At 47.8% G+C, this 115,343-nt stretch carries 116 protein-coding genes, 3 tRNA genes, 1 other RNA gene and 1 pseudogene (2 of these 121 running past the window's edge); 104 read left to right on the top strand and 17 right to left on the bottom strand.

Features of this window, described 5'->3' with window-relative positions:
- From WC734_01515 to uppS, 15 genes and pseudogenes are all read left to right on the top strand, one after another.
- A pseudogene (locus WC734_01515) lies at nucleotides 1-404 on the top strand (pesticidal protein Cry7Aa) (it extends 1 nt beyond the left edge of the window).
- The gene (locus tag WC734_01510) at nucleotides 378-1,091 is read left to right on the top strand and encodes a hypothetical protein (protein MFA6197818.1); all 714 of its coding nucleotides are present in this window, start codon (nucleotides 378-380) and stop codon (nucleotides 1,089-1,091) included. The pseudogene WC734_01515 and the gene WC734_01510 overlap by 27 nt, the downstream one beginning before the upstream one ends.
- A 167-nt stretch (nucleotides 1,092-1,258) precedes the next feature.
- A complete protein-coding gene (locus WC734_01505; GenBank protein MFA6197817.1) occupies nucleotides 1,259-3,382 on the top strand; it encodes a glycosyltransferase in 2,124 nt (707 codons plus the stop codon).
- Nucleotides 3,383-3,413: 31 nt separating this feature from the next.
- Nucleotides 3,414-4,073 carry an RdgB/HAM1 family non-canonical purine NTP pyrophosphatase gene (rdgB, locus tag WC734_01500; protein ID MFA6197816.1) on the top strand — a complete coding sequence of 220 codons (660 nt, stop codon included), beginning with the start codon at nucleotides 3,414-3,416 and terminating at the stop codon, nucleotides 4,071-4,073.
- A gap of 39 nt (nucleotides 4,074-4,112) precedes the next feature.
- Nucleotides 4,113-5,069 carry an ATP-binding cassette domain-containing protein gene (locus WC734_01495; protein ID MFA6197815.1) on the top strand — a complete coding sequence of 319 codons (957 nt, stop codon included), beginning with the start codon at nucleotides 4,113-4,115 and terminating at the stop codon, nucleotides 5,067-5,069.
- A complete protein-coding gene (locus WC734_01490; GenBank protein MFA6197814.1) occupies nucleotides 5,066-6,292 on the top strand; it encodes an ABC transporter permease in 1,227 nt (408 codons plus the stop codon). Before WC734_01495 ends, WC734_01490 begins: the two co-directional genes overlap by 4 nt.
- A gap of 82 nt (nucleotides 6,293-6,374) precedes the next feature.
- Nucleotides 6,375-6,605, top strand: coding sequence for a DUF1653 domain-containing protein (locus tag WC734_01485; GenBank protein ID MFA6197813.1), 231 nt, complete (start codon nucleotides 6,375-6,377; stop codon nucleotides 6,603-6,605).
- A 7-nt stretch (nucleotides 6,606-6,612) separates the two neighbouring features.
- Nucleotides 6,613-8,016 (top strand): L,D-transpeptidase family protein, encoded by a 1,404-nt coding sequence (locus WC734_01480; protein ID MFA6197812.1) that lies wholly within the window; start codon nucleotides 6,613-6,615, stop codon nucleotides 8,014-8,016.
- Nucleotides 8,017-8,261: 245 nt separating this feature from the next.
- Complete coding sequence (locus WC734_01475) at nucleotides 8,262-8,537, top strand: metal-sensing transcriptional repressor (protein MFA6197811.1); 276 nt, start codon at nucleotides 8,262-8,264, stop codon at nucleotides 8,535-8,537.
- 120 nt (nucleotides 8,538-8,657) lie between these two features.
- Nucleotides 8,658-10,055, top strand: coding sequence for a sulfite exporter TauE/SafE family protein (locus WC734_01470; GenBank protein ID MFA6197810.1), 1,398 nt, complete (start codon nucleotides 8,658-8,660; stop codon nucleotides 10,053-10,055).
- Between the two features lie 27 nt (nucleotides 10,056-10,082).
- Nucleotides 10,083-12,332 (top strand): heavy metal translocating P-type ATPase, encoded by a 2,250-nt coding sequence (locus tag WC734_01465; protein ID MFA6197809.1) that lies wholly within the window; start codon nucleotides 10,083-10,085, stop codon nucleotides 12,330-12,332.
- Between the two features lie 818 nt (nucleotides 12,333-13,150).
- Nucleotides 13,151-13,990, top strand: a complete 840-nt coding sequence (locus tag WC734_01460; protein ID MFA6197808.1) for a thermonuclease family protein — start codon at nucleotides 13,151-13,153, stop codon at nucleotides 13,988-13,990.
- A 64-nt stretch (nucleotides 13,991-14,054) separates the two neighbouring features.
- Nucleotides 14,055-14,894, top strand: coding sequence for a hypothetical protein (locus tag WC734_01455; protein MFA6197807.1), 840 nt, complete (start codon nucleotides 14,055-14,057; stop codon nucleotides 14,892-14,894).
- Nucleotides 14,891-15,979 (top strand): polyprenyl synthetase family protein, encoded by a 1,089-nt coding sequence (locus tag WC734_01450; protein MFA6197806.1) that lies wholly within the window; start codon nucleotides 14,891-14,893, stop codon nucleotides 15,977-15,979. The genes WC734_01455 and WC734_01450 overlap by 4 nt, the downstream gene beginning before the upstream one ends.
- A 51-nt stretch (nucleotides 15,980-16,030) precedes the next feature.
- Entirely contained in the window at nucleotides 16,031-16,732 is a 702-nt protein-coding gene (gene uppS, locus WC734_01445; protein MFA6197805.1) for a polyprenyl diphosphate synthase, read from the top strand.
- Between the two features lie 171 nt (nucleotides 16,733-16,903).
- On the opposite strand, the gene WC734_01440 is transcribed toward uppS, so the two are convergent.
- Complete coding sequence (locus WC734_01440) at nucleotides 16,904-17,470, bottom strand: hypothetical protein (GenBank protein MFA6197804.1); 567 nt, start codon at nucleotides 17,468-17,470, stop codon at nucleotides 16,904-16,906.
- A gap of 264 nt (nucleotides 17,471-17,734) precedes the next feature.
- Here WC734_01440 and WC734_01435 point away from each other — a divergent pair, with 264 nt between their 5' ends.
- The 6 genes from WC734_01435 (at nucleotide 17,735) to mutM (ending at nucleotide 22,461) form a co-directional block, all read left to right on the top strand.
- The gene (locus WC734_01435) at nucleotides 17,735-18,211 is read left to right on the top strand and encodes a hypothetical protein (protein ID MFA6197803.1); all 477 of its coding nucleotides are present in this window, start codon (nucleotides 17,735-17,737) and stop codon (nucleotides 18,209-18,211) included.
- A gap of 118 nt (nucleotides 18,212-18,329) precedes the next feature.
- On the top strand, nucleotides 18,330-19,607 hold the full coding sequence (locus WC734_01430) for a replication-associated recombination protein A (protein ID MFA6197802.1): 1,278 nt from the start codon (nucleotides 18,330-18,332) through the stop codon (nucleotides 19,605-19,607).
- Nucleotides 19,608-19,809: 202 nt separating this feature from the next.
- Nucleotides 19,810-20,607: a hypothetical protein gene (locus WC734_01425; protein MFA6197801.1), complete on the top strand. Its 798-nt coding sequence runs from the start codon at nucleotides 19,810-19,812 to the stop codon at nucleotides 20,605-20,607.
- Between the two features lie 82 nt (nucleotides 20,608-20,689).
- Nucleotides 20,690-21,019: a hypothetical protein gene (locus tag WC734_01420; GenBank protein ID MFA6197800.1), complete on the top strand. Its 330-nt coding sequence runs from the start codon at nucleotides 20,690-20,692 to the stop codon at nucleotides 21,017-21,019.
- Between the two features lie 158 nt (nucleotides 21,020-21,177).
- Nucleotides 21,178-21,525 carry a HEAT repeat domain-containing protein gene (locus WC734_01415; GenBank protein MFA6197799.1) on the top strand — a complete coding sequence of 116 codons (348 nt, stop codon included), beginning with the start codon at nucleotides 21,178-21,180 and terminating at the stop codon, nucleotides 21,523-21,525.
- Between the two features lie 63 nt (nucleotides 21,526-21,588).
- Nucleotides 21,589-22,461 carry a bifunctional DNA-formamidopyrimidine glycosylase/DNA-(apurinic or apyrimidinic site) lyase gene (gene mutM, locus WC734_01410; protein ID MFA6197798.1) on the top strand — a complete coding sequence of 291 codons (873 nt, stop codon included), beginning with the start codon at nucleotides 21,589-21,591 and terminating at the stop codon, nucleotides 22,459-22,461.
- A gap of 131 nt (nucleotides 22,462-22,592) precedes the next feature.
- Here the strand turns inward: mutM and WC734_01405 are convergent, their stop codons facing one another.
- On the bottom strand, nucleotides 22,593-23,027 hold the full coding sequence (locus WC734_01405) for a divergent PAP2 family protein (GenBank protein MFA6197797.1): 435 nt from the start codon (nucleotides 23,025-23,027) through the stop codon (nucleotides 22,593-22,595).
- Nucleotides 23,028-23,047: 20 nt separating this feature from the next.
- Here WC734_01405 and uppP point away from each other — a divergent pair, with 20 nt between their 5' ends.
- Nucleotides 23,048-23,896, top strand: a complete 849-nt coding sequence (uppP, locus tag WC734_01400; GenBank protein ID MFA6197796.1) for an undecaprenyl-diphosphatase UppP — start codon at nucleotides 23,048-23,050, stop codon at nucleotides 23,894-23,896.
- Here uppP and WC734_01395 read toward each other — a convergent pair.
- Nucleotides 23,861-24,658 (bottom strand): CAP domain-containing protein, encoded by a 798-nt coding sequence (locus WC734_01395; protein MFA6197795.1) that lies wholly within the window; start codon nucleotides 24,656-24,658, stop codon nucleotides 23,861-23,863. The genes uppP and WC734_01395 overlap by 36 nt on opposite strands.
- A gap of 135 nt (nucleotides 24,659-24,793) precedes the next feature.
- On the opposite strand from WC734_01395, the gene WC734_01390 reads away from it, so the two are divergent.
- The 6 genes from WC734_01390 (at nucleotide 24,794) to WC734_01365 (ending at nucleotide 29,335) form a co-directional block, all read left to right on the top strand.
- On the top strand, nucleotides 24,794-25,870 hold the full coding sequence (locus WC734_01390) for a sugar phosphate nucleotidyltransferase (protein MFA6197794.1): 1,077 nt from the start codon (nucleotides 24,794-24,796) through the stop codon (nucleotides 25,868-25,870).
- Entirely contained in the window at nucleotides 25,870-26,928 is a 1,059-nt protein-coding gene (gene mltG, locus WC734_01385; GenBank protein ID MFA6197793.1) for an endolytic transglycosylase MltG, read from the top strand. Before WC734_01390 ends, mltG begins: the two co-directional genes overlap by 1 nt.
- Complete coding sequence (gene pyrH / locus WC734_01380) at nucleotides 26,928-27,611, top strand: UMP kinase (GenBank protein MFA6197792.1); 684 nt, start codon at nucleotides 26,928-26,930, stop codon at nucleotides 27,609-27,611. Before mltG ends, pyrH begins: the two co-directional genes overlap by 1 nt.
- A gap of 271 nt (nucleotides 27,612-27,882) precedes the next feature.
- Nucleotides 27,883-28,410, top strand: coding sequence for a 50S ribosomal protein L10 (gene rplJ / locus WC734_01375; GenBank protein MFA6197791.1), 528 nt, complete (start codon nucleotides 27,883-27,885; stop codon nucleotides 28,408-28,410).
- 26 nt (nucleotides 28,411-28,436) lie between these two features.
- The gene (rplL, locus tag WC734_01370; GenBank protein ID MFA6197790.1) at nucleotides 28,437-28,847 is read left to right on the top strand and encodes a 50S ribosomal protein L7/L12; all 411 of its coding nucleotides are present in this window, start codon (nucleotides 28,437-28,439) and stop codon (nucleotides 28,845-28,847) included.
- A gap of 104 nt (nucleotides 28,848-28,951) precedes the next feature.
- On the top strand, nucleotides 28,952-29,335 hold the full coding sequence (locus WC734_01365) for a hypothetical protein (GenBank protein ID MFA6197789.1): 384 nt from the start codon (nucleotides 28,952-28,954) through the stop codon (nucleotides 29,333-29,335).
- A 198-nt stretch (nucleotides 29,336-29,533) separates the two neighbouring features.
- Here the strand turns inward: WC734_01365 and WC734_01360 are convergent, their stop codons facing one another.
- Nucleotides 29,534-29,875, bottom strand: a complete 342-nt coding sequence (locus tag WC734_01360) for a hypothetical protein (protein ID MFA6197788.1) — start codon at nucleotides 29,873-29,875, stop codon at nucleotides 29,534-29,536.
- A gap of 12 nt (nucleotides 29,876-29,887) precedes the next feature.
- A complete protein-coding gene (locus WC734_01355; protein ID MFA6197787.1) occupies nucleotides 29,888-32,179 on the bottom strand; it encodes a hypothetical protein in 2,292 nt (763 codons plus the stop codon).
- A gap of 146 nt (nucleotides 32,180-32,325) precedes the next feature.
- On the opposite strand from WC734_01355, the gene WC734_01350 reads away from it, so the two are divergent.
- The 17 genes from WC734_01350 to WC734_01270 all read left to right on the top strand — a co-directional run bounded on the left by WC734_01350 (nucleotide 32,326) and on the right by WC734_01270 (nucleotide 49,156).
- Nucleotides 32,326-32,973, top strand: coding sequence for a hypothetical protein (locus WC734_01350; GenBank protein ID MFA6197786.1), 648 nt, complete (start codon nucleotides 32,326-32,328; stop codon nucleotides 32,971-32,973).
- Between the two features lie 13 nt (nucleotides 32,974-32,986).
- The gene (locus tag WC734_01345) at nucleotides 32,987-33,406 is read left to right on the top strand and encodes a hypothetical protein (GenBank protein MFA6197785.1); all 420 of its coding nucleotides are present in this window, start codon (nucleotides 32,987-32,989) and stop codon (nucleotides 33,404-33,406) included.
- A 69-nt stretch (nucleotides 33,407-33,475) separates the two neighbouring features.
- On the top strand, nucleotides 33,476-33,790 hold the full coding sequence (gene raiA / locus WC734_01340; protein MFA6197784.1) for a ribosome-associated translation inhibitor RaiA: 315 nt from the start codon (nucleotides 33,476-33,478) through the stop codon (nucleotides 33,788-33,790).
- A gap of 104 nt (nucleotides 33,791-33,894) precedes the next feature.
- Entirely contained in the window at nucleotides 33,895-34,506 is a 612-nt protein-coding gene (locus WC734_01335) for a hypothetical protein (protein MFA6197783.1), read from the top strand.
- A 605-nt stretch (nucleotides 34,507-35,111) separates the two neighbouring features.
- The gene (locus WC734_01330) at nucleotides 35,112-35,513 is read left to right on the top strand and encodes a DUF1893 domain-containing protein (protein MFA6197782.1); all 402 of its coding nucleotides are present in this window, start codon (nucleotides 35,112-35,114) and stop codon (nucleotides 35,511-35,513) included.
- 7 nt (nucleotides 35,514-35,520) lie between these two features.
- Entirely contained in the window at nucleotides 35,521-38,286 is a 2,766-nt protein-coding gene (gene secA, locus WC734_01325; GenBank protein ID MFA6197781.1) for a preprotein translocase subunit SecA, read from the top strand.
- Nucleotides 38,287-38,375: 89 nt separating this feature from the next.
- Nucleotides 38,376-38,897 carry an NUDIX hydrolase gene (locus WC734_01320; protein ID MFA6197780.1) on the top strand — a complete coding sequence of 174 codons (522 nt, stop codon included), beginning with the start codon at nucleotides 38,376-38,378 and terminating at the stop codon, nucleotides 38,895-38,897.
- A 65-nt stretch (nucleotides 38,898-38,962) separates the two neighbouring features.
- Nucleotides 38,963-39,385, top strand: coding sequence for a VOC family protein (locus tag WC734_01315; protein MFA6197779.1), 423 nt, complete (start codon nucleotides 38,963-38,965; stop codon nucleotides 39,383-39,385).
- 11 nt (nucleotides 39,386-39,396) lie between these two features.
- Nucleotides 39,397-40,131 (top strand): M15 family metallopeptidase, encoded by a 735-nt coding sequence (locus WC734_01310; GenBank protein ID MFA6197778.1) that lies wholly within the window; start codon nucleotides 39,397-39,399, stop codon nucleotides 40,129-40,131.
- A 107-nt stretch (nucleotides 40,132-40,238) separates the two neighbouring features.
- Entirely contained in the window at nucleotides 40,239-40,655 is a 417-nt protein-coding gene (locus WC734_01305; protein MFA6197777.1) for an NUDIX hydrolase, read from the top strand.
- Between the two features lie 201 nt (nucleotides 40,656-40,856).
- Nucleotides 40,857-41,588 carry a hypothetical protein gene (locus tag WC734_01300; protein ID MFA6197776.1) on the top strand — a complete coding sequence of 244 codons (732 nt, stop codon included), beginning with the start codon at nucleotides 40,857-40,859 and terminating at the stop codon, nucleotides 41,586-41,588.
- A 443-nt stretch (nucleotides 41,589-42,031) separates the two neighbouring features.
- On the top strand, nucleotides 42,032-42,526 hold the full coding sequence (locus tag WC734_01295; GenBank protein MFA6197775.1) for a hypothetical protein: 495 nt from the start codon (nucleotides 42,032-42,034) through the stop codon (nucleotides 42,524-42,526).
- A 676-nt stretch (nucleotides 42,527-43,202) separates the two neighbouring features.
- Complete coding sequence (gene murJ, locus WC734_01290; protein MFA6197774.1) at nucleotides 43,203-44,807, top strand: murein biosynthesis integral membrane protein MurJ; 1,605 nt, start codon at nucleotides 43,203-43,205, stop codon at nucleotides 44,805-44,807.
- Nucleotides 44,804-46,606 (top strand): translation elongation factor 4, encoded by a 1,803-nt coding sequence (lepA, locus tag WC734_01285; protein MFA6197773.1) that lies wholly within the window; start codon nucleotides 44,804-44,806, stop codon nucleotides 46,604-46,606. Before murJ ends, lepA begins: the two co-directional genes overlap by 4 nt.
- Nucleotides 46,607-46,729: 123 nt before the next feature.
- Entirely contained in the window at nucleotides 46,730-47,350 is a 621-nt protein-coding gene (locus tag WC734_01280; protein MFA6197772.1) for a PH domain-containing protein, read from the top strand.
- A 48-nt stretch (nucleotides 47,351-47,398) separates the two neighbouring features.
- Entirely contained in the window at nucleotides 47,399-47,812 is a 414-nt protein-coding gene (locus tag WC734_01275) for a septum formation initiator family protein (protein ID MFA6197771.1), read from the top strand.
- A 108-nt stretch (nucleotides 47,813-47,920) separates the two neighbouring features.
- A complete protein-coding gene (locus WC734_01270) occupies nucleotides 47,921-49,156 on the top strand; it encodes a peptidylprolyl isomerase (GenBank protein ID MFA6197770.1) in 1,236 nt (411 codons plus the stop codon).
- A 165-nt stretch (nucleotides 49,157-49,321) separates the two neighbouring features.
- On the opposite strand, the gene WC734_01265 is transcribed toward WC734_01270, so the two are convergent.
- Nucleotides 49,322-49,397 (bottom strand) — tRNA-Thr (locus tag WC734_01265).
- A 267-nt stretch (nucleotides 49,398-49,664) separates the two neighbouring features.
- Between WC734_01265 and WC734_01260 the strand changes: the two genes are divergently transcribed.
- On the top strand, nucleotides 49,665-50,447 hold the full coding sequence (locus tag WC734_01260; GenBank protein MFA6197769.1) for an alpha/beta fold hydrolase: 783 nt from the start codon (nucleotides 49,665-49,667) through the stop codon (nucleotides 50,445-50,447).
- A 149-nt stretch (nucleotides 50,448-50,596) separates the two neighbouring features.
- Here WC734_01260 and WC734_01255 read toward each other — a convergent pair.
- Nucleotides 50,597-50,667 (bottom strand) — tRNA-Gly (locus WC734_01255).
- Nucleotides 50,668-50,756: 89 nt separating this feature from the next.
- On the opposite strand from WC734_01255, the gene WC734_01250 reads away from it, so the two are divergent.
- The 5 genes from WC734_01250 to WC734_01230 all read left to right on the top strand — a co-directional run bounded on the left by WC734_01250 (nucleotide 50,757) and on the right by WC734_01230 (nucleotide 54,753).
- On the top strand, nucleotides 50,757-51,941 hold the full coding sequence (locus WC734_01250) for a septal ring lytic transglycosylase RlpA family protein (GenBank protein MFA6197768.1): 1,185 nt from the start codon (nucleotides 50,757-50,759) through the stop codon (nucleotides 51,939-51,941).
- Between the two features lie 8 nt (nucleotides 51,942-51,949).
- Nucleotides 51,950-52,630 carry a cell division ATP-binding protein FtsE gene (gene ftsE / locus WC734_01245; GenBank protein MFA6197767.1) on the top strand — a complete coding sequence of 227 codons (681 nt, stop codon included), beginning with the start codon at nucleotides 51,950-51,952 and terminating at the stop codon, nucleotides 52,628-52,630.
- Nucleotides 52,631-52,636: 6 nt separating this feature from the next.
- Nucleotides 52,637-53,548 (top strand): permease-like cell division protein FtsX, encoded by a 912-nt coding sequence (locus WC734_01240; GenBank protein ID MFA6197766.1) that lies wholly within the window; start codon nucleotides 52,637-52,639, stop codon nucleotides 53,546-53,548.
- A 367-nt stretch (nucleotides 53,549-53,915) separates the two neighbouring features.
- Nucleotides 53,916-53,986, top strand: a tRNA-Gln gene (locus WC734_01235).
- Nucleotides 53,987-54,144: 158 nt separating this feature from the next.
- A complete protein-coding gene (locus WC734_01230; protein MFA6197765.1) occupies nucleotides 54,145-54,753 on the top strand; it encodes a Gmad2 immunoglobulin-like domain-containing protein in 609 nt (202 codons plus the stop codon).
- Nucleotides 54,754-55,009: 256 nt separating this feature from the next.
- Here WC734_01230 and WC734_01225 read toward each other — a convergent pair whose 3' ends face one another.
- Nucleotides 55,010-55,474 (bottom strand): vitamin K epoxide reductase family protein, encoded by a 465-nt coding sequence (locus WC734_01225; GenBank protein MFA6197764.1) that lies wholly within the window; start codon nucleotides 55,472-55,474, stop codon nucleotides 55,010-55,012.
- Nucleotides 55,475-55,530: 56 nt separating this feature from the next.
- Here WC734_01225 and WC734_01220 point away from each other — a divergent pair, with 56 nt between their 5' ends.
- From WC734_01220 to WC734_01210, 3 genes are all read left to right on the top strand, one after another.
- Nucleotides 55,531-56,088 carry a hypothetical protein gene (locus WC734_01220; GenBank protein MFA6197763.1) on the top strand — a complete coding sequence of 186 codons (558 nt, stop codon included), beginning with the start codon at nucleotides 55,531-55,533 and terminating at the stop codon, nucleotides 56,086-56,088.
- A gap of 85 nt (nucleotides 56,089-56,173) precedes the next feature.
- Nucleotides 56,174-56,620, top strand: coding sequence for a hypothetical protein (locus tag WC734_01215; GenBank protein MFA6197762.1), 447 nt, complete (start codon nucleotides 56,174-56,176; stop codon nucleotides 56,618-56,620).
- Nucleotides 56,621-56,700: 80 nt separating this feature from the next.
- Nucleotides 56,701-57,162: a hypothetical protein gene (locus WC734_01210; GenBank protein ID MFA6197761.1), complete on the top strand. Its 462-nt coding sequence runs from the start codon at nucleotides 56,701-56,703 to the stop codon at nucleotides 57,160-57,162.
- 50 nt (nucleotides 57,163-57,212) lie between these two features.
- Here the strand turns inward: WC734_01210 and rplT are convergent, their stop codons facing one another.
- The 5 genes from rplT to smpB all read right to left on the bottom strand — a co-directional run bounded on the left by rplT (nucleotide 57,213) and on the right by smpB (nucleotide 59,500).
- A complete protein-coding gene (gene rplT / locus WC734_01205) occupies nucleotides 57,213-57,554 on the bottom strand; it encodes a 50S ribosomal protein L20 (protein MFA6197760.1) in 342 nt (113 codons plus the stop codon).
- A 12-nt stretch (nucleotides 57,555-57,566) separates the two neighbouring features.
- Nucleotides 57,567-57,764 (bottom strand): 50S ribosomal protein L35, encoded by a 198-nt coding sequence (gene rpmI, locus WC734_01200; protein ID MFA6197759.1) that lies wholly within the window; start codon nucleotides 57,762-57,764, stop codon nucleotides 57,567-57,569.
- The gene (infC, locus tag WC734_01195) at nucleotides 57,742-58,269 is read right to left on the bottom strand and encodes a translation initiation factor IF-3 (protein MFA6197758.1); all 528 of its coding nucleotides are present in this window, start codon (nucleotides 58,267-58,269) and stop codon (nucleotides 57,742-57,744) included. The genes rpmI and infC overlap by 23 nt, the downstream gene beginning before the upstream one ends.
- A 208-nt stretch (nucleotides 58,270-58,477) precedes the next feature.
- Nucleotides 58,478-58,864, bottom strand: a transfer-messenger RNA (tmRNA) gene (gene ssrA / locus WC734_01190).
- Between the two features lie 189 nt (nucleotides 58,865-59,053).
- On the bottom strand, nucleotides 59,054-59,500 hold the full coding sequence (smpB, locus tag WC734_01185) for an SsrA-binding protein SmpB (GenBank protein MFA6197757.1): 447 nt from the start codon (nucleotides 59,498-59,500) through the stop codon (nucleotides 59,054-59,056).
- A 106-nt stretch (nucleotides 59,501-59,606) separates the two neighbouring features.
- Between smpB and argS the strand changes: the two genes are divergently transcribed.
- Genes argS through WC734_01160 form a run of 5 tightly spaced genes read left to right on the top strand, consistent with a single transcriptional unit; the run spans nucleotide 59,607 to nucleotide 65,393 of the window.
- Nucleotides 59,607-61,265, top strand: a complete 1,659-nt coding sequence (argS, locus tag WC734_01180) for an arginine--tRNA ligase (protein MFA6197756.1) — start codon at nucleotides 59,607-59,609, stop codon at nucleotides 61,263-61,265.
- 31 nt (nucleotides 61,266-61,296) lie between these two features.
- Entirely contained in the window at nucleotides 61,297-62,436 is a 1,140-nt protein-coding gene (locus WC734_01175; GenBank protein MFA6197755.1) for a glycosyltransferase family 1 protein, read from the top strand.
- 23 nt (nucleotides 62,437-62,459) lie between these two features.
- Nucleotides 62,460-63,191: a ZIP family metal transporter gene (locus WC734_01170; protein ID MFA6197754.1), complete on the top strand. Its 732-nt coding sequence runs from the start codon at nucleotides 62,460-62,462 to the stop codon at nucleotides 63,189-63,191.
- Nucleotides 63,192-63,215: 24 nt separating this feature from the next.
- The gene (locus WC734_01165) at nucleotides 63,216-63,887 is read left to right on the top strand and encodes an ABC transporter ATP-binding protein (GenBank protein ID MFA6197753.1); all 672 of its coding nucleotides are present in this window, start codon (nucleotides 63,216-63,218) and stop codon (nucleotides 63,885-63,887) included.
- 9 nt (nucleotides 63,888-63,896) lie between these two features.
- The gene (locus tag WC734_01160) at nucleotides 63,897-65,393 is read left to right on the top strand and encodes an FtsX-like permease family protein (protein ID MFA6197752.1); all 1,497 of its coding nucleotides are present in this window, start codon (nucleotides 63,897-63,899) and stop codon (nucleotides 65,391-65,393) included.
- Nucleotides 65,394-65,541: 148 nt separating this feature from the next.
- On the opposite strand, the gene WC734_01155 is transcribed toward WC734_01160, so the two are convergent.
- Entirely contained in the window at nucleotides 65,542-66,111 is a 570-nt protein-coding gene (locus WC734_01155) for a hypothetical protein (protein ID MFA6197751.1), read from the bottom strand.
- Nucleotides 66,112-66,261: 150 nt separating this feature from the next.
- Here WC734_01155 and WC734_01150 point away from each other — a divergent pair, with 150 nt between their 5' ends.
- From WC734_01150 to amrB, 17 genes are all read left to right on the top strand, one after another.
- Nucleotides 66,262-66,627, top strand: a complete 366-nt coding sequence (locus WC734_01150) for a response regulator (GenBank protein MFA6197750.1) — start codon at nucleotides 66,262-66,264, stop codon at nucleotides 66,625-66,627.
- A 15-nt stretch (nucleotides 66,628-66,642) separates the two neighbouring features.
- The gene (locus tag WC734_01145) at nucleotides 66,643-67,026 is read left to right on the top strand and encodes a response regulator (protein ID MFA6197749.1); all 384 of its coding nucleotides are present in this window, start codon (nucleotides 66,643-66,645) and stop codon (nucleotides 67,024-67,026) included.
- Between the two features lie 88 nt (nucleotides 67,027-67,114).
- On the top strand, nucleotides 67,115-70,090 hold the full coding sequence (gene ileS / locus WC734_01140; GenBank protein MFA6197748.1) for an isoleucine--tRNA ligase: 2,976 nt from the start codon (nucleotides 67,115-67,117) through the stop codon (nucleotides 70,088-70,090).
- Between the two features lie 21 nt (nucleotides 70,091-70,111).
- Nucleotides 70,112-70,900, top strand: coding sequence for a DNA repair protein RecO (gene recO / locus WC734_01135; GenBank protein ID MFA6197747.1), 789 nt, complete (start codon nucleotides 70,112-70,114; stop codon nucleotides 70,898-70,900).
- A gap of 14 nt (nucleotides 70,901-70,914) precedes the next feature.
- Nucleotides 70,915-72,843, top strand: coding sequence for a hypothetical protein (locus tag WC734_01130; protein MFA6197746.1), 1,929 nt, complete (start codon nucleotides 70,915-70,917; stop codon nucleotides 72,841-72,843).
- Nucleotides 72,836-73,942, top strand: a complete 1,107-nt coding sequence (gene tgt / locus WC734_01125; GenBank protein ID MFA6197745.1) for a tRNA guanosine(34) transglycosylase Tgt — start codon at nucleotides 72,836-72,838, stop codon at nucleotides 73,940-73,942. Before WC734_01130 ends, tgt begins: the two co-directional genes overlap by 8 nt.
- Nucleotides 73,943-74,044: 102 nt before the next feature.
- Complete coding sequence (locus WC734_01120) at nucleotides 74,045-74,404, top strand: hypothetical protein (GenBank protein MFA6197744.1); 360 nt, start codon at nucleotides 74,045-74,047, stop codon at nucleotides 74,402-74,404.
- Nucleotides 74,350-77,184 (top strand): ATP-dependent Clp protease ATP-binding subunit, encoded by a 2,835-nt coding sequence (locus WC734_01115; GenBank protein MFA6197743.1) that lies wholly within the window; start codon nucleotides 74,350-74,352, stop codon nucleotides 77,182-77,184. The genes WC734_01120 and WC734_01115 overlap by 55 nt, the downstream gene beginning before the upstream one ends.
- A 71-nt stretch (nucleotides 77,185-77,255) precedes the next feature.
- Nucleotides 77,256-77,822 (top strand): transposase, encoded by a 567-nt coding sequence (locus tag WC734_01110; protein MFA6197742.1) that lies wholly within the window; start codon nucleotides 77,256-77,258, stop codon nucleotides 77,820-77,822.
- A gap of 90 nt (nucleotides 77,823-77,912) precedes the next feature.
- Nucleotides 77,913-79,235: a glycine--tRNA ligase gene (locus WC734_01105; GenBank protein MFA6197741.1), complete on the top strand. Its 1,323-nt coding sequence runs from the start codon at nucleotides 77,913-77,915 to the stop codon at nucleotides 79,233-79,235.
- Nucleotides 79,225-80,502 carry a pitrilysin family protein gene (locus WC734_01100; GenBank protein MFA6197740.1) on the top strand — a complete coding sequence of 426 codons (1,278 nt, stop codon included), beginning with the start codon at nucleotides 79,225-79,227 and terminating at the stop codon, nucleotides 80,500-80,502. The genes WC734_01105 and WC734_01100 overlap by 11 nt, the downstream gene beginning before the upstream one ends.
- Before the next feature lie 50 nt (nucleotides 80,503-80,552).
- A complete protein-coding gene (locus tag WC734_01095) occupies nucleotides 80,553-81,614 on the top strand; it encodes an AI-2E family transporter (protein ID MFA6197739.1) in 1,062 nt (353 codons plus the stop codon).
- Nucleotides 81,614-82,300, top strand: coding sequence for a 16S rRNA (cytidine(1402)-2'-O)-methyltransferase (rsmI, locus tag WC734_01090; protein ID MFA6197738.1), 687 nt, complete (start codon nucleotides 81,614-81,616; stop codon nucleotides 82,298-82,300). The genes WC734_01095 and rsmI overlap by 1 nt, the downstream gene beginning before the upstream one ends.
- A gap of 79 nt (nucleotides 82,301-82,379) precedes the next feature.
- Nucleotides 82,380-82,943 carry an HD domain-containing protein gene (locus WC734_01085; protein MFA6197737.1) on the top strand — a complete coding sequence of 188 codons (564 nt, stop codon included), beginning with the start codon at nucleotides 82,380-82,382 and terminating at the stop codon, nucleotides 82,941-82,943.
- A gap of 11 nt (nucleotides 82,944-82,954) precedes the next feature.
- A complete protein-coding gene (gene metG / locus WC734_01080) occupies nucleotides 82,955-84,382 on the top strand; it encodes a methionine--tRNA ligase (GenBank protein MFA6197736.1) in 1,428 nt (475 codons plus the stop codon).
- Nucleotides 84,383-84,401: 19 nt separating this feature from the next.
- Entirely contained in the window at nucleotides 84,402-86,672 is a 2,271-nt protein-coding gene (locus WC734_01075; protein ID MFA6197735.1) for a hypothetical protein, read from the top strand.
- 2 nt (nucleotides 86,673-86,674) lie between these two features.
- The gene (gene amrB / locus WC734_01070; GenBank protein MFA6197734.1) at nucleotides 86,675-87,547 is read left to right on the top strand and encodes an AmmeMemoRadiSam system protein B; all 873 of its coding nucleotides are present in this window, start codon (nucleotides 86,675-86,677) and stop codon (nucleotides 87,545-87,547) included.
- Between the two features lie 67 nt (nucleotides 87,548-87,614).
- Here amrB and WC734_01065 read toward each other — a convergent pair whose 3' ends face one another.
- Complete coding sequence (locus tag WC734_01065; GenBank protein MFA6197733.1) at nucleotides 87,615-88,115, bottom strand: hypothetical protein; 501 nt, start codon at nucleotides 88,113-88,115, stop codon at nucleotides 87,615-87,617.
- 287 nt (nucleotides 88,116-88,402) lie between these two features.
- Between WC734_01065 and WC734_01060 the strand changes: the two genes are divergently transcribed.
- The 13 genes from WC734_01060 (at nucleotide 88,403) to arsM (ending at nucleotide 99,865) form a co-directional block, all read left to right on the top strand.
- A complete protein-coding gene (locus tag WC734_01060) occupies nucleotides 88,403-88,909 on the top strand; it encodes a CvpA family protein (protein ID MFA6197732.1) in 507 nt (168 codons plus the stop codon).
- Between the two features lie 2 nt (nucleotides 88,910-88,911).
- The gene (locus WC734_01055) at nucleotides 88,912-89,697 is read left to right on the top strand and encodes a TatD family hydrolase (GenBank protein ID MFA6197731.1); all 786 of its coding nucleotides are present in this window, start codon (nucleotides 88,912-88,914) and stop codon (nucleotides 89,695-89,697) included.
- 555 nt (nucleotides 89,698-90,252) lie between these two features.
- On the top strand, nucleotides 90,253-91,332 hold the full coding sequence (locus WC734_01050; GenBank protein ID MFA6197730.1) for a DNA recombination protein RmuC: 1,080 nt from the start codon (nucleotides 90,253-90,255) through the stop codon (nucleotides 91,330-91,332).
- A 665-nt stretch (nucleotides 91,333-91,997) separates the two neighbouring features.
- A complete protein-coding gene (locus WC734_01045) occupies nucleotides 91,998-92,288 on the top strand; it encodes an AtpZ/AtpI family protein (GenBank protein MFA6197729.1) in 291 nt (96 codons plus the stop codon).
- 2 nt (nucleotides 92,289-92,290) lie between these two features.
- Entirely contained in the window at nucleotides 92,291-93,022 is a 732-nt protein-coding gene (atpB, locus tag WC734_01040) for a F0F1 ATP synthase subunit A (protein MFA6197728.1), read from the top strand.
- 90 nt (nucleotides 93,023-93,112) lie between these two features.
- Entirely contained in the window at nucleotides 93,113-93,340 is a 228-nt protein-coding gene (atpE, locus tag WC734_01035; GenBank protein MFA6197727.1) for an ATP synthase F0 subunit C, read from the top strand.
- Nucleotides 93,341-93,417: 77 nt separating this feature from the next.
- Nucleotides 93,418-93,921: a F0F1 ATP synthase subunit B gene (atpF, locus tag WC734_01030; GenBank protein MFA6197726.1), complete on the top strand. Its 504-nt coding sequence runs from the start codon at nucleotides 93,418-93,420 to the stop codon at nucleotides 93,919-93,921.
- Nucleotides 93,921-94,325 carry an ATP synthase F1 subunit delta gene (gene atpH / locus WC734_01025; GenBank protein ID MFA6197725.1) on the top strand — a complete coding sequence of 135 codons (405 nt, stop codon included), beginning with the start codon at nucleotides 93,921-93,923 and terminating at the stop codon, nucleotides 94,323-94,325. The genes atpF and atpH overlap by 1 nt, the downstream gene beginning before the upstream one ends.
- Nucleotides 94,326-94,358: 33 nt before the next feature.
- Complete coding sequence (atpA, locus tag WC734_01020) at nucleotides 94,359-95,879, top strand: F0F1 ATP synthase subunit alpha (protein ID MFA6197724.1); 1,521 nt, start codon at nucleotides 94,359-94,361, stop codon at nucleotides 95,877-95,879.
- Nucleotides 95,880-95,885: 6 nt separating this feature from the next.
- Entirely contained in the window at nucleotides 95,886-96,791 is a 906-nt protein-coding gene (gene atpG / locus WC734_01015; protein MFA6197723.1) for an ATP synthase F1 subunit gamma, read from the top strand.
- A gap of 50 nt (nucleotides 96,792-96,841) precedes the next feature.
- Nucleotides 96,842-98,215, top strand: a complete 1,374-nt coding sequence (gene atpD, locus WC734_01010) for a F0F1 ATP synthase subunit beta (GenBank protein ID MFA6197722.1) — start codon at nucleotides 96,842-96,844, stop codon at nucleotides 98,213-98,215.
- 21 nt (nucleotides 98,216-98,236) lie between these two features.
- Nucleotides 98,237-98,710, top strand: coding sequence for a F0F1 ATP synthase subunit epsilon (locus WC734_01005; GenBank protein ID MFA6197721.1), 474 nt, complete (start codon nucleotides 98,237-98,239; stop codon nucleotides 98,708-98,710).
- Nucleotides 98,711-99,100: 390 nt separating this feature from the next.
- Nucleotides 99,101-99,865, top strand: a complete 765-nt coding sequence (gene arsM, locus WC734_01000) for an arsenite methyltransferase (GenBank protein ID MFA6197720.1) — start codon at nucleotides 99,101-99,103, stop codon at nucleotides 99,863-99,865.
- A 515-nt stretch (nucleotides 99,866-100,380) separates the two neighbouring features.
- On the opposite strand, the gene WC734_00995 is transcribed toward arsM, so the two are convergent.
- Together WC734_00995 and WC734_00990 are read right to left on the bottom strand one after the other, a co-directional pair.
- Nucleotides 100,381-100,749 carry a hypothetical protein gene (locus tag WC734_00995; GenBank protein ID MFA6197719.1) on the bottom strand — a complete coding sequence of 123 codons (369 nt, stop codon included), beginning with the start codon at nucleotides 100,747-100,749 and terminating at the stop codon, nucleotides 100,381-100,383.
- A 25-nt stretch (nucleotides 100,750-100,774) separates the two neighbouring features.
- Complete coding sequence (locus WC734_00990; protein MFA6197718.1) at nucleotides 100,775-101,401, bottom strand: hypothetical protein; 627 nt, start codon at nucleotides 101,399-101,401, stop codon at nucleotides 100,775-100,777.
- A gap of 215 nt (nucleotides 101,402-101,616) precedes the next feature.
- On the opposite strand from WC734_00990, the gene WC734_00985 reads away from it, so the two are divergent.
- From WC734_00985 to rplA, 15 genes are all read left to right on the top strand, one after another.
- Entirely contained in the window at nucleotides 101,617-102,225 is a 609-nt protein-coding gene (locus WC734_00985) for a GDSL-type esterase/lipase family protein (GenBank protein MFA6197717.1), read from the top strand.
- Nucleotides 102,226-102,281: 56 nt separating this feature from the next.
- Complete coding sequence (locus WC734_00980; protein ID MFA6197716.1) at nucleotides 102,282-102,743, top strand: hypothetical protein; 462 nt, start codon at nucleotides 102,282-102,284, stop codon at nucleotides 102,741-102,743.
- 1 nt (nucleotide 102,744) lies between these two features.
- Nucleotides 102,745-103,176: an NUDIX domain-containing protein gene (locus tag WC734_00975; GenBank protein MFA6197715.1), complete on the top strand. Its 432-nt coding sequence runs from the start codon at nucleotides 102,745-102,747 to the stop codon at nucleotides 103,174-103,176.
- On the top strand, nucleotides 103,142-103,369 hold the full coding sequence (locus tag WC734_00970; GenBank protein ID MFA6197714.1) for a DUF167 domain-containing protein: 228 nt from the start codon (nucleotides 103,142-103,144) through the stop codon (nucleotides 103,367-103,369). Before WC734_00975 ends, WC734_00970 begins: the two co-directional genes overlap by 35 nt.
- A gap of 93 nt (nucleotides 103,370-103,462) precedes the next feature.
- Nucleotides 103,463-103,783, top strand: coding sequence for a hypothetical protein (locus WC734_00965; GenBank protein ID MFA6197713.1), 321 nt, complete (start codon nucleotides 103,463-103,465; stop codon nucleotides 103,781-103,783).
- Nucleotides 103,784-104,136: 353 nt separating this feature from the next.
- Entirely contained in the window at nucleotides 104,137-107,034 is a 2,898-nt protein-coding gene (locus tag WC734_00960; protein MFA6197712.1) for an ATP-dependent DNA helicase, read from the top strand.
- Between the two features lie 127 nt (nucleotides 107,035-107,161).
- The gene (locus tag WC734_00955; protein MFA6197711.1) at nucleotides 107,162-107,542 is read left to right on the top strand and encodes a hypothetical protein; all 381 of its coding nucleotides are present in this window, start codon (nucleotides 107,162-107,164) and stop codon (nucleotides 107,540-107,542) included.
- Between the two features lie 7 nt (nucleotides 107,543-107,549).
- Complete coding sequence (gene pheS / locus WC734_00950) at nucleotides 107,550-108,581, top strand: phenylalanine--tRNA ligase subunit alpha (protein ID MFA6197710.1); 1,032 nt, start codon at nucleotides 107,550-107,552, stop codon at nucleotides 108,579-108,581.
- Between the two features lie 10 nt (nucleotides 108,582-108,591).
- Nucleotides 108,592-108,897, top strand: a complete 306-nt coding sequence (locus tag WC734_00945) for a hypothetical protein (GenBank protein ID MFA6197709.1) — start codon at nucleotides 108,592-108,594, stop codon at nucleotides 108,895-108,897.
- Between the two features lie 7 nt (nucleotides 108,898-108,904).
- Entirely contained in the window at nucleotides 108,905-111,280 is a 2,376-nt protein-coding gene (gene pheT / locus WC734_00940) for a phenylalanine--tRNA ligase subunit beta (protein MFA6197708.1), read from the top strand.
- Between the two features lie 42 nt (nucleotides 111,281-111,322).
- The gene (gyrB, locus tag WC734_00935; GenBank protein MFA6197707.1) at nucleotides 111,323-113,317 is read left to right on the top strand and encodes a DNA topoisomerase (ATP-hydrolyzing) subunit B; all 1,995 of its coding nucleotides are present in this window, start codon (nucleotides 111,323-111,325) and stop codon (nucleotides 113,315-113,317) included.
- A 121-nt stretch (nucleotides 113,318-113,438) separates the two neighbouring features.
- Nucleotides 113,439-113,636: a preprotein translocase subunit SecE gene (gene secE, locus WC734_00930; GenBank protein MFA6197706.1), complete on the top strand. Its 198-nt coding sequence runs from the start codon at nucleotides 113,439-113,441 to the stop codon at nucleotides 113,634-113,636.
- Nucleotides 113,637-113,654: 18 nt separating this feature from the next.
- Nucleotides 113,655-114,200 (top strand): transcription termination/antitermination protein NusG, encoded by a 546-nt coding sequence (nusG, locus tag WC734_00925; protein MFA6197705.1) that lies wholly within the window; start codon nucleotides 113,655-113,657, stop codon nucleotides 114,198-114,200.
- Nucleotides 114,201-114,214: 14 nt separating this feature from the next.
- Nucleotides 114,215-114,637 carry a 50S ribosomal protein L11 gene (gene rplK, locus WC734_00920; GenBank protein MFA6197704.1) on the top strand — a complete coding sequence of 141 codons (423 nt, stop codon included), beginning with the start codon at nucleotides 114,215-114,217 and terminating at the stop codon, nucleotides 114,635-114,637.
- Nucleotides 114,638-114,691: 54 nt separating this feature from the next.
- Nucleotides 114,692-115,343, top strand: partial view of a 50S ribosomal protein L1 gene (rplA, locus tag WC734_00915; GenBank protein MFA6197703.1) — the 5' portion only. The gene runs 29 nt beyond the window's last position; 652 of the gene's 681 nt are visible here — the first part of the coding sequence; its start codon is at nucleotides 114,692-114,694; its stop codon lies off the right edge, out of view.

Genomic DNA, 115,343 nt, shown 5'->3' with positions numbered 1-115,343 from the left:
ATTTTCCGAATATAATGGAAATACGTAACGCCGGTATCATCCTTGAGCGAACCAAGCATGAGTTCGAGAGTCAGGCGGTGTTGAACCCGGCATGCATCGAAGTTGATGGCGTGACGCATATGTACTACCGGGCGGTTAAGCCGGGTAATTATTCGTCAATTGGATACTGCCGTCTTAAAGCCGGACGGGTAATCGAGCGCTGGGACCACCCAATTTTAGCACCGGAGTATGACTATGAACGACATGGAATAGAGGACCCCCGGATTGTAAAAATCGATAATATCTATTATTTGACCTATACGGTCTTCGATGGGTTAAACGCACAGTTCGCGTATGCTACCAGCCCCGATCTAATACATTTCGAAAAGCACGGTATTATATCGCCAAACATTACGTACGATGAAGCGATTAGTACTTTTCTGAAACTGGGTTTTAAAGAAGAGTATCTTTTTGGACGTTTATTTGTAAATCCGGGAGCTCGCAGGCCGCTACTATTATGGGGGAAAGACGCCGTATTATTTCCGGAAAAAATGAACGGTAAATTTGCCCTGCTATATCGGATTTATCCCGATATTCAGTTGGCGTATTTTGATAGCTTCGACCAATTAAAAGAATCATACTGGCGTGAGCAGATCAGTTTTTTAAACAAACATGTGGTACTTGAGCCAGTAAATTGGTTTGAAAATATGTATATTGGTGCCGGCTGTCCACCAATACGAACTGAGGTTGGTTGGCTGCTAATATATCATGGCGTAGAGCGATCGGGTAAGGGGTTCGTTTATCGGGCTGCCGCAGCATTGCTGGACATCAACCAGCCCACCAAAGTGATCGGCCGACTGAACGAACCGTTATTCGAACCGACTGAACCATGGGAAATAAATGGTGATGTAAATAATGTTGTTTTTCCTACGGGAGCAATAGTGCGAGGTGACCGCGTAACGGTGTATTATGGTGCCGCCGACCGTTTAATCGCAGCCAAGACGATTAATTATAAAATGTTACTAAGTATACTAATAAATTCCCAGGCCCCGCATAATGATAAACCTATCGAGTCGAACAAAGTTTTATTGAAAACTAGCCCGCATCCGTAAAAATATATCATCGTTATCGCAATATCACACATATGCCAAACGGCCAGCATAAATATAAGACGTACAATTCGCGGCATACAGTAACGGAATCGTGGATTGTATACGTGTCAACATACCCACCACATAATTGTGGCATTGCTACTTTTACTTCGGATGTAATCGCTGCCATGGATGAATTGTTGTCGCCTTCGGTGAAATCAAAAGTAGTCGCAGTCAATCCCAGCGCAGTTACGCATTTTCGTTATCAGAATATTGTGATTGGTGAAATTAGACGTGATTTTGTTAAAGATTATCAGGCAGCTGCTGAAAAATTGAATAAAGATCCACGTGTTAAACTGGTCAGCGTACAACATGAGTTTGGAATATACGGGGGTGAGTGGGGAGAGCAAATACTGGAACTGGTACGGCATGTCAAGAAACCGGTCGTGATAACATTTCATTCGGTGCTTCCCAAACCGATATTAAAAGTAAGGCGCATAGTAAGGATTTTAGGACAGGAATGTGATAGCATTATTGTTATGACACACAGGGCCAAACAGATATTGACCGAAACATACCGGATAGCGCCTGAACGAATTGCAGTGATTCCACACGGTGTCCACCCTCAGCCTTATCGCACATGCGAAAAGGTGAAAACTGAACTAGGTTTACGAAACAAGACGGTATTGCTGACGTTTGGATTATTGAGTGAAAACAAGGGCTTAGAATATGTCATTAGAGCCCTGCCCCAGGTGATCCGGCGGTACCCGAATGTCCGCTACCTTATAGTTGGTGCAACTCATCCTGCCGTATTGAAGAGGGAAGGTGAACGATACCGCAACGCTCTGGTTCGATTGGTGTATAAATTAAATCTGACGCACCATGTAAAGTTTTATAACACATTTTTTAGCCGTCCGGAGTTGTTAAAGTTCATCGAAGCATGTGACATCTATGTATCCACGTCGTTGGATCCGGATCAGGCTGTTTCGGGCACTCTGAGTTATGCTCTTGGTATGGGTCGGCCGATTGTGACAACACCATTTTCTCAAGCCAGAGAAATTGTCAGCCAGCAACTTGGGATGTTGGTTGAATTTCGTCAGCCAAGGAGTTATGCCCAGGCAATTATATCTCTAATTGGTGATAAAATACGGCGCGACGATATGAGTAGAATGGCCTACTTTCGTACGCGCAGCATGATATTTCCTAATGTTGCTGTTTCGCTTTCGCGTTTATTCGCACGATTTATTCCGAATATATTAGATGAATTTAAACATGTCCCGCCGATTCGGTTATCGCATTTTCATCGGCTGACCGACCGTATTGGGATGTTTCAATTCGCAAAAATGTCAGAACCAGATCCCGAATTTGGCTATACGCTTGACGATAACGCGCGAGCATTGCTGGCTGTGGCGCGGTATTATGAACAGAATAACCGTCCTTCAAGTCAGAAGTTACTGAAGACATACTTATCATTTGTGAAAAGAATGGCTCGACCGGACGGAAATTTCATCAATTATATCAAGACTGATCTACAGCCAGATCAGCAGAGGAATACCACAGAAAGCATGCAAGATGCCAACGCTCGAGCATGTTATGCGCTGTCATATGTAGCGTCATCCAAGGCCCTATCAGCAAGTATTCGTCAGTCAGCTAAACGGATGCTCGGCCCCAATCTGAAGCGTGACCCAAAGTTTACATATTTGCGATCAATGGCTTTCTATATTATCGGTCTGGCCTGGTTGATAAGAAGTAATGGTGCTAAGCAATTACGGACAAGATTAGACGAGTACGGTCAACAGCTTTTGCGTAGGTACCGGCATGAGCGCCGCCCAGACTGGGATTGGTTTGAGGGGAAGTTGACATATTCAAACGCGATTCTACCGGAAGCGCTGCTTTGGTGTTACCGAGTAACCAATGATAAAAAATATTTAACGACTGGCTTACGCACGTTAAAATTTCTAATTAGCAAAACGTTTCGTGAAAACATGTATCTATCAATCGGTCAGAGTGGCTGGCATAGGCGCGGTGGCCGCAGGCATTATTTTGATCAGCAACCCGAAGATGTATCAGCGATGGTACAAGTTTTGCGATTGGCCTATGATATTACCGGCGAGGATCGATACCGGCGACTAATGTTTACCGCGTTTTATTGGTTTTTGGGAGACAATCTGCTGGGCCAAGTGGTGTACGATCGCACCACTGGCGGAAGCTATGATGGAGTCGGTCAGAAAAGTGTTAATTTAAATCAAGGCGCCGAATCGACCGTCTCATATTTACTGGCTAGGTTAGCTCTGGCCAACGGTCATCGGTAGCGTCTTTATCAGCCAATTATTGATAAAATATATGAAAATTATTATCGCCACCCGCAATGAGGGCAAGATGGTGGAGGTAAAACAAATATTATCTGATCTGCCGGTAAAATTAGTGGCCTTAAAAGACATTGACATAAAAATAGATATAAACGAAGATGGGCAGACCATTGAGGAAAATGCGTTGACCAAAGCTCGGCAAGTGTGCGATGCCACGAACGAATGGGTTATCTCTGAAGATTCGGGTTTATATATCCAATCACTCGATGGACAGCCAGGCGTTCTGACGGCACGTTGGGCGGGTGATGGCGCAAATGAGGAACAGATAATTGAACATGCCATAAAACAAACACGGGCGCTTAATCAAGACAGGCGTCAGGCTTATTTTGAAAGCGCTGTGGCGCTGATTTCGCCGGACGGGCAGGAATGGGTTTTTACTGGTCGCACCGAAGGATGCTTGACTCATACGGCACGAGGTCAGGCTGGTGTGGGCATGCCATATGATTGTTTGTTTATTCCCGATGGTCAAAATCAGACCTTTGCTGAAATGGATGTGTCATTGCGCAATAGTCTTGAACACCGCACCCAAGCTCTGGCAAAGTTAAAGCGTTTCATTATCCAAGCCGAGCTTATTGAGGCCACTTTGGAGCCAACAGAGATCCAGGTTATACACGGCCAGCAACAGGCTATTTAGTAATATGAAACGACTGCTTATTGGCAGACGGCAGATACCATGGACACGCTACTATTAGTCAAGCACCTAACAAAAAAGTTCCACGATTTCACCGCCGTTGAAGATGTTAATTTTGAAGCGCGCGGTGGCGAGATTTTTGGTTTGCTGGGTCCCAACGGAGCGGGCAAGACAACCACGCTTCGTACCATTGCCACCGCTTTGCAACCAACCAGCGGCACCGCAATTGTGGCGGGTTATGACATTAATGAACAGCCGGAAGAGGTAAAGAAACATATTGGTGTTCTAACGACTGACATCGGCGTTTATGATCGATTGTCGGGCCGGGAAAATTTGAGCTATTTTGGTGAACTGTATGGGATGTCGGCAGTTGATATACAAAGACGGATTAAAGAGCTTTCTGATCTGTTGGAAATGAATGATTTTATTGAGCGACGAGCCGGAAAGTATTCCACTGGCATGAAACAAAAACTGGCCATTGCCCGGGCGGTTATCCACAATCCAGATATTCTGATATTTGACGAGCCGACCTCCGGGCTTGATGTGCTGGCGTCGCAGACAGTGCTTAATTTTATGAAACGCTCCAAAGACCAGGGTAAATGCGTCATTTTGTCCACCCACCAGATGATTGACGCTGAACGGCTGTGTGATCGCGTAGCCATTATCCATCAGGGTCGAATGATCGCCGATGATACTGTATCCAACATAGAAAATATTACGCGAACCGAGAATCTTGAGGATGCATTCCTCAAATTGATTAAGGACGTGCCTGCTGAAAAAACATCTGCACCAATAACCAATAATAATTCGTTGAAGTCGCGTTTAATGCTAACGCCAAAGTGGATTTGGTCAGCGGCAATAATTGCGTTAGCTGGAGCACATCTGTTTTTCCAAATTTTGCCGCAACTTGAAACACAGAGAAGCTTCGGGTATCTATTTATTGTTGTGGCGGTATTCATATTGATGTTTAATAAATACTATGTAAGGAGGCGCCGGTGAAAGAAATATTAGCCATCTGGAAAAAAGAGCTGCGTGATAATATCCGCGATCGTCGGACGCTGCTATCATCGATCGTTATGCCGATGTTGCTAATGCCGTTGATAATCATAGGCATGGGTAAGTTGGTGCAGTATCAAGTCAAGCAAGCTAACGAACAGCCGGTAAAAATCGGTATTGTAAACGAGTCAGCCGCGCCAGATTTTGTTAATCAATTGAAAGCTATCAATAAAACCGATGTGATATCATTAAATAGCGATCCGAGTCTGGCCGCTAAAGAACGCCAGGTAGACCTGGCGGTGGCGCTACCCACCACGATGAATGGCGCGTTGGATCAATTACAACCAGTGGTAATAGAAACGTATCAAAACTCGCTCAACTCCAAATCTTCCACCGCCTTCGCGCGTGTGAATGCGGTCGCTACCTTGTACAATCAAAGTTTGTTACACGCCCGACTGGCACAAAACGGCATAAATGCCAATATTCAAAACGGCATTCAACTGAAACTGAACGAATCGGCCACGCCGCAAGAGCTGGGTGGATTCGGATTAGGTTTTCTCTTGCCGCTGTTCATAGTCATGTGGTCAGTAATCGGCGGTCAGTATATGGCGGTGGATGTGTCGGCGGGGGAGAAGGAGCGCAAAACGTTGGAAGCACTGATACTCACGCCAGTGCGGCGAATGAATGTCGTTTTTGGCAAGTTTTTCGCGGTCGCCACGGCAGCGTTAATGTCAGTAATTATCGCCCTGACCAGCCTTTATCTGGTATTTGTGTTTGGCGGCGCCGATTTGTTTACGGGTGTTAGTACCACCTCGGCCGCACCCGGATCGGCAGCCAGCAGTTTTAACTTCAACTTACAGCCCCAAGCCATATTATTGATGTTAGGCGTGAGCGTACTATTGGTGCTGTTATTCTCCGCAATGAATTTATCGGTTGCCATATTCGCCAAAAGCTACAAGGAGGCTCAAAGTTACATCGGCCCCTCATATTTGGTAGTCATCCTGCCGGTCGTATTAGTCAATACACTGCCTGGGTTTATCCCAACGGCTGGTTTTTTCGCCATCCCAGTGGTTAATGCCGTGCTGCTGTTCAAAGAGGTGCTGATTGGACAATTCGTATTATCACACATACTGTTGACACTGGCCTCACTGATAATTGTGGCGCTGGCTGCCGTATATATTTCCAGCCGGATCTATCGGAAAGAGTCGGTGCTATTTCGGGACTAAGGAAGAAGTAATATATAAGGAAGAAGGAATGATGCTCCCTTCGAGAGCGATTTATATAGCCTCATATAAAAGACCATAATCCATGGAGACACAGATATCCGGCCGTTATCGACATTACAAGGGCCACGAGTGCGAGGTAATCGGTATCGCGCACCATAGCGAAACTTTGGAGGAGCTAGTTGTTTACCGCGATCTTCGTGATTCAGAAGAATTCGGACCGAACGCCCTCTGGGTGCGACCCAAAAAGATGTTTTTCGAGAACGTAGTAATTAATGGTAAAGAAGTGTCACGGTTTAAAAAATTACCTAAGTGAAAACTATATGAAAAAGTATTTCTGGTTGGTGGCATTGCTACTCCTGCTGCCTGTAACAGCCAAGGCTGCCAGTGACCGCGTTACCGAGGTGCGAGTGTTTGATGCCGCGAAGCTGACACCCAAACAATCCTGGATCGCATTTCATCCCGATTATAAAGGTGGTGCTTCAGTGGCGGTGGGAGACGTCAACGGTGATGGCGTACAAGAAATAATTGTTGGTGTGGGCATCGAAGCCGAGCCGTCCGTTAGGATTTATAACGGCCAAGGAAAGTTGTTGACTCAATTCTCGGCCTACCCCAAGAGCCTCAAGAGCGGTGTAAAAGTCGCTAGCTGCGATTTTGACAAAGATGGGAAGGCTGAAATAGTCACCGGCACCGGCGTGGGCGCGGCACCCCAGGTGCGCGTATTTAATGCTGATGGCACCGTGAAATACACGCCCGGATTTTTCGCTTACGACAAGACTGGCCGTGGCGGCGTTAACATTTCCTGCGGCGATGTTAATGGCGACAGTTGGCCGGAGATTGTTACCGGTTCCGGCCAGGGATTGTCTCCGGTGGTGAAAGTTTTTGACCGCGGTGGAAAATCATTGAACCTGGATATTGTACCATTTGCCGATCGTGATCGGGGTGGTGTTGACGTAGCGGTGGGCAACATTGATGGCGGAGTCGAGTCGGAAATCGTCACATCAATATATCGTTTCGGACGGTCATTGGTAAAAACTTACAAGGCCGATACTAAAAGGACGATCATCGGATCATTCGAGGGATGGCCGGAAACCGTTCAGAGCGGCTATCAGGTGACTACGGGTGATATGGACAGTGATGGCAAAGATGAGATCTTGGTGGCTGTGGCGGCCGGTTCGGCGCCGCACGTGCGCACTTTCGAAGTCAACGGTTGGACGCTGCCCCAGAACTTCTTTCCGTTTGAAAAAGATTTTCGAGGTGGTGTTTATTTGGCGGTAGGGGATGTGGATGGAGATCAGCGCATGGAAATCGTGGCCACATCTGGAGCTAATACTACGTTAGGACGCAAGTATTATCAAAAATATATTGAAGTAAGCTTGTCCGAGCAGCGTCTTTACGCATACGAAAGCGGTGCCGTAAAAAAAACCTTTCTGGTATCAACCGGTATTAAGAAGTATCCGACACCGACAGGCACTTTCGCCGTTCGATCAAAAATACCCAACAAAGACTATGAATGGTCATATGGCCCAAACCATCCCGACAACTATGACCTGAAAGACGTGAAGAACAACCTAAATTTTACTGGAAACTACTTTTTGCACGAGGCCTACTGGCATAAGAATTTTGGTCATGTGATGAGCCATGGTTGCGTCAACATTAACCGGGCTAACTCTAAATGGCTTTATGACTGGGCTGAAGTGGGTACGCCAGTGATTGTGAAGCAATAGGGACACTATTTAAACAATATAGTTATTGGTCAATGTAAAATACAAAGGTGCTGACATCGTCAACACTTTTTGATTTATGCGTTTTGTGATATGCTTGTTGTAACCCATACCTGGGGTGGGGGTGGGGATAAGTTCAGAACAATTGAGAATTTAGAAGTTAGAATGATGGATGTCCCGATACGGGACTTCAACAAATCTAAATTAATTCTACACTCTCAATTCTAAATTCTTAATTGGCCTCGTCTATGACTCCAGAACACAAGAAAAAAGCCCTATTGAACTTCAAAAAAACCCAAAGCTTACTGGGTAAGATTATTGAAATGCTGGAAAGCGGTGAGTATTGCGTCAATGTAATGCAGCAGAATTTAGCCGCCATCGGATTGCTGAAGTCAGCCCATCAAACATTAATGGCTGGGCATCTTAATTCCTGTTTTAAATCCGCTGTTTGCTCAAATAACAGTAAAAAACAACAGGCAATGATTGATGAGATATTAACTGTGACCAATTTATTAAACAAATAATATTAGTTACAAGTTACAAATGACAAGTTACAAAAACGAAGAAGGATAGAATATCTTGAATCATCATTTTATAATTCTACATTCTAAATTCTTAATTCTAAATTTCATCATATGGCTAGTATGAAACGATATCGGGTCAAGGGAATGCATTGTAATTCGTGTGAGATCCTGATAGAACGAAAAATAATCAAGTTCAAAGGTGTTAAAGACGTAAACGCCTACACCGACAAAGGAGTGGTCGAAATAGAATACGACCAGCAGTGCCCTAACTTAGCCACTCTAAATGAAGCCGTTAAAGAACACGGCTACTCGATCAGCGAAATTAATGGCGACACTCGTCAAATTGATGACGAAAGTGTTGCCAAACTAAGTCCGATAAAGGTCGGCTTGATTTCGTTACTGGTTATTATTGGTTTTGTATTACTTTATCGATCCGGTATCAGTTCGGTCTTGACGGTCAATTCCGCGACGGCACTGCCGGCTTTCTTTGTTTTCGGACTATTGGCGGGCTTATCCAGCTGTGCGGCCTTGGTGGGTGGGATCGTATTGTCAATGTCAAAACAATGGATAGAATTATATGGCGCCAACGCGACCACACAACAAAAACTTCAACCCCATTGGATGTTTAATGCTGGTCGGATTGTTTCGTATGCGGTGCTGGGCGGATTACTGGGTTTAATCGGTAGTGCGTTGAAGCCTTCGGTTGGCTTGACAACTCTACTAACCATCATTGTGGCCTTCTTTATGATCGCGCTGGCATTACAGATGTTGGGGGTGCGATCGTTTCAAAAATTTCAAATTAAATTACCGAAGTTTATTACGCGGCGGATTGCCGATGAAACTAGATTTCAAGGCAAGCACATGCCATTTATCATGGGAGCCTTAACCTTCTTTTTGCCGTGCGGTTTTACGGTTACGGCACAGAGCTTGGCGTTATTGTCAGGCAGTCCGTGGCGTGGCGGGTTGATCATGTTATTTTTTGTGCTTGGTACTCTGCCGGTGCTCATGGGGATAGGATTTTCCAGCGTCAAGTTAACTCGCTATCGCAGTAGTTCCGGCTTGTTTCTACGAGTAGCGGGTGTTATCGTATTATTTTTTGCACTATTTAATATTAATTCACAGTTCAATCTGTTGGGTTGGCCCACATTGGGTGATCTGATACCGAACCAAACCACTGCCAGCAGTGCCGGATCCGAAACGGTAACGGATAATTCAGATCTGCCCCCGATCGTGAACGGTAAGCAAGTCGTTAAAATGAATGCCAGTGCTTATGGTTATAAGCCAAACAATCTTAAGATTCGAGCCGGCATACCGGTGCGCTGGGAAATTACCGATACGGGCACCAATGGGTGCGCTGGCGCCATAATCGCGCGTAGTTTTTTCTCAGATGTCATTCAGCTAACACCCGGAACCACAACCACCAAGGAATTTACCCCAACCAAAGCCGGCACGTATAAATTTAGCTGTACGATGGGCATGTATACGGGCGTCTTCGAGGTAGTTGATGCGGCCACCTAGATTACGATCAATTAATATCACGCACCGATGGAAAAAGTCATACTCCAAATTAAAGGCATGCACTGTGCTTCCTGCGCGGCTAATATTGAGCACGCCCTGAAAGATATGCCGGGTGTAAAATCTGTGAATGTAAATTATGCTAACGAAAAGGCATATATCGAACACGATCCGAAAATGGCACCCATTCACGCATTGCATCAGGCGATTAAATCCGCCGGATATGACATAGTTGAAACTGGACCAATGGCAGGCATGGAACATGCAGATGATGAACACGCGTCGCACGCCAAGATTCAACCGGATGAAAAAAATACCATGAGGCGCCGATTTTGGCTGGTCTTAATATTTGGATTGCCGGTGGTTTATTTGGCTATGTCGGAAATGATTGGCATCGAAAACCCAGCTGTGATTGTGAAGTATATGTTATTGATTCAGTTGCTTTGCGCGACAGTGGTGATTGGGGTGTCTATATTCCTGTGGCGTTCGGGTGCGCGCAGTCTCTGGCGCCGCCGGCCAAATATGGACTCATTGATTTTTATCGGAACTGCCACGGCATATTTTTACAGTCTGATTGTTACGATTCAGGCTTGGTTACGCGGAAGTCTGGAAACGGGCATGGTTTACTATGAGAGTGCCGTATTTATATTGATATTTATTATGTTGGGTAAATATTTGGAAGCGATTACCAAGGGCCGTACCAGCCAGGCCATGCGCCAATTGATTAGTCTGCAAGCTACCGAGGCCACGCTGGTGCGCGATGGGTCCGAATATCGGGTGCCAGTCGCAAAATTAACGGTCGGTGACACAATCAGAGTCAAACCGGGTGAAAAAATCCCGGTTGACGGTAAAATTGAGACGGGCTACTCCGGTGTTGATGAGCAGGCGATTACGGGGGAAAGCTTACCGGTTGAAAAACGAGAAGGCGATAGCGTGATCGGAGGAACCATGAATGGCACTGGTTCATTTACATATCGGGCGACCAAGGTAGGCGAGGGAACGATGTTGGCTCAGATAATCAAAATTGTTGAACAGGCCATGGGTTCGAAGGCACCGATTCAGCGTTTAGCCGATACGGCGGCTTACTATTTCGTACCTGCAGTGATACTTATCGCTTTAGTAACGCTAGTCGTTTGGTTGCTGGCTGGTAACGATTTTACAATGGCCTTAACCGCTTTTGTTTCGGTGTTAATAATTGCTTGTCCGTGCGCTCTGGGGTTAGCAACACCCACTGCGATAATGGTCGGTACGGGTTTAGCCGCTAAGCGGGGAATACTGATAAAGAATGGCCAAGCGCTGGAACAGGCCGGCCGAGTGACCACGGTTGTGTTTGATAAAACCGGCACATTAACCAAGGGTCGCCCCGAGTTAATAAACATTACTTCGCTTGATTCAAATCTTGATGAGATGAAATTATTACAGCTGGCGGCATCAGTTGAGCAGCACTCGGAACACCCGCTGGCAGCAGCAGTGCTAAGTAGGGCGACAAAAGATAAATTGATACTGGCACTGGCGACAGAATTCAATTCCATACCGGGGAAGGGGATTATGGCGATGGTCGACGGCCATCGGATGATTATTGGCACCAGATTGATGATGGAAGATCAGCAGATTGCATTCGCGGAGTCGGCTCTTTCAATGGCGGCCAAATGGGAGACGATGGGCCAGACAGTTATGTTTGTCGGAATCAATGGACAGATGGCTGGGATAATTAGTTTAGCCGACACAGTCAAAGATGAAGCCAGCGAAGCGATTCGTCAGCTTAAAGACCAGGGTAAAAAAACCATAATGATTACAGGTGACAATGAACGGGTGGGTCAAGCCATTGCGCAGCAGCTGGGTATTGACCAAGTTGTAGCCCAAGTATTGCCTCATGAAAAATCACAACGCGTAAAAGAAATGCAGGATAGCGGCGAGATTGTCGCCATGGTGGGTGATGGGATAAATGATGCGCCAGCGTTAGTGCAGGCTAATCTGGGCATTGTCATGCGATCCGGTACCGACATTGCCATGGAAACCGGAGACATAATTCTGATGCATAATGATACGCGCGACGTTATCGCAGCGATGGAGCTTAGCCGATTTACCGTTAGCAAGATAAAGCAGAATTTATTCTGGGCGTTTATATACAATATAATCGGTATACCAATTGCGGCTGGAGTGTTATACGGTTTGACGGGGTGGTTGCTGAGCCCGGCAATCGCCGCCGCCGCCATGGCGGGTTCGTCCGTTAGTGTGGTTACCAACTCACTATTGATGAAGCGCACCTCATTACGGTAATAGATTAACTATCACTCTATCATCTCGCAATTATTCTAATATTAGCACTAATCACTATATTTCATTGTAATACCTGACGCATGTGCTACAATGTTTGCAACCAAGGAATTGACTAGGCAGATAGGGATTTAGGTACGAAGTAAAAAAAGAGACAGACAAAAATCGCTCTGTCAAAATACCCTCTTAATATCGTGTGCCACTGTCGGTGAGCACCGTTTTTCATAGAACACTGTTCGAGCCGTTGAAGGGAGGTGAGTGAATTTGTTGCCAGAAGAGTCTGATCTTGGTATTGCCTTGGCGGCAGTGTACCGGCTATTGCGCCTCAAGCTCACGGTTGAAAAGTACGAAAAGCCACGGCGCACGACATGTCTTGGGTGCGGACGCCCGATTTTGCCAGATCAGAAAACCGTCGTGGTCTATTCCGGCCTTGATTGGTATGGGCGCTTCTGTCGAGCGGCATGTTGTCAGAGTCGTTTTATCCGATTCATCCGAGAGCTCGAGTTAACGACTGTGTTTATGGCTAAACCGACACGATCGATCGCAGAGGAGGGGGTTGTTACATCTGTATTGCCAGAACAATCCGTCATGTTCAGGGATTGACTAGGATGAAAGGCGGATCGCATCATGACTTGGCTGGCTGCAGCGGGTACACGGATCAGTGTGTACTCTTATGTCCGACGCCTATTGGGTCGGACTTTTATTTTCTGAATAGGCTTCACAGATATAAGCATCACCTGTAAAATATAATTATTGAACACGCGACATCCGGTTTACTATTTGCGTTTGAAGATTATCTGTTATGCATATTATCCAGCAAAATGAAAATAAAACGACGGTTTAGAATTTGTAAGGACCACAAATCGCAACCGGACAATTGGCCGGTAGTATTAATCGGCTTGATTATGGCCAGTTTAGCCATATACGGAGTTTTAACGGGCAGGTATGTGAATAATGAATCGGTGGTCGAAAGTGTGGTCGTACCAAATGCGCTACCCGAGATAAGTCAGCCCGAGGATGGATATACTACATATCAAGTGGCTCGTGTAATCGATGGTGACACAATCGAATTAACCAGCGGGGAAACGGTTCGATATATTGGCATGGACACTCCCGAACTCGCCAGCGGAAACCAACCGGACGATTGTTACGCTCGAGAAGCCACGCAGGCCAATAGCCAGCTGGTGCTGGGGCAAGCGGTGACTCTTAGCCGAGATGAGCGCGATGTGGATAGATTCGGCCGATGGTTGCGATATGTCTATGTTGATGATGTCTTGATCAATCGCGAGCTGGTGGTAAGTGGGTACGCACGAGCTTTTGCCGTGCCGCCAGATACTCGATATCAAGATGTGTTTGATGAAGCCGAACTTCAAGCCAAAGCGCGTCAGGTTGGGCTATGGTCAGCCTGCAACAAATCAACATTACAAAATTGGAATACCAACTCTACCACCAATCAGGCTGAATCAAACGAAGCATTGTCTTTATTGCGCCGGAGTAACGGCCAGGAATGTATCTGCGAGGAGAATCTGTTGGACTGCCACGACTTGTCTGGCCAGGCTGAAGCTCAACAGCTTTATGACTGTTGTTGGCGAGTCACCGGTCGGGATATCTACGCGTTGGATGGTAATGGCAATAGCCAAGCGTGTGAAAACATACCTTGATATATTAGAATTGTCGAATCTTAAGGGATGACGTATAGTATAAGTAGCCAATTACCCCAAGACTATGAATATCAAAAAAGCCACCGGAGAATATCAGCCATTCGAGCAAGCCAAGTTGCGTGAATCACTTATGCGCACGGGTACGCCGGATCAATTTGCCAAAGACGTCATCAAGCAAGCCGAAAAGCAGGAGAAAAGCCTGCGTACCACGGATAAGTTGTTTGATTTCACCCAGCAAATGTTGATCAAGCGCGATAAAAAAGCCGCGATGCGTTATCGTCTAAAACGGGGCATGTTCGATCTTGGTCCCACCGGGTTTCCATTTGAAAAGTATGTCGCGCGGTTGCTTCGTGATAAAGGCTACAATACCCAAACGGGCATATATGTCCGGGGGTTTTGCGTCTCGCACGAAGTTGATATTCTAGCCGAAAAAAATAAAGAAATTCGACTATTTGAATGCAAGTATCACCTGAGAAAAGGCTCACGTTCCAATATCAAAGTAGCGCTATATGTCAAAGCTAGGTTTGAGGACATTGCCAAGGGGTACCAAGAGGACAATAATGCGAATCGTATGGCACCCAAGAAAAATATTAAAGGCGCTTATCTGGTTACGAATACCAAATGTACTAGCGAAGCAATAAAATTCGCCCAGTGCGCTGGACTGGGTATTATTAGTTGGCGCTATCCATTCAATCAGGGACTGGAATCGATGATCGAATCCAGCGGTCTGTATCCGATTACCGTCTTACTGTCCATCAATTCGATTATCAAACGGCGGCTGTTGAGTTTAGGCGTGGTTACCGTTCAGGATATATTGTCGTTCGGATATTGGGACCGGATACCGCGGCACGAGCAGCGATTCATCGGTCGGTTACAGGAAGAAGCGCGAATTCTGCTGGCATGATTTCAACGACTAACTTCAAGAACAATCTGCTATTATTTCGCCGCGATATGGAACGGCGGATGCATTTGGTAATTGAGCAGGAAAAGCGTCTAGCCAGACAAGTAGACCCGACGGCAGTTGACCTGGTTCAACGCTTGGAAGAGTTCGCGCTCCGGCTGGGCAGTAAGCGTCTGCGCGGCTATTTGGTAAAAATCGGTTATGAAGCGATTAGTGGTCGTATGGCGCCCGCCAGTGTGGCCAACGTGGCCGCGGCCGCTGAGTTGATGCACTCCTATATGTTGATCCATGACGATATTATTGATCAGGACAATGAACGGCGCGGTGGGCTGACTGTTCATGTCCAGTTGGCCAATTTATACCACAATTGGCACCATGGTGAGAGTTTAGCTATTCTCTGTGGTAACATTACGGGTTCATTGGCCGATGAATGTATTGCCACGGCAGACATCTCGGCGGAAAAAAAGATTGAGATCTGGCGGGCTTTTCAGGCCATCAATCGTCGGACAAATTACGGTGAGGCACTTGACGTTGTCATGAGTCTTAGGAGGTCGGCTGACCTAAAGAAAGTGCTGCGTGTTCATTTGAATAAGACGGCTTATTATTCCGTCGAAGGGCCATTAAGAATTGGAGCGCTTTTGGCCGGTGCCAAACCCAGTCAATTAAAATCGATTCGCGATTTTGCTCTACCGTTGGGAGTAGGTTATCAATTGCAGGATGATTTAGCCGGCGTATTCGGACAACCGAAGCAAACGGGTAAACCAGATGACTCGGACATTAAAGAAGGCAAACTTACATTACTTTATTGCCACGCCTCTAAGTTTTTACCTCAAAACGAAAAACGTTGGTTTATGAAGCATTATGGACAACCTAAACTCAACCGAACCGATGTAATAAGAATTCGTAGCCTATTCATTGAGTACGGTGCACTAGCTGATTCCCTACGTCGGATAAACCTTTATCTGAAAAGGTCGCTCAAAATATTGGATCATGACCGGATGCTTTCATTGCGCGGCCATAGACTGCTGCGGGAGTTCGTGGCCGTGGTTACGGAAAGAAATCACCTGAACCTGGACAAAAAGCGCTAATGGATGTAGACTTCCGGTTGACTATTTCATTTTTGGAAAGTGTTTGTATCTATGAAAATAACCGCGCCTAATAATATACCACAGCATATTGCCATCATTCCTGATGGCAATCGGCGCTGGGCTAAATCAAAACATTTACCCTCGGTTTTTGGGCATAAAAAAAGTGTTGACCAGGCTGAAGATATTTGTTTGAGAGCCTTGGATCGTGGTGTCAAAGTGGTTACGATGTGGGGGTTCTCAACGAAGAACTGGCGCCGCCCCAAAACTGAAGTTAAATATCTGATGGGCTTGTTTGAGGACATATTTACTAATAAAGCCGAACGCTTGCACAAACACGGTGTTCGGATGCGCGTATCGGGTCGAATTGAGGAATTACCTGCTAAGCTTCGTTCGGCGATTCACAAAGCCGAGAAATTAACCGCTAAGAACAAACGCGGGACGCTGCACATCTGCCTAAACTATAGTGGCAAGGCGGAAATATTAGACATTGCTAAAAAGATAGCCGCTCAACACATCAAACCAAACGATATTACCGAACGGACAATCGAAAAACAACTTTACGTACCAGATCTGCCGCCGGTGGATATGATTATTCGGACGTCGGGCGAGTATCGTTTGTCGGGGTTTTTACCTTGGCAGGCCGAAGATGCCGAATATTTGTTTTTAGAAAAACATTGGCCGGCGTTCACGCCCGATGATATAGACAAGGCGATCGCTGAATATCAAAGACGGCAAAGGAGATTTGGGAAATAGGGGGGCAATTAAAAATTAATAATTTAGAATGTAGAATTAATGATGTTCTCGCGACGAGAACTTATTTATTCCACTAATACCTTTCCCTTGAAAAGGGGAGGAGATTTAATGAAAAAGAAAAGCCCTCGTTCGGTGGAACCGATTGAGGGTGTTGTCGTTGCGGAAACGGGGCTACTTGTCCGGCGGGGGTTCAACGACTACCCAGCAGGTGGCCACATCAGTCTCCGAATACGGGGTCACGATGCCGCTAGAGTTCAGCATCGTTAGATGGCCGTGCTCGGTACTGTTTACCCACATATTCATCATGCAGCTTATGCGGGTATCACGCAGAGATCCGACCGCTTTGATCAGACGCCGCAGTTCGTCAGCGTCCTGCGGCAATCTGACGCGGGATACAACCACATGTGTTGACTGGGCAACCTGCGCTAGGATGCCAGGTACGCCCTTAGCCGTGGCGTCGTAGCGCGAGCCGACACTGCCAGTGGCGTAGCCGGTGAAATTCCACCGGCCGGACTCGCGCCGTATCGGGTAGAGCTGGCAGTGCCAGATCCACCAAAGAGCATCCATGACCCACCTCGGCGCTCGATTGACGCGATTGATCCTGGGGGACCAGTACCTGATCCGAAGGTGATGGATAAATCTTTCGAGGCCTCGCTCGCTGTTGCCAACATTCTTCAGCACCAGATCTTCGAATTGATCCGGCGTTAGAAGATTCCCTCGTCCTGATGCACGAGGCATACGGGACCTCCTCTTGTCTGGGGCTGCCATGCGGAGCCGATCTTGGTTATAACAATCGCCCTGATATAAGGCGCCGAAATAGTAGCTTAACTATCGGACATTGTCAAGCGTAAGTTGTAATCAAATGGGCAAGGTATTGACAAAATCAGATTAATTTGATAAGCTGCGCGATTGAGTTGTCAGGTTCGTTCGTTGCAATGCCACGTAAGGTTTCGGAAACGCCGAGCTCTAACGGGGCACGCCATTCCAGAGGAGGGAAGTTCGATGTCCAGGCGCATGGGTACTGCCATGGTTGTCATGTTGGCGATTCTGATCGGGTTTCAGGTCGGCGACTTCTTCGCTGCCCCACAGTCGCTCGGCGGCTGGATCAAGACCGAGATCGGCATGAGACTGATACGGCTTGACGTCACCGAGGCCTACGTACGTGGTGGCTACGCCGACGTGCAGAAGCTGATCGCCAATCCGATCGTGAAGATGGGCGTCTACTACACGGTGACGATGGCCGATGTGAGTTCGTTCTCGGCCAATGAAGACTTTGCCGCGAAGGAGGTCTTTATCGAGGCGCATCACACGCCATTCGAAGCCAGTCTGGTCAGGGGGGTTTACTTCAGTACCCCCGATTCGGAACTGAGGGTGGATGCGAGTGGGCAGAGCCACGCCATCTCGGTCAATCAGAGTCTGCGAGCGTACGCGCCACCCATGGCTTCCGACTCGTTCTACATGAACAAGGTCCCCATCTGAACCGAGCTACCGGTTCTCGAACCTCCGATATTAGTCTGCATTTACGCGGGCGGATGTCGGAGGTGGTTTTATTTAAAGAGTGTTCGCTTTTCGTTTGGGTATGTGATATTATGCCAATATGACTGATTTATTCGACAACAAAATGGCTCAAGAGCTATCACGTGAGGCGCCTTTGGCCGATCGAATGCGTCCGCGTAATTTTGACGATTTTTTAGGACAGGAAGAAATTGCCGGCGATGACAAAGCATTACGTCGAGCGATTGAGAACGACGAGCTGTTTTCGATGATCCTGTGGGGGCCGCCGGGCACAGGCAAGACAACCTTGGCGCGGATAATAGCCAACATGACCAAATCAGAGTTTGTCCAAATCTCGGCGGTAACTTCGGGTGTGGCAGAGTTACGAGTAATAATTCGAAAGTCACAGGATTTACGGAAGTTCCATGGCAAGCGAACGATTCTATTTGTCGACGAAATCCATCGCTGGAACAAAGCCCAGCAGGATTCTTTTTTACCATACGTTGAGAACGGTACGATTGTATTAATCGGCGCCACCACCGAGAATCCATCGTTCGAGGTTATCAGCGCATTGTTGTCCCGCACCAGGGTATATGTTTTAAAACGTCTCGATCCTGAACACATCGGCAAGATATTGAAAAAAGCCCTGCAGGACAAAGAACGCGGTTTGGGCGGCTACAAGGTTAAAATTGGCAAAGTGGCGCTGGACATGATCGTTCGACTATCCAATGGCGACGCGCGCACGGCTCTGAACGCGATTGAGATCGCGGTGAAATCCGCCCGTCCCGATCAAAAAGGTTTCCGTCATATCGATAAAAAAGGCATTGAAGATTCGCTCCAACAAAGTTCGCTGCTGTACGATAAAAGCGGCGAAGAACACTACAATGTTATTTCGGCATTCATCAAATCAATGCGCGGCTCAAATGCCGACGGCGCGCTCTACTGGCTGGCCCGCATGCTAGAAGCGGGGGAAGATCCTAGATTCATCGCCCGTCGAATGGTGATACTAGCTTCGGAGGACATTGGCATGGCGGACCCGCGCGCCTTACTGATCGCTAATGCGGCTGCCCAGGCGGTAGAGTTTATTGGTCTGCCGGAAGCGCAGCTGAACCTCGCCGAAGCGACGGTCTATCTGGCGCTGGCACCGAAGTCCAACGCCGTTTACGCCGCTTTACTGGAGGCGCGCCGAGACGTCAAAGAAACTTTGAATGAACCCGTACCATCGCACTTACGAAATGCCGTAACGGACCTGATGAAGGAAATTGGTTATGGCGCGGGTTATAAGTACTCGCACGAATATACTCTGGAAGAGGGCAAGCAGGAGTATCTACCGGATAAGTTGAAAGATAAGAAGTATTTTACATTCAAGAAACAAGAGTAAGAAAATATCAAACGTAGTTGTCTGATCGCAACAACTGTTTGTTGGATGCCCACTGGGTAATTGTTATCCGAATGTTTTGTTTGTAACATGAGTTTACGTACAATTCTGACGCTATTGCTAACGATAAAAATAAAGCCTACAATAATGGGGCAGAATAAAGTATCTGCGTTTCAGGAGCCCTTTGATAGAAACGAGGTGGAACATGTCTTCGCGGAAAAATCGTGTCTGGGTCGGCGGCATCATCGGGCTGGTGGTGGGATTGATGTTTGCAGTCGTATTGCCTTTTGTGGAGTGGCACGATGACCAAGCAGACGCCCAGTTTCAGACTGCTGTTTTGCAGGCGATCCGGGGTTGCCATCTTCAGGAACAAGACTGTGAGATCGAAGTAGCGGCCGGAGGGGTACTGCGGAGTTGGTTCCAAAATACGCGCCCCCAGTCTGAAGAGGCATTGACGCAAGTCGTTGAAGCCGTGCGGAATCTCCCGTATCCGTCACAACTGCCGGATGTGCAACTGTCGGTAATGAGAGACCGCGATGCGAATGAGAATATCGCCGCACTTCGGAAACTGACCGGCTTGCCGACAGGAGAGATCTTTGCCGGCGTATACCTTCTCAAAACGACGGTGAAGAGTCCTGCCCATTCAGTGATCGATTACGATGGTATTCCAGCGACCCAAATGGCCAGGGCATATCTCGACCCGCTGAGTACCGTGCGTACACCAATGCCTCAGTTGCGATTCGGTTGGCTCAATCTGCTTCTGTTATGGACGATAGTCTCGTCGTGTGTGGTATTCTCGTATATCTCGTGGGATGGCTGTCGGTCTCAAGAAACCAGCCCGGCCTTCATCGACTGGACCTTGAGGCGCAAAATGGTCGGGGTGGCATCGACGCTGCCGGGTTCCGTGATTGTGTTCATCGTCTTTGCTCCGTACATCTTGTCGGACAAGATTCGCTCGTGCTGGAGAAAGCGTAGAGACCACCTACGGATCGTCCCCAAGTGAGTATTCGCCCTTGTCGTATATACACGCAAGGGCTTTCTTTATGTGTTGTGAGAAATGAAAAAATTTGTTATGGTATAGGCATATGACTGACGAAAAATGGCAGGCCACCATAGGCCAAATTAAGGATAGTTTCGAGGTTTTTGAGGAGCAGCGCGAAGATCTGGAAGACGAGCCCGGCTTTATTGAATGGATTGTTTTTCAAAGCCCGCTGGGCCGGATGAAACTGGAGCGAACGACCCACCACTGGGTCACCGGCAACAAAGTTAAAGGTTCGAAGCGGATTGGCTCGGATGTGTCGATCCAGAAAGAGTATTCAGAAGAGGTGGCGCACAAATTGCGAGCGTATAAATGGGACGAGGCGGCGAATGAATGGGCGGAGATTGAGATGGCTAAGACCAGTTTTAGTTCATAATCTCGCAAATATAATGACGATAAAAAAACAATCCAACTTTGTGGGCCATTGGGGCGGGCTGTTTGGAGGCCATCAATATATTTCGATTGCCATTGCCATACTATTCGCGACTAAAGCTGCGGCTGCGTTAATAAACATATCAACTGCCGCATAAAGTAATGGCACGTCCGCTCATCAACGCCAAGAAAATCCAAAACGGTACACGCAAACTGGCTCTGTTGCTGAGCGACTCGACCTTTATCACGGCCTATAAGGTAAAACAGGCGACTAAGGCCGCGTTTGGTTCCAACGACACTAAACAAAGACAAGAGCTCATAACGCAGTTAGCGTCATTGTTGGACAGTGATAGTCCAACCGTACGATTGGCGGTGGTAGAGGCCTTGGACCGGGTAAGTCGAGAAAAAACCCAGACCGTGGGTTACATTAAATCAAAACTTCAATCAGCCGCAAGCGATAATGACCCCGCAGTAAAACAAGCCGCCAAGGCTGCGCTAAATCAAAAGTAGACGACTACGCTCATCTTGCGCGAGCCTCTAGCATTTTAATTTTGAATTATAAAATTCTCTAATATGCCCGAATTACCCGAGGTCGAAACCGTCGTTCGTGATTTACGCCCACTGCTAAAGAAACAAAGGATAGCATCGGTTGATGTTCGATTGCAGAAGATTGTCGCCATGCCAGTCCGGCTATTTGTTAAATCTTTGGTCGGTCGTGCCATAACAAACGTAAGACGCCGAGCCAAGATAATAATGATTGAATTGGACAATCAAACAACATTGCTGGTGCATTTAAAAATGTCTGGCCAGCTGGTGTTTGTTTCATCCCGGGGAACCAAACAGTATGGCGGTCACCCGATTGTCGGTGGAATCGACGCTCTGCCAAATAAATATTCGCACGTGATTTTACGATTTCAAAATGGCGGCCATTTGTATTTTAATGATCAGCGGCAATTCGGTTATATGTTAGTGCTGCCGGAACACGAGCTGGCGTCATTTTTCCAGAAAAAGAAACTCGGTTTGGAACCCTTTGATAAAAAGTTTACATTGCCATATTTTTTAGCGTATGCCAAACGACACATCAGGGCACTGATAAAATCAGTTTTGCTCGATCAATCAAATGTCGTAGGCTTGGGAAATATTTATGTCGACGAAGTATTATTTGCCGCCGGAATAAGGCCCTCCCGTCGTGTCGCATCACTGAGTCTGAATAAAATTGAGTCTATATATTTAGCCATACCAAAAATATTAGGACAGGCTATCAAACAGAGGGGGACGACTTTTCGCAGCTATCGGGGTGGTACGGGCCAACCCGGGGGCATGCAGAAACTTTTAAAAGTTTATGGACGAGAGGGCGAACGCTGCCGGAAATGCCGCCGAGGAGTAATCACGAGAATAAAACAAGGCAGCCGGTCCAGCCATTATTGTCCGGTGTGCCAGAAGTAAGTATTACCGTCATTGCGAAACCAGCATTTCGGGGGAAGCACCCCGGAGGATAGTATGCCAAATAATGGTATTGCCACGCTCGCCGACTCGCTCGCAATGACTGGTGCTATTTATCAACCGTCTAGAGCAAATTAGAAAACAAGCGTATAATAAAGCACAGCCACGATTATGCCGATAATACCACCGACCATAGCTTCTGTTGGGGTATGTCCAATCCGCTCCTGGAGGCGTTGAGGAAATTGCGATCGCAATTGTTCAGGGAGGCTCTGAACCAGCTTGTTCAATATGTGCCCATGATTTCCCAGGTAGCGTCGGAATCCGATCGCATCGCGCACAATGATGCCGGACAGGATAAAGGCGATGGCGAATGAAGGTGAATCGATTCCTTCCTGAATGCCGATAGCTGTGGTCAGCGACGACACAAAAGCAGTATGAGCCGAAGGCATGCCGCCATAAGTATTCAGTCGGCGCCATTCGAAACGTTTATCGCGCCACGACCGGCGGACAAATTTGAAAAATTGAGTTCCCAGCCCAGCCGTTAAGGCGGTAATAATTATTTGAGGCATATAAATAGTATAATGAAAATATGAGCTATATTTTTTCGATCGTGTACGGGTTCGTCCAGGGCGTGACGGAATTTTTACCGGTATCTAGCACGGGACACCTGGTCGTGCTGCATGCCATCTGGCGTTTGCCGATCGCCGACGATTTAGGATTCGACGCAATTTTACATCTCGGAACGTTTGCCGCGCTGCTATTTTATTTCTGGTCGGATATCGTTAAATATGTCAGAGCGATTGCGGTTGGATTAGGAAAACGCGATGCTCGGGGAACCGATTGGCGTTTGGGCTGGTTATTGATTTTGGGAACGATCCCGGCTGTGTTATTGGGTCTGATTTTTGAGTCCTATGTTGACACAACTTTCCGTTCACTGTGGGTGGTGGTAGTCGCGCTGGCAATCGGGGCGGTCTTCTTCTTTTGGCTGGAGAAAGTCAGCCGTCAGACTAAGGATATTGACCGGGTCACTCCGGGATCGGCTATAGCTATCGGTGTTGGTCAGGCCATTGCCCTGATACCCGGGATATCCCGTTCCGGCAGTACCATTATAACAGGTTTGGCATTCGGGTTAAAGCGCGAGGCAGCGGCGCGATTCGCATTTCTACTGGCTATACCTATAACACTCGGTGCCGGAACCAAAAAAACCCTTGATGTCGTACAGACACATGGGTTCGGACAGCACTGGCTAGTGTATGCCCTGGGTGTTGCCGCTAGCGCAGTAAGCGGTTATTTTTGCATTCGATTTTTCCTGCGCTATCTCAATAACCGGTCACTGCGACCGTTCGGCTGGTATCGCCTGGCATTAGCCGTATTGCTGGCAATATTACTTTTGTCTGGGGTATTACAATCCGGGATGGCTCAACACGTCGCCGGCTGATGTATGATGCGGTAGGCAGGTTAGAAGGCGCCGCCGGCTAAAATAGGCAATTAATCCAATTACGATAGCGGCGTAGGAACCATAACAGATGGTGAAAGCCGCCAGGTTTTTATTTTTACGAGCCAATTCCAGTTGCTGGCCCGAGTCAGTAAAAGCGGAAGAAACATAGCCGGCATTGGTGACGTCTGATCGTTGGCCGTCAATTAAGGTAAATGATCTATTTGGAGTATTTTCCTGATCGATCAGGGCGGGTGATACGGAAAGAAAATCGCTGCGACTGCCGAACATTTGTACGGCGACTACTTTTATCGTACCGTTAGTTACCCTGGAATATGTCGCGACTCCGATTTCCTGGTAGTCAGGGAAAAGTATGTTGGCGCGGTGGGTTGGACTGCTCATCCAACCTTGAAACATTGTGGAAGCGTCCAGAAAATCTAAAGCTAAGTTTTCCCCCGCGTAAGTGTATTGGTAATCTTCGGCTTGGATAAAATCCCAGGGCTGGCGACCGTCCGGACTGGTATGATCAAAATAGTCTCGGTTTAACATGTCGGCCGCCTTATCTTGAGCCGCTAGCGTCAGCGCAGGATTGGTGACCAATGCATTCAGGCCATTTTGGAGCCGGGTTCGATTCGTCAGATAGATGATATCACTGGATGGCTCAAGCGTATCAGCACGGGATACGCCGGGAAACAAAAACAGCAACGACATTATTCCAGCCGCTAGCGACAGATAACAGACCGACTTGAATCGGCTCACTTTCATTGATGTTTTTATTTTTGTTTTGTTACTAACATTGTAATTATATCACAATTTGGGATATAATGCAAGGGTGGTATATAATTATATAGATTCAGCCTAGATACAGACACACATGATTATTTTTGTTACAATAAAGACATGAAAGCTATTGTTTTATCGGGCGGGAGCGGTACCCGGCTCTGGCCGGTTTCGCGCCAAAAATTACCCAAACAGATCCAGCCGTTGATTGGCCGGGAAACACTATTGGAGATGACTGTTAAGCGCCTTCTGAAATTTCTCAAGCCGGAAGATATTTATTTGACGACCAGCCAGGAGCAATACCCGCTGATCAAGAGGCTGGCGGATAAAATTGGACTGAAGCAGTACTGTATCGAACCGCAACGGCGCAATACCGCAGCGGCTATTGGATTGGCAGCTGCCTATGTTCATAAACAATTTCCGCAGGAAACAATATTTACAGTCAATACCGATCATTATATACATCCGGTCGCGACCTATATAAAGTTTGTAAAGTTAGCCGATCGGGTACTACAATCAAATCCCAAACGGACAGTGCTAATCGGAATCAACCCGACATATCCGGAGACCGGTTATGGATATATTAAAATGGGCAGCCAAAAAGAGGTCTTTGGCAAGGATGAGGTTTTCAAGGTCGAGCGCTTTATCGAGAAACCCGATCTGGCCGCGGCCGAGAAATTTCTTCAGAAATGGGAATATCTCTGGAATGCCGGCATGTTCTTTTGGCGGGTAGATTATCTTCAGGGTTTATTTAAGAAATTTCTGCCAGCAACACATCGCTGTTTGGTCGCGATTGAAGCCAGCTTGGGTACGCCCAAAGAAACGGTCACTATCAAACGTGAATTTGCCAAGATCAAACCGATTTCAATTGACTATGGCATTATGGAAAAGGAAAAGCAGATGCTGGTAATACCGGCAGACTTTACATGGCGCGATATTGGAGACTGGCGTTCGGTAAAAGATGCCTTGTCAAAAAATGCCATCGACAATGTTATCAAGGGGCACCATGTTGGTATTCAGACCACCAGCAGTCTGATCTACAGTCTGGCTGGAAAAATGATTGCCACCGCCGGAGTCGATAACCTAGTTATTATCGATACGCACGATACGTTGTTGGTCTGCCACCGCAATCATGCCCAGAATGTGAAGAAAATCGTTGAGTTGCTAGAACAAACTAAAAAACATCGTTACCTCTAATGAAAGCAATCTCCGCTATCGTTATAACACTCTTGGCAGTAATCTTGGTAGCGGTAGGCGCATTCTGGTATTTTACCAGATTGCTCCAGCCGCCAGCTGCGGGATCTACGGTCAAGAATCTGACATTTGAAATTAAATCCGGCCAGACGGTCAAGGAAATTTCGGTTAATTTGGAACAGGCTGGGATGATCCGCGACGATCGAATCTTTCGCATCTATATCTGGCTGGAAGGCTTAACATCGAAGTTGCAAGCCGGCAGCTACACACTCAATACCGGTCAAAGTGTTGAGACGTTGGTGGCGGTGCTAACAAAGGGGGACGCGGATTCCAATGAGGTGAAATTTTTAGTTCAAGAAGGCCTGACCGTGCGCCAGATCGCTGATATTTATGGCCGGACTTTTGCGGCGGAATTAAAGCAACCCGCGGAAACTCTGGCCTCTGATTTTCGCAACGTCGCAGCAGTTAGTGACTCGCGCGATATATTACCTGGACGAACCTACGAGTTCTTGATCGACAAACCCGCCACAGCCGGTCTGGAAGGATTCTTGTATCCCGATACTTATCGAGTCTACAAAGATGCCTCGCCCGCACAGGTAATTCAAAAAATGCTGGATAATTTTAATATCAAAGTTGATCAATCAATGCGTGATCGGATTGCTCGAACCGACTTGAATCTTTTTCAAACACTGACCCTAGCCTCGATTGTTGAAAAAGAAGTCCGCAGCGACACTGACCGACGGATGGTTGCGGATTTATTCAAACGACGCCTGGCCATGAATATGCCGATGCAATCCGACGCGACGGTAAACTTCGTGACCAATAAAGAAAGTTTACAACCCACAATCGATGATACAAAAGTCGCTTCGCCATACAATACCTATTTAAACACCGGGTTACCACCGGGGCCAATTTGTAATCCATCGCTGTCAAGCATTGAGGCGGTGATTAACCCAGAGCCGAACGACTTTCTGTATTATCTAAACGCACCCGATGGCCGGACCATATTCAGCCGGACGTTCGATGAGCATAAGATCAACAAGGCTAAATATCTCGATTAATGAACCAGACGATTGTCATTTCACTGGGCGGATCGATCATTGTCCCAAAAGAAATTGACACGAAATATTTAACGAAGTTTCGTCGAATAGTTTTGCAGAGAATACGATATCACGAACGGGCCGTGATTGTGACCGGGGGAGGAGCCACAAGTCGTAATTATTATAATGCCGCCAAAGCTGTCGCTACATTCTCGGCGGACGATCTTGATCGGGTGGGGATTGCCGCAACGCGCCTGAACGCCGAATTGGTTCGTTCACAATTTGGTCGGTTGGCGCATCAGGATATAATTATCAATCCGATTGAACGGCTAAGAATTACTCGTCCGATTGTGGTAGCGGCGGGCTGGAAACCCGGTCGGTCAACCGATTATGTGGCCGTCCTGCTGGCTAAGAATATGGGCGCGCGCGCGATTATCAATGTGACGAATATTGATTACGTTTACACCGCTAATCCCAAGAAGTATCATAACGCCAAACCGTTACCCGATTTGACATGGAGCGAATATTTGAAACTGGTACCAAAAAGGTGGAGCCCGCGATTAAGTTCGCCATTTGATCCGGTGGCGTCGCGGCTGGCTAAAAAGCTAGGTATAACAGTGATGGTAGTTAATGCCAACAACATTGTTAATTTGAATAAAGCAATCTCTGGTAAGTCGTTTCAGGGTACGATAATCCACCCATAGAATGTGAAACCTTTTCGCGAAAAGGTTAAACGGCACTAATATTAGGTAAATATTGCTTAATTTCAGAACACCTTTTGACCAAATGGTGAATTGTTCCCGCCTCAGCTTGACGTTTGTATATATCCTGTTATAATACCCGTATTACCAAAGACAGAGGGTGTCGCGATCGTAAGATCCGGCTTAATTAATTGCCTTCCGAGGTGCAAATACCAGGTCGATCCTGGGAAGGGCTTTGTCTGCGGTAGTTCGCAGATTTTTTTGTTCGAAGAATATGTCTAAAACACGCGCTCGCAAAGAGCAAGAAGTAGAGAAAATCGCCCAGACTCTCCAAGCCAACAAGCTGACGGTCATGGCCACGTTTGAAGGCGTCAAGGTCAAAGACGCCGAGTTATTGCGCCGGGAAATGCGCCAGCAGCAATCAGAGCTGGTCATGTCAAAGAAAACACTATTGCAAAAAGCACTGCAAGGCATGAAAGTAGCCGATGTCGATCTCGACGCAGCCAAGGGCAATCTCGGTCTGGCCTTCAGTCCCGACGAAGTTACGGCGGCCAAGGCTATCAAGCAATTCGCCAAGACCCACCCGCAGGTGGTGATGGTCGGAGCAGTATTGGAAGGCAAGGCACTGACCGCAGCGGAGACTGTGGCGCTAGCCAACCTACCTTCACGATTAGAGTTGATTGCCAAGACTGTTTATGTCATCAAGTCGCCGTTATCCGGCTTGGTAAATGTATGCCAGGGTAACATTCGTGGTTTGGTGCAGGCGATGAGAGCTATCGCCGATGCCAAACAATCAGCTTAATAAGTTATTAATCGAATTATAAACGTATGTCCGAAGAAACGAAGACACCGGTCGAAGTACCGGCCAAGTTCAAAGAGATTATCGAGAAAATCGAGACCATGAGCGTGCTCGACCTCTCGGAACTCGTCAAAGTACTGGAAGAGAAATTCGGCGTATCAGCTGCCGCTCCCATGATGATGGCCGGTGCCGCGCCGGCTGGCGACGGCGCTGATGCCGCCGAGGAAAAAACCTCATTCAACATCGAGCTGACCAGCACGGGCGGCAACAAAATCGCCGTCATTAAGGTGATCAAGGAAGTGACCGAAATGGGCCTTCAGGACGCGAAGAAGATCGCCGACTCCGCCCCCGCCATGGTCAAAGAAGGCGTGGCTAAAGAACAAGCCGAAGAGATCAAGAAGAAACTTGAAGAAGCCGGCGCCGGCGTTACGCTGAAATAATCCGGTAAGCTAGAATAATAACAACGTGGGCGAGGATGATCATCCTCGCCCACGTTGTTGTCAAACAATAATTAGGGGGCACCCCTTGACCGCGCGCGTATATTATGATAAAACTGTTTACGAATATCGACACAATGTCGACAGGTAGTACATTGTCCGAAGGAAAGGGGGACGACTTGAAGGAGGTTTCTGTGGCGAGGCCGGAACAGCTACTGGATCTGGTTTGCGAGAGCTGCCCCGACCCATCCTTGAGGGGGCCGGTGGTAGCGAAGGCTACACTCTGGAACGGGCGGGTGGTGACCGCCACGTATTGCCCGAGTGGTCCGAAACGTCAGAATCCGGACGCCCAAACTCGGGAGAGCGAATTCAGTGACCCGGAGCCGCTCCGGAGACTGATCGATCGTCTTCTTTTGACCGACCAGCCATTCGTCACCATCACTGGCACGGACGACATGGTCTGCGCGCTCGAGTGGACGATCGGAAGTTAGGTACCGCCAAAATACCGAGGTTAGCAAATCGTACCCCACACGATGCGACCACCTCGGTTTTTCTTATTCAGAGGCAGGTAACGGCGTTATGTTGATGTATGCCGGTTATCAGATAATACATACTCATGTAAGCGGGCCCCGTACCAGAATAGGTACGGGGTTATGCCCGCCTATGGTTAGTTTATTGAATGATGTTATTTAATTTCCACCAAGTAAGCGTTCGATGCCGTCCCACTCTTCCCCAATAGCAATATAAAGATCATCTCGCCGATAGTTTGCAGCTAGAAGTTTGGCGGCTTCAAAGCTTTCGCGCGCCGCATCGGCGTAACCAGCCTGAAAAAATAGATTTGCACGTCTAAGCTCAAGCCGTACTTGCGCGATGGCGTAATCACCCGAACTACCCACTTCCGTTTCTTGCGCGCTTATCCAACCAGTTAATAAATCTCTAACCTCGGGATCCTCGACACCCCTATCTTTAATAAGCCGAACTAGAGTTTGCTCGGAGCTTTCGGGGTTGTCTATTCGAGATCCTGTTTCCATACCCAGACTCAGCTACAACTCAATCTGATACACCATCGTACCATTGAGCAGGTAGGCTTTCTTGGCGCCGGGGTCGATAGTGAAGTCTATTAACGCGTCGAATTTGTCCGAGGTGTATTGCTGCTTGAATTTGCCGGTAGCCTTGGTGTAGGCCACCAGGCGCTTGTTGGTCGGATCGAGCACGTATAGCATGTCGGAACTGGTGGTAGCATAGAGCTTGGTCGGGTTAGACAGAGCCGGATCGGTTGCGGTTAGAGTAAAAGAAGAATCAACTTCTCCACCGGTATATTTTGTCACGCTGCCGTCATCACGTAGAATGTAGACAGATCCATCAACAGCCAGAGCCTTGGTCGTATCAAGTTTGATGGCAGCATCTCTAAGCCAGCTGGTACCTTTTGAATAAGCCTTTCCGGCGCGAGTGTGGCGCAGAATCGTGTTATTCTTCGTATCTACGAAATACAGCCGATCCACATAGACGGCACCACTGACCAGTGTTTTGTCCTGATTGGGAAACTCAATCGTTAGCGGCGTAATTGAGTTGTTTGAGGCGTCGTATTGCAACAATGTATTATCCTGGAACAACACCAGGCCCTGCTTGGCGTTGAGCGGGGCGGTGACAACTGGTTCGCTGGCGAGCGTATCTGGGAGCGCAACGGTCGTAGTAGTCTTTGATTCAATGTCAGTCACGTAAAGCGATTTCTGATTCGTGGCCGCAGTCACGATTTTACCGTTTAATAAGCCCATTAAACCAGCCGGACTGATTCCGGTGGTGGTATCGGCCAGATTGGACAAAACAGTCGGCTCGGCAATAGTGATGACGTGTTTAATCTTTTCGTTTATCACCCCGAGCTTATTTTCGATATCGATGACGTCAGACAAGTATTTCTTCTGGCGCTGTTTCTCGGGAATGCTGGCGATCTGCGCGCGAGCCTCGGAGATCAAGTTGCGGGCACTATCTTCGTTGGCGTAGAGCAGGGCGGCGTCGGCTTCGTCGATCTTTTGGCGGGCGACCGTAATGGCGTTTTGATAAGCTTTGGTTTGGGTCGCCTTGTCTCTTTGTTTGCCAATTATGACCATGCCTTCGGCAAAGATGAAAATTAGCACGATGGCTACGATCAACGTAACTTTCCGCTGACGATTCAGTTTCTGCCAGACGCTTACTTTAGCGTCCACAGAATTAGCCGCTCGGGTGGGCAGGTGGTGTAATGACTGGCGAACCTTTTGTCCACCACTGACTAGGCCTACCAGAAAGCGGGCAGCTTGCTGTCCTAATCGCCCGATGGAACGAATACCGACATATATCCGACCCAGCCAAATAATCCAATTAGACGGATGCTGGGTGTGTCGTATTGGTTTTTGTAAATCACGTGATGGAACGTAAAGCTGAGCGGGAGGCATCGGACGCGGCACGACTCCACGACGTTTATTGGTCAACTTGCCAAATACTCGGTTGGCCTGGTCACGGACAGAATTAGCGGCATGTTTGAAATTTAACCAGGCGGACGGAGACAGCAGCTGGTTGGTCGATTCTTCCCGGCCCATCAGCTGTTCCATGGACTCCTGGGAGGCCGAACCACGCGGGTCGGGCTGGGACAACGGCCGCGGTTGTGACTGGGCCGGCACGGTTTCCGGCATGAGCTTGAATATCAGGGCGCCGAATCCGCGCCGGCCGGAATTCGGTGATAGTAAATTTTCGAGCGCAACGCACGATTGATGCGCTGAATTTGATTGTACAATAGTACGCAGACGTTCTTGGGAAAGGTAATCCAACAAGCTGGTGGTACCAAAGACAATCGTATCACCAGACGCGATCTGGCCGGCAATGGTCTGGGAAAATATTTTTAACGGGTTGATACGCGATTCAACTCCCCGAGTTTTTTCGAGGATATTCAGGAAGTGCATCTTATGCGCCAGAAATGCCTGGATATCGCCGGTTTGGGTGAAGAAGAGGTCGTTATCCTTCAATACGCCCAATAGCATATTGCAATCGTCCAACCACCCCGCCGAGCCCTGAGTCATCTCATTGCTCAGAACTTCGTTAAGTTGTTTCAAAGTATTTTCAAAGGCCAGCTCGACGTTTGATTCAAGCTGCTGATAATGAAAATTCTTGGCTGATGTAATGATTAAATCGATAATCCGCCGGGCCTGATCATTACCGGGAACGATTTGAAAAACACCGAATAATCTCCCCAGGCTCTGGAACTCTGCTTCACTCGGTCGAGCCACAAACAAAGCCATCGACTCAGTGGTGGACTGGGGGTCGTGGATTAAAAACGAGGCAAAATCGGTGTTTAATCTGGTCATGATTTAGGTGACTGATGACACAAATACCATCCTCATTTATATATACACCATTTTTGGGTATAAAACAATAGTCCGCCCCGACTTTACATCCACAAAGAAACTATCTATAATAAAGCCATAAACAAGAAAAAAGTCAACCGCAAACAATGCTTGAACAACTCTTTGGTTCAGCCACCAGGGTTAAACTACTCCGGCTATTCTATAGCAATCCCGACCGGTCCTATTTTGTGCGTGAGCTGACCCGCAAGCTGGATCAACGCATCAACAGCGTACGGCAGGAGCTGCACAATCTGGAAGAAATCGGTATTGTGGAAGAAAATGACAAAGATCGCAAAAAGTACTTTACTTTGAAGCGTGATTTTCCGTTATTCTTCGAGCTGAAGGCGCTGATGGTGAAATCACAGATTTTGTTGGAGCGTGATTTTGCCCGAGCGGTATCACAACTAGGAACAATAAAGTATATGGTATTATCGGGCCTATTCGTCGGTCGGACTGATTTGCCCACCGATTTATTGATCGTAGGGACGGTTGACCGGAATAAGATTAAGCAATTATTGCATAAGTTTCAGAAATACTTTGATCAAGATATCAGATATACCATCTTTACGCTTAAAGAGTATGACTATCGCCAGCAGGTGACTGACCGATTTTTGTTTAACGTGATCGAAAATAAGCACATTGTCATCATCGACCGGCTGGCTAAGCCCAAGCCCAGGCTGGTTGCCGAACGATTGACGCGCCCGCCGGCTGATCTGGCCTCAAATGAACCAAATAGCATTGATGGCGTCGCGTAAAAAATCACCTTCCATGGCCGATAAACCAAGCCTGTTTATTGACACAACGGCGATGAATGAAATAATGGTCGCGATCGTGAAAGGTGCGGCGGTCAAACAAATACACCAGCCGATCGGTTTTGAAGAACGTGATGATCTGCTGCGTTACATTGACCGGCTGGTAAAATTATCCAGGACACCGCTGGATCAGATCGGTTCAATTATCGTTATACGTGGGCCGGGCCCATTCACCGCCATACGAGTGGGAGTGACCGTAGCAAATGCATTAGGGCTGGCGTTTTCTGTGCCAGTGTATGGGGCAAATAAAGTTGATTCAACTGATATCGCTCGGATAGTAAGCAAAGTGAAACTAACCGCACCAGACAAAGTGCCGGTTCGTCCATTATACGATCGAGCGCCGAACATTACCAAACCAAAAATAAGGAAGCAATAAATAGTTTTTATAGCGGAATTCTTTTGGATTCCATCGCCCGATATTTGTTAATTAGATATATAGAAAAATATGAGAATCATTATTACCGGAAAAGATTTCAAGCTAACACCATCACTAAAGGATTATGTCCAAGAAAAAGCCTTGAAACTGATAAAGTACAACAATCATATTCAACAGGTAAAGTACGAGCTGGACTATGATCACAATCAGAAATCCGGGGACATCAACCGGGTAGAGATATGGGCCACCATTCCGGGCCGGGTACTCCAGGTTGGCCTCAAGGCATCGGACATGCATGCGGCGATCGACGTGGCTACCGACAAAATAAACCGCCAGTTGGTCAAAGCCAAAGAAAAGCTAGCCGATCAAAAGAAGCGAGGTTAAAGGCTATATTGGTACGAACAAAATAACTAGGTTGACAGATCGACCCAAAAAAGTCTAATCTACGGGGGTCGGTCTGGTTGTGGTAGGCACACACCCGGAAGGAGGTGGCTGAGATGGTCGCGCAGGTGGCTCTGGCGGAGTTACTGCTGGGCCTGGCAGTAATGGTAGCCCTGGTTGGATTGGCCGGTTTGGTAGTCGTCAGAACGCTCGCGACATCGCCATCACTGGTGGTGAGTCGACGCGTGGTGTTGCTACACCCGGAAGCGGAGGATGATGGGTTTCTCGAGGTGCTGGCCACATATCTACGGAGACATGGTTGCCAGATTCATGAGCCGGAGGTGCGCTGGCTAGGATTCGATGCCGTCAACTTGTTCGCCGAGTTGCCGCTGGGCATTGACTGCGTGGTTAGTCTGACGGTTGAGGCTGTATCGGGACAACGCATCGATGTACGTCGGATAGTTGACACGTATAGTGTTCTGTCCATCGACATGTTGCCGATACCGGTCGAGATGCCAGTCGTCGATTACACGGTGTTCATTAGGATGCGAAATCTCAGAGGCGAATTCTATCGCCAGACGCTGTATCCGTTCCGGTGGGCAATTTCAGCGGGCAACACGGCAGCAGAGGACGTGGGCGAGGAAATCATAAACGTACTGGCTGGTGTGGCCCAGCCCAACACTGAAGCAGAGCCGTGCGGAGAAGCCATGGTTCGATAGGTTGGCGCCAGCCAGCCTTTTATCTTGGGCTTGGATTAATACCTACGTCTTGCTATAATTCAACCGCCTGATTGATGTCCCACGACTTACGTACGAGTAGTGCGATACTGAACCAAGGCGTTGCGAATGAGGAGGGCAAGTAACTTGGCTACCAAGGAGGAAATCAGGTTTATCCAAATGATCACTCGGGCGCAGGTGTGTTTGGAGCGGGGAAAGCGCGGTAGGCACGAACCAGTATGCCCCACCGACCTTACTAGAACGTGCCACTGTGGCCTTGAGGAGATCCAAACGCTATCCAGTAAACTAGGGCAAACTTCTGATCAGGTGCCATCTCGAACTGAACACCTAAGAAGTTGTCCGCTACACCCCGATTGGCGTGGGAAGTGTACCTGCGGAACCTTTGAACTCGACAACTTGGTTCGGGATGTAATGGCGGAGTTGAGGCTAACCCCAGAATGAACCGGTCTGGTGGCATAGCTCAACCGATCGGCAAGTGGTCGTCTCCACGAACGGTAGACGACTTTTTCTATTAGGCTTGGAAATTATCCCAATATTTGGTATAATTCACATCTGGGTACCACTCAAAACAGCCCAATCGACGGAAAATGAGCCATACCAAAGAGGAACTGGAGCGGTTTCGAGACGGCCCCTGGTCCACTATCATCATAAAAAACAAGCGATTGCTGTTCCGTTCCAATATGAGCGGTTTGTCGCCATTGGCCGAAGCCATCAATCAGCATGGCCGCGAACTTGACGGGGCGCTCATATTTGATAAGGTCATCGGACGAGCCGCCGCCTTCCTGATTATACATGCCGGAATTCGCAAGGTATACACGCCGCTAATTAGCGGTCCCGCGATGGACATATTACGCTCTAGTCGATGCGTGGTGGGATATCTTGAGAAAGTTAATCGGATTTTGGACAAGCAAATGACTGACCTGGATCCCATGGAGCGCCTGGCACTCAACGCAACCACGCCGGGCCAGTTTATCAAACTACTTCGTTAATATACCTATGTCGATATTTGGAAAAATACTTGGTGATTCAAATCAGCGGGTGGTCGACCGTCTCAAGGGACAAATTGAGGCCATAAATGCGTTTGAGCCGGCTCTGCAATCGTTGTCTGATGATGAGCTGCGAGCCAAAACGGCAGAGTTCCGACAAAAACTGGTCAATGGTGCCAAGCTCGACGATATCACCGCCGAGGCTTTTGCCGTTGTCCGCGAAACCGGCCGTCGTCGGCTCAAAATGAGGCACTTTGATTCCCAACTGGTGGGCGGTCTGGTATTGCACCAGGGCAAGATTTCCGAAATGAAAACCGGTGAAGGAAAAACGCTGGTCGCCACACTGCCGCTCTACCTCAACGCGCTCAGTGGCCAGGGCGCCCATTTGGTCACAGTGAATGATTATCTGGCCGGTCGGGACGCGGTCTGGATGGGTGCGGTTTACCACGCCCTGGGAATGAGCACGGCCAGTATTCAGCACGAGTCCGCTTATATTTACGATCCCGAATATAAACCAGACGAAGAGAATGGGCGATTCTTACGCCCGGTATCCCGAGCCGAAGCTTATCGAGCCGACATTACATACGGGACGAACAATGAATTCGGCTTCGACTATCTCAGAGACAATATGGTCTATCGCCAGGGTGACAAGGTCCAGCGGCCGCTACATTATGCCATTGTCGATGAAGTAGACAGCATTCTGATCGATGAAGCCCGAACACCGTTGATCATATCCGCACCGGCCGAAGAATCAAATGAGCTCTATAAGAAATTTGCTCAATTGGTGCCGCGCTTGCTGATTGATGAGGATTACAATGTCGATGAAAAAATGCGCGCGGCCACGCTGACCGAAGCCGGTATTTCAAAAATGGAGAAATGGCTGGGCATTGAGAATCTTTACGTTGAGGGCGGCATCGATACGGTGCACCACCTGGAAGAGGCGCTAAAGGCGCACGCGCTATTCCGCCGGGACAAAGATTATGTGGTCAAAGACGGGGAAGTAATCATCGTGGATGAATTCACCGGCCGGCTGATGCACGGTCGGCGCTATTCGGAAGGCTTGCACCAGGCCATCGAAGCAAAAGAAGGGGTAGACATCAAACAGGAAAGCCGCACCATGGCGACAATTACATTCCAGAATTATTTTCGATTGTACGAAAAGCTGGCCGGCATGACAGGGACGGCTGCGACCGAAGCGGAAGAATTTTCCAAAATATACAATCTCGACGTGGTCATTATTCCGACCAACAAACCGATGGTGCGGAAAGACCATAACGATGTGATTTATAAAAATGAAGAGGCCAAGTTCCAGGCGGTGGTAAAAGAAATCAAAGAGTGCCACGAAGCCGGCCAGCCGGTACTGGTGGGTACGATATCGATCGAAAAGAACGAACTGCTGGGCGAGCTGCTGGAGCGCGAAGGCGTGCCGCACCAGATGCTCAATGCCAAGAACCACGAGAAAGAAGCCAAAATTATCGCCCAGGCCGGCCAGCCGGGAGCGGTGACAATTGCCACTAATATGGCCGGCCGCGGTGTTGATATCGTCCTGGGCGGCAATCCGTTCAATCAAGACACGGCCAACCAGGTGAAGGAGCTGGGTGGGCTGTACGTAATCGGTACGGAACGTCACGAATCGCGCCGGATTGACAATCAGTTACGCGGACGATCCGGCCGGCAAGGCGATCCAGGCATGTCGCGTTTCTTTGTGTCATTGGACGATGATCTGATGCGGGTATTCGGCTCAGACCGGGTTAAAGGGATTATGGAGCGGTTTGGATTGCCGGATGATATGCCGATCGAGAACCGGATGATTTCAAAGTCGATTGAATCGGCTCAAAAGAAAGTTGAGGGCCATAATTTTGATATTCGCAAACAGCTGGTCGAATACGATGACGTGATGAATAAGCATCGCGAGGTAGTTTATAAAAAACGCAATGAAACGCTGGCGGCCGCTGATCACGAAGGCGCTTTGAAGGAAAAAGTGCTGGCAATGGTCAATGATGAAATTGAACAAATTGTCCTATTTCATACACCGGAACAAGCTCAGCCTGATTGGAACATCAAAGAAATATGCGAAACGCTCAATACTATTTTCCCATTGCCGTCGGGCGCTAAAGCCAATCTTGATCAGATTATCGGCACAGCGAAAAACAAATTGAATGAAGCCGTTTTGCGCACGGACATTATAAATTATTGCAATGATCTGGCTTTCGAAGCGTACCGCAATCTGGAACGGGAGGTGGGCGAACCATTGTTGATGCGCGAATTGACCAAGAGCGTGATCTTGCGTAGCATCGACACGCTTTGGGTGGAGCATCTGGAGCAAATGGATTATCTGCGTCGCGGCATTGGCTTGCGCGGCTATGGCCAACGCGATCCACTGGTGGAATACAAGAAAGAAGGTTACGGCATGTTTACTCAACTGATGAGCAGTATCGAAAGCCAGGTGGTTTATAATATCTACAAAATCGGTCAAGCCAAGCAAATGGCCTATCAGCAGGTGCAACGCCAGATGATCGAGTCGGGTCCGTCCAAAGTCGCACAGACAGGCGCGGGACAATTTCAACAGATTCAAGCCGAAGGTGAACCGGAAAACAATGCGGCCACCAACGATGCCACCATTGCGCAACCTGGACCGATCGAAGGTACGATCATTCAGGGCGGAGTGTTGAAATCAGCCAACGGCGAGAAAATTGGCCGGAACGATCCGTGTCCATGCGGAGCGACTCACGCAGACGGGCGCCCGAAAAAATTCAAACATTGTCATGGTAAATAAACTAAGTTGATATAACGATAAGCGGAGTCCGCCAAAGTTCCGTATCGGAACATCGGCGGATGGGAGTGGGAAGAAATACAAAAAATGTCATGGAAAATAATAGATTCAGAGCAGCAAATTATTACATATCTACCAAAGAACATCCCTACCATTTATCTGTGGGCGCAATTGTACTAAATAAGCGTGGCGAAGTACTTTGCCATCGCTATGAATCAAAACAAGTCAATGGCGACACTGTAAAGAATCTGCATTTGCTCGTGCGTGAAACTTTAGAACCGGGGGAAGTACTTGAAGACGCACTTCATCGCGGACTATGGGAAGAAGCGGGAGCGCGTGTAAAAATTGTAACATTTATCGGCTCAATTGTCAGTAAATTTCCCCGTCAAGACGTATTTGTGCAGAAAACCACTTTATATTACCTTTGTCGTTTAGAAAGTATTGAGATTAACAAACGTGATACCGATGACGCGGAGGCAGATAGTGAAATCATTTTCCTGCCGATCGATGAACTGATTAATAGAATGAAGCAGCAAAGTATTGGTCTCGAGCGAACCGATCTCGATGAGTCCCGTGTTCTAGAGAAAGCCAGAATATATACTCTGTCGCGTTAAACGTGGGGCAGCGATTTAAACAAGCGTAGAACTATACAAAATCATTTTGTAATGGTAATTCGGCAATGACCAGCGTAAGATGCGTTGGCATCGATCACATTCAAATCGGAGTTGGTGATATTAAAATTTCCGGCCTATTTTACGATCGACTGCTTAAATATTTCGGTTTCAAAGTATTATCAATAGGAAAACATTACCGGAACTGGCATAATAGCGGGCGCAATACGTTCAGCATTGAACAAGTCGAGAAGAAACACGTCCTAACCGGATTTCATAGAAAACGAGTCGGCTTGAATCATATAGCATTTAGGGCGGCAAGAAAAAGTGAGGTTGATAATTTTTACAAAAAGTATTTGTTGGCCAATAAAATACCGGTATTATACGGTGGACCTAAAAAATACCCTGAGTACTATAAGGATTATTACGCCGTGTATTTCGAAGACCCAGATCGTATAAAGTTAGAGTTCATGTGTTTTGGGAAACAATGAAACGTATTCGTATGAATAAGGTGCGTGCCCAGATCAAGGCTGTTATCACCATCCGTGACAATGGTGAGCGTTTGGTTGATGTGCGTAAATACTGTCCAAATGTGGTGATCCGGCTTGGTCGACGGCGTATGAAGCAGGAGAGGACAGCTTATTTGCGCGCGTCAGTGGCTAAAATGTTAAGAGAAGCCACGAAGTATTTACCCAAAGGTTTGCGATTTGTCATCAACGACGCCTGGCGGTCGTCGTATGTGCAATGCGGGATCTATTTTGATTTTATTAAAAAAGGCCAGCGGCGTTACCAGGGTTTAAAAGGACCAGCCTTGATAAAAGAAATCGAAAAATACGTGGCACCCTGGAGCGGTGTCAATGCCTCGGGGCACATGAGCGGCGGGGCGATCGATCTGCGGATTGTTGATTCCCGCGGGCACAAAATCCCCATGCGGTCAAAATCGCTCGATTATCGGCAAAATGCCTTATCAAATCAACCGCTGTTGCCGGCCGCCCAAAGGAAAAACCGGGCGATATTGGCTGATGCGATGCTCCGAGCCGGTTTTTCCAACTATCCGCTGGAATATTGGCATTGGTCATACGGAGATATTCAATGGGCGAGGCGAAATAAGTTAAAGACAGCTAGGTATGGCGCGGTGGCCGATGTCAAGGGAATATACGCGCAGGAGCTTTGTCCATGCGGAGCGACTCATGCAGACGGGCGCTCGAAAAAATTCAACCATTGTCATGGTAAATAAACTAAAGTTGGCATAGCGGTAAGCGGAGTCCGCCAAAGTTCCGTATCGGAACGTCGGCGGACGGAAGCGGGAAGAAGTTTAATAAATGTCACGGGAAGTAATTAATAATGAAACAAGTTGTCGCTGGTTTAATGTCACGAATGGATGAGAGTGGTCACCGGCAATTTCTCTTAGTGAACGCCAAGAAAGATTTTGGTAAATATACTGGTTGTTGGTATCCACCGGGCGGACATGTAGAGGAGGGAGAAGATGAAAAAGAGGCGTTAATTCGGGAGATAAAGGAAGAGCTGAATTTGCAAATAGAGCCGGTGAAAAAACTTGCTGAATCACCCGGTGACGTACCGAATCAGATCACACATTGGTGGGCGTGTAATCTAATTTCACAAGAAATGATAATCGACGATGATGAGATTGGCGGAGCCGGGTGGTTTACAGAGGCGGAGCTAAAAGGCATGCCACTCTGGCCAGCTACGAAGGCGTTTTTTGAGAAACATATTTTTTCATCCAAGGACAATAGTAAATAATAAGTGAGCCGTTTCTTGTTGTAAACAATAATATGCATTAAACTTAGGGTCGGGGTTGACTCTGTCGGTCGCGACCGACAGAGTTGACAACGCTCGTTTTTTGATATATCCTGTTCCAGCGTGTCACGGTAACGTCCGGGTAATAACAACCCGGAGATCGGTGGGGGGATTCGACCTGGCAATGTCCAGGAGGAGGATCGGATGAAGTTCCGCAGTTGGTTGATCGCAGGGATGCTGGTCGTGGCAGTAACGATGGGTTGTGCCGGACAGAAAGCCGGCATGGCGAACGATCCGGACCCGGGCGAGATGACGCTCAACGCGGACTGTATTGTGGACGCATTCGACGTGCTTTCTATCGTCGATCGTCCGATTGTGTTCCTGGAAGTGTCGAGTCAGTGCTGGTCACAAAAGGACCTGGTGGCGGAACTGCGCCGGGATTTCGCAGTGTGTCTAAGCCGGATAGACTCGACGGCCACTGCACCGGAATACCGCGATGATTCAGAGGTGTTCATCGCACCCTGTTTGGGACCGGAGGTGGCCACCGTCTATCAGGGAGAACGCTCCGATTCGGTCTTCGCGGAAACCATGATGGCGCGATATGTCAAGCCGACCGGGGACACTCCAGGGTGGTGGTTCGATCCGTGTCGAACCGACTGGTCGTTGGAGAATTGCCAACTGGCATGCCCAGCCGGCCAAGTGAGTTACTACCGGTTGGACATGAGCCAGAGGTTGTTCTTTCGCTTCTGGCAGCGTACGGGTGGCTATCCCAGTCTCATCGAGGTGAATGGAATCACCAAGCATGACAGGGGTTGTTCTGGAAACTACCACGTAACACAGTGGGAACTCCGTTCCGTGAAGACATACATCATAGCATTCGATGACGGTTCGGATGACGCCGAGGAGGACTCGGTCAAGCCATCGATACAGATCTGATCAAGCGTAGGCTTCAAAGCGGGTAATTACGTGGAGAGGCCTTTTCTTTTTTTAAGTAGACGTAAGCGAGGATGGCTATCCTTGCCTACGGATGAATATGGGGTTGACCCAGTACCAGAATCGGTACTGGGTTGACAAATCCCGCAAATACTGTATAATGCCAAATTCACTATAGTACATAAACAGGCAATAAAAAGGCAGATTTAACCTGATTGTCAGCCGTTCTCTTGAGTCGCTCAATGGCGGGCTGCCAAGCAGGGTCGAAAAGAAAACGAACCTGTGCCGCGGTACTCGGCGCGTTTGTGCCGAGTGGTTCATTCCCAATGGATGCTCCAGGGCGAAGATCGTTCCGGCGTCCAACAGATGGGAGGCTTCCGGTGTTTCGACTAATCAGACACAGTCGGAACGAACCCTTGTGGGTTCTCTTTACCAGTGTAGCACTGGTGCTCATCACATTACCGAGCTACGTCGTTTGGGCGAAAGTGACGAAGAGCTGGCCGTCGTGGAAAGAGGCCCTGATACAAGTCGATCCGCATCTAATAGTGGGTCTGCTTACGGCTTTCGCGGTGTTCGTTGTTGTTGATCGGATCGTCGAGTACTGGTTGCGCCGAGCGTTCAAGGCTCAGTTCAGTTGGATATGGAGACTGGTGACCGGCAGCAACCGGCTGAAGCGTACCATCACGCAAGATGATGTGGATATTGTTCTCGGGGCGCTGGCTAAACGTTTCAAGTGGGTCTCCGACGAACAACACCGTATCGACGCCATAGCCAAGGCGTCACCCCACGACAGCTGGTGTCAGGCAGACAAACGAAGTATCGACTATGAGGTGGGGGTGCTACTGAAGAAATTCAGGCGAGCTTACTGGCTGGCGCGGCTGTATGGCTTCACAGTCAAGAAGAGCTGGAAGAACTATCTCCCGCCAGCACAACCGGCGTAAGCTACGCCACGCAACCGCCCGGGTCGAGTCGGACATCGACGACTTGACCCGGGCCTACTTCTATCAATTATTCATTCAGATATAATTCAGCATTACACGCATGAAAAAGTTGTATAGTATCATACAATATGTCCACTGCCGGTTCTTGACGCGTCCGGGTAACAGCGGTATGCTGTCGGTTGCCGGTCGAATTGGCTGGTATATTCTGAAGAGAAATCTGAGGGCTTGGGTTTAACAAATCGCTCTTTTTATCAAACCAAAGTCTTCAGGTTTTTTTCCAGAATCCTCCCACCTTTTTTACGTCGAACACAAATTTAACTAATGCGTCAGCCGTTAGGCGGATTCGCTCGACGGCGTTTTGGTATTCGTAGAACACAAATGAAAAGGTGGGAGGACAACCGCTTGCTGCGTAAAAATTAGTTTTGGCCTATAATAAATGAACCGATAAAATTATCCACCCGCTGGTCCGTATGTTTCTGCCGAATTGGGGGAAGGATGGGATCTAGCCGTCGCCGTGGCCGCCTCGCCTAAGTCAGATTGACTGGGCAAAGCTCTCTTCTCAGGTTGTCACGAGGCGGTTCGTATTATACCCGATCTTCTCTCTCAATCCGGCGGTAACCCGCGGATCAGTTTTTTTGTTAAATCAGGCGAAAAGTGGTATAATAGACCACATCATATGCTGAAAAATCTGTTAAACAAGCTACAGGCATCTATTCTCGGCGGAGCGATTATTATCGGAGCGGCTTCGATTGCCAGCCGTTTGATCGGTCTAGTTCGCGACCGGCTGCTGGCATCGACGTTTGGGGCTGGCGATGTACTGGATACCTACTACGCGGCTTTCCGGCTGCCGGACTTTATTTTCAACATATTAGTATTGGGAGCGTTATCATCGTCGTTTATCCCGATATTTTTACAATACTGGCACGGCCCGGATAGCGACCGCCGTGCCGAAGCCTGGCGGATCACTAACACGGTGTTGAATTTGCTACTGGTCACGCTGGTAGGTTTTTCCATCGTGGCATTTCTGCTGGCTCCGTGGCTGATGCATTGGCTAGTGCCCGGATTCAGTGCGGAAAAAAGAGAAGCCACCACGCTGTTGACTCGGATTATGTTAGGCAGCATAATCTTTTTTGGCGTCAGCAATGTTTTGAGCGGATTGTTAAATTCATTCCGGCGCTTTTTGGCTTTTTCACTGGCGCCGATTATGTACAATGTCGGAATAATATTCGGCATCTATGTGCTGGTACCGCGCTGGGGAACGGCTGGTTTGGCCATTGGTGTCGTGCTGGGCGCGGCCACGCACATGCTGGTTCAATTGCCCACGGCCTGGCGGCTGGGCTGGCGGTATTGTTGGCACATTGATTTTAATCATCCGGGAGTCAAGAAAATTTGGCGTCTGATGATACCGCGCACGCTGGGCTTGGCGGTGGTGCAGATCAATCAGATGATCACAAACGTGATCGCGTCCACCCTGGCTGTCGGCAGCGTGGCCGTGTTCAATCTGGCCAATAACTTGCAGAGTTTTCCAATCAATGTTTTTGGGGTGTCGCTGGCGGTTTCGGCCTTTCCGGTATTTAGCCGGGCGTTTGCCGAACAGGACACGGTGGGTTTTGTCGGGCATTTCTCCGAGTCATTTCGCCGCATACTGTATTTAATTATCCCGGCTTCAATTGCCATACTGCTGTTACGCGCTCAGATTGTGCGACTGATCTTAGGTACGGGAAATTTTAATTGGACTGATACCGTATTAACGGCTCAAACGCTTGGCATATTTGCCGTGTCATTATTCTCCGAAAGCCTGATACCGCTGATGGCGCGGTCTTTTTACGCCTTTCAAGACACCAAAACGCCGGTCATAATCAGCGGTATCGCGGTTGCTTTGAATGTTAGCTTAGGTTTTTGGCTCAGTCGTTCCTTCGGCATTGTCGGCCTGGTGTCGGGATTCGCGATCGCTAGTATATTAAATATGATGCTGCTATTGGCAACGTTGCGGGTTAGATTTGGTGATTTGGACGATTTCAAGATTATCCGTTCTACCATAAAAATTATCATCGGTTCGATCGTATTGGGCGTAGTGGTTCAAGTCATGAAATACGCCATAGCTCCGATGGTGGACATGCACACATTCTTTGGTGTATTGATTCAAACGGTTGTCGCTCTAGCGGCGGGGGGTTTAGCGTATCTTTTGATAACCATGGCGATGAAGTCAGATGAAATTGGTTTGATGGCTGGTTGGATCGATCGGGCAAAAAGATTGTTTCGTAATCCCATCCAATCGTGACTAATACCCAGGACATAAGAAACTTTTGCGTGATCGCCCATATTGATCATGGCAAGTCAACATTAGCTGACCGGCTGTTAGAATTTACCCACACGGTTCCCAAGCGTCAGATGAAAGATCAGCTGCTCGATCAAATGGATCTCGAACGGGAACGTGGCATAACAATCAAGCTCCAGCCGGTCCAGATGAAATATACCAATCACGCTGGCCGGATTTTTACCTACAATCTGATAGATACACCGGGTCACGCTGATTTCTCCTATGAAGTTTCACGGACGCTGGCTGCCGTCGAGGGTGCCGTGTTGCTGGTTGACGCGACCCAGGGCATCGAGGCGCAAACATTATCCCATCTTTACCTGGCCATGCAGGAAGAATTGGCCATCATACCGGTGATCAATAAAATAGATTTACCCAACTCCGACGTACCAAAAGTCACGGCCGAAATAACGAAACTACTGGGTGTCAAACCTGAAGAAATCCTAACGGTATCTGGCAAAACTGGTCAAAACGTGGACGCGCTCCTTGACGCGATCTGGCGTCGGGTGCCGCCACCGGAGTTCCGTGAGGGACGGCCATTTCGGGGCTTGATATTCGACTCGAAGTTTGACGACTATCGCGGCGTCGTGGCCTACGTCCGTTGCGTTGATGGCCGCCTCACCACCGGCCAGCCGCTGCGGTTAATCGGCTCGAAGAGCGAAGCCGATACGCTTGAGGTAGGATGTTTCACCCCCAAACTGGAAGCTCGTCCGAGCATTGAGACTGGTCAAATCGGATATATCGTCACTGGTTTAAAAGAAGTGGCCGAATGCCGGGTGGGCGATACCATCGTATTATCCAAGATGCCATACCCGGAACGCCTGCCGGGCTATCAGGACGTAAAACCGATGGTATTTGCCGGCCTGTACGCCCGAGAGGGCAATGATTATCCCAAACTACGGGACGCAGTCGACAAGCTTAAATTAAATGACGCGGCTTTTACTTTTGAACCGGAAAACTTTCCCGCCTTAGGTTTTGGCTTTCGGGCGGGATTCTTGGGTTTGTTACATCTGGAGATAGTCCAGGAACGACTGCGGCGCGAATATAACCTTGATCTCGTCGTGACCGCACCGGGCGTGGCTTACCGGGTAACGCGGCGTGGACAAAAGCAATCCCGTATCATACACAGCCCCCAAGAGCTGCCGAAACCGGAGGAGATCGAAATGATTGAAGAACCGTGGCTGACTCTCGATATTGTCAGCCCATCGTCCTATATCGGCGCAATTATGCAATTGGTACAGGAAGGGCACGGTGTGTATAAGGACATGGAGTACCTGGATGCTGAGCGGGTAATAATACATAATGATATCCCGTTGTCTAGCGTCATCGTGGATTTTTATGATAGACTAAAAAGCGTCACCAGAGGGTATGCCTCAATGAATTACGAGTATCGGGACTATCATAAAGCTGATTTGGTTAAGCTTGATATCCTGCTGGCGGAATCAAATGTCGAGCCCCTGGCAACCATAGTTCGGCGCGACGAAGCCTATCATATCGGACGTCGCGTGGTTGAAAATCTGAAAACACTATTAACCAGGCAGATGTTCGAGGTAAAGATACAGGCCGCTATTTCTGGCAAAATAATCGCCTCGGCCAGATTGTCAGCGATGCGCAAAGATGTCACGGCCAAACTTTATGGCGGTGATGTCACCCGAAAACGCAAATTGCTCGAGAAGCAAAAGAAGGGCAAAAAACGCATGATGGCTATGGGGCAGGTTGAGCTGCCGACGGAAGCCTATCTCAGTCTCTTGCGGCGAAAGTGATCATTATCTGAAGATCGGAGCGATCGTGAAAAACACCATCGCGGCGACACCGAGTATCGTGATGACCAGCCAAAGCCTCTGAACTTTACGACGATTCTTTTTGATTAACATTATAGTAGGATTATGTTCGAGAGTAATTTTACAAGAAATCTTAAAGAAGGGGAAGAGCTGATCGAAATTGTCCGGCGATTTTACATTAGCTACCTATGGCAAGCCCTGGTAGCTCTAATTTTTATTCTGTTGCCTTTTTTCTTGATATTTCCACTTTTTCGTTGGGGTTGGCCTGGAATAATAATGTTCTTTACCCTGTTAATATTTGGAATAATATTTGGCATTCGTCAGACCTTGATTTATTTCCTCAATGCTCTGGTTATCACCGATCAGCGGATTATTGACTTTGATCAACGGGGCTTGTTTAATCGGGTGGTATCAGAGGCTACCTATGAAAAAATACAGGATGTTAGCTTTAGTATAAAAGGTGTATGGCAAACCCTGTATCATTATGGCGATCTCCAGATTCAAACCGCCGGCAATCATATTACTTTAGAAATATGCGATATCGCCAACCCGCAAAGAGTCCAGGACCGAATCGTCGATTTACAAAGCCAGGTTCCCGAACCAGCCGCTGAGAACCTATCGGCGGCAGAGCTTCTAGATATGGTAACCAAAATAAAGAAGGGGATCGGCGAGGACACCTTTAACCGACTGGCTCACACTGGACGATCCACACCCAAACGCAGCTAGATACCGGTCTGATTGTCAAAACACAGGCCAAGTGGTATAATAATTTCGATGAAAAAAAGCCCATCAGCCGGTATATTACGGCGATTACTAAATTCAAAGGTGCTGATAATCGTGGAATTAAGCGTGGTGGTGTTTTTTTCCGTCGCTGTAGTCAAGGAAATCATCCGACGCTGGGAGATAAACCATGAGATTAAGGACTTACAGACACAGATCAACGCCGCTAAAGGCAAAAGCACCGAACTATCGGGTTTGATAGATTATTTTCAGTCGGATTACTATCGCGAAAAAGAGGCGCGACTGAAGCTGGGCCTGCAAAAAGAGGGTGAGCAGGCGGTAACAATTCCGGGGATGCAGAATACGGCCACCGCAATGGTAGCGACATATTCAGACACTACTACACACCAAGAGACCGTATCGATACCGACCAAATGGTGGAACTACTTTTTCAAAAAAACAAACTAATATCATCAATGCGATCATTTTATGCCCCGAATTAAAGCATCCAAGACACTTAGCAAAAAGGGAGTAGTTCCGTCAATATCCAGAATTAACCCAGTTAAAAATAAATTAATGACAAAAACGCCAACGTCCAAGGAGCAGGAAATACCGTCGGCTGGAATTTCTGGGTTGAATCCAGAGGAGAAAGTGGCGGCTCGAAAAGAGATTCTTGATATTATAAAAGAAGCCAACGTGCCAAATAACCGGCCAACAAAAAAACTCGAGCCAAAGATTCTAAAAAAGCCAATAATAACACCTAAAACAACGGCCATGAAAATGGATCCAATTCGCAAAATGACTAGCGAGCAGCCACACATCATCGAACAGCCAAATGTGGCGTCGGCGCCAAAACCACCCAAGCAGCCAAATACAAGTCCGAGGCGTAGCCTGGGCTACGTTGGTCTGGCGCTTTTGGTTATTATCGTCTTAGGGCTGGGTGTGGCCGCCTATGGTTTTTATAGACTAGATTGGAGCAATCAGATATCGGTGCGAGTGGCTAAGGCGGTTTCATTGCCAGCCGTTATCGTCAACAATAAGCTGGTATCATACAAGAATTACGATCACGATGTCAGCGCACTGAAACAATACTACGAGAAGCAAAAGGCGGCTCAACCGGCGGCGGTATCCATGCCATCCGATCAAGAATTGAAGACAATTATTCTAGATAAGTTAGTACAGGACGAAGTGCTGAGCCAAAAAGCCAAAGAAATGAGCATTAGCATCACGGATCAGGAGGTTGATAATGAGATGCAAAATGTTATTACTGATGCCGGCGGTGAAGAGTTATTAAAGCAGTCATTAAGCGATCTCTATGGCTGGGGAGTGCAGGATTTCAAAACCACCGTTCTTAAGCCGTATTTATTACGGCAAAAAATCCAGACAAAACTAAACAGCGATGACGGCTTACCGGCCAATATAGATGCGAAAAAACGGATTGAAGATGTATTGGCATTAGCCAGAGATCCCAATAATAAATTTGAAGATCTGGCCAATAAGTACAACGAAGATATCGCATCGCCCAATGGCGGTGATCTGGGATACTTGGCAAAGCAGGACGTAGTAGCAGAATTCGCTGATGCTGCTTTTGCCCTAGAGCCAGGACAGATCAGCAATGTGGTCAGATCACAATACGGCTTCCATATTATCAAACTGGAAGAAAAACTGACCAGCACCGGCAAAGAAAGCACAACTATACCGGCGGGTGTGGAGACGGTCCACGTGCGTCATATATTGATCAAGACGCAAGATATCGATAGCTGGCTAAAGGAAAAAGTCGACGATTCAAAAGTCTATCGTCTATTAAAGTAGCAACAAAACTTCCAATTGTGCGGATTGGTGTAGAGGTATTCTGTTAAGTCTGGGATCGGTCATACGCTAACGAAAACCGCCATCCATGGAGCCACCTGCCCCGCTCTTGTCCTGATATTGGCTAACTTATACCATATACGTCAGCCGTAAGGCGCCTGCCATCCATGGAGCCACCTGTCGGGTTCGAACCGACGACCTACGGTTTACGATACCGTCGCTCTACCAACTGAGCTAAGGTGGCCGGCATGGTGGGCAGGTCTTGCCGGTGCTGGCCTAGTCTTACGACATCGGCCAGCCCGTCTCAGCCGTCGCGAGTGAAGCAGTTCACTCGCTTCCGCCTTCGGCGGAACGGCTTCGACCCAACTGAGCCCCGATGCCCCGCTCAGCGGGGATCGGGATCCCGATTTCCGCATTGGCGGAACATCGGGACTACTTCGGCATATAATGCCTATATAGATTATCTGTTTACGGTGAGCTTGTAAAGTCCAGGATGCTCAAGGAAGTGCCTATGCAAAGTGAAGATTATCGCCACTCGTTTGAATACGGCCCAACCGATGCTCCAGAGTCTGCCCTGTTGGTACATGGTCTGACCGGCAGCACTTATGACGTCTCTGGTTTGGGGGAGCACTTGGCTAGCCTCGGGTATCGGGTTCGGGGCGTGCTTTTGCCCGGACACGGGACTAAACCATCTGATTTAAACAAGGTTGGCCGAAGCGATTGGCTTAACGCGGTCGAAGATCAGTGGAGCGGAATGGCCGGCGTAAAACACTTCGTTGGGTTATCGCTGGGCGGCATTATCGGTGCGTATTTGACTGCCACTAAAAAAATAGCACCCAACACGCTGACAATAATTAGCGCCCCGGTTTATTATCCTAAATCGTGGATGCATCGCTGGGTGATACCGTGGTTATACGCCGTTAAAAAATATTCGAAAAAATATTGGATTAAACCGGAGCAATTTGAGTGGTATAGTCAGAGGGGGAAATATGTAGTGATACCATTACGCGGCTCATTGGAGGCATATCATTTAGCTGAGGAGACCCGGCCGGTACTTGGTCGGATATCAGCACCCACTTTGATCGTTCATTCGCGTCACGACCCGGTAGTTGCGGCCAGAAGTGTTGATGCGATGTCGAAAAAAATAGTTCACAGCCAAATTTGTTGGTCGGATGAGCCAGAACACAGACTGCTGGGCAGCGAACGCAGTCAGGCACTATATCAGCGTATTGCGGAGTTTGTTAAATCAAACGGTGACCGTACGGGGGTGCACAGCGTCTTGGAGCGACGCTAAGCGTAGCCAGCTCCACGCTCAGCATGGAGCGGGTAACCCCGCGACCAATACTCGAAGACTCGTTTGGTGCGGGGAAGGCGGGAATCTCATCTGGAGCGGGATACGAGAATCGGACTCGCGTCTCTGGCTTGCCTGCCCGCCATTGCCACAGCGGGTGAGGAGAATCGAACTCCCGTATCTAGCTTGGGAAGCTAGCATACTACCACTGTATTACACCCGCTCGGGCGATGGCAGGCGGGGGAAGCCAGCGTACTACCATTGTACTAATCCCGCTAATTAGAAATTAACTTCGAGAATTTGAACTTACCTATGCAAACTGCGACCATTATAACGTCAACCAAACTAATTCGTCAATTTATTGTTGGCGCATTTATGGTTATTGGAATTTCCGTTATCATCAGGCCGGTCCAAGCCGCCGAAATTGTTCAGCAAGTATATTTGGATCAACCAACAATAACCAAAGGTTATACGGTGGTTACTCCAGACACAAATCTACGGGTGGGAATAGTGTCAGGTGTGGTGATGGAGCCGGTTACGGTTACTGTAAAGAGTATTACTCAAGAAGAAATTGTACCGCCAGAAGGTTTTACCCTAGTTAGCCACGTTTATGAATACGATTTGATTGGCCAAACTAACCCGCTGATTCTTTCAAAGCCATACCGATTAGCGATGAAATACACCTCGGACAATCGTCGAGAGAAAAGCCTATACTATTGGAATAAATTAACAGCCGCTTGGGTAAAATTGCCCAGTCAAACGAATTGGGAAGCCAACGAGGTGCGCGCTGCCAGCCCGCTGCCTTACTCGTTGATAGCGGTATTTGAAGCCCAGGCCAGCGTCCGCCAGCCTTTAATACTATCCGTGTCTTCGACGTCTGATGTAACGGCAGCCTTCGATGATGGCAGCGCCAAAGCCGTGCTGCCCAAAGGCGCCGTTGTAAACACAGCCGTACTAACATTGAAAGATTCTGACGTGTCACCAATCCAAAATGGCTTGCGTTTGGTGTCGCCTTCCTATATATTTGATATAACTGGTACGACACAAACCAAACTAAACCAACTGCTGACGCTGACGATAAAGTACGACACGGACACTATCTATCGGCGCAATATTTATTACTGGGATCGCAATGCCAACAGCTGGCGATTGCTGCCCAGCACAGTTGATTACGATGCTCACACCGTGACTGCACGCACAACACTGAAATACGCCCTGGTAGGCGTGCTGGAAACCGACGAGCCAGTCGTACAGGAGGGCAAAGCTACGTGGTATCCAAGTAAAAAGTACCCCCACGGTGCTGCAAGTAATGTTTTCCCGTATAACACAAGATTAAAGGTAACTAATTTGGATAATAACAAATCTACCGTTGTCACAGTAAAGTCAACAGGCGCTTTCAAACTACCGTGTGTAATCGATTTAGTTAAAACAGCATTTAGTGAGGTTGCTAACACGGGGCAGGGTATAATTCATAGGGTCCGGGTTGAAAAAATCTAAAACTACGAATGATTCAGTTCAAAAACGTCAGTAAAATATACAAACCCAACACGGTAGCGCTGAAAAACCTCAACCTGCATATTCGGCCGGGCGAGTTTGTGTCCATTGTCGGGCAGTCCGGTACCGGCAAGACCACCATGATGAAGATGATCATTGCCGAAGAGAAGCCGACCAAGGGTAAAATCATCGTGGGCGGCTGGGATATTACGAATATCAGCGCGTCAGAAGTGCCGATATTGCGCCGGCAGATTGGGGTCGTGTTTCAGGATTTCAAATTGTTACTGAAGAAAACCGTCTATGAAAACATCGCCTTTGCGCTCGAAGTAGCTGGCGCATCACACGATAAAATCGCCAGTATCGTGCCTCAGGCTCTGAAAATCGTTAATCTGGAAGACAAAGCCGATCGTTTTCCCAAGCAGCTGTCCGGTGGCGAGCAACAGCGGGTGGTAATCGCCCGGGCGTTGGTGCATCGGCCCAAGATAATTATAGCCGACGAGCCGACCGGTAATCTTGACACAATTAATGTCCAAGAAATTATCGACCTGCTGGTCAAGATTAATAAGTTCGGCACGACGGTTGTCTTAGTCACGCATAACCGGGACATTGTCAATTCACTGCGTCAGCGCGTGATCACGCTCGACCAGGGGCAAGTAATATCCGACCAAGATAAAGGCAAGTATCTACTTTAACATACCATGATATCATTTATCCGCGCGTTAAAATTTGCCCTGCAAAGCTTCTATCGCAACATATGGCTGTCGGTCGCGACGGTATTGATTTTAGTGCTGACGCTTTTTTCGGTAAGCTTGGTCGGGATGATTAACGTGATTGGCAATCGAGCCGTCGCCTCAATCAAGGATAAGGTCGACGTGAGCGTCTATTTCCAGCCCGAGGTGCCTGAAAGCACGGTGCAGTCGGTTCAGGCCAAGCTCCAGGCGGTTAATGGCGTTCGGGATGTGGAATATATCAACCGGGACGAAGCTCAGCGGCGCTTCCTGGAAAAGTATCAGAATGATCCGGTCATCCAAGAGACCCTGAAAATATTAGAAGACAATCCATTTGGAGCAACGCTGGTCATCCGGGCGAATGATTTTAACGACTATCCGGTTATCATCTCGGCGTTATCAGATCCAGAGTATAAGGATTTGATCGAGAATCGTGATTTTCAGGACTACACCAGCATTATCAACCGGCTGGACCATATGACTGACCGGCTCTATCAGGTAGCCATGATCGTCACCATTATCTTCGTGATTATCGCCATTCTGGTGATATTCAATACGATTAGAATCACTATCTACACGCATCGCGAGGAGATTGGCATTATGCGCCTGGTGGGCGCCACCAATTGGTTCATTCGCGGACCATTTATTTTGGAAAGCGTTCTCTACGCGATCATTTCTACGGTGGTGTCGCTGCTAATATTTTACCCTTTCCTGCGTTATATCACGCCACAGGTATCGTCATTCTTCGAAGGATATAATATGAATCTGACTGCATACTTCTCCCAGTATATGTTGGACATTGTCGGGCTGCAGTTGATTGTGGCTTTGATTTTGTCAGTCGGCTCATCGATGATCGCCATCAGCCGGCATCTGAAGGTGTGATAACGCTTGACACAATACGGACTACTATGAGATTGCTTCTCTCGAAGACTCGCTCGCAATGACGAAAGAATACAGGAAACGCCAAACCCAGCCGTCATTTGTAGAGACGTTGGTAGCAATAACACCCCCAAACAAAGGAAACCTTCCCACCAGTTAAGGAAGAGCATCCCTCGTCATTGCGAGAAATGAGTTATCGAATGACGAAGCAATCCCATTGTTGTAGCGACCCTTGCGCAATCCATTGCCGAGGGGTTGAAAATAATAATAAATACTGTTAGGATAGGGGAGCTTTATGGGCTCTTCTTTTGTATCTATTCCGGGGTCGTCACGCCGAAAAGGCAGGGATAAATGTGTTCGTCATTCGTGCTCGGGGATCGTCTAATGGTAGGACATAGGCCTTTGAAGCCTAGTATCCAGGTTCGAGTCCTGGTCCCCGAGCACGGTTGAGGAAAAGGATATTTATGCCGGGGTTCTCCCGCCTCGATGGCGGGATCCCGCCCGCCTATCGATTATTTAATATTAAGTGACGGGAGAATCCTTGCCCCGGAGCCAAAATAAGCATTTTCAAAAAAAAGACGTAGTGATATATTAAAAATATGCCCAACCCAACATCACGAAAATTAAATTGGCCCACCATTATCCTAGTAATCATTGCGATTGCAGCCGGACTGGCGATCGGGTATTTTCAATGGCACCAGCCTGACAACGCCGATATTGCGGCGTTGGACCCCAATGCTAACGGCAACCATAATACCAATGGAAACGCCAACAATACCAACAGCTTGTCAAACGTCAATGTAAACGGTAATGATAACGCAAATCAAAACACCAACACGGCTGGAAATACTAACACCGGTAATGCCACCGAACTGTCTGATTTAATACAGCTCGATTCACCCAGAGCGAATCGTGTAATCAACAGTCCAATAAGTGGCAATGGGCAAGCGCGAGGTAGCTGGTTTTTCGAAGCCAGTTTTCCCGTGCGGCTGGAAGATGCCAATGGCCGTGTTATCGCTCAAACTCAGGCGCAAGCTGACGGTGACTGGATGACCAGTGAATTCGTTCCGTTTACGTTCTCTCTCACTGCCCAATTGACTTATAATCAGACATATTGGCTAGTGTTGGAACGGGACAACCCGTCGGGACAGGCCAACACTACCCAGGCATTACGCGTGCCAGTCCGCAGTGGCGCTGGAATTCGCTAAGGTTGGTTGAAATACTACTACAAATACTATTAAGGATGTTTTTGCGTAACATTTTGTTGAATTTGCCGTTATAGCATTGTTTGATGTGCCAGTGTATTTGATTCAGTATCGTAAGCAAATGTGAATAATTCGGCTAGTTATAGTTCTTTGCATTGAGCATTTCCCTCGCTGGTGCTTGTGAGCGCTGGTATAGTGGAAACACGAAGCGGCCGGGTAATTGTCCCGACCTCTTTGTCGTAACTTGAAAGTTCTTCGACTAGATCGGCGTGGAAGACGGCGGCGTGTTTTGAACCGCGGGTAAATTTGTCTTGGCAGTCAGGCCAAAAATAGACGCAATCAGCGCCACGGCGTAGAAGAAGAAGCCATAAACGCAGGCTGGCAAACCATTGACAGTTGTATCGATAATCCAGAGCTCATAGATTGACAGACTAAGCGAAAATAACGTGCCAATTAATGCTACAACGAAGACACTCTTTAACCAGCCTAGTTTACTTGATTTCGCCAGTCCAATCAGGGATAATATAGCGGTGATCAGAAACATGAAGAAGCCATAGACGCAGGTCGGCTGGCCAAAAATCTTGACGGCCTTGGCTCCCCCGCAGCTGATAAAGGCATGTTCGCAGCCGGACCCCCAGATATTGTAATAACTCAGGTAACCGGAAAATATCACCCCACCGAGGCCAAAAACTAACGTAACTTTGAGCGCGGTCGATAGCTTCATACGGATATTTTAATGTTTATTAAGCTGTGGATATTATATCACTTTAGCCGACAATAGTGAATGATACAGAGCTGCGTGAAGTTATTGAGATGTCTAATACCCATACTATGCTCACCGAAGGGCAGCAGAAATATCTGGCTTCATTACCAGATAATATGCAAATGACAGTAAAACCTTGGAATCCCGAAGCTCTTGATATTGCGAACTCTATTATTTCCAGAATCCATACGGCTGTTCCAGAGCTGGAAATTAAATTGCTCGGCTCTGTTCCATTGAAAATTGCTGGCCAAGAAGACATTGACATCAGCGTCTTTTGCGTAAAGTCAGATCAAGAAAAGCACGTACCCGCTTTTACAAGTTTATTTGGCGAACCGTCACACCGAACCAACGTCGCATTGGGTTGGGATTTCCAACAAGACGGATATTCGGTTAGCGTGTGGTTAACGGATCCGTCAGCTGAGACCACCAGACAACAAGTTAAAATATTCGATTTATTAAAAGATAATCCAATTTTACTCAACGAATACGAGCATATCAAACTCGACGCAAAAGACTTACCATATAAAGAATATCAACAAAGAAAATATGAATTTTATAATCGAGTATTAGACTAAACTATCCAGTAGCAACGATAACTTAACGCAACGGCGTCTATGTGTCACTCGTTAGACAATTATACAAGTTAACTATTACACCACCATGCCAATAGCAAGTGATTATAGATGTAACAAATGCAGCTTTAATATTCCCGAGACTTGGGGCGGATACATGTATGTTATTGATGAAAGCAATAAAAGAGTGCCGTGCAGTCACCCCGGAGAAAGCTATACTGTTGCAGAAGTGCTAAAGATCGACGAAGAACTACTGGGCATTTGCACTCAGTGGGAGGGTGGTTATACTGCTAGCGTATCAAACACGGTTTCTGAGGAACAAGCTAGAAGCATTATAGGCAAGATAGGATACAACTCGGATTATATATGCTTAAACTGTTCACATCGGTTTTATATTGATACTAAAAAAGATAAGAAATTGTGTCCTCAGTGTAAATCTGATGGCATTGAAGCTATACTAGATATGGCTGGAAAAACATGTCCAAAGTGTAAAGACGGTACAATAGATAAATTTGAGGAAGACGCCATAAGCTGATAAAGAACGTTTCGACGCAAAACAAGCCTTGAGCTTAGCGTGACAGCGTATAGATGTAAACGTTATAATCAGATAAGCATATGCCCTACCAGTCAAAAATCATATTCGGGATGATGGGAGCGATTATCGTGACGACGCTATTCGTTATTTCTACGCACTATGTGGTGCCTGCCTGGCGGGTGGCCAGTCACGCAATTGGTGCCACCATGAGCCTGGTGGAATCGAATAACGAAGACCCCACGACCAACGGCATCACCAGTGTGGGGTTGGGTGAATCGGTTAAGGTGCGGGGTACCGATATAACGCTGACCAATGAGTCGGTGGCCGCGCAGGAGCTCAGCCAGCCGTTTGACGCGCTGAATATTGTCACATTGCATGCCACGCGCGGAGATCAATCGGAGACGCTAAGATTATCCCGCTCCCAGCCGTCTGGGTATGCCGACCAGCCAACTGTGGTTTGGAACGGTTTCAAGTTTACCTTGATAAACGCCAGTCCGCTCGGAGCGCAATCGGCCGTGGTCCAGGTGCAAGCTCAAAGCTAATACCAAAAGCGCTCCCGGAGTTGGGAGCAGCTTTGTGGTAAAAAGAAGGTTTATTGCACTGACTTGACCAGCGCGTTGAATACCGCCGGATAGTCGTTGGCTATATTGGCCAGAACTTTGCGATCCAGGATAATCTTCTTCTTACTCAACGCGCCCATCAAGCGGGAATAAGAGACGCCCTGGGTGCGAGCCGCGGCGCCGATCCGGACTTGCTGCAGGCCGCGCCGATCGCGTTTCTTTTTGCGCCGATCGCGATGCGCGTGGACACCGGATTTAGTGACGGCGATCTTGGCTTGTTTGATCTTGTTCTTTCGGCCCCACTTGAAACCCTTAGCCTGCTTCAGCAAGTTACGGCGCCGTTTGACATGTGTAGTTCCACGTTTGACTCTCATGGGTGATGAAGATTAACGATACGGGATAAGTTTCTTATTCGTGCTGCGGCTGGTCTTGTCCAGGCCGGCATCGCGACGTTTGTTGCGGGTCGCGTTACCCGATTCACGAGTGTTAAAATGATCTTGGCCGGCGGTGCGATGCATGACTTTATTCCGGCCAGTGAGCCGGAACCGCTTCTTGGTGCCTTTATGAGTTTTCAGTTTTGGCATTATTGTTGGTGATTAATACGATAAATCTGTTTCCCATCCGGCTCAGCGGTGCCTCGATGGCGGCATTACCAACCGCGGCGATGAAATCGGTTATTTTCTGTCGAGCCAGGTCTTGATGTTGCAATTCACGTCCCCGGAGAATCATTTCCAGGCGAACCTTGTCGCCCTGCTCCAGGAACTTACGCGAGAGGTTAACCCGATGATCCAAATCGTGCTGGCCGATTTTGAGCGAAATGCGGACACCTTTGACCTCGACTTTCTTCTGCTTCAAGCGCTGTTTACGCTCGGTTTTTTCCTGGCGGTATTTGAAGGCGCCGAAATCCATCAGCTTGCAGACGGGCGGATTCGCCGTCGGCGCTATTTCTACCAGATCAACACTGCGTTCCTGTGCGATGCGCAATGCTTCATAAGTCGGCATTACCCCAACTAGACCCTGATTTTCATCAACCACCCGGACCTGGGGCGACTTAATCTGATGGTTGACTCGAGTGTGTTGCTTGCTTATCTGTTTTCGAGGTTAATGATAGATGAAATACTTGATAAACAGTTTGCGCATTAGTGGCCGCGCCAGCCGAAGCGCATTAATTAATGGCCTCAGAGTGTGGTTGTCCACCTACGCCAAGGCTTCGGTGGACAGCCTCCGCTAGAAGCGTAGACTGGTGGACCAGGTCATTCACGAATGACTTGGTAGACCACGTCGTTCGCGAACGACGTGGTGGAGATGAGGGGACTTTCACCCCTGTCTGAAGAGTTATCTGACAAGCGTCTACCGATATAGTCTGTTTAAATGTTTAAATCAAATAGCGAGAAACAGACAACCTACCATTTGATCGAGTCCCTGTTAGCCCATTACGTTCAGCCGGAACACGCCGGACATAATGTCCTGATAAATGACACCCGGATCCCCACTATCAGGAGTGATGGGGTCGGATGGCAGCGCGATTAGGCGACTGCGGGAGCAAAACTGAAGCTGGCAAAAGCCGTCTTCAATTTCGACACCATAGACTTGGCGTTTGTCGTTGTTCCCGTTTGTTACAGAGTACAGGAAACTCTGATCGGCGGATTATCAAAGGTGCTCATCGTCGATCATGTACATCCCCATGTGGCGCGGCTTTCACGAGCGCTTCCTTTCGGACGGGCGGAGCCCGCTCCTCAAGGAATCTTTGGTCAGCTTCTTCATTGCCGCCTCCGGCTTGACCTCAACGTACAACTAGTACGTTTCGGTCACGTCCTCGGCGGCGCCTCAAATCTGACCAATCGTGCAAGCCTCGAACTACTTGGGCGGTAAATCAACGGGCTGTAATGCGGCGGAGGCGGCGGTCGACTTCGCGTTTTTTGATCGTTTCCCGCTTGTCAATCTTGCGTTTTCCGCGTCCGATGCCAATTTTTACCTTAACCAAACTGCCCTTAGTATACAGAGAAATCGGTATCACTGTCAAGCCTGGCAGGGCGCTTTTACCAACGAAACGGCGCAGCTCATCACGTCGCATCAGCAATCGGCGTTCATGAGTCGGGACGTAAGCTATTTGATGCTGGTGGGCGGGTTTGTAGGGTGAAATCTGGCAATTTACCAACCAGGCACCATCGGGGCGAATTGAAACGTAGCTACCCTTGAGATTGACTTGCCCCAACTTGGCTGATTTTACTTCGGGGCCAGTCAAAACAATACCGGCCTCGTATTCATCGAGGATCTCGTAGTTGTAGTGAGCGGTTTTGTTGGCAGCCAGAGTTGACATGGCGGAAAATTAGTGATTGGCAATCGAGCAAGCCTATTTCGACATAGCTATGCAATATTACCCATTTTCTATTGTTTCGTAAAGGTATTTCGGGTATAATCAGCCTATGATAAAGCAAGAAATTGCCACCCAACTCAAGCGAGTGATCAAATCACGCTGGCCGGATCAAGCTAAAACTTTTACTGATGGCCAAATTCTCCGGACGGTTGATTTTACCAAAGACGATCGATACGGTGATTTGGCTTCAAGTCTGCCGCTCCAGCTGGCTCGGCAACTAGCGCGGCCGCCGTTAGAGATTGCCGAAGAAATCATTCGGGGTTTTTCTAAGTCATTTCAACAAAAGTTTAACGCTATCGAAATAGCGCTGCCCGGATTTATAAACTTTACGATCAGCAAGGTTTGGCTGGGTCAGAGGGTAAAAGAGATAAACAGTGCGCCAACTACATTTGGACGCGGGAAAACGGCGCGACCAGAAAAAATCCAGGTCGAGTTTATCTCTGCCAATCCTACCGGACCCATCCATCTGGGCAATGGACGCGGCGGTTTCACGGGCGATGTGCTAGCCAATGTCTTAAGCAGCCAGGGCCATGCCGTGCGCCGGGAATATTACATAAACGATGTGGGCAACCAAGTTGATATTCTAGCCGAATCGGTGATTCGACGATATTTTCAAATGCAGGGATTGCAGATCGATTACCCGGAACGTTGCTATCAGGGCGAGTATGTCAAAGACGCCGCGGCAAAAATCGATCTCGGTAGTGCCAAGCTGGGCGATATAAATCGTCTCAAAACCAAAGTCAAACAGAAAATACTTAAATTAATGGTGGCTGATATTCAGCGAGTCACCGAGCAGAAATTTAAGATAAAGTTTCATGTTTGGTTCAACGAGAGCCAGCTTTACCAAAAGAAGACGGTAAAGAAACTCTTGGACCAGCTGAAAGAAAAAGATCTGGTATATCGGCAGGAAGGCGCACTATGGTTGCGAACGACCCAATACGGCGACGACAAGGATCGAGTGCTGATAAAGTCCAATCGTGATTATACTTATTTTATGTCGGATATTGCCTATCACTGGAATAAGTTTGTCGAACGTAAGTTTGATCGCGTTATCGACTTTTGGGGAGCCGATCACCAGGGTCACGTCAAACGAATGTATGCCGTTAAAGAAGCCTTGGCAATTTCTGGACAGCTGGACTTTGTGATTGTCCAGATGGTGCGTCTAATTTCCGGAGGGCAGGAAGTAAAAATGTCCAAACGCAGCGGCACCTTTGTTACCCTAGAAGAGCTGGTCGATGACGTGGGTCTGGACGTGGCGCGCTTTTTCTTTCTCATGCGGGCCAGTGATACTCATATGGATTTTGACCTGGACTTAGCCAAGGAAAAATCGGAGAAAAATCCGGTGTATTATGTTCAATATGCGCATGCCCGAATCTGTAGTATAATGAAAAAGGATGAAATCCGCCGCGCCCTGCGGAAACCGAATAATGACGCCCTATCCTACGATCACAAGGCCGAGATGGATCTGATCCGAGAGCTGATAAAGTTGCCCGATCTGTTAAGCGATATTGCCGTTACTTACGAAGTACAGCGACTGCCTTTCTACGCGATAAAGTTGGCCGAATTATTTCACAATTTCTACACGCAATGTCGCGTGATTGAAGATGGTCGGGTGAATTATTCCAGGCTGGCGTTGATCAAGGCGACTCGAATCGTGCTGCAGCAGAGCCTGAAGCTAATGGGCGTAACCGCGCCTATTGCCATGTGATATAACGGCGAGGCCACTAACATAAAAAAACATGCGCATTGGCATCGATTGCCGGACAATCTTAAACCCCAAAGGCGGGGAGCGCGCCGGTGTCGGATACTACACCTACTTTTTAGTAAAATCATTACTTGCCACAAGCAAGCAGAATGATTTTGTATTATTTTTTGATAGTCGGTTTCATAAGACTAAAGAGTTTGAACAGCCGAATGTTAAAATAAGGCATTTTCCGTTTTCGCAGTATAAACGTTTCCTGCCGTTCAGCTACTCGCATATGTTAATCTCGGCCATCTTGGATCGGGAAAAACTTGATATATATCATTCCCCGGCCAATGTGCTGCCATATCTTTATCGACGCCCATCAGTTGTGACAGTGCACGATTTGGCGATATACCAGCATCCGGAATGGTTCCCCAAGCGACAGAAATTCAGCACGTCAGTGCTGGTGCCGCGCAGTCTGCAGCGGGCGCGTCGGATTATCGCGGTTTCCGAAGCCACTAAAAATGACATAATTAGGACGTTTAAAGTCGAGCCTAAGAAAATCTCCGTAATATACGAGGGCGTCAACAAAGAAAAGAGCCAATTAACTGCCGAGGGGGTGGCTTACAAATATGATATTAAACTGCCATATGTTTTGTATGTCGGCACCATAGAACCGCGCAAAAATATTGATCGTTTAGTCAAGGCATACCGTTCGGTAGTAACCAAGCATCCCAGTTTAGCCAAGTACCAATTGGTATTGGCGGGTCATCGCGGTTGGAAAAGTACGGAAGTATTTCAGCTGCTTTCGGATCCGGCCTGGCATGAGCGAATTAAATATCTCAATTATATACCGCACGATGACAAAATATCTCTGATTGCCGGTGCGGCGGTATTTGTTTTTCCCAGCCTATATGAAGGGTTTGGCCTGCCGGTTTTGGAGGCAATGGCTTTAGGCGTGCCCGTAATTACCTCGAATACGTCATCATTACCGGAAGTGGCTGGTACAGCTGCGCTGCCGGTAAATCCCAGAAGCGATCGGGCTATCGCCGACGGGTTAGTCAAGCTGTTAAAGTCCAACTTGTTGAGAGAACAATTATCCAGGGCTGGCTTGGAGCAAACTAAAAAATTTGGTTGGCTAAAGTGTGCCCGGGAAACCCTGCGAGTTTATCAAGACGCTGTCAAGGCTAAATAACCACAAGCTACAGATTCGATCACATGCTGCAAGCGATACTTTACGGAGGAATAAGCGGTAGCGCTCTGGTACTGGGCGCGCTGGTGGCGCTGCATTATAAATTTAAGCAAAAAACAGTTGCGGCCATTATGGCCTTTGGCGCCGGAGTGTTAATATGCGCTTTGACTTTTGGCTTGGTTGACTCAGCCTATTCCCATGGCGGCTTTGACGCGTCAATTGGCGGCTTCCTGGCTGGCGGCGTTGTGTTTATACTCGGAGACTACTGGCTCCACATATACGGCGGTCGCAAACATAAGCGCCGACAACTTTTCCAATCTAAAAAGTCGAGCAGCGGCAGCGTCATTACGTTGGGGGCGGTTTTGGATGGCATACCGGAATCAATCGCTTTGGGGGTGGCTCTATATAACGGTTCTGGAGCCGGCACCCTGATGCTGGTGGCACTGTTTCTGTCCAATTTTCCCGAAAGCGTTTCGTCTGTGCCTGGCTTGTTTAAAGAAAAATTTAGTCGCGGACGGGTGCTGGGTCTGTGGCTGATTGTGGGCGCGGTCACCGTTTTGGTGACGGTGGCCAGTTTTCTGGTGTTAAAAGACGTGGATCCAAATATAATTGGTTGGTTGGAAGCATTTGCCGGCGGCGCCATATTGGCAATGTTAGCTGACAGCATGATACCGGAAGCGTTCGAAGAGGGGGGAGCATCGATTGGTATTCTGACCGTTTTTGGGTTTTTAGTGGCGTTTGTAATTTCGAGGTTTTAAATATATGTGTAAATCAAAATCCACATGATCCAACTAAGCGGAGTCACCAAAACGTACAAAATGGGTGATGAAACTATTTACGCACTGAATAAAGTTAACTTGGTTGTGGAAAAAGGTGAGTTTATCGCGATAGTCGGGCCATCTGGGTCGGGTAAATCAACCCTGGCTAATGTTATTGGCGGCTTGGACTCACCCAACTCTGGCAAGGTAGTTGTTGAGGGCGAAGATCTGGCGTCACGTAACGATCACGATTTATCAAAATATCGCAATAAGAAAGTCGGATTTATCTTTCAGACTTTTAATTTGCAGCCGGGATATACCGCGCTGGAAAATGTCACGATACCGCTCATCTTTGGACGAATTTCACCATCAAAACGGAAAAAACGCGCTGAAGAATGCTTGAAAATGGTAGGCCTGGGCAACCGCATGAAACATCGACCTAATCAACTATCGGGTGGTCAACGTCAGCGGGTCTGTATTGCTCGGGCATTGGCCAACGATCCGGAGATTATTATTGCCGATGAACCGACCGGAAATTTAGATACGCAAAAAGGCGCAGAGATTGTGGCGCTATTGAAAGAGTTAAATAAGAAAAAGAACATCACATTGATTGTGATAACACACGATACATCGGTGGCCAAGCAGGCGGATCGCGTTCTGACAATCCAAGATGGTCAGATCAAACAAAGCCGCTAACACACAACCATGAAACTTATCGATTATTTCATCATCGCTTTCCGGAATCTGAGTCGGCGTAAGTTGCGATCATTTCTAACGATTATAGCGGTCGTAATCGGTTCAGTTTCAGTCATTGTGATGATTTCGCTAGTGATAGGGGCTCGAAATGTTTTTATGCAGCAGCTGGAATCAATGGGAGCCCTAACCATGGTGACCGTGTCACGCAGTGATGAGATTTCTTCCGGCGGTCCCAACCTTCAATTAGGGGGCGGCGACAGCAATAGCCTAAATGGAACAAAATTGGACGACGCCATCGTTGATAAAGTAAAGGCAATTCCACACGTTACCGGCGTTAGTCCAAGCGTCAGTCTTTGGGACTTTGAAACCATCAGCTTGTTAGGGGACACAAAAAAATACCGCCCCGACATTATCGCGATTGAACCCAATGGCACATTGCGACTGGACGCCATGGCCGGACGGACCTTACAGTCCAACGATCTGCGCAAAATACTATTAAGCGCCGGATTGGCCAAGAAATTTGGTTATAAAGACAATCCCGAACAGCTGGTTGGCAAAAAAGTCATACTTACAGCAAAGGGTTACTATACAGGTGATGGAGTCGACGTAAAAAAGCCGCCAGTTAATGCTGATGAAAATTGGTGGAAAGAGCAAGAGAATCAAATACGTGAAGTCGAGGCAGAAATAATTGGAGTGGCCAGTTCGGGTATGAATGACTCACAGAGTTACGTGAGCTTAGATTGGGCGCGCCTGGTTCAGACTCGGCGCAATTGGAAATATGACGACGCCAAACGCAAAGAATTGGAACAACAGCGTCAGGCTGAAGATGAAGTGCTAAAACAACAAGAAAAAAGGGGTGGCGCAAGAATCGACTGGGAGGCTCGGAATCTCGAGTGGCAACAACAAATGCCCGACTTAATGGTGCTCGAAACCACTAACCAAATTACAGAAAACGGTTATGGCTCAATTCTGGCCAATGTGGACGATATGAATAATGTTGAAGACGTAGCTAAGCAGGTCGAGGCGTTGGGAGTCGGCGCGTCGACCGCCAAAGATTTTCTCGATAGTTTAAGCCAGCTACTGAAAGTGGCCGGGTTGATTCTGGGAGCGATCGGCGGAGTCTCGCTGGGGGTGGCCGCGATTGGAATTATCAACACGATGGTAATGGCCACTTATGAACGTACCAAAGAGATCGGCGTTATGCGAGCCTGCGGTGCCACCAAAGCCACCGTGCGTCAGCTGTTCACGTTCGAAGCAGCCTTGCTGGGATTCTGGGGTGGGGTTATCGGGCTGGCGATTAGTTTTGGCCTAGCGATGCTGGGAAACTATTTTGGCAATCAGTATCTCACGAGCCAAAACATATCGCTATCGAATATCATCACGTTTCCATGGTGGTTAATATTAGGCGTGGTTGGATTTACTACTTTCATCGGAACATTGGCCGGTTTGTACCCCGCATCCAGGGCTTCACGATTGAATCCGGTGGAAGCGTTGAGATACGAATAAAATGTAGCGGAGGTCTTTAGACCTCTATACCTATTGTAATGATGGAAACCTAAAGGTTTCCGCTACAAACTCGTGGAAATAAATAGAGGCCGTTCCGTGTGATGGAACAGCCTCGTTGTTGTGTTCTGACTGCTGCTTGGTGTTGATGCTAGGCGGGCAACTTGTCCGGTGCGGGATCGCCGGACGGGATCACGTTACGCTCGGCGCAGTAGACGGTGAAATCCATCACGGTACTGTCCTGGATCTCGATCTGGATCTGCTCCATATCCTGCCAGGTCAGCAGACCGAGCCAAAGGCCCAAGCAGCAGGAGACTGCCAGGTCGCCTTGCCACGGAAGGTTGGAAGCACAGATGCCGATGTCCCGGCTCTTGCAGCGCAAGCCACCGCGGTAATACCGATGAGCCAGAGGCACACTGTCGGGATCCGGGGTGGCGCTGGGCACCGTCGTCCAGTCGTCCGGGTGCTCGATGAGGGCGAGTTCCTTACGGAAGCTGATAAAACCGGTCTCGAAAACCTCCTTCCGGGTCATGCGGCCGATTCGGTACTGGGGATGGAGCAGTTCACTCGTGCTCAGATTGACCAGCGAAAGGGTAAACCCACCCCTCTGCGGCTTCGGATTCCCAGGGAACCCGAGCCAATATCGAAGTAACTCCTCAGACTTGGCGGCGATGGCTTTCTGTCCCTTACCGCCAACCGTTTCCTTCCACTTGGTTGTCATTCAGATACCTCCTCCGACTTTGTCGGGGTTGCGGGACACATCGACTCTGACAGAACGATTGAGTATATTATCTGATCTGGCCTGATTTGTCAAGCCCGTCGCTTTGCTTTCTTTGGTCGGGTGATTTATAATACATACAGAGACAAATATATGAAAAAAGTCCTGATAGTTGAAGACGAAACACCTATACGCAATGAATACGTCCAGGCAGCGCGCCGGGCCGGTTTTGACGTGATTGAGGCCAGCGACGGTGAGGCGGCCATAAATCTAGCCATGAATGAAGCACCTGACGCGATGGTGTTGGATATAATTTTGCCCAAGAAACACGGCTTCGACGTATTGAAAGAGATTCGAGCCGATGACCGAACGCGCGCCATACCAGTCATTGTCATGTCCAATCTAGCCGGTGGCGATAACGAAACCAAGGCGATGAGTCTGGGCGCTCAAGCATATATTGTCAAAACACCCGGCCAGACTCAGCCAGTCATTGATTGGTTGCTCAATAAGCTAAAGTAGTAGGAGGCAAGTAAAATGGCTAACAGGAAAAAGTTAGTATTAATTGCCGAAGCTGAACAAACATTCAGTCGTGCTTTAAATAGCCGATTGGTAAAGGCTGGCTACGAGGTGACAACAGAAATTGACGGGGTGCGTGCTCATACCTCGCTCAAAGCCAGAATGCCCGACGCAATCGTGCTTGACTGCATATTGCCGGGTATTCGCGGAATGGATGTGCTCAAGATGTTGAAATCTAGTAAACGGACCAAAAATATCCCGGTGATATTCATCTGTGAAACAGACGACACAACATTGGTGAAAGAGAGCCAAAAACACGGCGCATCGGCGTCATTACGAAAAGGACACGATGCCATCGGGCAAATTATCGAAGAAGTTACGCGTCTGATTCAATCCAAGTAATGCCGAGGCGGGCTTGCTTAATGGGCTGAATTTTGTTATAGTGCGAGTGGAAGCCGTCTGTTTTCTGTAATAATTTAGGCAGTACACTGTGGCCATTTCAAACTATTCTGAACGTGAACTCGATATCCTGAAACGTTGGCAGGAGCAGGATATATTCAATAAGACTCTGGCTCAAACCGCTCAGGGCAAACGTTTTATTTTTTTTGAAGGTCCGCCGACCGCCAACGGCATGCCGCACATCGGTCACGCCCAGGGTCGCGCTTTCAAAGACGTCATCTGCCGGTACAAAACGATGCGGGGTTTTTTTGTGGAACGCAAAGCCGGCTGGGACACCCAGGGTTTGCCGGTGGAGTTGGAAGTGGAAAAACAGCTCAAAGTATCGGGCAAGCGCGATATCGAGAAATATGGCATCGCCAAATTCAACCAGGCGTGCCGGGATAGCGTGTGGAAATATACCGCCGAATGGAAAAAGCTGACCGAGCGGATCGGCTATTGGCTCGATATGGAGCATCCATACATTACTTATGAGAAGCCATACATTGAGACGCTCTGGTGGATATTCAAGCAGATTTGGGATAAAGGATTGCTGATCAAGGATTACAAAGTGGTACCGCAATGCCCGCGTTGCGGCACGGCTTTGTCGTCGCACGAAGTAGCGCAAGGTTACGAAAGAGTGACGGACAACGCGATAACAGTGAAATTTGAATTAGTCGATGAACCAGGAACATTTATTCTAGCTTGGACGACGACGCCGTGGACGTTGCCAGGGAATGTGGCATTGGCTGTTGGAAAAGATATACTATATGTAAAAACAAACCCTAACGAAAAGGGCGAACGTTATGTAATTGCCTCAGAAAGATACATTAATTCGAATAATAAACCCGAGATACTAGTTGGTGATGATTATAGCACTGATGTTGGCGTTGGAGGAGTTATTAAGAAAGGTTTAGAAAATTTAACTGGCGCAGAACTTATAGGAAAAAAATACAAGCCACTTTTTAACAATGCGGTTCCCAAGCAAACGAAAGGATACGATAACGCCTACAAAGTTTATGCGGCGGATTTTGTTACTACGGATGAAGGAACCGGCATTGTTCACACCGCAGTTATGTATGGTGAAGACGACTATCAGCTTGGTGAAAAGATCGGATTACCAAAAATTCATACGGTCACACCCGATGGAAAATTCAATGAACTTGTTCCAAAGTGGGCGGGCTGGCCGGTCAAGCATAAGGACAAAACGACCGAGGAAAAAACTACCCAAGCCATCATTGATGATTTGAAGTCCCGAGGGCTGTTGTACAAAGCAGAAGCCTATACGCACGACTATCCATTCTGCTGGCGCTGTCACACGCCGTTGTTGTATTACGCCAAGGACTCCTGGTTCATCAAGATGTCGGCTTTACGCGAGAAGTTGCTTGCAAATAACGAACAGATCAACTGGATACCGGAGTACATCAAACACGGCCGGTTCGGCGAATGGCTGGCCGAAGTGAAAGACTGGGCGGTGTCACGCGAACGTTATTGGGGTACGCCTCTGCCGATCTGGGAGTGCACTAACAAACCCGCGTGCCAAGAAAAAGTTTGCATTGGTTCATACGAGGAATTGAACAAACTTGCTAGCAGACCATTAGACAAGGATTTTGACCCACATAGACCGTTTATCGACGACGTGATATTAACCTGTCAAAAATGCGGCGGTTCTATGAAGCGCGTACCCGAAGTGGCCGACGCCTGGTTTGATTCGGGATGCATGCCGTTCGCGCAGTGGCACTATCCATTTGAAAACCAAGAGCGCATTGATAAAGGTTTGAGTTATCCAGCCGATTATATCTCCGAAGCGATCGATCAAACCCGAGGCTGGTTCTATACATTACTGGCAATCGCTACGGTGCTGGGCAAAGAGACTCCATATCGCAATGTTATCTGCCAGGCCCATGTCATGGACGCCAAAGGCAAGAAGATGAGCAAGCATATTGGCAATGTGACTGACCCAAATAAGGCGATCGAAGAATTTGGCGCCGACACGGTACGCTGGTTTTTTCTGACTACCAGCCAGCCGGGTGAATCGAAGAATTACGATCCCAAGAGCCTGACCGAGATCGTGCGCAAGAATTTTATGTTGCTGTCCAATGTATTGAGCTTTTTCAAGCTATACGCCGGAGAAAATAAGGTCACGAAAAAAACGCCGCACTTGCTGGACCAATGGATTATGGATTTAACCTATCAGCTGGTCGATGAAACGACCACGCATTTGGATAATTATCGTATCACCGAAGCTGGCCGCGGCATAACCAAGTTCATCGATGACTTATCCACTTGGTATTTGCGCCGCAGCCGGGATCGATTCAAGGATGCCGATCAGCGCGACCAGGCGGTGGATACGCTGCGCCACGTGCTGCAAATATTGGCAAAATTGCTCGCCCCATTTGCGCCATTCTACGCCGATGATCTGTATCAACAAACCGGCGGTCAGAAAGCCAGCGTCCATCTAGAGGCTTGGCCGAAACTAACCCACCAGCCCGAATCGGATGTCCTGCAGCAAATGGCCACAGTTCGTTCGGTGGCTGAAACCACCCATTCGTTGCGGTCAGAAGCGGGCATCAAGGTCCGGCAGCCATTGGGTAATTTGGTGGTCACGGGCGCGAAGCTATCAAAAGCGTTTGTTGGTATTCTAAGCGACGAAGTAAATATCCTGAAAGTGCGGGCGGAAGACGAACTGCCCAGCGGTCCGGAATGGAAGATTAAGATGATTGGTGGTATTGGAATTGCCATAAATATTACCATAACCACCGAACTAGCTGCGCAGGGTATGGTAAGAGAATTAGTCCGCCAAACAAACAGTGTGCGCAAACAGGCCGGTCTAACGATCAATGACCAGGTGGAGCTGTATTTACAGTCTGATCCATCCGGTCTTTTGGACTCGCTGCGGCCGTATCTGCAGAAAATAAAATCGGACACACTAAGTCGGGAAGCACACCTCGACAAACTTCCCGCTGATAGTCAGATTCAAGGCGAATTCAAAGTTGAAGGCGGCTTAATCAGGATTGCCATCGTAAAATAAACTGGAAGCAGTATGGCCAACATGTACACAACCAACGCGCTGGTGTTGCGACGTATTTCCATACGCGAAGTTGATCGGTTGGTTGTGCTATACACGTCGGATTACGGAAAAATCGAAGCCACGGTTCAGGGTGGCTCAAAAATTGTCAGCAAACTAGCCGGACACCTCGAGCCATATTCGGTTGTGCGCGTAACGATCGTAAATACCCGGCGGGGTGAGCGTGTTATCGGCGCCAGCTTGATCAAAAACTATCCGCGTATCATATCGTCATTGCGCACCAAGGCCTATGCCGATTTGGTTACCGAACTGGCCGATCGGCTAACCAGGACGCGATTGCCGGATCAGGCCATCTGGCGCCTGATTGGACAAACATGGGCGGCGCTAAACCGGCAACGAAATGGCACGGTAGCAGATGAACAAAAGATGTTGCTGATTGTTACCGCCTATCTTTTGAAATTGTTATCCTTGTTGGGTTATGGCTTGGAAATGGAGCATTGCCAGCGCTGTGAGCGAATTTTACCGGCTATGGGAAACCGATTGTCGTTAGAGCGGGGCGGCGCAATTTGCCAAGCCTGCCAGCGTCTTATGCCGGAATGGGGCGGCCAAACCGTGCCAGTAACGCTTTTCAAATTATTACGGTATCTGATTCGTCAATCATATGCCCAAATAGCCGCCGTGAAAATTACTCACACCCAGGCTCGTCATTTGGCTGATTGGCGCGATAGCGTGATCAGCCACCACCTCGACAAACCGCCCCGCTCGTTGACTTTCCTGCAAGCTATGGCCGCAGCCAAAAAGTCCGGTAAGTGATATAATGACTGGCTATGAAACCCACCAATACAGCCGCAAAAGACACTAAAGATATCCAGCCCGCACCCGATATGTCGGCCAATGGGACTTTAATGGACCAAATATTCAAGAAAGAGGATGGAAGATCTTCTGATTTAAGCATTATGGAGCGCAAACCCAAGACCAAATCAAAGAGTATTTTAATTAGTATCATAGTCCTGCTGTTATTAGCCGGAATATCAGCCATCCTGGGCTTTTTTGTATTTAATCGGAGCGACAAAAAATTCAATGAGTCTGATGTACAGATATCATTCCAAGGGGAGCGCACGGCCGCGTCGGGCGAGAATGTTATAATGAAAATCACCTATAAAAACTCGGAAAAAGCCACTTTAACTGATTCTACGCTTAACGTTTCATATCCATCGAGTTTTACATATGTTTCAGCCACGTCATCGCCGGTTGGCGAATATCACAACCAATGGTCGATCGGGAACCTGCAGCCCGGGGAAGAACGGACGCTAGAAATCACCGGGCAGCTGATCGGTGAGGTAGGCTCCAGCCATCCGTTTACCTCCACACTTACTTACCGACCATCAAATTTTAATTCCGAGTTTAGTAAGAAAGTTGACTGGGAGATGGTGATAAATTCTTCGACATTGAATATCGAGGTCAAAGACGCCCGGGAAGTAATTTCCGGACAGCCGACCACTTTCAGCATTGAATACACCAATTCTTCCGATCGCGCTATGGGTCAAATCAAACTCCAGCCCACCTGGCCGGGTTCTTTTGTCCTAAACACGGCACAGCCAAATGTCGGCAATGACGGCAATTGGTTAATCAATGATCTTAAAGCCGGCGCCAAGGGGACGATCAGCGTAACGGGCGTGTTCACCGGCAATCCATCGGACCAACAGGAAGTAAAAATACAGGTCAGTCTGGTCGGCGATAATGGCCAATTTCAACTTCAGCTGGAAAAAAGTTTCCTAGTGTTGATTGTCAGCCAGGACATCCAAATGAAAATGACCGTAAATAACCAAACCGAAACTGCCAATATTGATTGGGGTCAGACGCTCACATCGCAAATGGCGCTAACCAATGCTAGCGACTTCCAATTAGACAAAAGTACTATCACCTGGCAGTATGAATTGCTTTCGAACAACGAGGTAATCAAGACTGACGCTATCGATTGGTCTACTTTGGTAAATCCACAAAAGGCTACGCGCCAAGATGGCATTCTCAGTTGGTCTGCGAACGAGGTCGATCAACTCAGCAACATCTCACCCGGTGATTCTATAACATTATCCGCCGAAGTAAATCTCAAATCAACTATACCTGCCGAGTTGGTTGGTCGTCCGAATTTGGCGATAAAAATTACTCCAAGTATCACTGGGCAAAGAAAAAGCGGCATATCGGCCAGCCAGTTCAACAAAACGGGTGAGGGATTTCTGGCTAAGATAAGTTCAAAAGTTACGTTGGGCATGGAGTCGCGATATTATGACCAGTCCGGCAAAGCTATCGGGAGCGGGCCATTTCCACCGGTGGTGGGACGCACAACAACTTATAAGATTTATTTATCTTTAAATAATGGTGCTAACGATATTAACGATGTTAGCATCAGCTTATCATTGCCGGAAAGCATTACCTGGGTGGGGCAGGGACATGTCGATGCCGGCCAGCCACTGACATTTGATCCCAATACGCGATTGGTCAGCTGGCGGCTAAATAAACTGCCGGCTTGGACCGGGCAATCAACGGATCCATTGCTAGCCAATTTTAGCATATCGATTTCACCGGTCGAAGAACAGATTGACTCATATATACAATTAATTCCGGAAGCGAGCCTGAAAGGAACGGATGCTTTTACTCATGTCAGCGTTACACAAGCAATATCGGCAGTTGATACCAGCTTGCCAAACGATTCCACGGGAGCCCAACGAGGCAAGGTAATCTCTCAGGGTGATTAGGGTGGTTTATCGGATAAAAAAACTATCTCAACGAAGCCGGGCTCGGATCGGACGATTGACCACGGCGCACGGAGTTGTGCCGACGCCGGCCTTCATGCCGATTGCCACTCGCGGCTCGGTTAAGACGCTGTCCGGCACGGACTTGCGAATAATTGGTGCGGACATTATCTTGGCCAATACGTATCACTTGCTCTTGCAGCCCGGATTGCCTGTGTTGCGTAAGTTTGGCGGTTTGCACAAGTTTATGGATTGGTCCGGCCCGATATTAACTGACTCGGGCGGCTTTCAGGTGTTCAGTTTATCCCGTCACCGCCAGATCACCGGTACGGGGGTAGATTTCAAGGACCCCGTCAATGGCAATAAATATTGTTTAACGCCGGCTAGCGTTCTAAAAATACAAGACACAATCGGATCGGACATCCGCATGGTGTTGGACGAGTGCGTTGGTTATCCCTCGAGCGAAGCTACCGCTCAAGACGCCGTTGCCAGAACCACAAAATGGGCGAAGCGTTCTATCGGGCCGGCTAGCTCATCAAAAAATCTAACCTTTGGTATTGTCCAGGGCTCCGTCTATCCTGAGCTGCGGCGACGCAGCCTGGTTGAAATCACGGCACTAGAGTTTGATGGTTTTGCGCTGGGTGGTTTGGCGGTAGGTGAGCCGGAAACAGATATGTTACGCATAATCGAAGAGTTCGCATCTCTGCTGCCGTCAAATCGACCCAGATACATCATGGGCTATGGACGACCGGAACAGATCGTTGCGGCTGTTCGAGCCGGAGCGGATATGTTTGATTGTGTTTTGCCATCACGAAATGCGCGCCACGGCTATCTGTATGTCTGGAGCCAGCCCAAACCACGATTGACTAATAAGTTCTATTCGATAGTAAGAATTCAACAATCGAGCTACCGAGCCGACGCGAAGCCGATCGATCCATATTGTACCTGTCCCACCTGCCAAACATATAGCCGGGCTTACGTCAGACATATGTTCAATATTGGCGACCCATTGGGTTTGCGCTTAGCGACGATACACAACGTTAATTTTTATCTGGAGCTAATGCGCCGGATACGCCAGGCTATCGAGATGGAACAGATTTAATAGTCGAGCCACGATCAAATCCGGTAATGTCAGACATTGCACTGCATTTTTGAGTTGATGCAGAAAAAATGGTATAATATCAGCACCAAACAAATATCGAATATGAATTATTTAGGCCAATTTCTAAAAATTACGATTGTTGAGCTGGTGTTAGGCGTGCTATATTTTCCGATCTGGTGGTATACCGGCGGTTTGGTGATCGTGGCTGGCAAAACCTGGAATAACGTGCGTGATGCCAATAACCAGCTGGCCTGGACACTGTTGGGTCGATATTTGTTTACGCCTATGTATGGTGATTACACCCGCAGTGGACGGGCGATCAGCTTTTTTATTCGTCTGATCTGGTACGCTCTGATTACCGTTTTGATGCTTATAGTTTTGTTGGTTAATGTAGTTATGGTTCTGGGATGGCTAGCACTATTGCCGGCTACGCTGGTCTTTATTATCCGCAACGCGATCTAATGGCTTCCCAATTGGCAAAAAAGAAAACTCCCGACCCGCTTGGATTAATCGCTTGTCCGGTTTGCGATGGATTGGGCCAGACAGCCCAGGGTCGGCGTAGAACTGTTTGTCGGAATTGTCGGGGTGAGGCAATGCTAGGTTGGCACGATCAGCGGGCGCTGTATTGGGGGCGGGCGATAGACAGCATGAGTTTGTGGCTGGAATCCTCCGGCCGGATGTTGCGCCGTTTGGTGGATACCGTACTGATTCTATGCGCTTTGGTCGGGATCACGCTTGGGATAATAAAATTTGCTGAAACACAAATTAACTTTGAGCACATCCGATCCTTATTGAAAGAATCCGACCCGGAATATTTTCTATTCTGGCTGGGAATATTAGCTTTGGAAATTTGGCTGTATCGCCATTTCAGACAGCGCCACTATCAACCCGAGGCGCAGCCCTATAGTACGGCCATTACGTCGATCCAGGATATAAATTATGACTTTATTAAAAAGCTGCCCAAAAAACATTGGGTGCGCGTATCTGGGCGATACTCCGGTGAGGCGATTGAGCTGGTTGATACGGCTTTCAAGCGCGCTTGGCATCGCCGGCATAAACAGTTGACCGCGCTGCACCTGCTGTCAGTCATGATCGAACAAAAATCAATGAAAGCGTTGTTTGCCCGGTTAGGTCTTAACCCCGCTCAAGTTGAGGAAAAAGTCGAAAGACAGCTGGCCAAATATCCCAAGCAAGAGACCGGCGCAGATCCGGAAATATCCAACGAATACCGGAGTGTATTGTTCATAGCCTTCGAGGAGGCGATTGAACGAGGCAGCCAAGTAGTTGAAGTGCCCGATATTATGACCGCTCTGTTGCGCACCACTAAGGAATCGCAAGCGATTATGGTGGATATGGGAATAGACTTGGATGATATGCGCAATGTGGTTATGTGGGTGCACATTCAACGCGAACTGACCGCCTACATGCGTCATTACGCCACACACGCCCGATTGAAACCCAAAGGCGCCATGAATCGGTCCATGACCGCTGTGGCAACGCCGTTTCTTAACCGGTTTAGCGTTGACATGACCATGTTGGCGAAGTCGGGTCGGCTGGATTATTGCGTTGGGCGTAACGACGATTTGGAGATCCTGTTTCGGACTGTAGAAACTAACGGATGCGGAGCCATTTTGGTAGGGAATCCCGGCGTGGGTCGAAAGACTATAATTGCTGGGTTGGCTCAACGAATGGTCGCGGAAAGCGTCCCGCCGATGTTCCAGGATAAACGACTGGTCAGTCTCAGTATCGGCGAGCTGGTGGCCGGAGCCTCGGCGCCGGGTGAGATCGAGGAACGACTTCTTCATGTTTTTGCCGAAGTCAGCCGGTCGGGGAACATTATCATATTTATTGATGATATTCACAATCTAGTCGGCGTGACGTCGCAGGGCGGTAAAGGATTTGATTTAGCCAGCGTATTGGCTGAACATCTTAATCGTCTGTCTCTGATCGTGATTGGCGTATCCGACCCGATAAACTATCGGCGCTATTTAGAGCAGCGTCCGTTGAGCGCGTTATTGCAGAAACTGCCCATCGATGAAATGGACGCGATGCGCACCACATATGTTTTGGAATCAAAAGTCGGTGAATTGGAGTACCGCAATAAGGTTTATTTCACTTACGCGGCGCTGGCCAACGTTATCGCCATGTCACGCCGATACATTGCCGACCGGTATATGCCCGAGAAAGCCGTCCGGTTACTAGAAGAAACTGCGGCTTACGTACGCAGAACATACGGAAAAGACGTAATGGTCACCGCCGAACACGTGGCTGAAATTGTCTCCCAGAAGATGAAGGTGCCGGTTACGGCTATTACCCAGAAAGAGAGCGACAAATTGCTCCACCTCGAAGACCGCATCCACGAACGCATGGTGGATCAGTCCGAGGCGGTAAGCATGGTAGCGGCTGCTTTGCGCCGGGCGCGTGCTGAACTGCGCGATATCAAGCGCCCGATTGCCAATTTCATGTTCTTAGGGCCGACCGGCGTGGGCAAAACCGAGCTGTCCAAGACTGTGGCTGAGGTGTATTTCGGGTCCGAGAAGAACATGGTCCGGCTCGATATGTCCGAATATCAGGACATTTCCAGCATCAGCCGCCTGATCGGTGACACAGCTGGCGGAGGCGTCGAAGGCGGGTATCTCACCGAAGCAGTCCGCCGTACGCCTTATACGATGTTATTGCTGGATGAAATCGAAAAAGCCCATCCTGATATTCTCAACCTTTTCCTGCAGATAATGGACGAAGGCCGATTGACAGACTCGTTGGGACGGACGATCGATTTTAGCAATGTGATCCTGATCGCTACCTCAAATGCCGGGACTCCGCTGATACAACAGCGCACAAAGGAAGGCGTACCCGTGAACGCGATCCGGGACGAACTGATCAACGACGAACTGACTAAACACTTTCCACCGGAATTTATCAATCGGTTTGACGGCGTGATGGTGTTTAAGCCGCTGAGCCACGAAGATTTACTCAAGATCGCCAAATTGTTGATTGCCCAAGTGGTATCACGGTTGGAAGAAAAGGGGATCACGCTCAAAGCCACTGATGAGGCGCTGCGGGAGCTGGTGGAGCAAGGCTATGACCCGCTTTACGGCGCGCGGCCATTACGGCGGGTGATCCAGAACACAGTCGACAACGCGCTGGCCAATTATTTACTGCAGGGCAAATTAACCCGGCGCGATGTAGCGGTGCTGGAGGCGGGCGGGTATATTAGGATTGAGAAGGCGGAAGAGTTGTAGAGTATTGTATTTTTGATATATTTTTGGTAATTTATAGCCAATCAAACCGCAGGGAGACAATCCCTGTTTTTATGCATTTGAATTCACAAAAGCGAGTTTATGTCGAAAACGCGATATATTTCGTAACTACCAAAACCAAGGGAAATTACCCGTATTTTCGAGATAATGTATTAGCAAAGCTTTGTATGTCCAAGATATTCCTGGCGCAAGAGTGGATGGGGTTCGTCTTGTATGGATTTGTTGTAATGCCGGACCATCTTCATATAATGATCATGCCAGCAGGTAAATATAATGTTTCACAAATAATGCACAATATCAAACGTAACACATCAAGAAGCGCCAATATTTGGTTACCTCACCGATACCAAGTGGGTGAGGATGATCACTCATACACAAAAATGTCCCACAACTACGTAGGCGAGGATGATCATCCTCGCCTACGGAAGAATGTAACTATCATCAATATGGTTGAAACGAAATTTGCTTGGCAAACCTCATTCCACGACCACATTATCCGCGATGAACGTGATTTGTTTTACCACTTGGAATATATCAACAATAATCCCATAAAACACGGCGTGGTTAAAGTTGGAGAAGAATACCCATTTATGTATACGGATGTTTCGTATGAACGATAACAATAATGCAATATTTGCCCATTATTCCAAAAATAGGTATAATTTGTGAGTTAAATACTTGTTAAATCCGTAATTATTGGAAAATCGGGCATGAAGACACCAAACGACACCATGGAAAAGATTGTTTCGCTCGCCAAACGGCGGGGTTTTATTTTTCCTTCAGCCGAAAAATACGGCGGATTGAGCGGTTTCTGGGACTGGGGTCCGCTGGGCGTCGAGTTGAAAAATAACATCAAAAAGGCCTGGTGGAAGAAGTTTGTCCAAGAACGGGGTGATGTGGTGGGTTTAGATAGCGCCATTATTACCAACCCAAAAGTATGGGAGGCGTCGGGTCATGTCAAAGGTTTCGCCGATAAACTGTTAGAATGCAAAAAATGCCACAGCCGCTATCGGGAGGATGATCTACTGGAAAACAAGAAATGTCGGAATTGCAACGGACAAGATTTCATCGAAGGTCGGGAGTTTAATCTGATGTTTCGAACCTCGGTCGGACCGGTGGAGGACGGCGGTTCAGCGGCCTATTTGCGTCCCGAGACCGCGCAGAATATATTTATTAACTTCGAACAAGTAGTTCAAACCAGCCGGAAGCGCCTGCCGTTTGGTATTGCGCAGATTGGCAAAGCATTTCGTAACGAAATCACGCCGGGAAATTTTATTTTCCGATCGCGTGAATTCGAACAAATGGAACTGGAGTATTTCGTCAAACCCGGCGAGGATGATAAATGGTTTGATTATTGGGTGAAAGAAGCCATACGATGGTTCCACGATTTAGGTATGAAATCCGAACACTTGCGTCAACAGCCGCAGGCCAAAGCGGAACTGGCTCACTACTCAAAAGCCACGATTGACCTGGAATATCACTGGCCCTTTGACAAGGGTTGGGGCGAGTTGATTGGCATTGCCAACCGAACCGACTTTGATCTCAAGGCGCACGGTTTAAAGTACAAAGATGATGCGGCTGAAATCGTACCATATGTAATTGAGCCGTCATTCGGTGTTGAGCGATCCGCGCTGGCTTTCTTGATTGATGCCTACGAAGAAATTGAGGGCGGGCGTACCACCACCACTGAAAGCAACAAGGAAAATGAAGTCGTGTTGCGGTTGCACAAGAGTTTGGCGCCATACAAAGTGGCCGTACTGCCATTGTCAAAAAAAGAACCGCTAGCGGGTCAGGCCCAGAAGCTTTGCGATGAGCTGAGAAAAAAGTATATGTGCGCCTATGACGATGTGGCATCGATTGGCCGACGGTATCGCCGCCAGGATGAAATCGGTACGCCATATTGTGTTACGGTTGATTTTGAAACCGAGCAGGATAAGGCTGTCACGGTGCGCGATCGCGACACGATGGAGCAGGTGAGAGTGCCAATCGCCGAGATTAATGATTATCTAGCCAAACAATACGATGGGATATAAGAAAGAGGTTCTAAAGAACGGTTTACGTTTGATCACGGTGCCGCTAAAAGACGCTACCACGGTAACGCTGTTGGTATTAACAAAAGTCGGTTCGCGCCACGAACCGCCATCAGTTAATGGCGTGTCGCATTTTATCGAACATTTAATGTTCAAAGGTACCACGCGGCGGCCGACCACACGGGATATCTCAAAAGAATTGGACGCGGTCGGTGCCGAATACAATGCATTCACGGGCAAGGATCACACGGGTTACTATATCAAAATTGAAGCCAATAAACTGCCGATGGCGCTGGATGTGCTGTCGGATATGTTGCAGCACTCGAAGTTTGACAAAGCTGAAATCGATCGGGAACGGGGCGTGATTGTCGAAGAAATTAATATGTACGAAGATAACCCGATTATGTTTATCGAGGATATTTTCGAATCAACTGTGTTTGGCAAACAACATCCACTGGGCCAAATGATTGCCGGTCCACGCCAGGTGATCCGTACCGTGACCCGGCGGGAAATATTGTCGTATCGTGACCGGCACTACCACACCCGAAATATGGTGGTAGTTATGGCTGGCAAAATACCGCCGCGTTCCGCTCAGATGATTACTCGGGCCTTCAATCATTTAAACATTGCTAAGACCCATCCAGCGCCAGCCACCAGTCTGACCAAACAAACAATTCCACGCCTGATAATTATGTCACGCACAACGGAGCAGATACAGTTATGTCTGGGGTTCCTCGCGTTATCAATGTACGACTCAAATATCTACGCACTGGCACTTTTGAGCGTGATACTCGGCGGTAATATGAGCTCGCGATTATTCATAAACATTCGGGAGAAGCGGGGGCTGTGTTACTTTATCAAAGCCAGCGCCAACGGGTATGAAGATACCGGCACCTTTGTAATTCAGGCCGGCTTAGACAAGTCGCGGCTGGATCAGGCGGTAGCGGCGATATTGGATGAGTTGAAGCGTGTCAAAGACGCGGTTGTTACGGCCGAAGAATTGAAACAAGCCCGCGAGTATTTACGCGGTCGGATGCTGTTGGATCTGGAGGATACGGGTCATTTGGCATCGTGGTATGGCCAACAGGAGATTTTCAAGAAGAAGATCCTCACGCCGGAAGAGCGTTATCGAAAATTAGAAGCTGTCACCGCGGGACAAATTCAGCGGGTGGCTAATTCTATCTTCCGCCGGTCAGCCCTATCGTTGGCACTGATCGGTCCGGGGGGCAACAAGGCAGAATTACTGTCTACTATCAAAAAATCGCTCTAATTTGCTCGAATAGGTGCAAACTGGTATAATTGAGCCAATAAAAACGACCCATGTCCGAACGGCCCACCCAAAATCTCAGTATTTCGACCAGCTCAATCTTAAAAATCATATTTATCCTGATTGGATTGTGGCTGCTTTATGTAATTCGCAATGTTATCGGGATCCTGTTCGTTTCGTTAATATTAACGGCGGGTATCACTCCCTGGGTCGACTGGATGGAAAAACGCAAGATACCCCGTGTGGTCGGGACAATATTTTTATACGCGATATTGCTCGGTTTGTTCAGCTTGATAGTAATATTGATTATCCCACCGCTGACCGAACAAATCGGACAAATTATATCGGCCTTCCCACAATATTATGACAAAATTATTCAAGGCTTCGAACGTCTGAAGAACGTCAGCCCGGAGAGCGGCCTAGTCAATAGTATTCAGCAGTCCTTACAGACGGTCAATAACAGTTTGAGTAAGGTGGCCGGCGGCATCTTCTCGGGACTGGTCACGGTGTTCGGTGGATTTGCGTCTTTTCTGAGTATTATGGTGATTACGTTTTATTTGAGCCAGGAGCGCAACAACGGAAAGAAGATTATTCAGTCCATTGCCCCGGCACAATACCAGCCATATTTGGCCCAGCTAACCAATCGGATATCGCTTAAATTGGGGTCCTGGCTGCGCGGCCAACTGTTGCTCTGCGTAATTATTTTTATTGTTTCATACATCGGTCTGACTATTTTGGGAGTTCATTACGCTCTAGTGCTGGCCTTGATTGCTGGATTCTTCGAGTTTATTCCCTTTGTCGGTCCAGTGGTGGCCGCCGTGCCGGCGCTGTTCCTTAGTTTTGCGCAATCACCCATAAAGGCGTTACTGGTTCTGATACTGTATATCGTAATTCAGCAACTGGAGAACCAGCTGATTGTGCCTAAAGTGATGCAAAAATCTACCGGCCTGAACCCGGTGATTGTAATAATTGCCATGCTGATTGGCGCTCGATTGGGCGGGATTATTGGGGTTATGCTAGCTGTACCGACGGCCGCAATCATTCAGGTTTTCACCAGCGACTTTTTTGGGCAGAAGAAGGAGAGAGAAAGTCAATTGGAAGAGGCCGAACCCTAATGTCCGGGCAGCTGTATATAGTTGCCACGCCGATCGGCAACCTGGGCGATATAACAGCTAGAGCGGCGGAAATATTAAAGAAAGCTGACATAATCGCCTGTGAAGATACCCGCCATACCATTCGGCTATTGGAGCATTTGGGTATTCGCAAGACATTAATCAGCTATCATCAACACAGCCACCAAACCAAAGTCGGACAGCTGATTGATCATTTGAAAAAAGGCGAAACGGTAGCGGTCGTATCGGACGCGGGCACACCCGGCGTTAATGACCCCGGTAATTTGTTGGTGCGTCAAGTGATCGAACAAACCGACGGGAGCGTTCAGATTTCGGCCATTCCAGGACCGTGCGCATTGGTGGCGGCAGCCAGTATTTCCGGATTACCAACCGATCGGTTCACTTTTCTGGGATTTATGCCCCACAAAAAAGGTCGCGAGACACTATTGAAGCAAATTGCGGCTAATGATGAAACGAATATTTTCTACGAATCAACCCACCGGATTATGAAAACGCTGGAACGATTAAATGAGTTGTTGGAACCGGACCGACCGATGGTGATCACCCGCGAGCTGACCAAAAAGTTCGAAGAACGCATTGGCGAAACAGTTGGCGCGTGTCTGGAACGTTTGAAATCACATCCCGAGAGCCAAAAAGGCGAGTTTGTCGTAATAGTTGGTGCCAAATAGATAAAGAGTAGCGGAAACCTTTAGGTTTCCATCAACGAAGTAGTAAGAACGAGAAAAATCACAAGAATATCATTACCCAATGGAATCCAGAGAACAACAACTTATCGATATTGCTAAACCGTATTTAGACTCAGCCCGATCCGGGGACTGGGAACACGCGCTTAGGGTAGTAAGGTGGGTAAAAGAGTTAGGGGCTGGAAGAAGTGACCTGCATTTACTGACAGCCGCGGCGTATATTCACGACATTGGTTGGTCAGGAATAGCCCCAAAAGGAAAGATTGATTTTGATGAAATGCTTAAGCTGGAACCACAAGCTGCGGAAAATTCATCAAGGTTAGTAACAAGAATTTTACACAATTTAGAATATGACGATAGTGATATTCTAGTAATTAATCGATTGATCGCTGCGGCGGACAAGCATGAATCAGAAAAGGATGACGAAGAAATAATCGTAGACTCTGATAATCTAAGTAAGTTGTGCATTGAGCACCTAAATGAAAAATATCAACCAGAAAGTTTTAGTAAACTTTTTAGACGATGGGATGATGAGCTGGATGGAAGAATAAAAACTACGAAAGGCAGAGAAATATATCCAAAAATTCTAGAAAAACTGAAGAAAGAAGCCTCTTCTTATCACAAATGATGCCGAATTCAATGAATAAATTCTACATCACCACCCCAATCTACTACGTTAATGACAAACCACACATTGGATCTGCCTATACCACGCTGGCAGCTGACGTGTTAGCGCGACACTATCGCCTGACTGGACAGGATGTTTTCTTTCTGACCGGTACGGACGAACACGGCGCCAAGGTTGCCGCCAGTGCCGCTGCGGCCGGCCAGACACCGCAGGAATTTGCGAACGTGACTGCGGAGCTCTTCGCACTGGCTTGGAAAAATCTCAATATCAAATACGATTACTTCATTAGAACCACCGACGAGCGACACGAGACGGCGGTGATTAAGTTTCTTCAGAAGCTGCACGATCGCGATGCGTTGTACAAGGATACATATCGAGGATTGTATTGTGTCGGTTGTGAAAGATTTATGAACGACTCGGAGTTAGTCGATGGAAAATGCCCCGATCATCGGACAATCCCGAAGAAGATAAAAGAAGATAACTACTTTTTCAAACTGAACGACTATCTATCCAAAGTCGAGGAATTAGTTCGCAACGATGAAATACTGATTGAACCGCCCGAACGCAAGCTGGAGGTGTTGGGATTGTTCAAGCAAAAACTGCCGGAATTTTCTGTCTCGCGCGAACACGTGGAATGGGGGATCCGGTTACCATTCGACGCTAAACAGCATTGTTACGTATGGGTGGACGCTCTGATAAACTATCTGTCTGCAATTGGTTACGGTGATGATGCTGATGATTATGCCAAATGGTGGCCGGCTGATTTACACTTGATGGCCAAAGACATTTTGAAATTCCACGCCATCTATTGGCCGGCGCTATTGATGGCCGTTAACGAACCAATGCCGAAACGGCTGTATGTGCATGGTTTTTTTTCAATCGATGGTGCCAAGATGAGCAAATCGATCGGCAACGTAATCGATCCCAACGATTTGGTGACAAAATACGGTGTTGACGGTGCGCGCTACCTGCTGTTAACCCAATTCCCATTCGGCCAGGATGGCGATGTCAAAGCCGGTTTATTTACGGAAAAGTTCAACGCCGATCTGGCCAATGGTCTGGGAAATCTGGTTAGCCGAACGGCGAAACTAATAGAAAAGCATGACGTGGCGCTAACAGTTGTAAAAAATATTGAGGGTTCGGAATTAGTACAGCGTGTTTCGGCCAGCCTGGGGCGTTTGGCGTTTGACCAAGGTCTAAAAGATATCTGGGCTTATATCGCCGATACCAATAAGTATCTCGACACTGAGGCGCCATGGAAGCTGGGTACCGATCAGACCGAGAAAATCGCGCAGGTACTGACAATCACAGCGGGAAGAATACGCGAAGTTGCGGCGGCCCTGAGACCGTTTCTGCCCGAGACATCGTTGAAAATCACTCAACAGTTATCCGGCCCGAAAGTAAAAAAACTTGAGGGATTGTTCCCTCGTTTGACATAATATTATTTTAAATATACATATGGACAATCAAAATCTCGCGTCGGGTTTGCCGGGATTAAAAAAATCCACACCCAAGTCCTGGATTTATCTGATTATTGTAATCGCGCTTGGCATTGCCGCCGCGGCGTATTTCTTCTATTTGTCGAATAAAGACGCCGAACCATCGGACAATGCCACCGTTAACAATACCAATACGGTTAATAATACGAACACAAACCAAAGCAACGGGAATCTCAACACCAATGGAACTTCGGTTGCCAGCACAACGCTGACCAAAACGATTACGTTTCAGCGGTTAGATCACGGTTTCACTTTCAAGCTGCCCGACACTTGGACGGGTGATATTTATGGCATGGGCAACCAGGAGCAGGTAACCCTGGCCTTATTTAGTTACTCTAATGCCGATTATACCGACAACTTGAATGGTTCGGTGCAATACTACAACAACACCGGATCATTGCAAAACTGGGTGACCACCCACGCCAACTCATTAAAAAAAGATAACTACACCATATCGTCCCCAACCCAAATAACCATCAATGGCCAGGCTGCCTGGACCCTATTGTCTACATACCGTTCGACATATGATGTCAACGGTAATTCACATACCGACACAGCTATCACACGGTATAGCTACATACAACGCGGCAACCGGGTTTATGAAATTAACATTGGTGGCGACCAGGCTTCGACGTCGCGTCATGAAGCTGAGATTAACGCAATCATTGGCAGCCTAACATTTGTCGATCCAGTGCCGACAATTTCCCTGGCGGACTTTGCCGCATCACAAAAAGCCATCGCTAAGAACGGCTATAAATTGTCAATCAACTGGGATACGGTGCCAGCCGAATTTAATTTGATCAACGATCCTTTTATCGGAGCGGTTGGGGTACAAAGCAGAACCTATGAAAAAGTTGGCACGGTCACAAACGGTGTCTACAAAGATAAGGTACTGCTTAATATCTATGAAACCGAAGATGGCCCTGCGTCTGGACCGACTCTATTCCGGGCTATTTACGACAGTCAGGGCCAAACTTTAGTGTATCTGATGGGCCTGAATGATTATCAGCCCGAGGGGATCAATATCGCCAAGGATACCAGCTCAAGTATTACAGAATTAGACTACCCCACGGAAATAAAGATCCCGAATTCAGATATCTTGTTAGTAGAGCAGACCTACGATACTATTACGAGATTTACCGGCCTAACCCAGACCGAGAAGCAATTTACGGATGCTAAATTGGGGGATGTGTATCTGGATCAAGACGGAAAATGCTTCTTTATTAAAACGGCTGATGGCCTAATTAAAAGATATCACGTCAAAGTTAACTTTGCTAAGGTAGAAACGATAAATAGTGAATTTCCAGCTGATTCAAACCTATTTACGCCACTGATTACTTGGAACAACGGCCAGGCGAATACGGTGGAATATCAGACTAGAGACATTAATCACGGCTGTGCTGGTTTTGCCAGTTGCCAGGATCTTCGCACGACTGAATCATTGGGTGGATTGGCGGCATTGAAAGTTACCGGACAGACATCGGCTGGTGACAAGATCTATGAATATGTCGATTCAAACACTAAAGAGCTGAAAGATACATACGACTTGGTGTATCCGCCGCAGGGTGAAGAAAAACCAACTTACGAAGTATATACGCAGAACCACCCCTTGATATTCTGGCAGGAACCTTTAGGGCACTGGATCGCGTTTCGAAACATGACCTATCAGCCGGGCGTGGAATGCGGCAAGCCAGTTATCTACTTATACCCCGAACATACCACGAAAGTTAATGTCAAAGTCCAACCATCAGGCGGATTGACCATAACCGAACCATCCTATCCCGAAAATGGCTGGACTGTGACCGCCCAACCAAGCGGCCAGCTGACTACCGAAGACGGCGCGTATTATCCCTACTTGTTCTGGGAGGGAATCGGATTGAATTATCAACTACCCGATCGCGGATTTGTCGTGGCCCGAAAAGATGTCAATAAATTCTTGAAAGAAAAACTGGCTTTACTGGGATTGAACAACCAAGAAAGTGCCGACTTCATCGATTTCTGGCAGGCAAAAATGGAAGTAAAACCTTATGCATTTGTCACATTCATCGACCAGCCGGTATTCGATCAGCTGGCACCGCTGACGGTGACACCGAAGCCGGATCAGGTTATTCGGGTATTCATGGACTATCAACCGTTGGACGCGCCCATTTCGGTACAGCCCCTGACAATCAAAACTCCCGTACGCCAAGGCTTTACCGTCGTTGAGTGGGGCGGCGCGCTACATCGCTAAAGATGAAACGGCTGGCGCTATTGAGCGCAATATTGCTGACACTGACTGGTTGTGCGCGGCCAGCTAAAACAATCGAAACAAACAAGAACAATACCTCCAATCCGGGTGGTATTGTTCAGCGTTCCTACTCGATGGATCGAGCTTTTTTCGATCGCGCCTTTACCGGTAACCAGCCAGTGGCCGAACAGACTGTTGTAGTGGCCGGGATTATTCCGCATCACTTGCTGGCATCGCATCAAATTGCGCGCTGGTTTGATGGCGTTCAAGAATTAAAACCCAGCGTGGTAGTGGTGGTCGGCCCCAATCATAACGAGATTGGCAATGGACCGATTCTAACTTCCAACGGTGATTGGAACACGCCCTACGGAATATTAAATCGAGACACAGAGTTAATTGGTGAATTAGTTGATTCGGGATTAGTAAATGTTGATGAACGAATATTTACACAAGAACATTCCATATCGGCCGAAGTGTCATTTATCAAGCGAACCTGGCCAAACACAAAGTTCGTACCGATCATTCTGAAAAATACAGCAAGCGAAACCAATCAAATCAGCTTAGCAAAACAGCTGAACGTACTTCTACCATCAGACGCACTTGTTATTGCTAGTGCTGATTTTTCCCATTATCTCACGTCTGATGAGGCCGATCGGCAGGATGCTGTCACTTTAACAGCGTTAACAAGTTTGAATACGAATCGTGTCGAGGAAATGTATGTTGATTCAAAGCCGACTATGCGCACCGTTTTGGAATACGTACATCTACGACAATCTAAAGAGTTGGTCATACTGGAAAACACAAATTCAGCCAAGGTAACTGGGCAGTCAAAATTATCTGAGGTGACCAGTTATTTCACGGCCTATTACACAAAATAAATAGAAAAGCCGCGGACACAGTATGCGCGCGGCTGGGATCGTCATTGATCCGATGGAAAGATAATGGTTACTGCTGACTGCGGGCTACCAGGGCTCTGTAGAGACGCTGGGCGGCCGCTTCTTCACTCACCGTGTCAAACTCGATATAGTGAATCCCGCACCGTTCTTTTTTCCCGTAGGGGAACGGGACATACATCATGTGATCCTGACGGAACAGGACCCTCTTAGCGAGGTCGATATCCTCAGGAGATATCTTGTCACCCCGGGTGAACAACCTGATGACATCGTTGATGATGGCCTGGTCAGCCAAGGCATATACAACGATCATTCCGGCGGTGTACACCCTGTACGTCTCCCCGCGTTGCCTGTCCAAGACCGAACCGGCGTCAGACATAGCGAACGCGCAGGATCTTTGGTTGGTAAGCCTGTGGTAGACCACAGACCCATTCACCCGATAGATCCGGTCCAGGAACCGCTGACTGTTCTGTTGGTTGTGCCGGTTTCTGAAGTATGGCACAAAGATCAGTGCCAACACCAGTACCACCAGAAGCAAGAATGCGATCAACATTTTCCCCTCCGTGCATCGTCATCTACAAGTTATTAGCTTGTGTGCGTGCGTTGGAGTTGAAAGGTCCGAGGCCCGTCTGTCGGGTCGCGGGCTGAAACCTATCGGAAGGCTACAGCTTAATAGCGGGGAAGCGTCCTCGCGATAAAGCTATAACCTTAGTAAAAATGAACGATATGGCAATGTAAGGCAATTTGGTAATATTGTCAACTTGAATACGTTACAAAGCGGCGGTTTCGTGAAGACATTAGAAGTGGTATAATCCACTCATAGAATAACGTTTCAAACTCATGGCCACCTTCGACATCTTATTGCTTGTGTTTATCGGTGGTTTTGTCGCGGCTGGGTTTTTTGCCGGGTTATTTCAGACATTGGGTGCGCTATTGGGTACGTTTGTCGGCTATTACATCGCCATCCGTAATTATGCCGATCTGGCGGTTTGGCTGGAGCCGATATTTTTCAAGAATCACGCCGCCGCTGCCGTAGTCGCTTTTGTGATTATATTCCTGGTAATTAATCGTTTGGTCGGCCTGTTTGTCTGGGTGCTGGCTAAGACCTTTCAATGGCTCAAGTTCATACCGTTTTTCTCGATTATGAATCGAATCAGCGGCGCGCTGCTGGGTTTGATTGAGGGATTTATCGTGGTCGGCATTGTGATCAAGACGGCGGAGTCTTTCATCGGTCCATCGGTTTTTTCCGATTCGGTGGCGGCATCGCAATTTGCCCAGTTTCTAATTAGGATAGCCGACCTGTTTAATTTCGTTTTGCCGAAGCTGGTTGATTCGGTGGTATCGTAAATATGCTGATCGATACCCACGCGCATCTGAATTTCAAAGCCTACGATCCCGACCGAGCGGATGTGATAGATCGGGTAATCGCGGCTGATATGAAAGTAGTTAATCCCGCTTCGCGACTGGATAATAGCCAGTTGGCGATTGATTTGGCTGTAAAATATCCTGGACGATTGTACGCAGCGGTTGGTTTTCATCCGATACATTTGGCTGATACCGATTATGATTATTCGGCAATCAAAACATTCGCTCGAGACCATCGTCAGCACTTGGTCGCAATCGGCGAAATTGGTTTGGATTACTACCGGCTACCTGACGGCGCAAATCATGCGGAGGTAATCGCCAGACAAAAGGAAATATTTACCGAACAATATAGTCTGGCTATCGAACAAGACTTACCCGTGATTGTGCATTGTCGCGACGCCTATGAGGATCTGTTGATCGAGCTGGAAAGAATTGGACCGGTACATCGGGGAGTAATCCACTGTTTTCTAGGCGACTCCGCATTAGCACAAAGGTTCTTAAATCTAGGATTCCATCTTGGTTTTACCGGCATAATTACGTTTACCAAGGACGAGGCGTTGTTGGATGTGGCGCGAACGATGCCGTTGGATAAGATGTTGATCGAAACCGACGCGCCCTATTTAGCGCCTGTGCCGCGACGGGGTAAGCGCAATGAGCCAGTATTCGTAAAGTACGTGGCCGCCAAAGTGGCTGAACTGCGCCAAAAGTCGATAGATGATATAATCGAGGTGACGGGGGAGAATGCCACGAAGTTGTTTAACCTAGCATAAATATTATGATGTCACACAACACCGAATCTCCATTCACGCCTCTGACGCCTGAAGAAATTAGGAACAGTGAAGGTCGCAGCGATTGAAAATTTCTAAAGGCGAAAGAGAAAGGATCGCTAGGCTCAGTAGAAGAAACGCTTGATGAACTAGAGTTACTAGCAAGGCACAACTTGCGTGATACGTCATATAGAGAAACGCCAACAAGCGATTCGCCAGCCACAGAAAACACAGAAGTAGAGAGCACTCTAGACCGCGAGATCTACGAAGCTTTTCAGGGCATTAATCGGGAGCTTATTGACTTAAGTCGGCAGTATGATGAGCAAGGCTTCGATATATTAGAGATAGAGCGTCTGCATGATCTGTACAAGGAATTTGAGAGGTCGTTTAGTTTATTTGTAGACACCAAGGGTCATGAGCGTATCGATATAGGCCGAAAAATACTAGAGCAAATATCTGAGATAAAGCTAGCAATTAAGAAGGTGTGGGACATTATACGTTAGTGAGGCTATGCTATCATGGTGTTATATCGTATAACGTAATTAAACCCTTCAATTTATGAACATCGGAAATCTAATTATCACCATCGTTTTACTTATTATCGGTTTTGTGGCCGTGATCGCATTTCTTCAGGCGCAATTTCGTAGATTACAACAAGACCAAGATCGCAAACAGGCCGCCATGAGCGATCCAATGATGATGTTAAAGCAAGACCTGCAATCACTGCAGCAGAATCAGATTGAACACAGCCGGCAGGTTCAACAGACCATCCAGGGTCAATTTGGCCAAAGCACCAAGATTATCCAGGACGTTACCGAGCGACTGACAAAACTGGATGAAACCAACCGCCAGGTGGTTAATTTTGCCGACCAGCTTCAGAGCCTGCAGGATATTTTGAAAAACCCAAAACAGCGGGGGATTCTTGGTGAATATTATTTGGAAACCGTGCTGAAAAATGTGCTCCCGCCCGGTTCATATCAAATGCAGTACCGATTTAAGGATGGAGAGGCGGTCGACGCGGTGGTATTTGCCGAGAACAAGGTAATTCCAATTGACTCGAAGTTTTCACTGGAGAACTATAACCGGCTGGCGGGGGAGCGGGATGAAAGCGAAAAAGTACGCTTGGAAAAACTGTTTGTCAATGATCTAAAAATGCGGATCACGGAAACAGCCAAATATATCCGCCCGGAAGAAAAAACCATGGAATTCGCCTTTATGTTCATTCCACATGAGGCGATATACTACGATTTATTGGTGAATAAAATCGGCGCTATTCAAGAAGATACAGAGAATATGATTCAGCGGGCGGCGCGTAAATACCACGTTATCATTGTATCGCCCACCTCATTTTTGGCCTATTTGCAGACTGTAATGCAAGGAATGCGAGCATTGCAAGTAGAAAAATCAACCAAAGAGATATTGAAAAACGTGGAGAACCTGGGCCGTCATTTAAAAAGCTATGAAACCTATTTTGTAAAAATGGGCAACCATCTTGATACAACCGTGAATAGCTACAATGCCGCCACCAAGGAATTCCTCAAGGTTGATAAAGACGTGTTGAAAATAACCAAACAGGGTGAGGCGGCTGATCTGCCATTGCTAGACCGCACTTCGATCCGACCGGATGACGAAGAGTAGAGCTTGGGAAACAACTTATCACACATTTTAGTCACTCCGACGCCAAGTTTGCGAGAAGGAGGAGTCTAATTCGCGGTGTTTTTTGTGATCAGTTGAGCCAGACTCTTCGTTTCGGATTACCTACGCTCAGAGTGACAGACTTAATGCTAGTTTCATATAGCATGCCCATAAAGCAAAAACAGATCGCCAAATCCTGGTGATCGTTTCTGCGTTGTGTCGAGATACGCTACTTAATCTGTGCTTCCAATTTGCGGCAGGCTTCACGGAATTTCCGTAACGCTTCCCGTAAGTTGTCCAGGGTTTTTTCGTTTTCATCCCTGGCCTGTGAAAGTGCGCTGTGGGTTGGCAAATCGTTCACGGTGTACCTCCGGTGAAAAATAAAATGTCCAAACTTCTTGAACACTCAACTAAGTATAGCGCACTTATTGATATTTGTCAAAAAGTTATCCCAACTTTGGCCAATATAGAGTCATACCAAATATGAACTAGTAATTACTTAGAGTTGTTCGTAAGTGAGAATAGTGTCATTACCTGAAAAGTAAAATTAACAATTGTATAATAATATGGCTAATATTAGAGTAATAATATATTTTGGCTTGAAAAATTAGCCAAAATAGTTTAAAATACGGTCGTATTAGAAGTGAATAACTGTATCACAAGTACGCATGTCTGACCGGAGGGATAAAAACACAGACAGCGATTGGTCTGCCTTGCGTTTCGCGTGGGAACTTGGCTACACCATCGCTATTCCAGTCGTAGTTCTAGCAGTTGGAGGTGCCTTCGCCGATCGCTGGCTGGGCACTAAGCCGTGGATAATGATCGCCGGCATCGGCTTATCCATGTTAATCTCAACTGTGGGAGTTTACATGAAAGCTATCCGGGTGATGTCCCGAATGGATCGTACTTCGAGCCAAACAAAGCCAGCGCCCGACCCAAAGAATGATCAAATACATTAAATATGCACATTTCGCTCGCGGCTGAAAAGTTATTTAATATCGGACCATTGCCGGTCACCAATACACTATTAGCCTCATGGATTAGTGTGGTTGTCTTGCTAGGATTGGTCTGGTCATTGAAGAGAAAAGGCATCAAATCAGTCCCCAAGGGTTTGCAGAATATTGTTGAATTCATTTTTGAAACTTGGTTGAATTTGATGGACGGTGTTACCCATGATCGCAAGAAATCAATTCGGTTCTTTCCCTGGGTAGTGACGATATTTTTATTCGTAGTGACGTCGAATTGGCTGGGTCTATTGCCGGGTTTTGGTACGATCGGTTTTAATGAAATTAAAGAAGGCAAACATGTATTAGTGCCGCTATTTCGTACGGTTAACTCAGATCTGAATGTAACCCTGGCATTGGCGCTCATCTCGGTCATTATGGTGCAGGTATTCGGCATTATTACCATCGGCATCGTTAAATACTCGAAACGGTTTATCAATCTGAAAAATCCGATTATCGGTTTATTAGAAGGAATTGATCAATTGGCAACAATTGTATCATTTTCATTCCGGTTGTTTGGCAATGTTTTTGCCGGCGAAGTGTTGCTGGTAATCATTGCCAGCCTGGTTCCATTCGTCGTGCCGCTGCCGTTTTACTTTCTGGAAATGTTTGTCGGTGTGATCCAGGCTTTTATTTTCGCCATTTTGTCGCTGGTATTTTTTGAAGTAGCGACCATGGAGCATCATTAATTAGCTATTTATTTCGTAACCGGTTACGGTGCGCCGACGTTAAACACCAATCCATCGTCGTAAGCCGCCGCAACCAATAAAGGAAAGTTTATGGAAACAGAAGCTGTCAAAATGTGGGCCGCCGCCCTAACCATCGCCATCGGTGGTTTCGCGCCGGCACTCGCTATCGGTAAACTGGCCGCCAAAGCCATGGAATCGATCGGCCGCAACCCGGAATCAGCCGGCAAGATTCAGGTTCCAATGTTAATTGCCATCGCGTTCGCTGAGGCCATCGCTATTTACGCATTGGTGGTCGCCCTGATTATCAAGTTTGTTTAGTTGCTGACAGAAAACCCGTCAAAGTATTCACAGAAAATTTAGGCGGGTGAACGTGTTAACAATTATGTGAAGGTAATATGGAATTAATCGACAAACTCGGCATTGACTGGAAATTATTGGTCGCGCAGATTATCAACTTTGGCATTCTGCTGTTTGTGCTATACCGATTCGCGTACCGGCCGATATTGAAAATGTTGCAAAAACGCTCTCAAACTATTGAAGATGGTTTGGCCAACGCCAAGAAGATCGAGGATAATCTACGAGACAGCGAGCAAAGCAAAGGTGAAATATTAAATGCCGCCCGGCAGCAAGGCCAGTCGATCATTACTCAGGCTGGCGAACAGGCTGAGCGGACGCGCGCCGAACGCTTACAGGCGGCCGGTCTTGAAGTAGAGGAAATAATCAGCCGAGCAAAACAGGAAATTACCGAGGCCAAGCTGACCATGCTGAAAGAGGTGAAGCAGGAAGTAGCCGATTTAGTGATTCAGGCGACTGAAAAAATACTTCAGGAGAAGTTGGATGATAAGACTCAAAAAGCAATCGTAGATAGAGCGTTAGCCCAGATAAAGGAAAATAAGTAATGAAAAAGCTTAACGCCAAACAATACGCCCACTTGCTCGATCAGGTGACCGAGGGTAAGTCGAAGGCCGAACTTCCCGTTGTAATAAAGGGGTTTACAACTTTGCTGCTACGTCGCCATCAATTGAATCTCAAAGATCGGATTATACAAGAATACAATTTATTATTCCAAGAGAAAACGGGTCGATACCTGGCGCAAGTTACCACGGTAAAAAAATTATCAGACAGCGCCATACAAGATATTAACAATCGATTAAAAGGCGCTTTCGGCTATCAAGTGGAAATTGAGGAGAAACTAGATCCAGATTTGATTGGCGGATTTACTATCCAGGTTAAAGATACAGTGATTGATGCCAGTGTCAAAAGCCTACTGCAAACCCTTAGGTCCAAAATGGTCAATTCATAATTTACGCATATTTATCAAAAGGATCATACTATTATGTCCAGCACCAAAGATTTCGTCATCGAGAATTTGAAAAAAGAAATAGAACAGTTCAACGATACTGTGTCAGTATCCACGATTGGACGCATAATTGAGCTGGGCGACGGCATAGCGCGCGTGGCTGGATTAGGCAAGGTACAATCCCAGGAAATGTTAGAATTCCCCGGCGGCACCATCGGTGTGGCTCTAAACCTGGAAGAAGACTCAATTGGCGCGATTATTCTGGGAGAATTTTCCCATCTTAAAGAAGGCGATGAGGTAAAATCCACCGGCCGCATCCTGGAAGTACCGGTGGGCTCGGGCGTAATTGGCCGGGTAATTGATCCACTAGGACAGCCTGTTGATGGCAAGGGGCCGATCAAGGCAGAATCATACAGTCCAGTTGAAAAAATCGCGCCGGGCGTAGTGACTCGTGCCGCGGTGGATACGCCATTACAAACCGGCATCAAAGCGATTGATTCGATGATTCCAATCGGCCGCGGTCAACGGGAGTTGATTATTGGCGATCGTCAAACCGGTAAAACCGCCATTGCCATCGATACGATTATCAATCAGCATGATCAGAACGTATTTTGCATCTATGTGGCCATCGGACAGAAAGAATCCAAAATCGCCCGGATTGTGGCAGAATTGGAGCGGCGCGGCGCTATGAAATATACCACCGTAGTCGTGACATCGGCTTCAGATGCGGCCGCCCTGAGTTTTATCGCGCCGTTTGCCGGTTGTGCGATGGGCGAGTATTTCCGGGACAACAAACAGAACGCGTTGGTCATATACGACGATCTCTCGAAACACGCCGTGGCTTACCGCCAAATATCATTATTACTGCGCCGGCCGCCCGGACGCGAAGCTTTCCCCGGTGATATATTTTATCTCCATTCACGTTTGCTGGAACGGGCTGCCAAGATGAGCCAAAAATACGGCGGCGGGTCATTGACCGCGCTGCCCATTATTGAAACCCAAGCTGGCGATATCTCGGCATATATCCCAACTAACGTTATTTCCATCACCGATGGGCAGATCTATCTAGAATCTGATTTGTTTTTCCAGGGCGTTCGGCCGGCCTTGAACGTTGGCTTATCAGTCTCTCGTGTCGGCTCGGCGGCTCAGAAAAAAGCCATGAAAAAAGTGGCCGGAAAATTACGTCTCGATCTGGCTCAATACCGTGAATTCGCCGCCTTTGCTCAATTCGGTTCCGATCTTGATGATGCGACGAAGCAAAAATTGGAACGCGGTAAGCGCATCACCGAAATATTGAAACAGCCTCAATATGTGCCTATGCCGGTGATGAAACAGGTCGTCATACTCTATGCCGCGATTAACGGATTGCTCGATGATGTAGCCGTAGAATCTATGGTTGAGTTCGAGACTGGGCTGCTGCAGTACGTCACCAGCCAGCGCCAGGACGTTTATGAAAAATTGTTAAGTACTGGTGAGCTGACCGACGATCTGGAAAAAGATTTACAAGCCGCCATCGTGGAGTACAAAGCTTCGTTTCAAACAACTCAGGTAAAATAATTCTAAATGCCCGCCAATACTCGAGACATAAAAAGAAGGCTACGCTCAATCTCCAGCACCAAGCAGATCACCAAGGCGATGGAGCTGGTGGCTGCTGCCAAGATGCGCCGGGCGGTCCAGGCCGTGCAGTCTTCAAGGAGCTATGCAAACCTGGCCTGGATGACTGTGCAAAATCTAGCGCAACGAACTGATCGAAGGTTGCATGCCTTGTTGCGGCGCAATAAGTCCATTCGCCGTAAAGCCATTCTGCTGATCACGTCCAATCGCGGATTATGCGGGGGATTTAATCAGCAAATTACTAAACTAGCGATAGAAAAATATCAGGCAACTGTGAAAGCGGGCATACCAGTTGATTTCATCGTAATGGGACGGCGCGGTCGTGACGTTTTGCTGCGACAAGGCCTGCCAATCGTGGCGGAATTTGAAAAACAGGACGTGGTCAGCAATACCTCAGAAATATTTCCTGTCGCCCGATTATTGATTGACGACTTCAAAGCCGAAAAATACGACCGGGTTTGGATCGCCTATACCGATTTTAAGTCAGCTCTGAAACAAGAGGCGGTAATGCGGCAGCTACTGCCAATCGAAAAACGAAAGGCCGTGATCGATGTTGCTGAACCAAACAGTCAGGAGGCAAATGAAGACGAAATGGGCGAATATCTATTCGAGCCTTCGCCAGATGAAGTGTTGGGTCTAATGCTGCAGAGTATTGTCGAGATACAAATTTATCAGGCGGTACTGGAATCGAATGCCTCGGAACATTCGGCTCGTATGATGGCGATGCGCAATGCCAGCGATAATGCGGAAGAATATATGAGTGATTTACAACTATACTACAACCAAGCCAGACAGGCGAATATCACTCGGGACTTAGCAGAAATTTCAGCCTCAAGAGCGGTATTGGAAAGTTAATCAATAATTAAAAACATTAAATACATTACTGATATAATCACTAACAAGCTATGAACAAGGGTAAAATCGTACAAATTATTGGACCAGTCGTAGATGTGCAATTCGGAGATGAATTACCAGCCGTTTATAACGCACTGGAGATAACCCGTCCGGATAAATCCGTAATTGTGCTCGAGGCGCACTCGGGTTTGGGTTCAAATCGAATTCGCACTATATCTCTGGGAGCCACCGACGGATTGAGCCGGGGCATGGAAGTAGTAGATACCGGTAAGCCGATTTCGGTGCCGGTTGGCAAAGAGACGTTGGGTCGTATGTTTAATGTACTCGGCCAGCCGATTGATGACCAGCCGGCACCTACTACCGCCAAGACTCTGCCGATTCACCGGGCGGCGCCGGAGTTTACCGAACAATCCACTAAAACCGAAGTGCTGGAAACCGGTATCAAAGTCATCGACTTGATCTGCCCGATCATCAAAGGCGGCAAAGTCGGTTTGTTTGGCGGTGCCGGTGTGGGTAAGACTGTCGTGGTGATGGAGCTAATCCGTAATATCGCGACCGAGCACGGCGGTTACTCGGTCTTTGCCGGCGTGGGCGAACGGACTCGCGAGGGCAATCAGCTGTACAATGAAATGAAAGAGTCCGGTGTACTATCAAAAACATCCCTCGTCTTCGGTCAAATGAACGAACCGCCAGGAGCCCGCCTCCGGGTGGGTTTAACCGGCCTGACCATTGCCGAGTATTTCCGTGATGAAGAACAACAGGATGTATTGCTGTTTATCGACAATATATTTCGATTTACCCAAGCCGGTTCCGAAGTATCGGCCCTGTTGGGTCGTATTCCATCGGCGGTTGGTTATCAGCCGAACCTGGCAACTGAAATGGGTGAGCTGCAAGAACGTATTACCTCAACCAAAAAGGGTTCGATTACATCCGTCCAGGCCATATACGTACCGGCCGATGACTTGACCGATCCCGCGCCAGCCACGACATTCGGCCACCTTGATTCCACTGTGGTATTGTCGCGCAGTCTGTCGGAACTGGGTATTTATCCAGCCGTGGACGCTCTTGATTCCAGTTCGACCGCGCTGGATCCGTTGATTGTCGGCGAAGAACATTACGCGGTGGCACAGCGGGTACAGAAGGTAATTCAGCGCTACAAAGACTTGCAGGATATCATCGCCATTCTCGGAATCGAAGAATTGTCGGACGAAGACAAGCTAGCCGTGGCTCGGGCGCGCAAGATCCAGCGTTTCTTGTCGCAGCCTTTCTATGTGGCGGAAACATTTAGTAACATTCCCGGCCGCTATGTTCCACTGGCCGAGACAATCCGTGGATTCAAAGAAATATTGGACGGAAAACATGACGATAAACCTGAACAAGCCTTCTATATGAAGGGTACGATTGACGAAGTCGGGCAGGGATAATTTACCAACGCAACCAAGCATATGGAAAAGGTTCAACTCGAAATTGTCACACCCGAACACACTGTTTACGCGGCTGAAGTCGATCAGGTGTCTTTGCCGACCGGCCAGGGCGAGATTACGGTTTTACCGCATCATATTCCGCTGGTTAGCACCTTGCAAGCCGGACGAGTTAAAATTGTGCGCGATGGCCGAGAAGAATTCATGGCCATTTCGAGTGGCTTCATCGAAGTCCAGCCGCACCGGGTAGTCGTTTTAGCCCAAACGGCCGAACGCGCCGAAGAGATTGACTTAGCCCGCGCCCAGGCCGCTCGCGATCGCGCCCAAGAGTCATTAAAAGAAGAACGATTAAATAAAGAAGAATACGCGGCTGTAGCCAGCGCACTGGAAAAAGAGATGGTGCGTCTGCGTGTGGCCGAGCGTCATCGTGAACGGCGTGTTACCAATCAAGTTGAGCGCGCCAAACGCGAGGGTGGCAGCCAGGAGACTGGGATATAGGATAAGTATGAAGTAAGAAGGAACAAAGGAAAAACGGGACAAGGAAGGATGCCCAGCTGCAAGTGAGCCGATCAGAAATCGTCATTGCGAACCCTTAACACGCCCGTCATTGCGAGCGAGTCTGCGAGCGCGGCAATCCCGTTACTCTTCAGCGATGGCGAGTCATTTTTGCTTTCAATGGGATTGCCACGTCCGCCTCGATGACTCGTCGTCCTCGCAATGAAGGGATAACAAATAAAAAGTCACCCGAGTGGTGGGTGGTTGATTGCTAGTTCGGATCATTTCGCGTTATTAATAGCCATGGCGTGGTTATGTGGTATGATAACTCCTGGCATTATAGTACAATCAACATGATGCAAAATGAAATAGTTTAATAGGGAGAATAGAAGCATGCTAAAGAAAAACATTAAGCAAATTGTAAAGAAACACTACAGCAAAATAGTCACAATAAGCGGTTCGGGTTGTTGTGGTAATAGTTGCGCCTGTAGTAAGAAGGTTGCTAATAACAAAATTGCTAAAAGTATCGGCTATTCGGATGATGAACTGGGACAAACTGCCGAAGCTAATCTTGGTTTGGGCTGTGGTAACCCTACCGGAATGGCAAATATCACGCCGGGTAACGTTATATTGGACTTGGGTTCGGGGGCGGGGATAGACTGTTTTTTGGCGGCAAAGAAAACCGGTAGCACCGGTCGCGTTATTGGAGTTGATATGACCCAAACTATGATTGATCAGGCTAATAATAATGCTAAAAAGTTAAATTATCAAAATGTCGAATTCAGATTAGGTGATATCGAAAAGTTACCAGTAGAGAGCGACTCTATCGACGTAATCATTAGCAATTGCGTGATCAATCTGGCGCCGGATAAATCAAAGGTATTCAATGAAGCATTTCGGGTGTTGAAAAAAGGCGGTAAAATATATAATTCGGATATAGTTCTTTTGGAAGACATTACAGATGATATCAAGAACGATGAAGAGCTAATTGCCGGGTGCGTAGGTGGTGCGTTGCAAAAAGACGAATATATTAACATTATCAAAGTCGCTGGTTTTTCCGTGAAAGTTTTATCAGAGGATAAAGAAATCAGTAAAAGGCAATATGAGGGAATACCACTTGAAAGTATTAAGATCGAGGCGATAAAAATGGATAAATGATAATATCAAAAAACTAAAATCGCAATCGAAGAAACTTGTATATAAAGAAAGTCACCCGAGTGGTGGGTGACTGATGACGGGCTTCGTGGCGAGTTGACTAGTAGCCCCAGCCATAGGAGCGGTGCCGGCTTGCTTCCTGCTCGTACAGCCTGAGAGACTCGGCCTCCTGGCGCGCGATGATGTCCCGCACCTCCTGGTACAGGACGAATGGCACCTGACTGACGGGAATCCCCCGGCGAGCTGCCTCAGCCGCATACCACCGCTGCTTCCACTCCTTGCAGCCGATCTTTCTATCTCGACTGCGCACTTGTCCCGGCGACGGGAAAAACCTCCTCCTAGCAGCCAATCTCGACCTCCTCGGCTATGGGTTAGGGAGCCGATGACACCAATATCACCACGCTATCACAGTCTTTTTAGTGTTGTCAACTAGAATAATTCCTTATCAGTATCGCTTGTAAATATAAAAGACCCATATTTGTATGCCGCCTGGGTCTAGGCGGTGAGCACGTGTGATTCTAGTGCTCGATTGACTTGGTGTTCATGCTGCCACACCCGGGGCACTTCACGTTTTCGGATCGGCCGATTTCCTCGACGGTCTTGGTGCTCATGCAGTAGTTGCAGAAGTACATGCCGCAATCGATGCATCGAAGTTCGTGCCGGGTATGCTTGCCACAGTTGGGGCAGATGTACGGTTCGGGTTCGGACTTGGGTGGATAGACCACGCTGTAGTTCTCGTTCGCAGTGTGGCGATCGCGGGCGAAAGTGGCTCGGCCAACGGTAGCGATCGCGGCCTGCACATCCGTGATGAAGTGTTCGAACTTCACCAGAGAAGTCGGCACGTCCCGGCGTTCGGGAAGCAAATCATCTTCGAACAGTTGAAGCACCACAGCGACTCTCCTTTGTTTCGGTTCAGACCCGTCGAATACCGTAGAAGCGGACGCTCGAGAGGATAACCACGGCGTTGGACACGTGACGATCCGGATCGGGCAGGTCCAATGAGGCTGAAGTGTCGACACGCAATTCGAGCCGGCCGTATTTGGCGTACGGTCGTTCATCGAAGTCGATGTAGGCTTCGAACGGCATGTCCATGTTGGTTCCCGAAGCCCCGTGGAACAGGAAGAGATCGTAGTATGATCGGTCGTGGAAGTAACCCGACGATGTCCAGGCCAGACCTGCCAGTATCATCAGCTTGCCACCTTGAAAGGCGTTGGCGTAGATGTTGCCGGTGATCCGAACACCTTTGTAAGACCGCAGGTCCAGGTTGGCGGTGGGGTAGATGACGTATCCAATCCATTCGCTTCCATTTCGATCTTCAATGAACGATGAGAAGTTGCACTGGTCATTGACCCATTGCTTGGGTGAACAAACCGGCTTACCGGTAACATTGCCAAACGTCCACTGGCTGCTGTCGGCGCTGGTGGCGAGCAGAACTTCACGCTCGATGGGCGCGGCCGTTGGGTACTGGCAATTGCTGCAACCAGCCAGACAACTGATGCCGATACCAAGTGCTACAACAAAGATCACGAAGCTCTTCATGTGCCACCCCTTTTCAGTGAAGCCCAAAATGATGAGTCGGTACCATCGAGTTCTTTAACCCGATGTCGAATGGTAGCAAATATCGTTGGAAAAGTCAACAGTAGGCCAAATTGGCACATAAGAGTATTATTAGGTTATGAGCCAAGCCGAAATCACTTGCGTCAAAAAGTAGGTGAAGAATCTGGATCATCATTAATCAAATAGATCGAGGTTTTATGGTAAAAGTACTAATTTTCGGTGACAGCATTGCGTGGGGAGCTTTTGATTTGGAAAAAGGCGGCTGGGTAGAGCGGCTCAAAACATACTATTTGGCGACATTTGAAACGGAAGAAGTAGGTGTCTATAATTTAGGTATTTCCAGCAACGATACGAGAGGCTTACTGTTTGGTCTGGAAAAATCAATTAGTATTTTCGACGCAGTTGAGCCGGAAGAATATATTCTACTATTTGCGATTGGATCAAACGATGCTCGATATATCGGGAAAAGGGATCAGCCCTACATTCCAATTGGCGAGTTCAAAAACAATCTTGAAAAGATAGTTGAACTGGCCAAGTCACACGCAACAAAAATTGTATTTACCGGCCTCACGATTGTTAATGAGCAACTGACAAAACCGTGGCGAGATGATCTGTTCTGGGAAAACTCTGACTTGAAGAAATACAACGATATCATCGAAGAACTTTGCCAAGAACGTGGGCTTAGCTTCATCCCATTATGGGATGTTTTAACCGAAGCGGATTTGCCAGATGGGCTACATCCCAACGCTCAAGGGCATATAAAAATATACCAGCGGGTAAAGGACTATTTACAAAAGTTATTATAGGTTCGTTTTTTACAAGAAATATACACATTTTAATGTAATCCCAATATACAAATGATATGACCAAAGAAGACATAAAAAACATTGTAAAAGAAATCATCGTTCAAGCGAACACACTAAAGCATAAATATGTCAGTGAGCTAGCCCCGGTAAATTACGCCTGCATATTTTGTCAAAACGACATAGAATATGCCTCGTTTCTTGACGCGGCCAAACAGATTGGAAGAGTGATAAAAGAGACACCGGGCGGTCCATTGTTTCAAATTGAGCCATTATCGACCATAGCCGGTAATTTGCAGTTATTGAAAATACGTCAGCCGGACCCGACCAAACCGGAGCGAGGTGACGCCGACTTCACGCTATCAAATTATGATGAGTTTAAAAGCGTGCATCTTACGCAAAAGGGATTTAAACTCATTAACAAAATAGAATTTGAAATGATCGAACTAATGGATCCTGACTATAATGTGCGAGTATATTTTTCAAATCCTCCATTAGATAAGCAGTTGGGAATTACATAACATGACTCACGCAAGAGCAAGTCTAATAATCATAAACCTAAATAAAATATTACTAATCCACCGGATTAAAAACGATACGGAATATTTTGTGTTCCCGGGCGGAAGCGTCGAAGATGGCGAAAACTTAACCGACGCGGCGGTTCGAGAAGCAAAGGAAGAAACGGGGTTGAATGTGAAGCTGGGTAAGAAGCTGTGGCAGTACCGTAATGATTTTGACAACAGAGACAACCACTACTTTGTTGTCACAAAATATTCTGGTGAACTGAAATTAGGACGGCCCGAAATTGAACGGGTGTCTAATAACAACAAGTATATTCTAGAATGGCACAGTTTGAAGGCGTTAAACGACATCAAGTTATTCCCGGTTGAGATAAAGGAAAGAGTTATAGATTTCTTAAATGGAAAACATACTATCAATTCACCTTCATCCTAACGCCAAACAGAATAAGATCGAAACCCAAACTAATGGGAGTTTTGAGATATGGGTGACAGCTCAGCCGCAAGACAACAAGGCCAATGCCGCTTGCTTGAAGGTGTTGGCCAAACAGTTGAAAGTTTCCCCCAGTCGCCTCGAGATTATCCGTGGATTTACCAGCCGACACAAAACGATCAAAAAACTCAAATAAGCCAGCATAATCATACTGACACCTTGTAAATACTCTAGTTTGTGCTAATTTAGCATAGGCACAAAAGGGCTTCCATTGAATAGGGGGTATGGCATGGCGACAAGCAGCCTGGTTGAGAGTTTCGGTTCATACGCAACCCGAATGACAGGCGCATTAACCGAACTGGCCGAGTTGTACTGTCGGATATATCGTTACTCGCCCGAACGTTCGCGTGAGATCGAATGGATGATCAACGAAGAGCGCCGAAACGGCCACGTTTACCTGGTACGCCTGGTTAGCGGGCGACTGGTTGGCTTCATCAGCTTTCGGATCGATGTACCCGAAGGGAGCATCCTGGCTGAGCTATTTCACATCGGGTGTCTGATCACGTCAAGTGTTCCCGGTGGCGGCAAGGAGCTGATCGAAGCGATGTAGCGGCATCTCGGTGCGAAGCATGGTAGCGAGCTACATTGTGTCTATCTGCGGACACATGTCGGCAACCAGACAGCCCGAAAACTCTATGAGCGGTGCGGGTTCTGGCCGGTGGCTTTGCTGCCGGATCACTTCCGTTCCGGGGTAGACGAGGTCGTCTATCAAAAGCTGTACAATGTTGGTCCGGCCGAGCAGGAAAGGCTGGAGCGGTTGTCACGCTGTTTCGGTGAGCAGATGTCGGCTTTTGAAAATCGAGGCGCCTGCATCTAGAACCCATGAGTCCTTGGCCCGATCGATATGATTGGGCCCTATTTTATTTATCGAAATATGTGGCAATCGTGTTATAATGACGCCATATGAACTCCGAATCATTGTTAGATAATCTCAACCCCGAACAGCTCAAAGCCGTTCAGCATACGAACGGCCCTTTGATGATTGTGGCGGGAGCCGGTACCGGAAAAACCACCGTTATTACGCGCCGGTTAGCTTGGCTGATTGACCAAGGGCTGGCCAAACCCGATGAAATACTGGCTTTGACATTCACCGAAAAAGCCTCGGGCGAGATGGCCGAACGGGTCGACCGGCTGCTGCCCTATGGCTATGTCGATCTGTGGGTATCGACTTTTCATGCATTTGGCGAACGGGTGCTACGCGACCGGGCATTGGATTTAGGTTTGGACCCGGGATTCAAGGTGCTGTCGACTCCGGAGCAGTGGTTTCTAATACGGCAGAATATGGACGACTTCAAGCTGAAATATTACCGTCCGCAAGGCAACCCTACCCGATTTATCTACGCGCTGGTCAAACACTTTTCCCGGCTCAAGGATGAAAATATCACCGCCGAGGCGTATTTAGCGTACGCTAAAAAGCAACAAAAGTTAGTAAACCGAACTGACTCTGAACAACGCGAATTGGTAGAGAAAACATTAGAAGCGGCCCATGCTTTTAGTATTTACCAACAGCTCTTGAAAAAGCAGGGTTGGATGGACTTTGGCGACTTAATTATTGAGCTGCTCAACCTATTACAAAAACGCCAGTCAGTATTGAATGATTATCGCCGACGGTTCAAATATATTCTGGTCGATGAATTTCAAGACACCAACTTGGCGCAATATCAGTTAATAAAATTACTGGCCTTGCCAAAGAACAACTTGACGGTCTGTGGTGATGACGATCAGTCAATTTTTAAATTTCGTGGTGCGTCGGTATCGAATATTCTTCAATTCAAGACTGACTTTCCAAAGTCAGCCGATGTTGTGCTGGTTCAAAATTATCGCAATAAACAAAACATCCTTGATTTAGCGTATAATTTTATCCAATTCAATAATCCCAATCGGCTTGAAGTGCAATTGGAACAATCAAACCCAGACCAACAGTTAAATCCGATCAGCAAAAAATTAAACGCCCAAAGAGACGGTTTGGGCGTGATCGAACATTTACACGGAGAGACGGGTGAGGGGGAGGTAAAGTTGGTAATGGATAAAATCGCCGAGTTACGCACGGACAACCAGGCTGATTGGAACGACTTTGCCATTTTGGTACGAGCCAACGACACCGCCCAGCCATTTATCAACGCGCTCATCAAGGCCGGTGTACCATATCAATTTGTCGCGTCAAAAGGATTGTATCAAAAACCTGAAATCATTGACTTGATATCTTATCTCCGCTTATTGGACAACTACCACGAAAGCGACGCGCTCTACCGAGTATTGTCGATGGGGGCGTTTGATATTAAAATTGGACAAATAATAAACCTGACTCACTTTGCCCACAGCGAAAGCTTGTCACTATTCCAGGCACTGGAGCGCCATCGTGAAATAAAGACGAACGTTGAGACGCGTCAGAAGTTTGATCACATCCTGGAATTAATAGCGACCGACACGGAATTGACCCGCCACCAGTCGGTGGGTCAGATTCTCTATCGATTTGTCAATGAATCTGGGTTAATAAAACATCTGACCAGCGAAGCCACACTAGCCAATTCCGAACAGATATTAAATATCAACCGCCTATTTGACCGAATAACCGAATATGAATCACGCAACGATGATAAGTCGGTGCGCGGTTTTTTGGAACAGCTGCGTTTGATGATGGAGGTGGGACAGGACCCGGCGCCGGCCGCGATTATCGAAGGTCCGGAAACGGTCAAAGTAATGACGGTACATGCGTCAAAAGGTTTGGAGTTTCGATATGTGTTTCTGGTCCAAATGGTCGATAAGCGTTTTCCATCGATCGACCGCTCCGAACAAATTGAAGTGCCCGCCGAACTGATTCCAGAATATCTTCCCGAAGGCGACGTGCATTTGCAGGAAGAGCGACGCTTATTCTACGTAGCCGTGACCCGAGCCAGGGATGGATTGTTTTTTACATCCGCCGAACGTTATAGCGGCCAACACCCAAAGAAACTATCACACTTTCTAACCGATTTAGATGATGTCCAGAAAACTATTCCGGCCACAACCAAGCCAGAAACAAAATCAGTGGTAAATTATGATGCCAAAAACTATCCATCCGCGCCATATCAGCACGTTCTACCGGATCACCTGAGTTTTTCTCAGCTGAAATCGTTTACCACTTGTCCCTACCAATACCGGTACTCATTTTTACTCAAAGTACCGCATGAACCGCGTTCGACTTTCGGTTATGGCCAGTCATTGCACAACACTCTGGCGCAGTGCTTTGCCATCATTCAGCAGGGGAAGCGCCTGACCGAGCCGGTGATGAAGCAGCTGTATGCAGCTAATTGGCTATCGGGTTGGTATGATTCGCCCGAGCAAATGACCGAACGAAAACGCCAGGGTTGGCTGGTGCTCAAGTGGTACCTTGGTCAGTACCGCCAGCAGCCTACACAAGTTTTGTTCCTGGAAAAAGGTTTTCATCTCAAAATAGGGGATACCATTGTCAAAGGCGTAGTGGACCGGATCGATCAGTTAACCGATGGCACGGTTGAGATAATTGATTACAAAACCGGCCAGCGACCCAAAACGAAGAAGGGCGATAACGCCGATCAGCTATATATCTACGCGGCGGCGGTTCAAGAGGTGCTGAAATTAACACCCAGTCGGCTGACTTATGTCTATCTGGACGATCGTTCCAGCCGGACATTGCCAGTCGATGACCAGAAAATCGCCGCTGTCAAAACTAAGTTTTTATCGACCGCCAAAGCGATCCAAGAATCCACTTTTCCGCCCACGCCGGGATTCCATTGTCAATTTTGTGACTTCAGGAATATCTGCGAGTTTAGGCAGATATAATTAGCCTAATATTAGGCAATAACAGCATTTTAATTAAAAGGTTAATTTGTTTGCCAAACATTGCTAAAATTGGTATTATAAAGGTGGAAAAAGTACGGTATTTTTGGGTTTAACACAAAAAAGACCTATGTCCCTAAAAAAGTTCCTTATTTTCATGACCATCACCACGATTATTTGTTGGGTGGGCTGGATCACGGTGCTTTATTACATAGATCCGGAGTCAACCGGCGTGATCGGATTGAGCTTGTTTTACATCAGCCTATTTTTCGCGCTGATTGGGACATTTACTCTGGCTGGCTTTTTTATTCGAATCTGGTTTCAAAAAACCGAAATGCTATTCCAGCACGTGGGCGTGGCGTTCAGACAATCGATGTTCTTCTCGTTGCTGGTCGTTGGCGCGGTGATATTGCAGGGTATGCGCTTATTAACTTGGTGGAACGCGGCATTATTTATCCTATTTCTGGCCACGTTGGAATATTTCTTCCTCGCGCGGCGGTCAACGAATTAACGTAAATATGAAAGAGAAATTAGTTAAAATAAGGCAGTCGGCACTGGACGCGATTCAGGGCTGCACCAAAATAGACGGTTTATTGCATTTGGAGACACAATTTTTGGGTCGTAAATCTGAATTGAGTAATCAGATGCGTTTGGTAAAGGATCAGCCTGTCTCGGAACGTCCGGCGCTGGGAGCTTTGGCGAATTCCATCCGGCAGGAAATCAATCAAGCCTTGGTAGCGAAAAAACAATCGTTAAACCAGGTTAGTACACCCAAGTTTGACATTGATCATACGTTGCCATCGATAAAACCAGTGGTCGGTCACTTACACCCAATCACTATATTTATGGATCGGATCATCGAGATCTACCGGTCGATGGGGTTCGATGTCGCTGAGGGTACGGAGGTAGAGACCGCCGAATACAATTTCGATAAGCTGAACATTCCGAAAGATCATCCGGCGCGGGATATGTGGGACACATTTTATTTAAAAACGGCGGGCAAGTCAGGGAATGATGAACTATTGATGCGTACGCACACATCGCCCGTGCAATTAAGGTACATGGAACACAGCCGGCCGCCCGTTAGACTGATCGTACCGGGACGGGTATTCCGGCACGAAGCCACCGACGCTTCGCACGAATCGACGTTTTATCAGTGCGAGGGCTTGGTGATCGATCGGGGTATATCATTGGCACATTTGATCGGGACACTGAAAAGCTTTTTGCGGGAATTATACGAAGCCGACGTAGTAATTCGCGTACGGCCGGAGTTCTACCCGTTTGTTGAGCCAGGGTTAGATATAGACTTGCGCTGTTTACTTTGCGGCGGCAAAGGTTGTCCGGTCTGCAAGCAAACTGGTTGGATCGAGCTGATCGGATCGGGAATGGTTCACCCGGCCGTGTTGCATAATATGAAACTGGATCCGAAAGTTTACTCGGGTTTTGCTTTTGGTATGGGTGTTGACCGATTAATGTTGCTATATTATGGCATACCAGACATCCGGCTACTTTATGCTGGTGATTTGAGATTTAATAGCCAGTGGACATAAATTTACTACAATGAAAAAAGCGCTCCAACAGGTCGTAATAACTAAACAATTCGATGCCGTCATAGCGTTTGCTATTTTCATAATGATTACACTGGGCATTGACTACGCCATCGGTATGTCATTTAGCGCTTCATCTATTTTAGCGGATACGGTTATCAGCTTGGCGGTGGCGGGCGTAGTATATTCCAACGTTGACGGCAAGAAACTTACTCGCAAAGTTATCAAACAGCGCAGCGACCATTTTTTGGTAGCCGGAATGCTGGCGATCGGTTTCCTGCTGTTTTGCTTATTTTTAATATCATACATCTTGGAGTAATGACGATATGAGATTATCGCGTCAATGGCTCAATGAAATAACTCCGGTTAAGCAAACTGACACAGAAGTGGCGGCGGTTTTTACGCGGTTGGGTTTCGAATGCGAGCATATCGAAAGTATCGGCATCGGATTGGATCGTATTGTTACAGCTAGGATTCTCAGCGTCAAACCCCATCCTAATGCCGATAAACTCCAATTGGCTACAGTTACTGACGGCACCAAGCAACTCGAGGTAGTCTGTGGCGCGCGCAATATCGCGGTCGGACAAGTCGTACCGCTGGCTCGTGAAGGCGCTGTTTTGCCCATTGGTCAAAAAATTGAAAAAGCCAATATTCGCGGCGTCGAATCGCGCGGCATGTTGTGCTCGGGCAAGGAGCTGGGGCTAAATGACGATCACAGCGGCATCTGGCAGATTGACCAGCTTATCAAGCCGGGCACGCCGCTATCGCTGGTGCTGGGACTGCCGGATACGGTGTTTGACCTGAACGTCGCCCCCAACCGGCCGGATTGTTTATCGGTAGTGGGTTTGGCGCAAGAATATGCTGCTCACACGGGCCTGAAACTACAATTGCCGCTTGACCGACTGAAACAGTCGTCAACACCTACGGTAAAAAGTATCACAGCTAAAATGGTCGCTCAGTCAGCCTGTTCGCACTACGCACTTCGGTATATCGCAGACGTGAAGGTCGCAACCTCGCCTTGGTGGCTCCAGAAACGTTTAATTGCCGGAGGCATTAGACCAATCAACTCGGTGGTTGATGCCGCGAACTATATTATGCTGCTCACCGGCCAGCCGCTGCACGCGTTTGATGCCGACAAAGTCAGTCCACTGAAGGGCAAAAAAACAATTAGTGTCCGCATAGCCAAACCCAACGAAAGCATCGAACTGCTTGACGGTACGAAAAAGACCCTCACGTCCGCGGTCACCGTGATCGCTGACTCAAACCGGGCCTTGGCGGTGGCGGGTGTCATGGGTGGCGCCGATTGCGCGGTGACTGAGCAAACCCGGAACGTTATTATAGAATCAGCCGTGTTCAACCCAAAAGCTATCCGGCGCTCCAGCCAGCTTCTTAATATTCGTACTGAAAGCTCGAGCCGCTTTGAAAAAGGGGTTGATTCAATGGGTACCGACACGGCGCTGGACGCGGTGGCGGCCCTGATCAATGCGATCGGTGGTGGTACCGTACAGCGCGGCATTATCTATGGCGCCAAAGCCAAACCGGTGAAAAAAGTACTGCGCTATCAGGCCGATGAAGTCAGCAGTTTATTAGGTATTAATATCACGGCCGCCAATCAGATTAAGATATTAAAAAGCTTGGGATGCTGGGTCACCAAGTCGGGACGGCAGTTGATTGTCACCACACCATCGTGGCGGATAGATTTGGCGCACATGGCTGATCTGGCCGACGAAATCGGACGACATACAGGCTATAATAATATTAAGCCGGCCTACTTAACGGGCACGATTAAACCAGTGGCGGATCATTCCAAGATTGCGATCAGCCGGCCAATTAAAGCCCGCCTAGCGAGAATGGGCTGGGATGAAATGTATAATTATACTTTTTACAGCGCCGACCTGGCCGAATATTCTGGCTCGTCGCTTAACAAACATTACGCGCTGTCCAATCCGCTGAATCCGGAACAGCAGTACTTGCGTACCAGCCTGGTACCGCGATTGTTAGAAAATATTCGGCATAATTCCGGTCGCAATGAAAGCATGAAAGTGTTCGAAATCGGCACCACGTTTCAACCTGACGGAGTGAAGCCGAAAGAGGTATTCAAAGTGTCGGGTGCCATTACTACGAAATCTGGCAATGGCGAAGCTCTGTTGCTTGAGGCCAAGGGGATTATTGAGGCACTGTTGGGTCGCTCAGCAATACTGGCCCAGACGCAATCCGGGCAATATGCCACTAACGACTGCGATGGTCAGATCAGAGTTTGGAACGAAGATAGTTTGAAGAAATTGAAGATAAGCCAAAACGTTATCAGCTTTGAGATTAATTTAACTGATTTAAGCCAATTAAACTCCCGATGGTCATACGGAAAATATTCCGTTTTCCCCAGCATCAAACGAGACTTCTCGCTAATTATTCCGGAACTGGTTTCATTCGGTGCGATAGTTGCTGATATTGAGTCGATCAATCAGTCAACCATTACGAAAGCTGAACCGCGCGGTTTGATTTTGGCCGTTGAAAGAGTGGGTGAAATCTACCGCGACGAACGTATTGGCTCAGGCAAAAAGAATCTTACTCTGCGTTGTTTATTCCAAGCCGAGCAACGAACACTAACTGGCAGTGAAGTTGAAATATTATGCCGTCAAATTACCGACCGTTTAAATACTAAACTTGGGGTTACTCTTCGGAGTGGCTCAAGTCCCAAATAATCAATTTACACACGTATGGCTAAGAAAACTACCGAACCGACCATGAAATCCAAACAATCCAAAGGCGGCGAATACGGCGCCAAGCAGATTACCGTTCTCGAGGGCTTGTCAGCGGTTCGCAAACGACCCGGTATGTATATTGGCAATACCGCCAGCGAGGGTCTACACCACATGATTTGGGAGGTGGTGGATAATTCGTTTGACGAAGCCATGGCCGGTTACTGTGATACCATTATTATCCGTTTACTACCTGACAACCGGGTGGCGGTAGTCGACAATGGACGGGGCATCCCAGTCGAAAAACATCACCAGACTAAGAAATCCACACTAGAAACAGTCTTGACCATCTTGCACGCCGGCGGCAAATTTGGCGAGTCGGGTTACAAAGTATCCGGCGGTTTGCATGGCGTGGGCGTATCGGTGGTAAATGCTTTATCCGTCTGGTTGCGCGCCGAGGTGAAGCGTGACGGCAAGGTCTGGGCCCAAGAGTACAAACACGGCAAGGCGACCACTCAAGTGAAGCCGTTCAGTAAAAGCAAGGAAACCGGTACAACGATAATTTTCCAGCCTGACCCGGAAATATTTACCGTGCTCGAGTTCGATCTGGGAATAATTATTGAACATTTGCGCCAGCAGGCATATCTGACCAAGCGGGTGACTATTGCGATCGAAGACCAGCGGACCAAAGGACAGGAAATGTCCTACCGGTTCTATTTCGAGGGCGGTATCGAATCTTACGTCCGCCATTTGAATCGCAACAAGGAAACCAAGAACGAGAAGGTGTTCTACATGGAGAAGGAGGAACAAGACATAAATGTTGAAATAGCCCTACAGTATACGGACGAATATCGCGAGACGCTGTATGGTTTTGCCAATAATATCTTCAATCCAGAAGGCGGCATGCACATTGTCGGTTTCAGGACCGCTTTGACTCGATCACTCAATTCTTACGCTCGCAAAAAAGAATTTCTTAAAGAAAAAGACGAAAATCTGACCGGTGAAGATGTTCGCGAAGGCCTGACGGCAGTAATCAGTATCAAGCTGACCAATCCTCAGTTTGAGGGCCAGACCAAAGCCAAACTGGGCAACGCTGAAGTTAAACCGATCGTGGAGGCATTGTTCTCGGACGCGTTTAATAATTTTATGGAAGAGAACCCAAAAGATGCCGAAGGAATATTGAGCAAGTGCATCCTAGCTGCGCGAGCTCGCGTGGCTGCCAAAGCCGCTCGTGAAACGGTGCTGCGGAAGGGGGCGTTGGAAGGCATGACGCTGCCGGGCAAGCTGGCCGACTGTTCGTCACGCAATCCCGAAGTCAGCGAACTGTTCATAGTTGAGGGCGATTCGGCGGGTGGTTCAGCCAAGCAGGGACGCAATCGAGAATTCCAGGCCATACTGCCGTTACGCGGCAAAATATTAAACGTCGAAAAAGCCCGTTTGGATCGAATGCTGACATCTGATGCCATCAAATCACTGGTGATTGCGCTCGGTACAAACATTGGCGATCAGTTTGATATCTCAAAACTCCGCTATCATCGGATCATAATAATGACCGATGCTGATGTCGACGGTGCCCACATTAGAACGTTATTGCTGACGCTGTTTTACCGTTATTTCATTGACATCATTAACGGTGGATATCTGTATATTGCCCAACCGCCATTGTATCAGGTGACGGTTGGCAAAGAATCGGCCTACGTATACTCCGATGCTGAATTAGAAAAAACCCAAGCCGAGCTGCTGGCCGCGCGGCAAGCTAAGGCTAATACTAAGAAAAAAGCTGCTAAAGTGACTGATGAAGAGGTAATTGAGACTACGGCTCATGTATCGATCCAGCGTTATAAGGGTCTGGGTGAGATGAATCCCGACCAGCTATCCCAGACCACCATGGATCCGGCTAAGCGCATTTTGAAGCAGGTAAATATTAGCGATGCTAAAAATGCCGACGTGGTGTTTGATGTTCTGATGGGTTCGGAAGTCGGACCGCGAAAGAAATACATCCAATTGCACGCAAAAAACGTGAAAAACCTTGATATCTAAGCAGAAAACGAGTACTAATCGGTCGTGCTAAACCGGTCAGTGCTTGCCAAGAAGGGCGGGATAGTGTATATTGTTGACAATACACGATCCGCCTCCGAGCGGATTTTAAGAACCATAAAAAATGGACATTTCCAACAATCGCATCACCCGTTACATCAAAGAATCAAAAGACGAATTACGCAAGGTCATTTGGCCAAGCCGTCAGGATACGGTTAGACACACCTTGTTGGTTATCGGCATCAGTGTGTTTGTGGCCATATTCTTGGGGCTGGCCGACTGGTTTTTCAACAAAGGTTTACGGTATATAATCGATCGATAATCTAAAACAGCGACATCTATGCCAAAGCAAACAGCCGCGCACGGACGAAGATGGTACGTACTTCACACCTATTCCGGTTACGAAGAAAACGTATCCCGCAACCTGAAACAGCGCATAGAATCCATGGATATGGAGGATAAGATTTATAATGTTCTGATTCCAACCGAGAAGAAGATAAAGATCCGCAACGGCAAGCGTAAGATTGTGACCGAGAAGATTTTTCCAGGATATGTGCTGGTTGAGATGGTGGTGACCGACGACTCTTGGTATGTGGTGCGCAATACGCCCAATGTAACCGGATTTGTTGGTTCCGGTACTACGCCAACTCCGATATCAGACGAAGAAGTGAAATCGCTCCAAAAGCGAATGGGCGTTGAGGAGCCGAAATACAAGATTGATGTGTCGGTCGGCTCGGCCGTGAGAATAATTGACGGGCCGTTCAAAGAATTTGAAGGCCGGGTCAGTGAAATCGATGAGTCCCGTGGCAAGGTCAAAATCCTGGTTTCAATGTTTGGTCGCGAAACTCCGGTGGAACTGGACTTCCTGCAGATAAAGAAGATTTAATAATACCGAACTATATGGCTAAGAAAATTAAGACAGTCATCAGGTTACAGATTCCGGCTGGAGCCGCCACGCCCGCGCCGCCAATTGGGCCGGCGCTGGGTCAGCACGGTTTGAATATTCAGGATTTTTGCCAAAAGTTCAATGCTCAAACCAAAGACAAAGGCGGAGACATTACGCCGGTAGAAATCACCGTGTTTGAGGATAGAACTTACTCGTTTATCACCAAAACGCCGCCCGCCGCCGTACTGCTTATGAAAGCGGCCGGTATTCAAAAAGGTTCGGATAACGCATTACGTAAAAAAGTCGGCAAAATCACCTTGGCGCAATTAAAAGAGATTGCCGAGATAAAATTACCCGACTTGAATGCTAACGACGTCGATGCCGCGATGAGCATCATTGCCGGCACAGCCCGGAATATGGGTATCACGATAGAATAATTAATTTAGGGTGGGAGGCTGTTCGCAGCCGCTCGCACCACCCAGGAGAACAGCATGAAACGCAGCAAACGCTATCAGACCGTCAATCAGATGGTGGACACGACTAAGGCTTATCCAATCGACGAAGCGTTAGAATTGGTGGCGCAAACCGCTCAAACCAAGTTTGATTCCTCGGTTGACGTCCATATTCACTTAGGTATCGACACGAAAAAAGCCAACCAGCAAGTACGATCAACTGCCCAGCTGCCCAACCCAACCGGCCGTAAAAATGTGATTGCGGTTATCGCCAGTGAAGCCGACCAGGCAAAGGCTAAAGCAGCCGGAGCAGACATTGTAGGCGGTGACGATCTGATCCAGAAGATCAAAACTACCCAGAAAATTGATTTTGACATTGCCATTGCCACGCCGGAAATGATGCGGTCGCTGGGCCAGATTGCCAAACTATTGGGTACGAAAGGCGTCATGCCGAATCCCAAGAACGAAACAGTTACGGCAGACGTGGTCAAGACCGTGCGCGAGTTGAAATCCGGCAAAGTGGCGTTTCGGGCCGATGAAACCGGTAATATTCACCAGATGATCGGCAAGGTATCGCACGGCGCGGCAAAGCTGAAAGCCAACTATATTGCGCTGCTTGAAGCGGTGCGGCGCGCCAAACCAGACACAGCCAAAGGGGAATACATTGCCAATATCACCCTGGCCTCAACAA

The organism is Patescibacteria group bacterium, assembly GCA_041661625.1.
Classification (GTDB): Bacteria; Patescibacteriota; Patescibacteriia; order JAHIZJ01; family JAHIZJ01; genus JBAZUB01.
The sequence above is the reverse complement of the archived record's forward strand: the minus strand, read 5'-3'. Positions and strand labels throughout refer to the sequence as shown.

Coding starts and splice junctions, on each gene's coding strand:
- WC734_01505 (MFA6197817.1), top strand. CDS start 1,259: ATGGATGAATTGTTGTCGCCTTCGGTGAAATCAAAAGTAGTCGCAGTC.
- rdgB (MFA6197816.1), top strand. CDS start 3,414: ATGAAAATTATTATCGCCACCCGCAATGAGGGCAAGATGGTGGAGGTA.
- WC734_01495 (MFA6197815.1), top strand. CDS start 4,113: ATGGACACGCTACTATTAGTCAAGCACCTAACAAAAAAGTTCCACGAT.
- WC734_01485 (MFA6197813.1), top strand. CDS start 6,375: ATGGAGACACAGATATCCGGCCGTTATCGACATTACAAGGGCCACGAG.
- WC734_01480 (MFA6197812.1), top strand. CDS start 6,613: ATGAAAAAGTATTTCTGGTTGGTGGCATTGCTACTCCTGCTGCCTGTA.
- WC734_01475 (MFA6197811.1), top strand. CDS start 8,262: ATGACTCCAGAACACAAGAAAAAAGCCCTATTGAACTTCAAAAAAACC.
- WC734_01470 (MFA6197810.1), top strand. CDS start 8,658: ATGAAACGATATCGGGTCAAGGGAATGCATTGTAATTCGTGTGAGATC.
- WC734_01465 (MFA6197809.1), top strand. CDS start 10,083: ATGGAAAAAGTCATACTCCAAATTAAAGGCATGCACTGTGCTTCCTGC.
- WC734_01460 (MFA6197808.1), top strand. CDS start 13,151: ATGAAAATAAAACGACGGTTTAGAATTTGTAAGGACCACAAATCGCAA.
- WC734_01455 (MFA6197807.1), top strand. CDS start 14,055: ATGAATATCAAAAAAGCCACCGGAGAATATCAGCCATTCGAGCAAGCC.
- WC734_01450 (MFA6197806.1), top strand. CDS start 14,891: ATGATTTCAACGACTAACTTCAAGAACAATCTGCTATTATTTCGCCGC.
- uppS (MFA6197805.1), top strand. CDS start 16,031: ATGAAAATAACCGCGCCTAATAATATACCACAGCATATTGCCATCATT.
- WC734_01440 (MFA6197804.1), bottom strand. CDS start 17,470: ATGCCTCGTGCATCAGGACGAGGGAATCTTCTAACGCCGGATCAATTC.
- WC734_01435 (MFA6197803.1), top strand. CDS start 17,735: ATGTCCAGGCGCATGGGTACTGCCATGGTTGTCATGTTGGCGATTCTG.
- WC734_01430 (MFA6197802.1), top strand. CDS start 18,330: ATGACTGATTTATTCGACAACAAAATGGCTCAAGAGCTATCACGTGAG.
- WC734_01425 (MFA6197801.1), top strand. CDS start 19,810: ATGTCTTCGCGGAAAAATCGTGTCTGGGTCGGCGGCATCATCGGGCTG.
- WC734_01420 (MFA6197800.1), top strand. CDS start 20,690: ATGACTGACGAAAAATGGCAGGCCACCATAGGCCAAATTAAGGATAGT.
- WC734_01415 (MFA6197799.1), top strand. CDS start 21,178: ATGGCACGTCCGCTCATCAACGCCAAGAAAATCCAAAACGGTACACGC.
- mutM (MFA6197798.1), top strand. CDS start 21,589: ATGCCCGAATTACCCGAGGTCGAAACCGTCGTTCGTGATTTACGCCCA.
- WC734_01405 (MFA6197797.1), bottom strand. CDS start 23,027: ATGCCTCAAATAATTATTACCGCCTTAACGGCTGGGCTGGGAACTCAA.
- uppP (MFA6197796.1), top strand. CDS start 23,048: ATGAGCTATATTTTTTCGATCGTGTACGGGTTCGTCCAGGGCGTGACG.
- WC734_01395 (MFA6197795.1), bottom strand. CDS start 24,658: ATGAAAGTGAGCCGATTCAAGTCGGTCTGTTATCTGTCGCTAGCGGCT.
- WC734_01390 (MFA6197794.1), top strand. CDS start 24,794: ATGAAAGCTATTGTTTTATCGGGCGGGAGCGGTACCCGGCTCTGGCCG.
- mltG (MFA6197793.1), top strand. CDS start 25,870: ATGAAAGCAATCTCCGCTATCGTTATAACACTCTTGGCAGTAATCTTG.
- pyrH (MFA6197792.1), top strand. CDS start 26,928: ATGAACCAGACGATTGTCATTTCACTGGGCGGATCGATCATTGTCCCA.
- rplJ (MFA6197791.1), top strand. CDS start 27,883: ATGTCTAAAACACGCGCTCGCAAAGAGCAAGAAGTAGAGAAAATCGCC.
- rplL (MFA6197790.1), top strand. CDS start 28,437: ATGTCCGAAGAAACGAAGACACCGGTCGAAGTACCGGCCAAGTTCAAA.
- WC734_01365 (MFA6197789.1), top strand. CDS start 28,952: ATGATAAAACTGTTTACGAATATCGACACAATGTCGACAGGTAGTACA.
- WC734_01360 (MFA6197788.1), bottom strand. CDS start 29,875: ATGGAAACAGGATCTCGAATAGACAACCCCGAAAGCTCCGAGCAAACT.
- WC734_01355 (MFA6197787.1), bottom strand. CDS start 32,179: ATGACCAGATTAAACACCGATTTTGCCTCGTTTTTAATCCACGACCCC.
- WC734_01350 (MFA6197786.1), top strand. CDS start 32,326: ATGCTTGAACAACTCTTTGGTTCAGCCACCAGGGTTAAACTACTCCGG.
- WC734_01345 (MFA6197785.1), top strand. CDS start 32,987: ATGGCCGATAAACCAAGCCTGTTTATTGACACAACGGCGATGAATGAA.
- raiA (MFA6197784.1), top strand. CDS start 33,476: ATGAGAATCATTATTACCGGAAAAGATTTCAAGCTAACACCATCACTA.
- WC734_01330 (MFA6197782.1), top strand. CDS start 35,112: ATGAGCCATACCAAAGAGGAACTGGAGCGGTTTCGAGACGGCCCCTGG.
- secA (MFA6197781.1), top strand. CDS start 35,521: ATGTCGATATTTGGAAAAATACTTGGTGATTCAAATCAGCGGGTGGTC.
- WC734_01320 (MFA6197780.1), top strand. CDS start 38,376: ATGGAAAATAATAGATTCAGAGCAGCAAATTATTACATATCTACCAAA.
- WC734_01315 (MFA6197779.1), top strand. CDS start 38,963: ATGACCAGCGTAAGATGCGTTGGCATCGATCACATTCAAATCGGAGTT.
- WC734_01310 (MFA6197778.1), top strand. CDS start 39,397: ATGAATAAGGTGCGTGCCCAGATCAAGGCTGTTATCACCATCCGTGAC.
- WC734_01305 (MFA6197777.1), top strand. CDS start 40,239: ATGAAACAAGTTGTCGCTGGTTTAATGTCACGAATGGATGAGAGTGGT.
- WC734_01300 (MFA6197776.1), top strand. CDS start 40,857: ATGAAGTTCCGCAGTTGGTTGATCGCAGGGATGCTGGTCGTGGCAGTA.
- murJ (MFA6197774.1), top strand. CDS start 43,203: ATGCTGAAAAATCTGTTAAACAAGCTACAGGCATCTATTCTCGGCGGA.
- WC734_01280 (MFA6197772.1), top strand. CDS start 46,730: ATGTTCGAGAGTAATTTTACAAGAAATCTTAAAGAAGGGGAAGAGCTG.
- WC734_01275 (MFA6197771.1), top strand. CDS start 47,399: ATGAAAAAAAGCCCATCAGCCGGTATATTACGGCGATTACTAAATTCA.
- WC734_01270 (MFA6197770.1), top strand. CDS start 47,921: ATGACAAAAACGCCAACGTCCAAGGAGCAGGAAATACCGTCGGCTGGA.
- WC734_01260 (MFA6197769.1), top strand. CDS start 49,665: ATGCAAAGTGAAGATTATCGCCACTCGTTTGAATACGGCCCAACCGAT.
- WC734_01250 (MFA6197768.1), top strand. CDS start 50,757: ATGCAAACTGCGACCATTATAACGTCAACCAAACTAATTCGTCAATTT.
- ftsE (MFA6197767.1), top strand. CDS start 51,950: ATGATTCAGTTCAAAAACGTCAGTAAAATATACAAACCCAACACGGTA.
- WC734_01240 (MFA6197766.1), top strand. CDS start 52,637: ATGATATCATTTATCCGCGCGTTAAAATTTGCCCTGCAAAGCTTCTAT.
- WC734_01230 (MFA6197765.1), top strand. CDS start 54,145: ATGCCCAACCCAACATCACGAAAATTAAATTGGCCCACCATTATCCTA.
- WC734_01225 (MFA6197764.1), bottom strand. CDS start 55,474: ATGAAGCTATCGACCGCGCTCAAAGTTACGTTAGTTTTTGGCCTCGGT.
- WC734_01215 (MFA6197762.1), top strand. CDS start 56,174: ATGCCAATAGCAAGTGATTATAGATGTAACAAATGCAGCTTTAATATT.
- WC734_01210 (MFA6197761.1), top strand. CDS start 56,701: ATGCCCTACCAGTCAAAAATCATATTCGGGATGATGGGAGCGATTATC.
- rplT (MFA6197760.1), bottom strand. CDS start 57,554: ATGAGAGTCAAACGTGGAACTACACATGTCAAACGGCGCCGTAACTTG.
- rpmI (MFA6197759.1), bottom strand. CDS start 57,764: ATGCCAAAACTGAAAACTCATAAAGGCACCAAGAAGCGGTTCCGGCTC.
- smpB (MFA6197757.1), bottom strand. CDS start 59,500: ATGTCAACTCTGGCTGCCAACAAAACCGCTCACTACAACTACGAGATC.
- argS (MFA6197756.1), top strand. CDS start 59,607: ATGATAAAGCAAGAAATTGCCACCCAACTCAAGCGAGTGATCAAATCA.
- WC734_01175 (MFA6197755.1), top strand. CDS start 61,297: ATGCGCATTGGCATCGATTGCCGGACAATCTTAAACCCCAAAGGCGGG.
- WC734_01170 (MFA6197754.1), top strand. CDS start 62,460: ATGCTGCAAGCGATACTTTACGGAGGAATAAGCGGTAGCGCTCTGGTA.
- WC734_01165 (MFA6197753.1), top strand. CDS start 63,216: ATGATCCAACTAAGCGGAGTCACCAAAACGTACAAAATGGGTGATGAA.
- WC734_01160 (MFA6197752.1), top strand. CDS start 63,897: ATGAAACTTATCGATTATTTCATCATCGCTTTCCGGAATCTGAGTCGG.
- WC734_01155 (MFA6197751.1), bottom strand. CDS start 66,111: ATGACAACCAAGTGGAAGGAAACGGTTGGCGGTAAGGGACAGAAAGCC.
- WC734_01150 (MFA6197750.1), top strand. CDS start 66,262: ATGAAAAAAGTCCTGATAGTTGAAGACGAAACACCTATACGCAATGAA.
- WC734_01145 (MFA6197749.1), top strand. CDS start 66,643: ATGGCTAACAGGAAAAAGTTAGTATTAATTGCCGAAGCTGAACAAACA.
- recO (MFA6197747.1), top strand. CDS start 70,112: ATGTACACAACCAACGCGCTGGTGTTGCGACGTATTTCCATACGCGAA.
- WC734_01130 (MFA6197746.1), top strand. CDS start 70,915: ATGAAACCCACCAATACAGCCGCAAAAGACACTAAAGATATCCAGCCC.
- WC734_01120 (MFA6197744.1), top strand. CDS start 74,045: ATGAATTATTTAGGCCAATTTCTAAAAATTACGATTGTTGAGCTGGTG.
- WC734_01115 (MFA6197743.1), top strand. CDS start 74,350: ATGGCTAGCACTATTGCCGGCTACGCTGGTCTTTATTATCCGCAACGC.
- WC734_01110 (MFA6197742.1), top strand. CDS start 77,256: ATGCATTTGAATTCACAAAAGCGAGTTTATGTCGAAAACGCGATATAT.
- WC734_01105 (MFA6197741.1), top strand. CDS start 77,913: ATGAAGACACCAAACGACACCATGGAAAAGATTGTTTCGCTCGCCAAA.
- WC734_01100 (MFA6197740.1), top strand. CDS start 79,225: ATGGGATATAAGAAAGAGGTTCTAAAGAACGGTTTACGTTTGATCACG.
- WC734_01095 (MFA6197739.1), top strand. CDS start 80,553: ATGTCCGAACGGCCCACCCAAAATCTCAGTATTTCGACCAGCTCAATC.
- rsmI (MFA6197738.1), top strand. CDS start 81,614: ATGTCCGGGCAGCTGTATATAGTTGCCACGCCGATCGGCAACCTGGGC.
- WC734_01085 (MFA6197737.1), top strand. CDS start 82,380: ATGGAATCCAGAGAACAACAACTTATCGATATTGCTAAACCGTATTTA.
- metG (MFA6197736.1), top strand. CDS start 82,955: ATGAATAAATTCTACATCACCACCCCAATCTACTACGTTAATGACAAA.
- WC734_01075 (MFA6197735.1), top strand. CDS start 84,402: ATGGACAATCAAAATCTCGCGTCGGGTTTGCCGGGATTAAAAAAATCC.
- amrB (MFA6197734.1), top strand. CDS start 86,675: ATGAAACGGCTGGCGCTATTGAGCGCAATATTGCTGACACTGACTGGT.
- WC734_01065 (MFA6197733.1), bottom strand. CDS start 88,115: ATGTTGATCGCATTCTTGCTTCTGGTGGTACTGGTGTTGGCACTGATC.
- WC734_01060 (MFA6197732.1), top strand. CDS start 88,403: ATGGCCACCTTCGACATCTTATTGCTTGTGTTTATCGGTGGTTTTGTC.
- WC734_01055 (MFA6197731.1), top strand. CDS start 88,912: ATGCTGATCGATACCCACGCGCATCTGAATTTCAAAGCCTACGATCCC.
- WC734_01050 (MFA6197730.1), top strand. CDS start 90,253: ATGAACATCGGAAATCTAATTATCACCATCGTTTTACTTATTATCGGT.
- WC734_01045 (MFA6197729.1), top strand. CDS start 91,998: ATGTCTGACCGGAGGGATAAAAACACAGACAGCGATTGGTCTGCCTTG.
- atpB (MFA6197728.1), top strand. CDS start 92,291: ATGCACATTTCGCTCGCGGCTGAAAAGTTATTTAATATCGGACCATTG.
- atpE (MFA6197727.1), top strand. CDS start 93,113: ATGGAAACAGAAGCTGTCAAAATGTGGGCCGCCGCCCTAACCATCGCC.
- atpF (MFA6197726.1), top strand. CDS start 93,418: ATGGAATTAATCGACAAACTCGGCATTGACTGGAAATTATTGGTCGCG.
- atpH (MFA6197725.1), top strand. CDS start 93,921: ATGAAAAAGCTTAACGCCAAACAATACGCCCACTTGCTCGATCAGGTG.
- atpA (MFA6197724.1), top strand. CDS start 94,359: ATGTCCAGCACCAAAGATTTCGTCATCGAGAATTTGAAAAAAGAAATA.
- atpG (MFA6197723.1), top strand. CDS start 95,886: ATGCCCGCCAATACTCGAGACATAAAAAGAAGGCTACGCTCAATCTCC.
- atpD (MFA6197722.1), top strand. CDS start 96,842: ATGAACAAGGGTAAAATCGTACAAATTATTGGACCAGTCGTAGATGTG.
- WC734_01005 (MFA6197721.1), top strand. CDS start 98,237: ATGGAAAAGGTTCAACTCGAAATTGTCACACCCGAACACACTGTTTAC.
- arsM (MFA6197720.1), top strand. CDS start 99,101: ATGCTAAAGAAAAACATTAAGCAAATTGTAAAGAAACACTACAGCAAA.
- WC734_00990 (MFA6197718.1), bottom strand. CDS start 101,401: ATGAAGAGCTTCGTGATCTTTGTTGTAGCACTTGGTATCGGCATCAGT.
- WC734_00985 (MFA6197717.1), top strand. CDS start 101,617: ATGGTAAAAGTACTAATTTTCGGTGACAGCATTGCGTGGGGAGCTTTT.
- WC734_00980 (MFA6197716.1), top strand. CDS start 102,282: ATGACCAAAGAAGACATAAAAAACATTGTAAAAGAAATCATCGTTCAA.
- WC734_00975 (MFA6197715.1), top strand. CDS start 102,745: ATGACTCACGCAAGAGCAAGTCTAATAATCATAAACCTAAATAAAATA.
- WC734_00970 (MFA6197714.1), top strand. CDS start 103,142: ATGGAAAACATACTATCAATTCACCTTCATCCTAACGCCAAACAGAAT.
- WC734_00965 (MFA6197713.1), top strand. CDS start 103,463: ATGGCGACAAGCAGCCTGGTTGAGAGTTTCGGTTCATACGCAACCCGA.
- WC734_00960 (MFA6197712.1), top strand. CDS start 104,137: ATGAACTCCGAATCATTGTTAGATAATCTCAACCCCGAACAGCTCAAA.
- WC734_00955 (MFA6197711.1), top strand. CDS start 107,162: ATGTCCCTAAAAAAGTTCCTTATTTTCATGACCATCACCACGATTATT.
- pheS (MFA6197710.1), top strand. CDS start 107,550: ATGAAAGAGAAATTAGTTAAAATAAGGCAGTCGGCACTGGACGCGATT.
- WC734_00945 (MFA6197709.1), top strand. CDS start 108,592: ATGAAAAAAGCGCTCCAACAGGTCGTAATAACTAAACAATTCGATGCC.
- pheT (MFA6197708.1), top strand. CDS start 108,905: ATGAGATTATCGCGTCAATGGCTCAATGAAATAACTCCGGTTAAGCAA.
- gyrB (MFA6197707.1), top strand. CDS start 111,323: ATGAAATCCAAACAATCCAAAGGCGGCGAATACGGCGCCAAGCAGATT.
- secE (MFA6197706.1), top strand. CDS start 113,439: ATGGACATTTCCAACAATCGCATCACCCGTTACATCAAAGAATCAAAA.
- nusG (MFA6197705.1), top strand. CDS start 113,655: ATGCCAAAGCAAACAGCCGCGCACGGACGAAGATGGTACGTACTTCAC.
- rplK (MFA6197704.1), top strand. CDS start 114,215: ATGGCTAAGAAAATTAAGACAGTCATCAGGTTACAGATTCCGGCTGGA.